This window comes from Sphingobium sp. RSMS (genome assembly GCF_005406185.4).
GTDB classification, from domain to species: domain Bacteria; phylum Pseudomonadota; class Alphaproteobacteria; order Sphingomonadales; family Sphingomonadaceae; genus Sphingobium; species Sphingobium fuliginis.
The window spans coordinates 2,426,731-2,539,899 of record NZ_CM191257.1; the positions used below are offsets into that span (position 1 = coordinate 2,426,731).

The window sequence follows — 113,169 nt, forward strand, 5'->3', positions numbered from 1 at the left end:
CCACTCTGGTTCTGGTCGGCCGTTCCCATGCGTTATGCTGCGGCATGGCTATCCATGCCGCCTCTGCGCCTGCTGGTTGTCGGCGTCATCGCTATTGGAGCCCTGTCCGCCCTGATGGTTGGGCATCTATCAACCTTTAGGTCCCCGGTTGCGCGACTGGCGTTGATGATCCTGTCATTCTGGTTGATCGTGGTCGGGCCGCTTTATGATTTCGGTCAGCGCGAACATATCGCGCTGATCAGCTCTGTTGCCTACGCGGCATTGATTTCACGCCGATCGACAGGAGAAGGCGTACCAAAAACATTGGCACTGCTCGTGGGCATGGCAGCCGCCTACGGATTTGCGCTGAAGCATTATTTCGTGACCGTTCCAATCATGCTGGAATTGTGGCTGATCGCGCGCAACCCAGTACAGTGGCGGATCATCCGCCCGGAAACCACCATGCTGGCGGTGCTTGCCGTGGCTTATGGTGCTGCAGTGATTGTCTTTGCCCCTGCGTTTTTCACCGATAATTTGCCAATGGTCCAGACGGCCTATCATGGCTTCGAATCATCATGGAGGATGGTGCTGCTGCGGCCGTGGACCGTGGTTTGGGCCTTCATAGCCGCCTTCTTCCTGACCTACGGTGGTGCGTTTGGAAAGAAGGCGAACCCATTGGTCTCCACACTGCTGATCGTCGCCATCGGCTTTGGCGCCGCATACGTTCTGCAGCGTAAGGGATGGCTTTATCACAGCGTGCCTGTGACTGGCGCTGCTGCTCTGGCTCTTGGTGTACGATTGGGAATGGCCGATATGCGCCGGCTGATACCGATAAGCGTAGGACTTTTCATGCTAAGCCTACCCATATTGATGTCCGTCAAGATCGGTCCCTATCTCAACTATTTCAGAGACGAGATCGATCCAGTTTTGGCCACGCTTCCCAAGGGAAGTCCCGTCTTCATTGCGTCCGGCGAACCCATGTGGGGATGGCCTACGGTCGGAGATCATGGACTTTCCTGGCCATCACGGCTCTATGCATACTGGATGATACCAGCGATAGCACATGGTGAGGTTAGCGGCCCCAATCCTGCGCCGCTTCGCGCCCTGGCAAAGCGAATACAAGAAGAAGCAGCCTTGGAAATCCGCTGCTCCTCGCCCGCTCTAATTCTTTTCGAACGTCGGCCCAATTACATTTATCAGCCTCCCAGCTTCGACGTTCGAGGTTTTTTCCTCCGCCGCTCGGATATTCGCTCCTATCTGGCGCATAATTATCGCGAAGAAAAACCAATGCCTTGGCTCTACCTCTATCGCCGCGTCACGCCACGTGAGCCGACGCCTTTGAACCCGAAATGCCCGAATTTCTCCTAGGGTGCATGATGCGGGGCGAAGAAATGGCTACGATCCTATATCTAAATGATAGTTTCGCAGACAGACGCCTGAAACTGGCGGTGCCCGATTGCATGACGTCCGGGAGCGTCAACGCCGACCCATCTATCGACCCTGGCGCGCAATCTTAAAGGACTTGAATAATGGGAGGATCCATCTCTGCTGAACATCGCGGGCCATTCACCGGCATTGTTTCTGAAGCCTCGAGAAATTCGCTCTCCATTTGCGTAACACCAGGCTGGATATGGACATCTCTTGCAGCTCTTCTGGGTAGCAGCCAGCTACTGCTTTGGCGGTTTCTCGATACCGCGCCCGCCTGGGCCTACATCCTTGGCGGTTTGGTCATTGTCGGGCTCTGCTTCTTCACCGTCAAGATCACCAAGAATAGCCGCGATATTACCCTCGGCACCCTGCTAACATGTTTCCTGGTCGCGCTCGGCCTGTTAGTGCTCAGCGGCGAAGGGCGGTTCTTCTACGCCAATGTGGATTGGCAGGTTCGCTTTGCCGTGCTGCGGGACATGGGCATCAACCCCTGGCCATTCGTCTACAAGGCGCGCCCCGAGCCCGACCTCCTGCGCGCGCCGATCGGTATGTTCCTGTTACCCGCACTGGTCTTCAAGCTGCTTGGCCCAAGAGCGGCGGATATCGCCCTGCTGGCGCAGAATACGACGCTCGTTGCGCTTCTGCTCGCCCTGGGCAGTCAGCTGTTTGCAGAGCGGCGCTCGCGCCTGATCGGCCTGGCGATATTCATTCTGTTTTCCGGCATGGATGCGATTGGCGACCTGCTCATGCAGGGAATGTTGACCGGTCACATGGAAGACTGGGCCGAGATCCAATATTCCTCGACCATCACCCTGCTTTTCTGGGTACCCCAGCACGCGATCGCCGGTTGGGTGGGCGCGGTTGGCTATATGTTGTGGCGGGAGGGCCGCGCGCCTCTCGCTCCATGGCTGGCGCTGCTGCCGCTGACGGCGCTCTGGTCGCCTCTGGGGCTGATGGGAGCCATGCCCTTTGTTGCGCTAGCAGGGGCAAGAACGCTGATCGCGCGTTCGCTGCGCTTGCGCGATGTCATGGCTCCCGCGGCATCGCTTCTCCTTTGCCTGCCCTCGCTCATTTATCTGGGCGCCGCATCGGATGACGTCGGCTTCCATTTTCAGCCGATCCCCTTCGTCCAATGGCTGCTGTTCCAATCCTTCGAAACGCTACCCTATCTGATTCCTCTCGCAATAGCCGGACGATCGACGCGGTTCGGGCGCGATAGCCTGTGGCTGGCCTTTGCCTGGCTGATGCTCATCCCCTTCGTGCAGATAGGCTGGTCGACCGACTTCATGATGCGCGGCTCGATCACGGCCTTGGCACTGGTCACGGTCATGGTCAGCGATCATGTCGTGCAACGGGGCGAGAGGTGGCGCTGGTTCATGGTGGTGCTTGCCATCGGCAGCCTGACCGGCCTTGCCGAGATACGGCGCGCTTTGCTCTATCCCGCGGTACCCGAGGTGCGCTGCACCTTCTTCAAGGCATGGGACCAGACGTTCGCGGCCTTTCCCAAGGGCTCCTATCTGGCGCCTGTCGATAAGGTTCCAGCGCTTATCCGCCCTGCCCATCCGGCCCGCGCCTCGGCGAGCGAGCCAGCCCGCTGCTGGGACGGCACCTGGAGGCTGCCCTATGATCCGCGCAACGCTCCGTCAGACCGAGAGAATGGCGTAAAGTGACAAGCCCAGGGGGAAGGAAAGGCGGCCAAGAAGATGCCGCTCTGCCGCGAACACCCGCTGAAGCGCGGCATTGACGAGCGGCGACGGACGCGCATCCAGGGGCGTGTCACGGCGTAGCAACTGGTGGGCGAAGCGCTGCGCTACGGCGAGCGGGAAAAGCAGGCTGTTGAAATGACCTGAGGCTTCGACCTTCAACCCTGCTGCGCGGATCACTTCCAGCAGGCCATCATGCGTGTAACGGCGCTTATGATGGTGCAGCACGTCATGCTCCGACCAGAGCCAGGGCGCAGCCGGGACAGTGAGCAACAGCCGCCCATTGGGCGCGAGCCGTCCACCCAGAGCGCGAAGCGATGCTTCATCCTCATCGATATGCTCCAGCACATCGAGCAGCGCGATCAGGTCGTAGCGGGTTTCACCGAAACCGATCGCATCGGGCAAGGCGCCCGCCTCCACCCGGCACAGACCGCGTGCAGAGGCCAGCGCGCGGGCGTCAGCGTCATATTCCATGGCATCGAGCGCGCCATATTGCGCCAGCAGCGCAAGGTTGCCGCCGGTGCCGCAGCCCGCTTCAAGAATATGAGCGTCAGCAGGCAACCGAACATGGGTACGGACCAGGCTGTCGATGATCGCCCGGCGAGCGACAAACCACCAATGATCCTGCTCCTGCGCGCTCATGCTCGCATAGGCTGATCGGTCCATTCTTCCTCTTCCTTGGCTTGGGGCTGGATAGCACGCGGCGCTGTCGGCTCGCTTTCCTCCGCCACGACATAAAGCGGCCGATTGCGCACTTCCTGCGCGACGCGGCCCAGATATTCCCCGATGATGCCAAGGCTCATCAGGTTGAGGCCCCCCAGCATCAGCACGGCGACCATGGTCGAGGCGTAGCCCGGCGTATCCACTCCGGTCAGCAGCGTGTGCAGCACCAGGAAGGCGGCATAGGCAAAGGCCATCAGGGCGATGCTGCCGCCGATATAGGACCAAATCCGCAAAGGCATGGTGGTCGAGGCGGTGATGCCATCCACGGCGAGCGACCAGAGCTTGCTGACGCGCCATTTGCTGCTTCCGGCCTCGCGTGGAGCACGTTCATAATCGACCGTGGCGATGCGAAAACCGACCCAGGAGAAAAGGCCCTTGGTAAAACGTGCCTGTTCGCCCAGCTGCTTGATGACGTCCACCGCCTGCCGGTCGAGCAGCCGGAAATCGCCGACATTCTCCGGGATAGGGTGATCCGAAAGGCGGTTGATGAGGCGATAGAATCCTTGCGCGCTCCAACGCTTGAACCAGTCGTCGCTTGACCGGTCGGTGCGGCGGGCATTCACCACCTTCGCCCCCGCCAGCCAGTGGCGGACCATGGCGATAATGACTTCCGGCGGATCCTGCAGGTCGACGTCAATCGGGATGACGGCGTCTCCCCTCGCCCGGTCTATCCCGGCGGCCAACGCCGCTTCCTTGCCGAAGTTTCGAGATAGGGTGATATGGCGGACGTCAGGATTTCGGTATGCGAGGATGGTCAGTATATCGCCGGTCCGGTCTGTGCTGCCATCATTGATGAACAGAAATTCTGCTCGAGCATCAGGCCCGATAAGGCGAAGTGCCTGGGCGACCGCAGGACGCGCTGCATCCAGGAACAGCGAAATGCTCTCCTGTTCATTGAAGACCGGAACGACGATCGATAGCAGCGCTGGTGTAGCCATTCCTTCGAGCCCCCTGCGGGCTGGTGCCCCCTGCGGCTATCGGCGAAAATGGTTAACAAGCCGTTACCCGCACGCGTGCAAGCTATAGCATCACGGCGGAGATGAACATAATATTTACCATTTTTGGCGATCAGGCTGCGGTCTGCTAAAAGGTGAATGGCGCGGATGATGACCCAAAACAGCCTCCGTAATGTTGGCCTCCTCGCGGTTGTGGCGGGGCTCCTCCTACTGCCGACCTTCCTACTGGGTCCGGGCGATTCCCATTCCGTTACCTACAATTATGTCTGGACGAGTCAGTTCGGGATGGAGATCGCGAAGGGCAATCTCTATCCGCGCTGGCTGCCGGGCAGTTTCGAAGGACTGGGTAGTCCTGCCTTCTATTTCTACCCGCCAATCGCCTTCTGGATAGCCGGCGCCTTCGACGCTGGCGGCCTGTCCACTCTCGCCGCTATCAACATGGCCGCATTCCTGACGTTGCTGCTGTCAGGCATTGCCATGTATCATTGGCTTTCCGCGCGCGGCACCTATCCGCTTGCCGGGGCAATCCTTTACATGGCCGCGCCCTATCACCTGATGGACTTCTATGTCCGGGGCGCTCTGGCGGAATTTACGGCCTTCATATGGTATCCCCTCATCGCTCTGGCCATAACCCGCCTTCCCGAGCGCAGGGGCGTCATCCTGCTGGCGCTCGCCTATGCAGGGCTCGTGCTGACCCATTTGCCCATGGCGATGCTGACCGGCTTCTTCCTGATCGCTCCGCTGGGCGTGCACAGGATTCTGGCGGACCGGCGCGTCTTTTGGCCTCTGGCCGCCAGTGGGGCCGTCGCCCTCGGCCTTGCGGCCTTCTATTTGGTCCCGGCCCTCACGATGCAGGACCATATTTCCTCCCAGCTGCTTTGGGGGTCCTGGTATCAGCCATCTTCCTGGGGGTTGCTGGCGGGTGGCCCACTTCTCCAAATGCTGCCTATTCCGGTGCTGATTGCCGGCCTTGCGCTTCTGTCGCTCTCGGCAAGTTCCATCTGGACTTTCACAAGCCTTTTGGCCGCGCTGGCGGCCCTTGGCCTCATCCCCTTCATCTGGGACATTCCACCCTTCGCCCAGGCGCAATTTCCCTGGCGGCTGCTGGGCCTTATCGAATTTGCCGCCATAACGGCTATGCTGAGCTGCCGTCCAAAACCGATCCTGTTGGGATTGGGCTTGGCGCTTGTGGCCTTCTCCTATGTCCGATGGACAGCCGAAGCGGCCGAATATCTGGCCAAGCCAGTGCCTTACGCCATGATCAAACACGATCTCCCCGATGCCGCCGAATATCTGCCTGCCGGCTTCGACACGAATCGCATAACCGACTTTGAGCGGAAGCCAGACCTCACCGAATGGCGCTACGTCAGGCCGGGGAACGAGGTGGTGGTAAAGAAGCCAGGCAAAGTAACGATGCGCCGCACCGCTTTCCCTATCTGGCGGGTCATGCGGGGCGATGAGGTTGTGCCTTATCAGGGGCCCGTCATCCACTTTCAGGCACAGCCGGGCCACTATCGAATAGAACGTTTCACTATATGGCAGGAATCGGTTGGGCTGCTTGTCAGTATGGCCAGCGCCTGTCTGCTTGCGGTGATAATGCTTCGCGGCCGATTATCGCGCTTGAACGCCATGGCTGAAGATAGAACGTGTGACGCCAAGTGAGGGTACGATTGCGTGTGCGCTGACCCTCCTCCACGATGGCATTCTTGGCACAGCTATATGCTGAGCTCCCCACCCAATGCGGAAATCGGGTCGGTGCTCCTATACACAGCGTTGAACATCGCAGGCTGTATGCGGGGCCGCACCCAGCTGGGAGCCGAACGATCTTCCCGTCCCTGGTTGTTGGTTCCATTGGTGAAGTTGCGGACCAGGCTGCAAGCGGTCACCAGCCTACGTGCGATCCACCTACCGGAAAACTTCAAAGCAATTATGCGTTTTCAACCGAGTTTAAGCCCATTCCGTCTCTTGGAAAACGCGCGATCACTTTCGAGAAAAGCCTCCAGCATTGCCGGTATCAACTCCGTGATGGGTTCCTCCTTCCCGTAAGCCTCGCTATACAACGCCGCATATTCGGCAATTGCCTGATGCAGGTCAGGCAGAATCGAAATTGTGAACTTGACCGGCGTTCGATCAGGAATGCGCGGCAGTTTCAGATCAGCCATGTGCTCCTCCTATTCTTTCCATGGCGGCAGGACGAGATCTCGATGGACCAGCAATCGTACCGGCGTTCCCGGACGAATGATGATCGTCGGCTGCACCTGCAGATTACGCGAAGTGATCTGATCGCCCGCCCAGGACACATTCTGCTGGGCCGCCTCGCGGACAGCCCGCACCAGATCGCTCTCACCGGAAATGGAGAGATTGGCGCCAACACCCAGCAAGGTCGATATCGCCACACCCTGCAGCAATCGCAGGCTATGATAATCGGCCTTGTCCGCCAGCCCTGCATAGCCGGACGTGTCGGTCGCCGGCGCATTGTCCAGCCGGATTGCACTGCCGTCGGGCATGATGATGCGCTGCCAGATGACCAGGGCGCGGTTCTGCCCATAGCTGATGCCGCTATCGTAGCGGCCGATCAGCCGCGCGCCCTGCGGAATGAGCAAGGTTCGACCGCTTGGACTGTCATAAACACGTTCCGAGACCTGAGCGGTCACAAGGCCGGGCAGGTCGGATCGCAGGCCGGTGATCAGGCTGGCGGCAATCACACTACCGGCCGACACTATGTTCGGTGACATGGGCGGCTCCATGCTGTGCGAATTGATGTCGCTCTCCGCCTGAGACGACATCATGAAACGCTGCTTCCTTGCCTGCCGGTTTGGATCGAGATCCTGATCAGGCCCCGACGCCTCTGGCACGTGTGCCGTCGGCGTAACCCGCGACGTTGCCGCAAGTTCGGGGCTGGCCGCTTCTCCAGCCTTTTGCGCGGTGATCGCCAGCAAGGAAGATTGCCGGGCAGCTTCTAGATCGGCAGCGGCTTTTTCGCGGGCGGCAGCCGCAGCTCTTGCATCAGCGTCATCGGGCGGTGCACCAGCCAAATCATCCCCTTCCCGCTGCCGCTTCAGGATCGGGCGTCCCAGATCGCCGGGCAATGGCTGTCCGAGCTGCAGCACCGCATCATAGCTTTTTGGCAATCCTGCCAGCTGATCCGGTGGTAGACGCGAAGCCTCGGCCTCAGTCATCGACATGCCGATAGCCATGGGTCGGCGTGGCGCCAGCGCCCACCACATCGTGGCCGCCATTCCAAGGGAAAAAATGGCGACACCGCCCACCAGAATGTTGCGCCTGAATCTCAGCGCTTTTACGGGTTGAGCCCGCATTTGCAGCGCTGCCGGATTTTCCTTTGGCCGGACTTCTTCCGTCGATGGGTGAGCAGCGCTCTCTCCCAGCCGTTCGTCGCTCGACGGGATCTCTGTCGGCGCCTTCGATCCGCTCATGACGCCCTCCGTCGGCGAGTTGAGCCAGTCCGTACGACCCTCACAACCCGCTGTTTTCTGGTGCCAAAACGCAGTTCAGCCTGGTCGAAGATCCGGTCGACGATGTAGAAGCGGTCCCTGAGCCGATAATTCACGAGCTGCGCCTCCCCCTTGCCATCGACCAGAAAGAGTGGAGGCGCATCGCCAACAACGATCGACGCTGGAAACTCGATATAGGTCTGCCGGCCGTCATCAAAAGCGCGGAGCGGACGCCACGTCGGGGTATCGCCCGAAATTGCATAATTGAAATGCAGCTGCTCGACCTGAATGCCTGCCGCGATGGGTTCGGCGGCACGGGCAGCGTCATTCGCGCGGCGCAGTGCCAGCAGGGCATCTTCGGGATAGCTCCACGAAATGCCCGTGAGCGCAGTCCGTCCGGTGCTGACCAACGCCAGATGATAGGCACGGCGATCAGTCGTGATGAGCAGATTGGTCGACAGTCCCGTCAGGCTGGGCTTGACCAATATATGAGTCCGCTTGGTCGCTCCGTTACCGCTGGACGTATCGCCTATGACCCACCGAACGGTATCCCCGCTGGCGACGGAGACGAGCATTTCCCCCTGCTCCAGCGCGATGTCCGTTATCCGTTCGGGCGCGGTGATCAGCTTATAGATCGTCCCAGCCGAATAAGGATAGACCTGCACTGCATTCAAGAAGGCATCGGTTTTGGGGCCCAAGGTGGCATGGCGATTGGCGAGTTCGACATTTGCCAGGCCGCGATTCTGCGCTTGCGCCGACCTGTTTCCCCCATCAGCGATGGCGGGCGATGCGATCATGGCCAGCATGGCGAACGAAATGGTTGATTTATGGATCATGGCTGCGCCTCCATCCTGTCGGCCGATGGGTTGGAAATGGCTGTTGCCGCCGCTGTCCGGGACGGGGCCGATCGTACCTGGGTGGCATCGCCCTCGATCTCCCGGCTCCAGTCAATCGCATCGACATAGATGCCGAGCGGATTACGGCGGAGATCATCGGCGGTTCGCGGAACCTTGGTGACGATGGTCAATATCGCCGTCCAGCGCGACGAGCCCGCCTGGCTTCCCCGCTCATATTCGCTCTCGGCCCATTTCACCTGAAAGGACCTGTTCGACGCGCGGAGGACGCTCGTCACCTGCACCGAAGCAGTCTGTTCACCGATCCGGGCGAAGGGTCGCCGCGCCCGCGCATATTCCCCGAGAAATATGGCGCCCCGGTCGCTGGCAAAATCATAGGCCTGCAACCAGTTGCGGCGCATGAGGACAGGATCGAGCGACACGCCGCGCACATTCTCTATGAAGCGTGCCAGCTGATAGGCGATTTGCGGATCGGTCGGCTGATAATCGGCTTCGGCCCGCGACACCGCCCTCGCCTCACCCCGTCGGTCCACCTCGACGACATAGGGCACCACCCGGCTTTGCAGCGATTGCCAGATCAGGCCCGATGCCATCGCGCTCGACAACCCCAATGTGCCGAATGCCATCAGCCGCCAGTTCCGCGCCTGCACGCGCGCGCTCCCGATCCGCTCGTCCCAGAGTTGCCCTGCTCGCTGGTAGGGCGTTTCGGGCGCGGGAGTCTGACCATAACGCTGGACTGCTCGTCGAAAGATCATCTCAGTCGTCCTTTTCATGAATGTCGGGGGTGACGGACGCGCCGCCGCGATCGCCTTCCTTCAATGTCTGCGCGGCAAGGTGACGGTGATGGCGCCCGTCCTGCCGGCGTTGCATCGCTTGCGCCCAGTCCGGTACATCGCCCTGCTTTGCTCCGGCTGATTTTGCACTGCCCGTGCCCAGCGCCGACCAGGCCGCCTCCCGTCCACGCTCGGCGGCGTCGGCGATACCCAGGCTGCTTGCAGCCTTGTTGCGGACGGCATGTCCGGCTGCCGTGGCGACACCACTCAGGCCGGCAGCCATGCCCGACGAGCCGGAAGTCTCCTGGCCTAGCTTGTAGGCTGCCTGCGCCGCCGTCCCCATCATGGTGCCGGCCCGGATCGCGGATAGTGCGCCACCGGCAAGCGCTCGGCCGCCACCGATCGCGGCGGCACCGCCCAGAACCGCGACCCCGGCGGCACCAGCCACGCTGCCAACGGCGGCGCCCGCTCCCAATTGCGGCGCTCCGGCGGCAAGGCCCGACGCCATGGCAGGCGCAAAGATGCCAAGGCCGAACAGGGCCAGCGCCGCGAGCACGAGACTCATAGCCGCGCCGATATCGGGTTCCTGCCCCTTGAGGGCATCTACCATCTGCGAAAAGAAGCTGGAGCCGATTCCGACAATCACGCCCAGCACCATGACCTTGATGCCGGAACTCACGACATGACCCAGCACGCGTTCAGCGAGGAAGCTCGTGCGGTTCCAGAGCGCGAAGGGAATGAGAATGAAACCTGCCAGCGACACGAGCTTGAACTCGATCACGGTGACGAACATCTGCACGGCAAGGATGAAGAAGGCGAGAATGACGATCACCCAGGCGAACAGCAAAATGGCGATCGTCAGAAAATTGTCGAAAAAGCTGGTGAACCCCATCAGATCGGACGCCTGATCGAGCAGCGGCCACGCCGCCTCGAAACCGGCTCCGGCCAACCTTCCGGGCTTCAGCAGATCCTCCGCCGAGATGGTGCCCCCACCCGCCGTCAGCCCGGCCGCGGCAAAGGAACGGAAGATGATTTCGGAAAGAGAGGAGAAGCTGTTGATGATGAAGGCAAAGGCGCCAACGAAGAGGATTTTCTTCAGGAACCGCCCGATCACATCATGCTCGCCGCCCATCGCCCAGAAAAGCCCTGCGAGGGTCATGTCGATGCCGATCAGCGTGGCCGTCAAGAACCGCACATCGCCGCCCAGCAGGCCGAAGCCGCTGTCGATATAGGCGATGAAGGCCGCGAGAAATTGGTCGATGACATTGAGATCATTCATGAGACAGGGTCCTCATGGACTTTGGTGTCGCGGAGCCCCGCTGCGAGAGGGGCTATTGATGAGCGAGGCTCCGCGACGAGGCAGCGTCCGGCCGTGGGGGAGCGGCGGGACCGGCGCTGCCTCATCTCAATTCCGGTTATAGGCGGTGCCGGACCCAAGAAATTGCCTGGTCGCCGCCCGCGCATCGGCTTCCGCCTGGATCCGGCGCGCCTCTTCGACCGCCTGCGCGCGGAAATGCGCGGCCATCATATTCTGGATCTGAAGCTGCTGCTTGGTGGCCAATGCCAGCAACTGGTTGGTCGCCTGGGCCGCCTGCAATGCGCCCTCGGCGCCCTGGCTTTTCCCTACAAGCGTTTCGATGGCGTCAGCGTCCTGGGCGACGTTGCCCACCACCTGCGACTGGATGCGCATGGACTGTTGATACGCATCCTTGGCAGCGTCGAAACGTTCCCGCGCGGATGCCAGGCGTTCGTCGCTGCGCATCGCAGCGTCGTAATTGTCGGGAAACAACCGCTTGAACTGGCTGTCGAGCGTGTCGATCCGAAAGTCGATGCCCTGGGCAGCCGCCATCAACTGGTCGACGGCGCGCAATTTATTCGTCAGCTCGGTGAGTTCGGGAAAGCTGATGCGGCTCAAATTCTTCGCCATGTTGGTCAGCATCGACGCTTCATTCTGGAGCGACTGGATCTGCTGGTTGATCTGCTGGAGCGTTCGGGCAGCGGTCAGCAGGTTCTGCGCATAATTGGCGCTGTCGAATACGGGGATGGCATAAGCGGGCCGGCTCTGGAGGAGCAGACCACCGCCCATCGCACCGGCCCCGCCCAATGCGAGGACAGAAGCCACCAGATATTTGCGGAGCGGAATGCGCGCTTTCATCTCATTTCTCCTTGGACTGGGGGGAAGCAGGGGATGGGAAAAGCTCAAGATCGTCCGCTGCTGCCGGGAGGCCGCAGCCGCGCAGGAAATGGCCTGCGAAGTCGTCCAGCCCATGCTCCGTGATGATCGCATCGATCCGGCTCTGGCTGTCGGGGTCAGACGCACCGCATAGAGCGAGGGCCACCCGTCCCAGATCCAGTTCGAACAGACGGTTGCCGCGTTGGGACTGGAGATAATAATGCCGCTTGGGCGTTGCGCGGCTGATGATTTCGATCTGGCGCGCATTGAGGCCGAAACGCTCATAGGCTGCCCGCGATTGCGGTTCGACTGCCCGGTCATTGGGAAGCAGGATGCGCTGCGGACAGCTTTCGATGATGGCGGGCGCGATGCTGCTCTCGCTGATATCGGCCAGGCTCTGTGTCGCGAACAGCACCGCCACATTCTTCTTCCGGAGCGTCTTCAGCCATTCCCGGATGCGCGCGGCGAAGAGCGGATCGTCAAACAGGCTCCAAGCCTCATCCAGGATCATCAGCGTCGGCCGGCCGTCAAAGCGTTGCTCGATCCGATGGAAAAGATAGGAGAGGACCGGAGCGGCCAGACCCTTACGCCCCATCAGCGCCTCGGTTTCGAAACATTGGACATCGCGCTGCGCGAGGCGCTCCTCCGCGGCGTCCAGATATCCGCCATGGCTGCCATCCAGCATATAGGGCGCGAGCGCCAGCCGAAGGGCATTGGACTGGAGAAGAAGCGACAGGCCGGTCAGCGTCCGCTGTTCGACCGGGGCCATTGCCAGGCTGGAGAGCGCCGACCAGAGCGCGTCCTTGATCTCGGGGGTCAGCAGCACGCCTTCCTGGGCGAAAATGCCGCCCAGCCACTCGGCCGCCCAACTGCGCTCGCTTTCCCTGTCGATGTCGCGCAATGGCTGGAAGGAAAGCAGATCGCCTTCCCCATCGCCGGCGCCCAGCGCATGGTGGCTGCCCCCCATGGCGAGCACTGCGGCGCGCGCCGAGCGGCCCATGTCGAACATGATGACACGGGCACCGGCATAACGGCGAAACTGGAAGGCGATGAAGGAAAGGAGGACCGACTTTCCCGCGCCGGTTGGCCCCACGACCATCATATGGCCAACGTCGCCGACATGGTTCGACAGGCGAAACGGTGTCGATCCGCTGGTCTTTGCCTGGAACAAAGGCGCCCCGGCGAGGTGACGATTGCCATGAGGTCCGGCCCAGACGGCGGAAAGCGGCATCAGATGGGCAAGATTGAGGCTGTGCACCAGCGGCTGCCTTACATTGGCGTAGACCTGCCCGGGCAGGCCCGACAACCAGGCCTCGACCGCATTGACGGTTTCGCGGATGCAGGTGAAGCCAAGCCCGTTCACAACCCGCTCGACGGCCCGGACCTTGGCATCGACGGCAGTGGCATCGCGATCCATCACCGTGATCGTCGTGGTCAGATAACCGAAGGCGACATGATCGCCGCCCAGCGCCTGCAGGGCGAGGTCCGCGTCGATCACCTTGTTGTCGGCGTCGCTGTCGAGCAGCTGGGCCGGCTGATTGTACATCACCTCGCGCAGCAGCGCCGCGACCGATTTGCGCTTGTTGAACCATTGCCGCCGGAGCTTTGTCAGCGAGCGGGCGGCATCGCTCTTGTCGAGCGCGATGTAGCGCGTGACCCAGCGATAGCCGAAATTCTGGTGATTGAGGGCGTCGAGCAGGCCGGGTCTGCTCATATTGGGGAAAGCGAGCAGCGTCAGCGTACGGATGTGCTGCCCGCCAAGGCGGGGTTCGAGACCGCCGACAAGCGGCGTGTCCGCCAGCAGGCCGTCGAGATAGAAGGGCGTCTCAGGGACATGCACGCCATGATCCCGATCCGACACGGCCGCATGGAGAAAGGTCAGGGTTGCGGCATCATCCAGCGGCTGGATTTCAGGCATGAAAGTGCTGAACAGATCGATGATCCGCCCTGTCTCGGCAATGAAGCCGCCGAGCGCCTGACGCCAATCACGCTGCCTGACCTTCCCTTCGCGCTCGACAAGACGCCGTCCAGCCGCATCGCTGCTGTCAGCAGGCGGCAGCCACAGGAGGGTTGCATGATATACGCTTTCGAAATGCTGCTCGTGAGACGCGAATTGCGCACGCCGTTCCTGATCCACGAGCCAGGAAGCAGGATCGCCGAACTTGCCATCGGGATAACCCTGCGCTTCCCGTCGGTGGGCCTCGAAGAAAATCGCCCAGCCCGAACCGAGCCTTTTCAAAACATTATTCGCGCGCGCGCAGGTGGCAACCAGTTCCGCTTCCGTCGCGCTCTCAAGGTCTGGCCCACGGAAGCGGAATGTGCGCTGGAAACTGCCATCCTTGTTGAGGACCACGCCGGGCGCGACGAGCGCGGCCCAGGGCAGATGGTCGGTAATGCGGTCGGCGCGGGACCGATATTCAGACAGGTTCAGCATGCCCAATATCCCTTCTGGCGGAGATGGCGAAGCAGGACGGGCGCAAAATCAGGATCGCGGCGGGTCGCTATGACCGCGATGCTGTGCCCGATCGCCCATGCCGCAATCCCGACCAGCCATATCTGAAGGCCAAGGCCGATCGCAGCGGCCAGGGTGCCATTAAGGATCGACAGGCCCCGGGGCGCCCCGCCCAGCAAGATGGGCGAGGCAAGGCTCGCATGGATGGGGACCTCGAAGCCCTCGATCGCGCTCATGCCATGAGCGCCCCGCCGCCGAAGCTGAAGAAGGAAAGGAAGAAGGACGATGCGGCAAAAGCGATGGAAAGGCCGAAGACGATCTGGATCAGGCGGCGAAATCCACCCGAGGTCTCGCCAAAGGCAAGCGTGAGGCCGGTCGTGATGATGATGATCACGGCGACGATCTTCGCCACCGGTCCCTGCACCGATTCCAGCACCTGTTCGAGCGGCTGTTCCCAGGGCATGCCGGAGCCGGCGGCATGCGCGGCGGCCGAAGCCATGGCAAGACCAGCGGCGAGCATGACGGCGACGGACCCGGCGCCGCGAAGGATGGATGGTCGAGAGAATGATATTCTGGTCATAAAGCTAATCCTGTGGGGGTTGGAGGGACGAGGAGTTCGATGAGCCGGTAGCCACCCTGCGTGTCGAGACCATCGACGCGCGCGAGACTGGTGACGCGCCGCGACGCGCCGCGCCCGGACATAAAGACGATGAGGTCGATGGCATCCGCGATAAGGGCGCGCGGAACCGTCGCCACGGCCTCCTGCACCAGGCTCTCGATGCGGCCGAGCGCAGCGGCGGAACCATTGGCGTGGACGGTCGCAATCCCGCCGGGGTGACCTGTATTCCAGGCCTTGAGCATGTCGAGGGCTTCGGGTCCCCTCACCTCGCCGACAATGATCCGGTCGGGCCGCAACCGGAGCGTGGAACGCACCAGGTCGGTCATGGTGACGATGCCCGCCCGCGTGCGCAGCGCCACGGTATCGACCGAGGGGCTTTGCAATTCGCGCGTGTCTTCGATCAGGATCAGCCGTTCCTCGCTGGCCCCGATCTCGCCCAGCAGGGCATTGGCGAGGGTCGTCTTGCCAGAGCTGGTGGCGCCGGCGACTAGGATGTTCCACCGCTCATGCACCGCGCGACGCAGAAGCGCCGCGGCGGTATCGCTGATGATGCCATCGCTGACATAATCGTCCATGCTGTAGGGCCGGGACGCCGGCTTGCGGATCGCGAAGCAGGGGCCGACCGCAATCGGCGGCAGGATCGCTTCAAATCGCTCGCCGGTCCTTCCTTCTGTCTGCGGCGGCAATTCCGCTGATAATATGGGTGCGCCGGCATGAACCTCCGTGCGCACATGCGAGGCGACCAGGCGGATGATCCGTTCGACTTCGCCGGGCCCAAGGACAATATCGGTATCGACACGTCCTTCACCCAGCAGGTCGAGCCGCAGGGCGCCATCGGGATTGACCATGATCTCGATGACGCGGGGATCGTCAAGCGCCGCAGCGATCGCCGGTCCCATCGCGCTGTGCAGCATGGCCTTGCGCCGTCCGGCTGCCGTTTCATCGTGCGTCGTCGCGGTGAATGTTTCGTGCCGGGTCACCCCTCGCCTCCTTCGGCCGATGGGGCCGCGATCGTCCGCTTGCCGGTTGCAAGCTGGCGGCCAACCTGGCTGATGAACGCCTCGAAGCGCTGACGGCCCTGAGCCCGTCCAACCTCGTCATTCTCCCCGAGCGGGGGTGTCACCATGAGCTGGTAGCGGATGAACAAAGCGAGGCTTTCGACCATAATGTCGATGTCGCGGCGGGCGGCTGCCAGTTCCTTCGACAGTTCATTGAGGCGCATGCGCAGCGCCGCTTCCGCCTCACTCGCGCCGCGATGGCGCAGCCATGTCCGCAACGCATCGTTGACCAATCGGCTTTTATTCCCTGCATGGCCGGTAGCCATGGCATCGAGCGCATCGCCGATCTCGCGGTCGATATAGAGATTCTGGCGGATCTTGGGCGCGCGCTTCATAGCCCCAACGCCTTTTCATGGGTTGACGCGACATCGATGGCATGGCCGCGGATGACCGGCGCAATGCGCTGCGCCTGCTCCATCGCGCGCTTGTCGGAAACGACATCCTCATCCTCGATGATGGAGCGATCCATCTCCAATTCGGAATTCTGCCTGCCGGTCCGAATCTCGGTTTCAAACGCCGGATGCCGATGCTGCTCGCGCCCGCCTTCGTCGGCCGCCTGCCCGGTGACAGCGGCGGCAACCATTTTGCCTCCTGGCTCGGCAGCCGCGCTCCAATCATCCTGCCGCGACGGGGGAATGTCGGAATAGGCCTTGTCGCTCAGCAGCGGCGGCGCTCCGATACGAGCGGCGAAATTGGGATCGCTATAATAGCGCAGCTTCTTCGCGCGGATCGGCGCCATGCCGGCGACGAGGACCAGTTCCTCCTCGGTCGAAAGCTGCATGACTTCGCCTGGTGTCAGAAGCTGGCGCGCGGTTTCCTGACGGCTGACCATGACATGGGCCAGCCACGGCGCCAGACGGTGCCCCGCATAGTTGCGCATGGCGCGTTGTTCGGTCGCCGTCCCCAGCGCATCGGATATACGCTTCGCCGTCCGATCGTCATTGGTCGCAAAGGCGATACGGACGTGGCAATTATCGAGAATGGCATTGTGCTCGCCATAGGCCTTTTCGATCTGGTTAAGGCTCTGCGCGATCAGGAAGGCCCGGATCCCGTAACCGGCCATGAAGGCAAGGCTCGTTTCGAAGAAATCCAGCCGGCCAAGCGCGGGGAACTCATCCAGCATCATGAGGAGTTGGTGCCGTTGATCTTTCCCGGCCGACTGATCGAGGCGCTCGGTCAGCCGCCGTCCGATCTGGTTGAGGATCAGCCGGATCAGCGGCTTGGTACGGATGATGTCGGACGGCGGCACCACCAGATAAAGCGAACAGGGCTGCGTGCCCTCCATGAGATCGGCGATCCGCCAGTCGCAGCGCGACGTCACTTGCGCGACAGTGGGATCGCGATAGAGGCCAAGGAAGGACATGGCGGTCGAAAGCACGCCCGATCGTTCATTCTCGCTCTTGTTCAGCAATTCCCGGGCGACGGAGGCGACGACAGGATGGACCTGCGGATGCTCCTTCGTCCCGAGATGGTTGGCGGTCATCATGAGATGGAGCGTTGCCGCAAAGCTTCGGCGGGGATCGGAAAGAAAGGTCGCCACATGGGCGAGCGTCTTTTCCTCCTGGGCATAGAGAATATGGAGAATGGCGCCGACCAGCAGGGAATGGCTGGTCTTTTCCCAGTGGTTCCGGGTTGTCAGCGCGCCCTCGGGATCGACGAGGATATCGGCGATATTCTGGACGTCCCGGACCTCGTCCGCGCCGCGGCGAACCTCAAGCAGGGGATTGTAGCGGGCAGAGCGTGCATCCGTTGGATTGAACAGCAGGCAATGCGAGAAACGGGCGCGCCAGCCTGCCGTCAGGGTCCAGTTCTCCCCCTTGATGTCGTGAATGACCGCGGACCCGGTCCAGGACAACAGGGTCGGCACGACCAGGCCAACGCCCTTGCCCGAACGCGTGGGCGCAAAGGCCATGACATGCTCAGGCCCCTCATGACGCAGATAATGGTCGCCATGGCGGCCGAGCATGACACCGGCCGGCCGATACAGTCCCGCCCGCCGCACATCCCTGTGGCTCGCCCAGCGCGCAGAGCCATAGGTCGTCACCTGCCGGCATTGGCGCGCGCGCCATAGCGAGCCGCAGATCGCGGCGGCGCAACCAACAAACCCGCTGGCGGCAGCCAGCGCGCCTGCCTTGTCGAAGACGATCGGCGCATAAGCGTCGAAATGATACCACCAGGGAAAGAGCGACCAGGGGCGATAGACCGGGATGTCGCCGAGCATGAACCAGGCGGATCCGAGCTGGGGCTGATAGGCGAGCATGGCCGCCGCCCATTGAGTGGCTGCCCATAGGCCTGCAAGAACGATGGCCAGCACAATGAGGATCTGGCCGATCAGCAATTTGGTTGGGGTCACGGTTTTGCTCCGCCCGCCGGACTGGACCGGTTCGAGCGGGTTCAAGAATCCGTGAAAGCGTTTCAGAAGGACATGGTGCAGATCGGCCCAGATCGGCTCAATTCGGACGTCATTTACGGATTTAGGCGATCATCGCCCGATCGATCAGGCCCCGGCGTCCACCCGCAGCTGTTCGATTCTCTCGCATGCCGATATTTCGACAGCATCCCGCAACATGCGGACGGACCGGGCAATCGCCTCCAGATCCTCGACGCTGATGTCGTACGCAGCCGAGTAACGCGCTTCGACATAGGCGCGCTTAAGAAGTTCGAACAAGCGACGATCTGCTCTTGTGCCCCTTGGCCAAGCGGAGATCAGACGTGCTTCAATGTCTTCGGCCAGGGATCGAAGAAATTTGATGTTATGGGAGCGCGGAAAATACAGTGTTCGGACGAGTAGAAAGCAGATGTATGCTCTCTCCGCTGCTTGATGATAAAGAAACGCAGCGTCATTCCATTCACCTTCATCCGTTGCGAAAGCAGCGAGTTTTAATGCACTATTGGTCTTTCCAAGCCAATCCTTCAAGTAAGTGGACGCCATCCCCCAAGCATCAATCGGAGTAAGGGGCTGTGGGAGCGTCAGGGAATACCCCGGCAACTCGTACAACGCGATTCCGTCGCGCGCGATATCGACCCAGAAATATTCGCCGTTCCGCAGACCCTGATTCACTTCATCGAGCGTATGGACGATGATGTTGACCGGCCGGCGCACAGCGTCATCGTGCAGGATCTTGTCCTCGGCGACATACCAATAATCGGCAATGTCCGTAAGGTCGGCATGGCTGACGATGATCAGCAGATCGAAATCGGACTGATAGCCATTTTCGGGTTCATCGACCCAGTCCGTGCGCGCATAGCTCCCGAACAGGATGATCTTGAGGATCCGGCCATTGCGCTTCCAGGACTGGCTTGCCCGCGAGGTCGCCTCGGCAAATTCGCCGAGGAGAATTTTCTGGACCCGCTCCAACTCGCCGCGCTGGATATCCGGCAGGTGATCAAGATCCGTTTTCATGTCCGGATTCTCGCGGGATTTCCTTCCCTTGGCAAGCACCTATGAAGTTGTCCTGGAGAAGCGAAGCGTGCACAATCATGGGGCAGGGACAAGAGCAGCGCTTCCCGGCCACGGCTGTTGCATTTGCTTGCCAAGCCAAGAGCGTTTTGAACAACTTTCATGACGATTGGCAGTGATGAAGATGGCAACAGGAACCGGGGTCTTGACAGCCCATGTGCCGGTGGGACGGCCGATAAGATCGATGCCCCGGTTGCTCGCATTGACCGTTCGCGACGGTGGATCATGAAGCAGGCTCTGGCGGCATGGATCGACCAGGAGGAAGAGCGGCACAAGATGACGCTTGAAGCCTTGGCAGATGTAGACGCGGGCCGGGTGATCGATCATGAGGATATTCAGGCCTGGGCTGACAGCCTTGCGACCGACAGCCCGCTACCCTCGCCCCCCGCGTGAAGATTCAGTGGACCAGCAAGGCGTCGTCGGTTCCTTTGCACCAGCATGAACGCCTGCGGCCTGTCGCACCCGATGCATCCTCGCGTGTCGTATCGCGAGCCGCAGTCTCACTAACTGACGACGGCATTTCCAAGGTCAACTGATCGTCGGCCCGCCTCGACCTCGCCCGAAGGACCAGCTCACCCCATCTTCGCGCATCAAGCCCGACACGCTCTGTCCAACCCGCCGCTCCAGCACCGGCCGCCAGGGCACGAGCGCGAAATCCCGCGACCGTTCGAGCACCGCAAAGCGCCCGGAAATGAGGTCGACGCGGCGCCTGTATATGCCCTCGAGCTTCTCGCCCTCGACAGTCTCGGCAAAGGGCAAGGCCAGTTCGTGCGACAACTGGCCCGCCACGCGCAAAAGCTCACGTCGCCGCAGGATTGCAAGCAAATCCTTGCGATAGCGGATTTCGCCTTCGCCCTGCTCGGCCAGCCCCTCCTCCACCAGCCATTGCCGCCGACGCGCCAGCGCATCCGTCATGTCGCGACCAAAGCCGGCATTGCGCAACTGGGGAGGATCACCGTCGACTAGCGTGCGATCGAGCCAGGTCGCCGCATGGGCGGTCGCCAGTTCCGCGACACCCACGGGCGAGAGCATCTCGATCATGACGGGCTGGGTTCTGAGTTGCCGACGCTCGAACGCCGCCACGCGATCGAGATGGTCGGTGGCGATGACCCAACTCCCGTCGCCCGAACGCCCGGCAATATCCCCAGCACGCGCAAGCGCTTCGAGCCTGCGGACATGCGCCTCGACATAGTCCGAACGCGCGCCCGGGTCAGGGAGGCAATGCGCCTCGCCATCATAGCGCCCGCCATTGCCAGCCGCGACGGCGGCGATCGTCCGATCGACCTCGCGGACGGCTGCTTCCCTCGGCCTGATGGCGACAACGGCGGCGCCTTGCTGAGGACCGTCCCCCTCGACGTGCGATGGTGGAAGCAAATCGCCGGTTTCGCCCTTGCCGATCGGCACATAATAGGTGCGTCCGTCGATGCCGTCGATCAGCAGAAAATGACGGTCCTCCAGTTCGTCGGCCAGCCCGCGCATGAGTATGCGCCCGATGAGCGGCGAGGCGCCTGCCTCGGCCGGATCATAGATAAGCTGGTCGGCGCTTGACCGCTCCAGCCGCAGCCGCGAAAATTCGCGCTGCATCGTGCGGATGATGTCTCCCCGTTCACCCATGGTGCGGAGGACGGATTCGAGATCTGGGTCAAGCCGATAGCGGCCGGTGGGCAGAGGCTCGGCCAGCCCCATACGCGCGAGATGCCCAAGCCTGCTCGCCTGCAAGTCATGTTCGAGGGGATCGCGGGCAACGGGTTTGACGATATGGTCATCGGCGATGCGGAGCAGCGAACGGTCGATCGGCGTGAACCTGTCCTGCGTGATTTCCGCGCGGCGCGAGACGAGAATTTCGCGATCGCTTCTGGGACCAAGATCCAGTTCGACGAGTTCAGCCGCACGCTCGCGCAATCCCCTGCTGATATAGTCGCGCGCAATGACAAGATTGTCGCCATTCTGATCGACGCCCCGGAGCAGGATATGGCTGTGCGGATGGCCCGTATTATAATGATCGACCGCGACCCATTCGAGCCGCGTGCCGAGATCCTCTTCCATCTGCATCATGAGACGGCGGGCAAGGGGTTTGAGATCCTCATATCGATCGCCATCCTCCGGCGCGACGATGAAGCGGAACTGATGCCTGTCTCCGCTGCCCTTCTCCAGAAAGGCCTTGCCGTCGGCATGGTCCTCCCCGGGACCGTAAAGCGCGCTGCGGTCACCCGCCCTATTGGTTCCGTCCCGCTGCAGATAGCGCAGATGGGCAACCGCCTGGTTCCCGCCCTTGCCGCCCAGCCTCACAAGCCGCGCCTTGACGATGACACGCCGGCGCCGGAAGAACGCATTGCTTATCCCAACGCTAAGCAGCCGGCCGATGCCGGCGCCGCGCCCATAGCGATGGCCGGAAAAACCGGCTCGCCCCTTTCGTCCAGGCCCGGCGCCGCGCGCCAGATTGGCGGCTGCAACCACTCTTCCCATGTAGCGCCGCGCCTTCGGCCCACGCGAAGCGCGCTGCCGTCCAATCCGGGGCACCAAATCCTCATCATCGGCCATTGCATGGTTCCTGCTCTGGCCCCTCTCGCCACCAGAGTGCGGCAACGCCCGCGCCATGGGAAGCGGTGCCGTCAGAAAGGCCGGGAATCCGTGACTATTCGAAAGGCATGGCACTGGGAAAACGCCGATCGCGGAACATGGCACCATGAAAAATGATGTGCAGACAAGAGGTTAGACGACCCCTGGTGCCGGCACCTTTATCTTGCCTTCCGCGACTCCCTCCGCACGGGGCCCTCTTCGGCCGCCTGCCCTTCATCCCATCGATCCTGTACATCGCCGCCATCACGCACCGGAAAAGACATCCATCCGGTCCTGCCGCGAACGAAAGGAAAGCCCGGGACAGCGCCCAATGGCACTGTTCCGGGCATGGCTGGCGTCATCAAGGGGCTGCCTCGTACACCTCTGCCAGACGGTCCCGTTCGTCCAGCGCAACCTGCAATTCAGCCGCGATCTGCCGCGCTTCCCGACGGTCGCGACAGCAGCTGATTTCAGCGCGCAGTTCCTCGATTTGCTGTTCAATCGACATTCCAGCCTCCATCATCTTGCGAAAGATGAAGACGTCGCCCGCGGTGGAACGGGCCGGGTCAAGGACCGCGAAGCGGCCGCGCCAGCGGCGATGGGGGTCACGATTTTTCGTGGGGAAAGCGCAGCGTCCCCCACGAAAAATGGTGGGGCCCCGTCGTCCTTGAGGCGGCCCGTTCCGCCCCGGCATCATGGGAAAGCCTGAGCGGATTTTCCTCTTTCCTCGCCTGGCCATGCGTCTGTCCTGGGCGACAAGCCCGCGAATTTTGCCTGGCGCTAGCGCACCTTCAGTCCGAGTTCGCCCAGCAATTCTCCGGCCTGCGCACGCGATATGGTTGCGCCGCGGAAGAGGCTTGCCTCGACGAGCCGCAGGCCGCCAATATCCGCGCCGCGCAGATCCGCGCCGTCGAAGCGCGATCCCGTCATGCTGGCATCGCGCAGGCTGCACTCCTCGAACACCACCTGCCGGAAATCGCACTTTCGAAGATCGGCCTGGGAAAAATCGACCTTCCGCAGCCTGTCATTGCGAAAGGAAAATCCAGGCAATCGCGCATTGATGAGGAGCGTTTCCTCGATCCCGATCTCCATGGCGGAAGCATCGGTAAAGTCCGCTCCAGTCAGTTTGCAACCGCTGAACCGAGCGGCATAAAGCTTGGTTCGGCGAAAGTTGGCATTGTTGAAATCGCTGGCGCGGAAGCTGGATTCTGCAAGGGTGGCGCCGGTAAAATTGGCAAATGCGCCCCGACAGCCATGCCAGACCACGCCATCCAGGTTCGCACCGCTCAGATCGGCATCCCGCAGGTTGCAGCGCTCGAAGTGCCAGCCGCTGAGGTCGAGCCGGGACAGGTCGGCCTCTTCCAGGTCGCAATCGACAAGATGGCGGCAAGTCGAGGGGCTGAGCTGCTGAACATCGTCACGCGACAGCGATCGGCCGCACAGCATATGCTCGGAGGAAAGGTCGTCCATCGCTCCCTCCTAAATCGGAAATGGTCGCTATTCCACAACCGCCTTGTGGTGCTGCCTGCCCCGGAATGCTGAACAACAGCACAAGGCCGATGCTCAATAGGCCCGGCGTACGGCGAAAAGCGGATCGGATTTTGCTATGCCCTCAGTTGGCGTGTCGGCAGGCTCGGCTGCGGATGGCCCGGCACGATAGATGAACAGGAACGGAGGCTTTGTCGCCGGCGGGTTTGGCTGGGGTGGGGGTAGCGGCGACAGCGTCCGAGCGGCCCCGAGCGATGCAGTGATATTGGCCATATAAGCGCGCGTTTCCGGCGGCAACGGCCGGCCTTCGATGAGAAATTGCCGATAGCGCTCGGGACCGGCATGATAGGCACCGATCAGCCCCGGATAGCCGAAGCGCTGGTTCATGGCGGCAAGATAGGCGGTGCCCGCGAGGATATTGTCATGGGGATCGTGTGGATTCTGCCCGAGCCCATGAAGCCTTCGCATGTCCGCCCAGGTCCCGGGCATCAGCTGCATGAGCCCCATGGCCCCGGCGGAGCTGGTGATGGGCTTGCCCTGCCAGACCGTGCGGCCGCCGCTCTCCGCGCGCATGACCGCCTCGACCCATAGCCGGTCGATCCCGAAACGGGCCGACGCCTCGGCTATCTCTCCGGCCCAGTCCGCAACTGGGTCGGCGCGCAGCGGTGTCGCCCAAAGGATCAGCCCCATCGCGATGGGCCGCAGAAATCGCATTAAGGCAGCCATAGCGGGCTCGTCTTGCCGATGATGTCGGCCTCTCCCACCGGCCCGAAATAGCGGCCGTCGAAAGATGCCGGAACCTTGTCCATGAGGAGGAGAAAGCGGCCGGGGAGCAGGCCCTCGCAGCCCTCCCACCAGGGCAAGGTCCGGCTCATGCTGTCATGCAGGAGGCGTCTGGCGACCAGCTTTCCGTCCAGCGTCACCCTATCGCCGCGCGCGCAGACGATGTCGCCCGGAACGCCGATAACGCGCTTTACCAGCGGCACGTTCATGGGCAGATAATGCCGCCGCGCGGCAAGCAGGCGGGCCGGATAGGGCGCGCGCGCCACCACCATGTCGCCGCGCGCGAGCCTTGCCCCGGGGGACACCAGGTAGAAACCGACCGGGGCGCTCGCTGTCGCATTCCAGACCAGGCGCGGGGACGGCGGGAAGGCAATGGTCGCCCCCAGCGCAAGCGCGCCCAACCCGATCCAGATGGCATGGCGCCGCAGGCGGCGGCGCCTTGCGCGCGCCGCACGCAACGCCTCGCCCCAGGCGAAAAGCGGGAGGTCGCGGGGCCGGCTCATGCGCCTTCTCCCGACCTGCGGGCCGCCGACCACGCATCAAGATCATCGACATGATAGCGCCAGCTTCCGCCATGCATGCGGCAAAGCGGCCCCCGCCCCTGATGGCGCAAGCGCTTCAGGGTGTTGGCGGCGATCCCCAGATGAAAGGCCGCCTGCTTGGCGGTCAGATAGGGGCAGGTATTCCGCGCGATCCGGGCGCGCTCGGCCAGGTCCCGCAGTTGGGCGCCGGGCCGTTCCTTCGCATGATCTTCCATGGCTGTTTTCCTTCGCGACCGGCCCCGGAAAGGGCATGTGGGTCAGATCGGCTCATGGTGGGGCGATCCGGCCCAGCGCGGCACGGTCGGAAAATGGGGGGTGCCCTTTTCGACCCCCGTCGCGATCATCCGATCCCGGCCGCATGGGAAGCGGCCGGGACCGGCGACGGACCATCAGTCGGCCGGATTCCAGATGATGGCGAAGGCATCCTCATCATCCTGCCCGGCGGCCCGGCCCAGATTGGCGTAGAGCCGGCGGGGTCCGAATTCTGGCGCGGCAAGGCTGAGCGATACATAGTCCTTGCCTGAGGTTTCACTGATCCGGATCCAGCCCGCCCCGATCTCCACCCCCGACGCCAAGACGCGATAGTCGGGCTGGGTGCTGCCATTCTTGCGGCTGTTGGGGATGATCTCGACATCGGTGCGGATCGAGAGGGTGCGAAGCTGGCCCTTGAAGCCATTTCCGTTGCGGGTGACATAACCGATTGCAGCCATTTTCTGTCTCCTGTCGTGTGCCCGCGAACCATTTCCGGGCGACAGCAGGCCAAGAGGGCCGGGCCGCAAAGGCCTCACGCACCGCAGGCCGAAGCGTCAGCGAAGGACCGGCCGGCCAGCCTTATTTGGTCCGCGAGGAGCCCTGCCAGGGGCGGGGAAATAAGGCGCAGCCGAGCCGGTTGCGGGAGGGTGGGCCCGGCCCAGAAGCCTGCTTTTCAAGGCGCCGGGATGGATCGCGCGGCAGCACAATCGGGAAACGATGGCATGCATGGCCCGTCAGTCCGACAACCAGGAAAGAAGGCCGCGTTGCATAATGCCCCAGTCCGTTTCGAATGGCCCCGGATGCGTGAATGGCATGTGCTCATATCTTTCGTGGAGAGGGCAGCCGGGTGCGACAGAGGCGGCTGGCCAGTCAGGAATTCCGGTCACAATGGCCATCGCGGCCCGCGCTCCGCTATCGAGGACTCTCGCTCGACCCTATGCCAATCTCGGCCGGGCGCCCGTCAACCAGCAGCGCCCGCGCTTCACCCGCGCGACGACTGACCGTCAAAAAGCGACGGGTGCATCATCCCGTCACACAAGGTCTGCGCTGTGGCTATCAGAAAATCCAAGGGTTCCGACTCCAACCGGTCCACAACTTTTGGGAGAGGAAATATGCCGACAAGGCTGACATCAATGCGGCTAGTCCTGTTGGCCGCGAAAGGGCATGCGACATTGTGCGGCCTTCGGCAAATGGGAGTGACAAGTTGCCATCGCCCTCGGCCTTGAAAGCCGCTCCATTTCCCTGATTGACCGCGATTACTCAACCGTCAGATGATGCCATCTGACTGGAAATCGCTCAAAGACCCAGAAGTGCGCTTATCTTGGCGCGCACCTCATCGATCACGGCCGTTGATACGGAGCCCTTTTTCTTCGCTCCCCGCGCCTTCCAATCGAGGCTCTTGATCTGATCGGACAGCACGATGCTGGGCGGTGCCTGGGACACGGTCACTTCGAAAGGATAGCCCTTGATCTGGCTCGTCATCGGGCAGCAAATCATCATGCCCCGCAGCTTGTTGTAGGCCGCAGGTGAGAGGACGAGCGCAGGACGATGCCCCGCTTGCTCATGTCCGGCCTGGGGATCGAATTGCAGCCACACAATATCGCCAGTGTCCGGAATATAGCGACTGGCCATCAAAGCACTTCATTGCCGACCGGGGGGCCAAAATCGACAATCTCGTGGAACGTCTCCGGCTTCATGTCCGCAAGCAACGCGTCGAGCGTGTAGACAGGCTTCAGGACGGGCTCGATGATGAGCCGGCCGCCTTCCTGGCGAACTTCGACCTCCTGACCGACATTCAGCGCGGCCGCCGCCATGATGGCGGAGGGAATGCGAATTGCCGCGCTATTGCCCCACTTTTTTACCTGAATACCCATCGGACACTCCCTTGTATCGACATTGATGATACACTAGCAGAATGACGCAATGTGTCAACAAATGTATCTACATTCCAGGTGGAAGAAGCTGGGTATCCAGGTAGCGCGCGCGGCCTGATGCCGGTCAGTGACGCCGGATCACCATGCCGCTCTGATAACACAGGCTGCAAACGCCCTTGAAGCGCTCAAAACCATGGCTTCCGGCCAGTTCATGGCTTGCATCGCTGGCAAGCGCCACATCGTCCAGCGAGAGTTTCTGCGCGATGCGAGGGTCGCATACAGGTTCGGGCGCAAGGCGTGCGACGAAACGCGCTACCTCGTCCAATATCTTCATGATCTGATCCACGACACGCCGTTCCCATGCGGAACGGCGCAGGGAGAGGCAAGGAGAAATGGGCCGCGCGCTCAGGCCGGAACGGCGTGGGCGCGCGGCCCATTTTTTCATGCTGTATCTCGCTCAGGCCCAATGGACGGGATCGCCACGCGATCCCGTCCACCCCATATGAGCCTCCGTCAGGCCGCGAGCCGGTCCTGCTCGGCGCGATGCCCCAGCGCATCCCTTTCCTCTCCATCGGGGTCGGGCAGGGCCGCGCCGCCCTGCGGCGGCACCGGATCATCCTCGCGGTCCTCCGCCGCACTCGCCGCCGCGCAGGCCGCTTCATGGGCGCTGACCGATCCGACGCCGCCGCGCGCGGTATAGGCGGACGGCGGAAAGGCCATCCAGCGCGGCACCCATCCGGCGCGCGCCTGCCGCCCATTTTCCCCGCGCAGATGGTCGCCCAATATCCGGCGCTGGGTCCGGGCCTTTTCCTTCGCATTGGCCGCCGCGACAGCTTCCCCCGCCACCTCGGCCAGCAAGGCACCCAGCAATTCGCGATCCCGCAGCGATGCAAGAAAAGCGTCGTCGCTCGCCCACCATTGTCCCATGTCGAGCCCCAGAACGAGGCCGACCGCCTCGACGGCGGCGCTGCCGCTGGCGAGGCTTTCGCCCATGACAACCGCCACAATGTCCATGAGCGCGGCATCGGGAAGGTCGAGCATGCGGTGAAACAGCGTGACAAGATCGGGTGCGTCATGGCCGCCGAGAAGATGGGCCTCGTCGGGATCAGCGCACAGGAGCGCCAGCACCCCGCGCCGCCGCTCGTTGAAAAGGGCCTCGCCCCGGCTCGCGGCGAGGCTCTGTGCAACATCCTCATGGCGCGCCGTCTGGGGTTCAGGCCGTATCGACCAGAGCGATGAGCCTGCGACCGCATGGGCCAGCATCAACCGGAGCGCGATGCCGGGCCGGTCGAGCAATGCCGCGCGTACGGCGGCATGGCGATGGAGATCGACATAGATATTGAGGGTGGAGGTGAGTTCGGGACGAACCACCCTTGGCCGGTCTGCATCGCCCTGCCCTGCTGCCTTCAGCCGGGCTTCCTTGCGGCTGAGATAGCCCTCATGGATGACGGCCTCGCCATTGGAGCGCAGATCGACATAGACGCGCCCGCCCTTGCGCTTGGGCGCCTTCTCATATTCCCAGACCGAAAAATGCTCGTTGACGGGTATGATCACCACATCGCTCCAGCCCGCATCGAGCCACGCCTCCCGGCGCACGGCGATGGCGGCATGTTGCGCATCCCAGAAGAGAGCGGCATCGGTAAAATAGGCGTCATCGCCAAAAAGGTCGGCGACGATGGCAAGGCCGCTTGCCTCCGCGTCAAACAGGGCATGGCGGACCGGAATGGACTGTCCGCCAAAAAGCCATGCCTTCAACTGATGCCCGGTGGGCGCAGAGCCATCCTCTTCATCGAGCAGGGCAAGCCATGCGCGCTGCTGGCCTTTCGATGCCATGGTGAGGTGCCGCACCGTCGCGCGGTCAACGGCCTCCCGGTCGTAGAGCTGGCGGATGCGGGGCAGGAGATTGCCCAGAGCAAGGATGCGCCGCACGGCGATGTCGGGAAGACCGAAGGTCGCGGCGATATCGTCCACGCCGCGCCCTTCCTTCACCAGCCGGGTGAAGGCCTCCCATTGCGCTACTTCGGAAGGATCGCGGCGCGCGGCATTCTCGATCAGCGAAGCCTCGATTGCATCGGCATCATCACCCGCCTCGAGAATGGCGCAGGGGAGCGCGGCACATTCGGAATCGGCCTCGCCCGCCGTGCGTTTTTCCTGCCAGACGGCGCGCGCGGCATGAAAGCGGCGGCTTCCGGCAATGATCTCAAACGAGGGCGCGCCAGTGGCTGCCTCTTCGGCTGCACATGGGCAGGGCCGCACGATGACGGGCTGGATGACACCGCGCCTGCGCACCGTCGGCAATATGTCGCTTATGTCGGGGGCCTTCCTGCTCCACCGCATATTGGCTTTGCTGATGCAGAGCCGGTCGAGGGGAATAAAGTCTAGTTTCATGGGATACTCCATTGTCGCAAATGGCAGGCCCTGCCGCGAACGGACCGTCGCGGTCGGCAGATGACAGGATCTGTCCTTGAATGGGCGGCAAGCGGCCGCCCGCGCCTTGCCGCCGCTCAAGGCGGCGGAAGCTCGTCGGTAGGCCGGGCCGTGAGGCTGCGGGCGAGAAAGGACTGGGCTGCAAGGATCGATCCGGCACGGCGCGCCGTGTCGGCCCAGACCGAAAGCGGATGCAGCGAGGTAAAGGCAAGGTCGCGCTCGATCCGCAGCCCAAAAGGCAGGCGGATGGCCTCGATCTCTCGCAGCGACAAATATCCCAGTTCCGGGCATCCAAAGCCCAGATCGGCGAGGCCGAACAATGTGTCGCCGTCCCGCGCCAATTCGGTGACCAGCCAAGTCGCGGTCCCGACGGGATTGAAGAATTTGGCGAGTGGGCAAGGGTCAAAGCCCAAGATTTCGGCGCTCGCCCGCGCCTGCGCGCGCAAGCGGGCGCGCAGTTCATAGGAAAGGAGGATCATGCCGCCCTCCCATCCATGGTCGTGGCGGCGATGGCTGGATCGGGTGCGCCCTCTCCACCCACGCCCTGCCGGGCAGCGCGATGCTTCTCCAGCAGCCAGTCAGCGGCAAGGCTGGCCGCGCGCGCCGCGCGGAAAATGGCCCTGCTGTCCTCGCGAAGCACGGCCAGCCACGCGCCGATATAGTCGGAATGCCGCACGGTCGGGACGATCCCCAGCGAGGCGCAGAGGAAGGCCGATCCCATTTCCGCGATCAGTTCCTCGCGGGCATAGCCCGCTGTCCCAAAGCCATGGGAAAGATCGCGGCCCAAGCGCGAGACATGGCCCGTCGCGTGGGTCAGCTCATGCAGGCAGGTCCGGTAAAAATTGATCTGCTCGAAAAAGGCCGGCTGCGGCGGCACCTGCACGATATCGAGCGAAGGCATATAATAGGCCTTGTCCCCGCCCATGCGAAATTCGACGCCGCTCGCCGCAATGATTTCCTCGGCTAGGGGCCTGATTTCGCGCTCAGGCAGCGGCGCGGGATCGGGCAGGATGCGATGCTCCAGCCCCTCGCACTGCGCGACATTGAAGACCGTGAAGCGCTTGAGAAAGGGAATGGCCCGCGCCTCCTCCCCGCTGTCCTGCGCCCGCGCCTTTTCGGTTTCGGGAATGAAGCGGTCGGCATAGACGACCATGCAGCCATGCTCGCCCTTGCGGACGGCGCCGCCTGCCTGCCTCGCCTGCCGGAAAGTCAGCCAGCTCTGGCTGGGATAGCCCTTGGCGATCACCTCGCCCCAAAGCAGCAGGATATTGATGCCGGAATAATTTCGGCCGGTCAGCGCATTGCGGGGCAGGGCTGGACCGCAGCCAGCGCCCTCGCCCGCCTTGCCCCAGGGCTGCACCCAAGGCAGCCGCCCGGCCTCCAGTTCGGCTATGATCCGGGCCGTCACCTGCTCATGGACAGTGGGCGGCGCGTTGTCGCGCGCGCCTTGCGCCCAATCGCCTGCGTGGCTGCCTTTTGATCGTGCATGGTTCCGACGCCGGTCAAGCGCGCGGGATGAAGAATGGGACGTCATGCCTAGCCTCCAAGCACCACCCCAAAACCAAAATGGTCCCCCGCAGGGCGGGGGTGGGCGGCAAGGAGCACGGCAAGGCCCGCGGCCAAGCGCCGAGCGCACCCGACAGGGCCGAAGCGAAGCGGAGGAATGGCGGCGTGCCGCCATTTGCGGGAGGTGCGCGCGGGCCTAGCAGGGCGAGCGAGCCCATCCCCGCCTCAAGGGATGGACCACCATCGCCAACGCCGCGGCGCTAGGCGCCGCGTCCATCAGGGGGCCGGCATGACGGACCCAGGCGCCAGGTGAACCGTGAGACGTGCCCCGCTTCAACCGAACCGCGGGGCCGAGACCCGAGGCAGGCAGCGCGAGGCAAACTCCTGTCGGTCAGGCACCGGCGATGGTCTCAAACAACCCGCCCAATCTTTCGCCCTGTCGCCATGGTCGACATCGACCATGCGCATGCCCTGCCGATCCTCTGCTCTCCTATTTCGATCGCATCAGCAGCCGATAGCCGCCCTGCGCCATGGCGCTGGCGGATTTCACCATGCGCCGCACGCGCTGGCGCACATGGTCGGTCCGGCCTTCCCAGCCCGCTTCCACTGCCAGTGCCCCGAACAAGGCTTTGCCGATTTCGCGGTGGCTGGCCCCCGACGCGCGCGCATCATGGACGCGCAGCAGCGCCAATCCCCGCCCGATCACGGGATCAGCGGGATAGAGCGGCGCGCGAAACCGGCCAGTCCTGACCAGATCAAGAAAGCGCTCGAGCGTTCTCAGGCGCCGGGCCGCCGTCTGCGAGCCCCATATCTCATAATGCAGCAACACAGCGCCCCGGGCGTGGGTCAGGCTGCCTGCCATGATGTCGATTCTCAGATGCCGGAGTCCATCGCTCAGCACGGCATGTTCCCGGCCCATGGTATCGGTCGCGATCCGCAGCCACGGCAGCAGCTGCCCAAGCTCGATTCCTTCCTCCACCGGCGCAGAATGGTTAGCGATGACGACAGGCAGGGTCGCAGGATCGATATCCGCACGCCAGATGATCCGAGCCTCCGGTGCCGGGAGGTCGGGATGTTCAGCGAAAGTGAAGCCCCCATGGCGACGGGTCCACGGCACCTCTGGTAATGCGGCTCGCCTGCGCATGCCAGGCGACATAGTCCGGATCGCGGCGCAGCCATTCCCACATCAGTCCCGCGCGATCGATTCCGCGCAGCCCGGCATAGCATGCCGGATCCTGCCAATTTTCGGCGGCAGGACCCGCGGCGCTCCGTCTCACCGCTCGCTTTCCGGGCGAACCGGCGGCGCTTTGGCCGCTTTGAATGATCGAAGTCGGCGATCTTTGCTGCACGGCAGCAAATATGTCCCCGGACAGGAAAAACCATGATATGTCAGTTTCATGACAAAACCTGCCGGTCGGCGGCATGAGGCCCCGCCTTTCGGCCACAACAATGAGGAAAGGCCGACTGCAGGACGCGCGGCAGCTTGAGATGCCGCCTGCGGCCGGGACGCGTGCGCATGAGCATGCATCAGGAAGCGATGCATTACCTCCAATGCATCAACCAGGTTCGGACGCGCGACGACATGGGGTCCGTCATGCGCGTGATTGCAGAGCAGCTGGGCTTTCAATATTTTGCCCTGACCCAGCATGTCGATGTGGTCGCTGCGGGCAGCGGCGTGATCCACATCCACAATTATCCCGACCGTTGGGCGGATTTCTATGCCGCGAACGCGCTGGGCATCACCGATCCCGTCCACAGGGCCTGCCATATGACCAGCTGGGGGTTTCGCTGGACACAGATGCCGACGCTCATACCACTGACGAGCGGCGACCACAGGCATCTCGCACGCGGAAGGCAGGCGGGGATCGGCGACGGTTTTACCATTCCCTCCAACATCGGTGGGCAGCCCCCAGGGTCCTGCACCTTCGCCAATGCGGGCGATCGCCCCCTGCGCGAGGACAGGCTCCTCCTGGCGCAACTGCTTGGCAATTATGCGTTCGACGCCGCCCGGCGACTCTGGTCGATGCCCCGGCAGGCCATGACCGCGCCGCTCATCACCGACCGGCAGCGCGACTGCGTGCAGTGGGCGGCGCGAGGCAAGAGCGACTGGGAGACCAGCCAGATATTGGACATCAGCAGGGAAACCGTGACGAGCCATATCAAGGAAGCCTGTGCACGCTACCAGGTCAACAAGCGGATATTGCTCGTCGGCCGGACGCTGGGTGACGGAACCCTGACGATCAGCGACATTGGCGGCTGGAGCCATCCCCATTTCTGGGAATAGCGGCGACTCAGCCTCCGAACCGACCCTTGATCGCCCAAGACCAAGGGAGCTTATCCATGTTGCATATTGTGAAAGAACCGTTCCGGCCGCTGCCGGACACCGTGTTGCGCGCCATGTTCGCGGCCCGCAAATCCGTCTTTGTCGATCTCCTCAAATGGCAGATTCCGGTTCTCGACGGCCGGTTCGAGGTCGACCAGTTTGACGATGAACATGCGCGCTACATCATCCTGTCCGAACCCGACGGCACCCATCTCGCCTCGGCGAGGCTGCTGCCGACCCAGCGCCCCCATATTCTCGACAGCTTCTACGCCAGATTATGTGACGCGCCACCGCCGCGCGGCGGGGACATTTTCGAGATCACCCGCTTCTGCCTCGACCGGAACCTGCGGGCGGCCGAACGGCGGGTGGTCCGCAACCGCCTGGTGACCGCGATCGCGGAGCATGCGCTGGAGAACCGCATCAGCCGCTATGTCGCCATCGCCGAGATGAACTGGTTCCAGCAGATCCTGGCCTTTGGCTGGCAATGCCGGCCCTTGGGCGCGCCGCAATGGCATGAGGGCTCGCTGCTCGTCGCGTTGGAGATAGAGATGCGCGCGGACACGCTCGACCGGCTCGCTGAGGCCGGGATCTATGATCAGGCACCGATGGCAGCGTGAGACGGGAGACGCGATCATGACCGAACCCCTTCCTACCAGTGCGTCGCGCCTGATCGAGCAATTGTTCGACCAGGGCTGGTCCGTCCTACCGCACGCCTTGCCCGAAGGCGTCATCGCCGCGCTGGACACAGACCTATCGTCCTCTTTTGCGGAGACGCCCTTCTGCCAGGGACCATTTTATGGCGAGACGACCAAGCGCTTCGGACGGCTGCTGACGCGGTCGCCCCATGCAGAAGCACTGGTGCGGCATCCGCTCATCACCCGGATCGCCCGGCAGATTCTTAGCCCCTGGTGCGACTGCATCCAGCTCAATGTCGGGCAGGCCATCGCCATCCACCCCGGCGCGCCGGCGCAGGCACCCCATCGCGACCAGGATATGTGGCAAGCGCCCAAGGGAGAGATCGAATATCTGGTCAATATCATCTGGCCATTGACGCCCTTCACCGCCGATAATGGCGCGACGCTGGTCTGGCCGCGCAGCCACGGCGCCCAGGCGCTCATGCCCGGTCCAGTCACAGATCCGATCGCGGTCGGGATGGAGCCCGGCTCTGCCCTCATCCTGCTGGGATCAACCCTGCACGGTGCCGGCGCGAACCGGACCGCTGCGGTGCGGCGCGCGATCGTCACGGGCTATAGTCTGGGATGGCTCAAACCCTATGAAAATCCCTGGCTTGCCTATCCGCCCGCAGTCGCACGCCGATTTTCTCCTGAACTGGCCGCGCTCGCCGGCTATCGCCAGCACCGCCCCAATCTCGGCAATTTCGAGGGACAGTGTCCCTCGGTCCTGCTGACTGGCGCGCCTGATCGCCCGCTGGCCGCCATCGATGCGCTGCGGCCGGACCAGCAGGACATGGTGGCGGCCTTTGCGGCGCGGCAAAGCTGAATCAGGATGAACGCCGGTCCAACCTCCGAGCGGGTTCAGCATAGCCTGAGGCGCCTCATCATGGAACGGGGCTATCGTCCCGGATCCCGTCTCGATCCCGCGGAGCTTTCCGCAATCCTGGCATCGAGCACGACACCGATCCGGGAGGCGCTCAGCCATCTGGCGGGCGAGGGTCTCGTCGAAGCGCGAAGCGGCGGGGGCTTCCTTGTGCCGCTGATCGACGAGCCGGGCCTCAAGGATCTCTACGCCTGGTCGGGCGACATCGTCCAGCTCGCCCTGCGTAGCGCCCGCCTTTCGCTGCTGCGATCGATCGAACTCGACCCGGATTCCGCATCGGGCGCGGACCGGGCCGCGCACCTCCTTCACCGAATCGCGAGCGCCTCCAGCAATCGCGAACATGGCGAAGCGATGGAACGCACCAACGCCCGCCTTCATGTCGCGCGTATCGGCGAAGAAGACATTCTGGGCGACACTGGGGAAGAATTGCAGGCGCTGGCGCACAGCGCGCGCGCCGGTGACATCGGGCTGCTGCGCAGGACCTCATCGACCTATCATCTGCGCCGCCAGCGCGCAGCGGCAAAACTGCTTCGCGGCATCTATCGAGACGAATAACAGGCGGGACATTCCGCCTGCGACTTGTCGAAGAGCAATATCCATTCCTCCCGATCATTCCATATATTCGCGATATCGGATCCGTATAAATTTCGGATAGGGCCGTCCGCTTCCTACCCTCCATGGTGCTGCAAATAGTCGCAGCAAAGCCAAGGAGTGAATATCATGGAACGTGACAATGACGTGATCGAACTCGGCGCGGTCAGCGTGGAAACCAAGGGCCCCGGCGGCATCACCGGCGATGTCGGGCTTGGTGAAAATAATTTCGGCCTTTCCGACGACTGAAGCGATGGCGCGCAGCTTCGCGGCTGCGCGCCTCGTCAGTTCGAGACACAGAATGAGCGGCTATACACTGCGCGATGGTCTGAGCTTCTGCCGGACCGAGGGACAGGTCATTTTCCTCGATCTCCATGCCGATCGCTATTTCGGCCTGCGGCCAGCGCTGGACCAAGCGTTCAGATCCCTCATCGACGCCAACCACATCGATGCCCGGCAGTGCAACGCCTTGCTGGAAGCGGGCATCATCATCCGGTCGCCGGTCGGTATCAGGCCCGCCCCCTGCCCGCGCTCGCATGCATCCGAGGCCAGGCTGCCCATTGCGAAGCCGCGCCTGTCACCAGCCGATCTCGCAAGCGCCCTGACCCGCCGGTTCTGGTGGCGCGCGAGACTGAGACAATTGCCCTTCTCGCGGAACATCCGCTCGATCGAACGGCGAAAGCTTGGCGTGACCCCACGGACGGCCCCGACCGACCGGCTTGCCCATATTGATCAGGCCTATCGCCGGGCCGCCATGATTGTCTCCGCCCGTGACCAGTGCCTCCCCACCGCGCTGTCGCTCGCGTCATGGCTGATCGCGCTCGGCATCCGACCGGATCTCGTCCTGGGCGTCAAGCTCAACCCCTTCCAGGCCCATAGCTGGGTCGAGGTCGACGGCATGGTCGTCGCCGATGATCCCGATCAGGTCCGTCCCTTCTGCCCGATCAGGATCATCTGATGGAGAGATTTGTCGCCATATTCGCGCCGAAACCGGAACGCAGTCCTATCGCGCCGCCGATCCGGAGCGCGATTTCTCGCGCCGAGGCGCTGTCGGTCATGATCGACCGGGACGATATGCTGGTCGCAAGCGGCGGCGGACAAGTCCGGCATCTGGGCGATGATATCGGCATGGTCATCGGCCCCATTTTCGCGACCGGCAAGAGCGATCCGGCGACCCCGCCCTCGGATGTCGCGTCCAGCGGCGATCCGTCAGATCTCCATCGCTTCAGCCAGGACTATTGGGGTAATTTCGTCGCGATCCTGCGCGATCGCGCGGCAGGCATTCATGTTCTGCGTTCAGCCTTCGGGCGCCTGCCCTGCTTCCATGCGGTGCAGGGCGATCAGCTTATTCTCGCTTCCGACATGGCCCTGCTGTCGCTTGGCGGATGGAAATCCCGTGGGGTCGAATGGTCCGCCATATTGCGCCGCCTGGCGCTCAGGGACATTCCCTCGCCCTCCACCTGCCTCATAGACGTGAAGGAACTGCGGGGCGGCTCCTGTCTCCATCTCACCCCAGAAGGGCTGAGCGTCACGCAGACATGGAACCCATGGGACCGGGCTGGCAGGCACCATTGGATCGACGACCGGGACGAGGCCGCGCGCATGATCCGGCGCGCGGTATCGACCGCGACCCGCGCCAGCATCATAGGGACCAAGCAGGCCCTGCTCATGCTGTCGGGCGGGATAGACTCCTCCGTGCTGGCCGCCGCGCTCGGCACTCATGGCTGCCCCTTTACCTGTTTCAATCTCGCCAGCCGCGGCGCGATCGGCGATGAACGCCATTATGCCCGGATGGTCGCATCCCATCTGGGCGCGCCGACCATCGAAGCGCAATGGGATGCTGGCATGGTCGACGTCAGCCGTTCCCATACCCAGGATCAACCCAATCCCCTCGCCCGCAGCTTCATGCAGGGCACCTCCCGCCTGCTCCATGAGGCGGTCGGGGCAAGCGGAGCCGATCTCACCATCGATGGCGGCGGTGGGGACAATGTCTTCTTTTCCTTGCGGTCCATCGCGCCGGCGACCGACGCTTTCCTGCGCGGACGGAGCCTGGGTGAAGGCTGGTCTACCGCCAAGTCGATCGCGGCCATGGCCGATGTGAGCACGATTACGGTGCTTGGCCGGGCAGTGTCACGCGCGTTCCGCCGGTCGCCGGCCTATCGCTGGCGGCCTATGACCCAATTTCTGTCCCCGCAGGTCATAGGCGACGCAGCTCTCGTGCCACGCCATCCCTGGCTGGAGCCGCCCCGCGGCAGCGAAACAGGGACGGCCGCCCATATCGCGCTCATCACCGCCGCCCAGGGCTGGGCGGAAGGCAATGATATCGGGAGTCCGGTGCGCCATGTGACGCCACTCGCCTCGCAACCCGTCGTGGAAGCATGCCTGCGGATACCGAACTGGTGGTGGTTCAGACAAGGGCAGAATAGGATCGTGGCACGGGATGCCTTTCGCGACCGCTTGCCCGCAGCCATCGTCGACCGCAGGACGAAGGGCACGCCCGACAGCTATATCGCGGAAATCTTCACCGCGAACCGCTCCGTCATCCGCGCCATGCTGCTCGACGGACATCTGCGCCGGGCCGGACTGCTTGACCTTCCCCTGCTCGAACATGCCCTGGACGGCGAGGGTTACGTCCAGGGCACGACCTATCACCGCATCATGCATCTTGCGGACGTCGAGGCATGGGTAGCGGGACAGAACCAGGACTAGGGAGGAAAGGGGTGCTTTTGGCGTAGCCTCTCCCAGATCGCATATTGCTCCGCCTTGCGCGGATCGGGATCTTTCTTGTCCTGAAGCCAGTAGAGGAACCAGTCGATATTGCGTTCGTAGATCGCCAGCCGGTGCAGCGGCTGCCATTTATTATGAAATTCATCGGGGAAGACATACATGTCGACCGGCTTGCCCTGTTCGCGCAAGGCAGCGAAGACGTCGATCGCCGTCAGATATTCCCGATCCGCCAGCTGCATGAGCAATGGCGTATCGATCGACGCGGCATTGCGGATCATCGAACCGGGCTCCCAATAGTCCCGATCGTCGGATGTGGCGGGCGGAAAACCCTGCGACCGCATCTTCCGGGCAAAGGCCGGGCCGATGGTGGCGTTCACGGTCCAGGGTTCAAGACAGCAGGTGCTAATCGCGGCGGCGGCAAAGCGGCGGCTGTTGATGAGGGCAAAGCCGACCGTGCTCGATCCATCGCTCAAACCGGTGATGCCGATGCGATCCGAATCGGCGATCCCCATGTCGATGACGCGCTGCACCCCGGTCATGACCGAAGATTGCATGCTGCGCCTCTCCCCCCAATCCCGGTCATTCTCGGCCAGCAGCTTCTGCCAGTCCTTGTTGAGCGGGTTGATCGCCCCGACATGGGGCGGGCGGTCCAGGCTGAGAACCGCAAAGCCTTTTGCCGCGAACAGATGGATCGGATATTCATTGCCGGTCGCGCCCCGCAGAAATCCGTTGCTGCGATAGGTCGTCACGATCATGGGCAGCCTCTCTCGCCCATCATAATCGGGCGGCAGGGCAAGATCGCCGGCGACTTCCAGGCCCAGGTCGTTCCGCCATTCCAGCCGCTCGACCCTGCCGAACCGGATGGATCGATATTCGGGATTGGGATCGTAGAGCAGATCGGTACGTCCGTCTCCCGGATCGATCCGCACGATCCGCGGCGGCACGCTCGCGCTTTGGCGCAAGCAGACAAGGTCCCCACCTGCGAGCTCACAACCGCTGATGACGTCGCTCGTAACAAATATTCTCCGTGGCGGGCCGGAGCCAGGCCGCCAGCGATAGAGCGCCGTCGACCGGTCATTCCAGCCCTCGCGGCGCAGGAAGAGCAAGGGGCCATCATGGGACATCCACCAAAGCCCGGCAAACTTGCCGCGACAGGCCTCACCCGGACAGGGGATTTTCACGCCAGCCGCAGAGGACATGGCCAGCGCCCATGGGCTGGCCGGATTGGCGGTGACATGCTCCGTCTGGACAAAGCGCCCATCATCGGCCCTCGCCGAAAGCGGAAGGATTGCATAGCCGATCGGATCGGGGCCCAGCAGCGCCCGGTCACCTTCTTCGCAGGGCCGGGCCTCTCCCCCGCCCGGACCGACGCGAAACAGGGACAGGGCTGTCGTGGCGAGCGGCATGGGCTTGTCGCCCATCATCGGCACATAGCGATCATCATAACGAAAGCCGGTCACGGCCTCGCGCGCCAATGCGGTCCGCTCCGCCATCTGTCCGGTCCGGCTCGCATAGATGAGCGACCTGCCATCAGGCCCCCAGGCAAATTGCTCCACATCGACGGGAGAATGGGTGACGGCCCGGGCGGGACCGGCATCGGCACGCACTGTCCAGAGTTGGGTGACACCCTTGTCCCGCCGCAGGAAGGCGATCCACCGGCCATCGGGCGACCAGGACGGCGCGAGCAGGATGGGAAATCCCGTCGGCAGGATGACCCCGCGATAATCGCCGGTCCCACCAATAAACTCTCCGCCCTGATCGAGGAGCCGCGGCTTCGCGGATGGCTTCACATCCATCACCGCAAGGCCGATGCAATAGCTATTGGTCGATGCCTCCGCCCGGATCAGGATGAAGGCGAGCTGTCTGCCGTCCGGGGAAAGTCCGAGCGGGCTCTTATTGCCAAGAAGGGCGCCATCGCCCCGCCCGATGTCGCGCACGCCGAGCAGGTCCTGCGCCGTGATGGCGCGTCGCTTCGTCATGGGCGCAGGGACCGACAGCAGGTCGCTGCAATCCGCCGTCGCCGTGGAAGGCAAGGCGAGAAGTCCAACGCCCGCGGCCAGCAGCGCGATCGATGTCCTGTCCATGACGCTCACCATTTCTTGACCAGTTCGAGCGCGATGAAGCGGCCGACCGCTGAATAGTTGGTCGAGTCATAGGGCGTGTCATAATAGAGGCTGGTCGCGACGACCGAAGGCAAGGCATTGAGAATATTCTGGACCGAGAGGCCAAGCTCGACGCCGCGCAGCAGCCCCCCTTCCTCGCCAAAGCGGTAACGGGCACTGATATCGATCGTCGTCATGCCGTCAATATGCAGAGCCGGGGTGGAGCGCACATCCTTGACGCCGCCGATCGTGCTGAGCGTGGCCGCGGTGCGGAAGCCGCCCTTGCTCCAGCCGATCATGCCCCTGCCGCGCCAGTGCGGCGGGTTGAACAATCGTCCCGCCAGTTGCTCGACCGGACCGTCCGCCAGAAGCTGCTGCTCGCTGTCGAGATAGGTGAGATTGGCCGACATCTCGATGTTCCCATCGGAAAGGCCGGTCCTGTAGGCAAGCTGGGCATCGATGCCCCTGATAGTCTGACGCCCGGCATTGATATTGGCGCGATTAATGATCACGGCGACCTTTGCCGGATCATAGGGCACGCCCGCCCCGTTGAGAAACTGGCTCGCATGGGCGATCGCCGCTGCAAGCTGCTCGGGCGTCGGCGCGTAGGTGATCTGCCTGGCGTAGATCGGATTGACGAGCGCCAGCGCTGACGTCGGGATCGGGTTCACGATGCGGTCGACATAGCGGGTTTGGAAATAGCTGAGCTCGAAGGACGCGCCCGGAAGGGCGGGCGGACGCAGCGCCATGGTGGCCGACCAGCTGCGCGCCTTTTCCGGCTTGAGGTCGCTATTGCCCCCGGCGATCAGCAATGCGGTGGTCCCGGCGGGATAGCCCTTCCCCCCGAATGTCGTGATTGGATATAGGATCGCCTGTTCGATCGAATAAAGCTGGATGAAGCTTGGCGCCCGGAAGGATCGGCCCCAGCTCGCCTTGATGTCGAGGAAATCAGCCGGCGCGTAGATCATGCCGAATTTGGGTGTCACGACATCGGCAAGGCCGCGATAGCGCTCATAGCGAAGCGCGGCGCTGAGACTGAGGCTGCGCATCAGCGGCAAGGCCTGCCCGGGCCCAATGAGCGGGAAGCTGGCCTCGCCAAAGGCATAGACGCTGTCCTGCGACGGCCTGGCGTTGTTGATATTGCCCACGCCCCTGAAGATTGCGAAGTCATTCGCCCGGATACCGGCCCCTATGGCCAGCTTGGCGTCACCGCCTGGCAAGGCGAACAAGGGGCCGTCACCCGCGATCTCGCCGGTGATCGTCCGGTTATTATAGCGCCCAAAGGCCCGGCTCAAAAACCGATCGTTTATGAAGGTATCACCCTGAAAATAAGTGCGCCCCTTGCCGAAACTACCCGACAGGCTGAGCTGCCACTGCCCCAACGAGAGCCGCGCCGCTCCCGAAAAGGCCAGCGTATAGCTGTCAAAGCTCTGGGTGATCCGGCTGACCGACAGATTGGCGGCTCCGCTCGTGGGATAGGAAAATTCACCGGTCCGCTGGTTGTAGAGGCCGTCCAGTTCGATGGTCAGATTGTCACTGATGTCCTGATGGATGCTTCCCGCAACCGCATGGCGACGACTGGCCGGCAGCAGGGTCAGGTCCGGCCTGATCCGGCCATATTTGCGCTGCTTCGTCATGAGCGCAGTGTTCCGGCCATATTCATAGGTCAGGAAACCGCCGCCGCCGTTCCAGCGGCTACCCGCCAGCACGCCATATTGCTGCTGGAAATTCCCGCCATCGGGCGATCCGCCGATGCGAGCCCGGGTTTCAACGCCATCATAGTCGCGCCTCAGGATCACGTTGACGACGCCGCCGACCGCGTCCGATCCGTAAATGGCCGAGGCGCCGTCCGCCACCACCTCAATCCGATCGACCGCTGCAAGCGGAATAGCGGAAATGTCGACGCCCTGCCGGGCCGAGTCATAGGGCACACGGCGACCGTTGAGCACGGTCAGCGTCGCGTCGCTTCCCAGGCCGCGCAGATTGACCGAGGACCCGCCGCCGACATTGCCGCCCGTGCTGGACGGCACGTTGAAACCGACGCCCGGATTCTGCCCGCCACCAAAGCTTTGTGGCAGGCTGCGCGCGACATCGCCAAGATCGGCAAGGCCGCTGTCCCTGACGGCCCTGTTGTCGAGAACCATCACGGGCGAGGGGATCGGCGCGCCGCGGATGCGGCTGCCCGTGACCAGGAGGCTTGCGCCCTCGCCGCTTTCCCCGTCCTGCCCGGACCCGCGTCCTTTCCGGATAATGATAGTGCCCTCGATCCGCGTCCAGACAAGACCGGTTCCGGCAAGCAGTCGATCCAGGGCTGCCTCCACCGTGAACGCGCCCTGCAGGGCTGGGCCATTCACCCCCTCGACAACGTCCGCATCGACAAGGATTGTCTGCCCGGAGCGCAGGGCCAGTTCACGAATCGACGCACCAAGCGGCTGAGCGGGCAACACCATTGCGATGCTGGAAGAATGCTGGGCAAGCGCCGCCGGGGCGCTGACCGCGAGCGCAGCGGTGACGATACTGCCGGACAGATATAGAGCGGATAATGAAAATCGAGACATTTGGCCTTCTCCCCCTTGCCGCCAGTGGGCGGGACAGTGGGGAGACGCCGGCTTGCTAAAACACCCGACAGATTTTTTTACATATTCGATCCCGCCCGCTTGGGCGGCGCCACCAGCAGGATCGTGGCGCGGTCGGGCCGCTCCACCTTGAGATGGAAACTGGCCGCGACAGCGCGCGCGAACCCTTCCGGATCGCGAACCCTAAATGCACCCGTCACGCGCAGCGGCATGGCAAAGGGCTCGGCCAGCCGGATCTGTATCCTGTTGTAGCGGTTGATCGCTGCCACCGCCTCGGCAAGGGACGTCGCATCGAGCGCCAGCATGCCCGATACCCATCGCGCCTCCACCGCCGATACGGCCTGCCCGGTCCTATGCCCATCAAGCGCGACGCTCTGTCCCGGTCCAAACGTCCTTGTCTCTGCACTGGCATCGGATCGGTGCAATTCCACTGACCCATCGATAACGGTAACCAAGGGATGCGCACCGATCAGGCTGACGTCGAACATCGTGCCATGGGCGACAATTTCGCCACCCGGGACCCGCACACGGAAGACGCGCCTCTCATCCCCAGCGACCTCGAAACGCGCCCGCCCCCGGTCGAGGTCGAGCCGCCGTTCGCTGCCGGACAATTGCACGCGAAGCCGCGAGGCCGTGTCGAGGATGACGGTTGATCCGTCCGCAAGGCTGATCGTCCGGATCTCGCCCACTGCCGTTTCATAGACGGCCGCCTCAGCCGCCGTGGAAATGCCCAAGGGGCCACCGGGCCGCAGGAGGCTGACCGACGCCACCCCCAGCAGAACGGCGGCGCCAAGTCCGGCAGCCGCGATATGCGTCTTCTGCCGCATCCAGAATGGCGCGCGCGGGAGCGAGCGGTTCCGGCCGACATGCCGTTCCTGGAGCAGCGTGCCGAGCTGCCAATTGCGCTTAATCAGGTCATAGGCGATGCGATGCCGGGGATCCGCATCGATCCAGAGCGCAAAATCGCGCTCCAATGCCGGATCGGATTGTCCGGCACGCCGCGCCAGCCATTTTTCGGCGGCTTCATGGATGGATTGGGGAATCTCTGTCCCGCCGGACTCAGTCATGCGCCCGCAAATGCCGTCCAAGCTGCCTGATCGCCCTGCTCATCTGCTTCTCGACCCCTCGCACGCTCAATCCGGTCCGTTCGGCAATCTCGGCATAGCTATAGCCATCAAGACGGCAAGCCAGAAATATCTCGCGGGTCAACGGCTTCAATCGCAGCACGGCCTCCTCGATCCGGACGAGCCGGTCGCGCGCCTCCAGCGCGGCGACGGGATCGCCACCCGAAAGCGCCAGATCCTCGATCGGAACATGATGATGCGCACAACAGCGCTCTGCTACCCTGGCCTCATCGCGCAGCACATTGCGCGCCGCCTGGCGGAGATAGGCTCCGGGTGCCCGGATCGCTCGACCATCATGGTCCGAACTTCCAGCCATGCGGCTGAAAACCTGCTGGATGACATCTTCCGCCTTGTCATGCCCCGTCCGTCGCGAGAGGAAACGCAGCAGCGAGGGCCGCTCTTCCCGATACAGGCTTGCCAGCGGGTCCGGCGAGAAAGCCGCACGATCATGCTCCGGCGGCAGGGGATCACCCTCATCCAGCGGCAGGCGCGCCATTTCCGAAGCGGGCCGTATCATGGCCTGCTCCTGCTATTTGTTCTCGCTTGCGATCCCATCCGCCGCTCCCTCGCACAAGACGAGGTTGCGCCGGATAAAACCGGGCGTTGAGCCGCGCTTGAGAACGCGTGTCGATGCCTTTGGCCATAAATGGCTTGGACATAACATCGACCACCCGGCCGCTTCCGCGACGAGTCTATCCTTCCCAAGCGAGGGGCTCAAACCTCGGCGCCTTCCAACGAAAACGCCACGATACATTATCGTAATGTCAAGTCGGTGCAACAGGTTAGAGAAAGATCGAAATCAGCTTTGTTCCACCCCGTCCGCATCGCCCTTGGTTGAGATGGGCACCTCTGACACGCCCTAAGTTCATGTGCGAGGACAGACCGGCCGTCCATGTCGAGCATCGGCCGGGGCAGCGGTCCCACTATCGGCGCATATAAGTCCGATCCGGGCCGATCCGGGCCGATCTGGACCATTTCCTTGCAGGCCGCCGAAAAGCGATAGTCATTGATGGCAGCGGATCGCTTCTGCATCCCCGGCGTGGCGCTGGCCCGCAGCCATAGGACATCGTCATGAACAGGCCAACGCCCGATGAAGAACTACAAGACCCGGCATCAACTGTTCCTGCCCGAGGATATGAGCAGGCCGCTTGAGTATCTGGCGACAAGTTCGGGTCGGGGAAGGTCGGAAATCCTGGTCGATGCCTGTTTCAACCTGCGACAGGCGCCAAGCTCTTTGCCCAGTGGCCGAAGAGCTTGCAAATGATGCCCGAACTTCCACCATTCAAGAACACGGAGCTTCCAAACCCCGGCATGCTCGAGCTGATCGCCCTGTGCATATACCGCCGGACGCCGCGCCGCACACTCAAAGGCGCAGCGCGCCAGCAAGCCCTCGGTGGAACGATACGGGCGACGGCAGCTAAAGGGGCTTCTCCATGTCGACAAGACGTCGCCTAACCAAGTCACGCGGCCAAGCCGATGCGATAACGCTGCATGGGGCACCGGCGGCTGGCGAAACGCCGACGGCAACTCTCCTAACCCCGCGTGACATCTTGTCGCGGCTGAACATGCACAGCACCGATCCCGCAAAATGGATGCGCCGGACCTTCGTGAAACATGGCGTGCCCTACATCCATGCGTGCGGAAAGACGCGCGCGACAGAGTCACAATATCAGCTGCTGCTGGAGAAGATCACATGCTCTCCTTCCGTACCCGTGGGAAGAACCGGGTTTACCATATTCGAGGAACCATCGCGCTCGGCAACAAACGGATCATCGTCAAGGAGTTTAGTACAGGAACGAGTGACCGCGATGCTGCGGCGCACCTGATGGCGGAACATGAAACGAAGCTGCGGCACCGGCTGATGTTCGGTCCGGCCGCGATCGTGGCGCAAGGCAGAATAGCCGACGCTTTTGAAAGCTACCTGAGCAAGGCGAAGCCGCCTTGCCCGTCCGATGTCCTGCGCATCGGCAAGCTCAACGGGTTGATCGGCGACTTCAGCCTGCGCGAGCCCAAACAGGCATGGGAACATTTTCGTCGCGCCTATCTGACCGGCCATGACCCGGCGGGCCAGGATCGCTATCGCTCAGTGTTCCAGGCCGCGATCAATGTCTATCATGAGTTGCACGACCTTCCGCCCCTGCGGATCAAGGCGATCCCGTTCAACAATGAACGGGTGCGCTTCCTCAGCAAGGAAGACCGCGACCGGCTGATAGCGGCCTACTCACCGCATATTCAGCCGATCATCACCCTGCTCGCCTTCCATGGCCCACGCATCCAGACCGCGTTACAGTTGCCCTGGGGCGTGAACGGCGTCGATATGAAGGAGGGCTCGATCCGACTCAATCACACCAAGAATGCGATCATCCGATCCGTACCGATGCATCCACGTGTCATGGACGTGCTGCGCCCGATCTGGGAAAAGCAAGGTCAGCCGACGACGGGGCATGTCTTCCTCAATCGGTTCGGCAAACCCTATCAGGACACGCGCAAGGCGAAGATTCCCGGCGGCAATCCGATCAAGAACCAGCACGCCACCGCCTGCAAGCGCGCAGGGGTAGAGGATTTCACCGTCCATGACTGGCGCCACCATTGGGCGTCTCACTGCGTCATGGCCGGGATCGACCTCATCACCATCATGAACATGGGCGGCTGGAAGTCGCTGCGCATGGTCCAGCGCTATTCCAGCGTCAGTGTCGACCACATGCGCGAATCGATCAATAGGTTGAGCTGAACCGCCTCCCACAGATTGTTGCGCACGATCTGGGCCCGCAACTCTGTCGTCGCCTTGATCTCCCATGGCGGGCGCATTTTTCTACATGGAAACGGGTTCAGCGCCGAACGTGAATGTCGGCCACATCCCTGCCAGAAGGACGAAACTTCCGGCTCGAACCGCGCGAAGCCGGACGCATGGTCCCCAGCTTCGCGCTTGCATCAAGGCTGAGGCCCAGGGTCATTCTTGCAGCCATAGACGATCACTCTCGCCCCTCTCTTGAATTGTTCATAATCATTCTGATCGAAGTTCAGGACGTGAACATCGGTAAAACCGAAATGACGCATCAGAAACACCAGACCGTTCAACGAAGGAATAAGCGCTATATCGGTGGAGCCGCCTTCACGGGACGTGGGATAGTCAGGAGAGATCGCAAACACGCCTTCCACGCTGCGCATCCAATTATAGGAGCCGTCTTCAATCGGCCCACGGATGTCGTAGGGCATGATCTGCGTCTCGATCAGAATATGTTTGCGGCTCAGTTGAGAGCTCAAGCGCAGGACGTGCAGCGGATTCTCGACATGATAGAGCAGGCCATATAGCAGAACGAAATCAGCCTTCTCTTCCTCCTCCAGGGTCGCCTTCTGCAGGTCCACCTGGCCGAATTCAACATTCCGGGCGTCCTTCACCCTCGCAATCAGGCGCGCCGCGTCAATGCTCTCCTCGCGGATTTCCATTCCCTTCACCGCCGCGAAATGACGCGCCAGTTCCAGACTGAAAAACCCCTCATGCGAGGCCAGATCGATCGCGAGGGTCCGATCCAGCGGTGGCACTCGCTGCTCGATCACCTCCCGCAACTTGTTGAGACGGGTCTTGTGGATGACCGCCACAGCGGGGGGAATGTCACATTCAGTCCGGCTGCCGTCGGGCAGATCGAATTCATAGAACCATTTTCTGCCCTTAACCTCTTCGAGGTCGGTCATGCTATTCTCCCTATTGTCCTGATGCGATCCATGGGGGGCGAAGGGCGCCGGGGCGTCCCTCCCTTCGGCCCAGGCGATGAAGCCGGAAATGTCGCCGCTGAGGAGCCGATGCAGGCCGGCATCGATCCGGTCCTTCGGCCAGTTCCACCAGGCGATCGACAACAGGGCCTCGACCTCCGCCGGAGGAAAGCGCATCCGGATCAGCTTCGCGGGGTTGCCGCCGACAATGGCATAGGGCGGGACATCGCGGGTGACCATCGCTCCTGCCGCGATGATGGCGCCATCGCCGATCACGACACCCGACAATATGGTGCTGCCGGCGCCGATCCAGACGTCGCTGCCGATCACCACATCGCCGTTGGTCGAGGGATGTCCCGCTATCTCCGCCGCGACAGGCCAGTCATCAAGGACGCTGAAGGGGTAGGTTGTGACCCAGTCGGCGCGATGATTGCCGCCCAGAAACAGCGTCACGTCATCGGCTATCGAGCAGAAGCGGCCGACCTTCAGCTTCGCCGCCTCTCCCCACCATCGCACGGCGGGGACGCCATAGCTGAACTCCCCGACCTGCGATCCTGTCGCGGCGATCAGATCCGCCAATGCGTCCCGCGTAAAGACAACCATTCCGCTCAGCCCCCACGCGACCAGCCACGACGAAAGAAATTTTGCTCGGCCATCGAGAAAAACGCCGCCGAGCCTGCCTCCCTCTATCGGCAAGCACGGGCCGACGCCATATGCTTCATCAGCCTGCCCACATTCATCGGCATCCGTGCGCAGGGTATCGCAAGCTGTTGCAACGCCCCACAAAAACTGGCCCGATCAATGGCCCGGCCACACAGGCGGGATGGCAGGCAATGTCGGGGATGATCGATTACGCAGCGAAGGGAGCCGAAGAGAAATGGTCGAGCGGCCGGTCTATGGTTGCGCGGGCAAGGGACGACGCGCCTCTTCCGACCGTGGCGCAATTGTCCGCATCAACAAACGCTATGCAGCACGCCGCATCCTTTGTACGGGCGCCTCAGGTGCTATCGTCAATGGGGGAAGTGGCAAATGGTGGGCAACGGGCAGGCGTTCGAACGCAGCTTCGAAGTGGGGAACTGGACGGGCGGTGATATCTGCGTCGACCTGCCCCGCTCCGCATGCCTGCTGCTTCAACCGACTCCTTCGGCCAATCAGATCAGCCTGGAGTTTCACAGCCTCGACCGCGACACCTACCGATATTTTCCATTTCTTGTGCAGGTAATGGTGAATGGAACCCTCGCGCATTGTTTCGAGGTTGAACAAGAATGGGAGACGCATCGAATCGACCTGACCGTTCCTACTGTCGGACGCGGTCCATTGCGCGTCGAAATCCTGTCCGAGGTCGGGGCCCGGAATTCCGGTCCCGACAGCCAGGAAGCGGTGCTCCGCCTCGTGAAGATGCGTTGCGGCCTTGGCCCCGTGTCCCGACGGTCGGGATTTTCGTCTAGGTCCGCTGCTCTTCCCACCCGTGGTTTTTTCGACGCACCCGAGGCCCAGCCGATCTTCGTCATCGGTTCCTACCGATCGGGCACCAGCATTGCCACCTGGGCGCTGGGTCAGCATCCCAACATCACGCCGCTCGAAGAGAGCAACTGGCTGACGATGCTCTATCTGAGCGCGGTGTCCGCCTACGAGATGGCGCAGAAAGACCAGGGTTCGGCGCCGGACATCTATAATCTCGACAAGGCCGATTTTCTGCGTTGGCAGGGCTGGTCGATCGACCATCTGCATCGCTCTATGAGCGAGAGGCGGATTCGCGAAGTCGATACCATGCGCATCGGCCGGATGGACGAGGGTTATGATCACCGCTTTGCCCTGCGCCGGTCGCCTTCCGCGCCCAAGAAGCGGTGGGTCGATGGAACGCCGGAAAATACGGGAATGGCTCTGGGCCTCGCGCGCATGTTCGAGCGCGCGCAGTTCATCTTCATGCTGCGCGATCCCCGGCAGGTGATCCGGTCCCTGATGAAGCACTCCAACGCTGGCGGCGTCGATCAATCGGCAGCAGAGGCAGTACGGATATGGGAAACCATGTCCAAAAACGGTTATGAAGCGCTTGAGCGGCTTGGGCCTGCCCGGGTGATGTTGACCCCGTTCGACCTGCTTCAGAAAGATCCCGCCCGACTGGTTCGCCAATGGTTCGATTTCCTGGATGAGCCCGGTTACGCGCAGGCCGCCCGGACGATGGGAAAGACCATCAACAGTTCGGGGGATACGAGCCCATTGGGTGACAACATTCTCGAGCGGGAGGAATGGTCTCGTCTCGACACGCTTTATCGGGGAATGTTGGCAGGAGAGCCGATGGACAGACTCCCCTGGACTGACGCGGTCTGGCCTTTCGAAGAGCGCGAGCGCCATTTCACGACGCAGTTAAAGGCTTGCATTGGCGGCTGAGTAGAGGCACGCGAGCTGGATCGGCGGTTGCTACCCCGCGAAGGGATATTCCGCGCGCGTTGCTCGAAAAATGGCAAATGATCGCATTTTTTGGCATCGTGGGTGAGATTGCAACCAAACGGACCAGTGCTTTACCAGACGGGGATTTATGAATTCGAGCTTGCAGGTCGGCGTAATCGGAACATGCTTGTCCAATCTTCCCGCCGTCTTCCTGATGAGCGACTTTGGTTGCCCTCGACTGAACAACGCTGCAGTGTCGCGAAGCGATCACTTTATCGATACGGTGATCGAGGGCAATCGTCCCTTGGCTGAATTCGAGACGATGCGCCGTTATCTCGATTTGCCCGAAGATGATGGCAACGACAGTCACCGCTTTCTCCTGGAAAACTATCGCGAGACGGCCGGACTGACGGAGATCGACCGGACCAACCCGAGTCTCTATGAGAATCTGATTGCACGGCGGTTCGATCTTATTTTGATGGATAATCTGTCCGACGGTTATAATCGCCTGTTTCTGACGGATGTCCACGGCCAGGAGACTCGTTTTCATTTTCCAATAGATCTGGCGGGACCGAATTGCCAGATTTGGGATCAGATCCGGCGATTCGAGCACCGGGAAGTGCCTTGCATGAGCGCGGAGCAATCTGCCTCCAACTGGCTGCGCATTATCGACTGGGTGAAGGAAATCCATCCGGATACACCTATCATTTTCAGCCTGCCCTTCTCCTGCACCAGTGAAGACGCTCCGGAGCGCAAAGCCTTTTTCGACGAATTCAACGCGATTTTCCCAGCGGCGGTGGCAGATCGCGGCATCGCGTTGCTACCAAGCCTCAATCCGGACCGGTCGCTGTGGAAGCTGCCTGACTGGAAGCATTTCGACATGCGCATCTACAAGGGCATTGCCGGCCTGCATTTCACCCAGATGCAGAGCGGATGGAAGGAACTGGCGCTGGGCGCTGGACAGGCCATAAAGAAGGAAGTCCGCTTGATGCCCTGGCGGCCGCTACCCGGCTTGCGCAGCTTGCTCGCCAATACGCTAGCGGTCAGCGAAGCTGCCATCACGGAAGAAAGCTGCGTCGATCGCACGGAAAATTGGGACAGCCTCAAGCAGGTCGAGGTGATGACGGCCATCGAAGCCGCTTACGGCATCCAGGCAACGTTCGACGAGGCGATGGAAGCCAACAGCGTCTCTGCGATCCGGCAAGTGCTTGCCCAGCGAGGCATTGCGGCAGCGGACGACGAAGCCGCGGTATCGAACATCTTCCATGATGTGGTGAACCGAGCCTATGCGGCGCCTGATGCGCTCTATGGCCGCTTCATCAAGGAGGGCGCCAAGCATGATATCAGCTATGGCGACATGCTGCGGCAAATCGCGGCGGTTCATCATGCATTGGCAGGGGTCCCTTCCGGCGGAATCGTGGCGATCGTCCTGGGGCATTCCCCTCACATCTATTCCGGCTTCATCGGATCGGTTCTGGGTGGATGGGTGCCGACGATGCTTCCCCCGCTGACGCGAAAGCAGGATCCCGAAGTCTTCCGGAAAGAGATCGGCGTGCTATTCGGCCGCGTTCAACCGGCGGCAGTGATAACAAGCGGCGTCTATGCCGGGTTGATCCCTTCCGACACAGGGGCACAGATCATTCTAGTCGAAGCGCTTCAGGACCTCAGCTACACGCAGGCGAAGAATATTCTGGGCTCTACCACGCCCCTTCAGCAGAAGGGGGCGCTCGCCTTTCTTCAGCATAGCTCCGGCACGACCGGTCACAAGAAGGGGGTCATGCTCACGCATGATCAGGTCTATCACCAAGCCCGAACCTATGCCCAGGCAATCAAAATGCAGACCGGCGACGTCGTTGCCAGCTGGCTGCCGCTCTACCATGACATGGGCCTGCTGACGAGTTTCATCATTCCCACCATTATCGGTTGCCCGATCATCAGCATGGATGCGCTGGAATGGGTGGCCAATCCCACCATGCTGCTTGACGAGATCGAGGAAGAGAAGGCTGCTTATTGCTGGATGCCCAATTTCGCGTTTCACCATGTTGCTCGCGCTGGAGACCGGAACCGGACATGGGATCTGTCGAGCATTAAGGCGATCATCAGTTGTTCCGAGCCTTGCCGTGCTGCCGCCTTCACGGAATTTTCCGGTCGGTTCGCATCCATGGGCGTGGACATAACGAAGCTCGGCACCAGCTATGCAATGGCTGAAAACGTCTTTGCCGTGACACAAAGCCGAATCGGCAAGCCGGTTTCAAAAGCGGCTGGTGAAATTGACAGCTATCTGTCGTCGGGACCACCGCTTTCCGATGTTCAAGTGGAAATCCGCATCGATGGACAGCCTCAATCCGAGGGTGTCATGGGCGCGATCTGGCTGCGGTCCCCATCCATGTTCAGCGGATATCTGAACCTGCCCGAATTGACCCGGGAGCGGATCGTCGATGGTTGGTACGACACCAAAGACCTCGGCATGATGCAGGATGGCGAACTGACGGTAGTGGGTCGCACCGACGACCTCATCATCATCAGCGGCAAAAATGTCGTCGCCCATGAATTGGAAGATCAATTAAACGCGGTGCCGGGGATCGCCCCGGGGCGGGTACTGGTCGCGTCCAACTATGACGAAGCGTCCGCCCTCACCGAATTGATCGTGCTCGCCGAACCGGTCGAGGACGGGGTCGATGCAGGGCATGTCGAGGCCGCCATCCGCGATCTGACGTTCACCCTTTCGGGCGTATCCCCGCGCAAGGTACGGCTCCTTCCGCGAGGTTTCCTCATCAAATCCACGTCCGGCAAAATTTCGCGAAGCAAGAGTCTGGAAAAATTCAACGCGCAGTTCGAGATCAGCAAAGCCGTTTGAGGCAGGAGGGGACGCCGTTTTCGCGTTCCTCTCCCCAACAATGGGGCTGTGCAAGTTCGGACAAAGAGCACGCGATTACAACTGACGCGAGACCTTATCCGACCAACGAGATGCGCGTCGAAATTAGCCTGATCCCGTCCTGAATGATTTCGGGCGCGCATCGGTTGGGCAGATCCGGCCAGCGCGCATCCAGCGCGCCGCAAAGTTCATCGCGCATCTGCTTGATGACCGCATCATCGGTACCGCTCCTATCCATCGTCGCAAGGCAGCTTGCATCCCCGGGCGTCAACGGCATTTCGAGCAGGTCCGACGGCAGGAAATCGGCGACGCCCATCCGCAGCCCTATGACGGGAGCAGCGATGGTGCCTGGGATCGGTAAGTCCATGTCCAGCATGGCTTCCCAATTCAGGCCCGCCAGGCTGATCCCGCCGCCCTCCGATTCGGCCGGGCCGGTCAGGCCGATGGTGAAGGAGGATTGCAGGCCGTCCACATATTCCCGCAAAGCGTGACGATAGAGCGGGTTCCGCAGCAGAAAACCGTAAATCTCCTTCGACAGTTCAGGATCGCCATGCTGAAGCCCGGGATTAACGGAGAAGAACGCCTCCGCACAGGGCGATGTCTGCCGGAAGGGGGAAAAGAACAGGATCTGTTCGGTATTGAGCAAGCAGTGGTTACGCACATACCATAGATCATGATGGGCGATCGATCGCAGATCCCTCGCTCTCCCCGCAAACATCATGTCGTTGACGAAGAAGGGCTGGAACAGATTGACCCCGGTCACCAACAGCCTGCTGAACAGAGGAGAGCCCTTGCCGACCGGACGCTGGGCGGTGATGCGCCGGGTCACATCCTCTATGTCGAAGTCGAGCGCGACCTTGTCCGTGCGGCTTTTGAGCACCCAGTTGTCGGGATGAATGCGCGACAAGCCGTAGTGGAGGTTCTTGGCCTGGTGCAAGGTATAGCCGAAGGACTTGATCAGCGGCTCCTCGGACAGCACCACGTCGATGCCCTCGGCCGCCATGGCCTGCAAGAGGTCGCGATGCGCACCAAGATCGCTGGTCCAGCCGGAAAAAACGATCTCGACGACCGCCCCCCGCCGCCGCCATTCCAGGTAGCGTTCCAGATCCCGTTCGAAGCCCGCACGGTCTCGTAACTGGCCGCAAATCAGCAGCGACACCCTGTCCATCGCATCCCCCAATGAAAAATCCGTCAGCCGACCGGCGCCGCGTCCGTCAATTGCTCAGCGAATTTTCTAGGCTGAGGATCGGGAAGATCGACGAGGAAATAAGATTGACGAATTTCTGGATGTCGGCGATCGGCGCGGTCGAGACATAGAGAATGTCCTTGTCGCGCATCGGGAAGTTACGCGCGGCGAAGAAGGTGGCGGGATCGCGCAGATTGACCCGATAGATGACGGGCACGCGGCCATCCGCACCCAGGCTCACGCGCACTGGCCCGCTCGCCGTGTCGCGCACCGGATTGGCGGGATCAAGGCCCAGCAGCCGCAGATCCTCCATGCGGAAGATGAAGGCGCCCGAAGGATTGGCCCTCTGCTCGTCCAGGCCACCCGAGCGGCCCAGCGCTTCGGCCAGGGTCACCCCCGTCGCCTCGAACGGCACCTCCTTGTTCTGCCCGGTTGCGCCCAGCACAGTGAAGCTGAGCGGCTGATAATAAGCGGTGACGACATCGCCAGGCGCCAGCATGACATTTTCCAGCGGATTGCGGATCACCGTTTCCAGCGGCATCGACGCAACCGTGCCGCTGCGGCTCAGTTGAACCGTCATCTTGTTGACGGGCTCGCGCGTGCCGCCGGCCTGGGCCAGGGCGTCAAGGATGCGCTCACCCTTTGCGGTCAGTTCCACCATGCCGCTCTTGGCGACTTCGCCGACCACCGTCGCCGTCCGGGTGGCGTTGCGGGAAAAGGCAACGTCGACCTGCGGCAGATGCGCCTTGCCGCGCAAGCGGCGGACGATTTCCTGCGCCACCTCCTGCGTGGAGCGGCCGGCGGCCTCTATCCGGCCGGCGAAGGGGACGGTGATGAAGCCATCGTCATTGACCACCTGATCGGGCATCGAGCTGGACCGGGCGGTGGTGGAATTGCCCGCCTGGGACAATGCCGACATATTGTCGGAATAGCTGCGCCCGCCGAGGCTCGACGAGCCGAACAGCGCAGCGGGCGGCGCTTCCCAGATCGTGATCGCAAGCGTATCGCCGCGCCCGATCACCGTTCCCACGGGCCGCGCCCCCCCCATGGTGTCGGCGAAAGTGGGCGTGCCGCTGACCGACTGGGCGCGGTTGGCAATATCCATCGTCAGGTCGAGAAGATAGGCGGGCGCGCCGCCCTTTTGCTGGCCAACCCGCTCAATCGCATGCGTGGACGGTCCTGCCCCGCCCATGGCGCTGCAGGCCGAAAGGGTCGCGCAGACACCGGCGAGCACAATCGGTAAGATCGTACGGCGACGCAGAACGGCAGCCGGGCAAAACGTCTGGTTCAAATGAAACTTCCCTTAATTTCGGCGCCGTTACGACCGATCTGGCACGTTCAGCAATATCGCAATCAATGCCGCGTTGTTAGCTGCTCGCGATCCCCAGTGAAAGCCCCGATCACGATAAGCGCGCAAAGAGATTGGCGATCCGAGCCTGATACTGTTCGGGTGAAAATCGCCCTGCCTGCTCCAGGCCCTCGCGTTCTCTGTCCCGACGGCCATCGGGATCACCATCGATCAGACGGATTGCTTGACTGATCGAGTCGATCGACTGCGGGTCCACCAGCAGGCCAGCCTTGCCAACAATTTCAGGCAAGGCGGACACATCCGAGGCGACGACCGCGGTGCCCAGCGCCATAGATTCCAGCACCGGCAGGCCAAAGCCTTCATAGAGACTGGGAAACAGCGTCGCGCGCGCGCGCCGGATCAGTTCCACCAGTGCCTTACGCGGGAGATAATCCTGAAGGATGACCCCCGACAGCGGATCTCGCGCCAGTGCCTCGAGCCTCCGGCGCTCGGCTTCGCACCCCCATCCGCCGGCCGCGACGACGAGCAACGGCGTGTTCACGCCACTGCGCAGATAGGCGTCCAGCAGGCGACCCACGTTCTTCTTCGGTTCGATCGCGCCGAAGAAGAGAAAATAGCCCTTGTCCACCAGTTTCCATCGATCGAGCACAGGATCCGGTGGAAGCGTCGCCGTATCCGCAGGATCGAACGGCTGATAGCTGTTGGTGACCTGCTCTTCGGCCACATCGAACATGGCGATGATGTCGCGGCGGGAACATTCCGATACGGTAACGATGTGCTCACCCCGGCGCGCAATGGCTGCACAGATATTGCGATATTCCTCGACGCCATTCTTCACCATCGCCGGGAAGAGCAGCGGCACGAGATCGTGGATGGTGTAGATATTGCGGGCGCCGCGCACGAACAGAGGCAAGGGATAGGTCCAGTGCGCGATATCGATGCCGGGGATGTGGACGGGTGTGAACCGACCGGTCCGCCGGAAGGCGCCCTTGGCGGCGCGGAACAAGCGGGACCGGTTCCACACCGCATCCACGGGGGGATAGCGGTCGCGTTCCACGGCCAGAACTCCATCTGCGCGCGCGGGGTGAAATCCCAGCGGCGCTCTCACAAAATCGGCGATCTTCCGCAACTCTCGGCCCAGCGGGGTCAGACTTCTGGATGCCTGCGATGTCTCCTCGCCGAACAGCAGATGCGACTCATGACCCAGACCGCGCACGGCTCTTAGGAATGCACGGCCGTAGGTGGCGACTCCCGTGCCATGCGGCAACGCCATATTGTAACCGTCGGTGATGATCTTCATGCCGCCCCTATAAACCTCTTACGCATGGACCGGGGGCATGCGCGCCTGCAGGTCGCAAGACAGGCCGTTCTATAGCGCAGCCTACAACGTCCTGACCAGACAGATGGTAATCGGTAGCCGCGCGAATATAAGGAGTAGCGCGGCGATCTAACGGCGGCTATCCGATTGTTTCTCTCTTTTGTTGGGACAGACAGGCGCCAGTGCAGATTCAACGCTTCAACATCCCGGATGTCGTTCATTTCGAACCCAGGAAATTCGGCGACCATCGCGGCTATTTCTCGGAAATATTTCGGCAGGACTGGTTCATCGAGAATATCGGCCAATATGATCTGGTTCAGGAAAACCAGTCGCTCAGCGCCACGGCCGGCACAGTGCGCGGCTTGCATTTCCAGACCGCTCCGTTCGTACAGGGCAAGCTGGTGCGCTGCCTGTCGGGTGCGCTGATCGACACCATCGTCGACATCCGCCACGGGTCGCCGACGTTCGGACAGTGGATGAGCGTGGAACTGACGGCAGAGCGGGGCAACCAGCTCTGGGTCCCCCCGGGCTTTGCCCATGGTTTCTGCACGCTCCGGTCCGACACCATATTATGTTACAAGGTCACCGCCTATTACAGCGCAGAAAATGACGAGGGCCTCGCCTGGGACGATCCCGCGATCGGCATAGACTGGCCCACGATCGCCGATCCGCACCTGCTTTCGGCCAAGGACAAGGCTCAGCCCAAGCTGGCGGAGCTGCCCGCCTATTTCACCTATGGAGCCTGTTGATCAGATGCGCGTCATTGTTACGGGGGGAGCAGGGTTCATCGGCTCGGCTGTGGTTCGTCACCTGGTGCTTGAACGGGGCTATGAGGTTCTGAATTTCGACAAGCTGACCTATGCCGGCTACCTGCCCTCGCTGCGCGAGGTGGAAGGAAGCGGCCTCTATCGCTTCGTTCAGGCCGATATCTGCGACACGGCAGCCGTAACGAAGGCGATCGGTGATTTCCGCCCCCACCGCATCATGCATCTGGCGGCCGAAAGCCATGTCGACCGCTCCATCACCGGCGCCGCCGATTTCGTCCGGACCAACGTCCTGGGCACCTTCACCATGCTGGAAGGCGCGCGCGCCTATTGGAACAATCTTCCCGAACCGGATCGGTCCGCCTTTCGCTTCCTCCATGTTTCGACCGACGAGGTCTACGGCTCACTGGGCGAACAGGGGCTGTTCGAGGAAAGCACCCCCTACGACCCCAGTTCCCCCTATTCCGCTTCCAAGGCGTCTTCGGATCATCTGGCCAAGGCGTGGGAGCGGACTTACGGCCTGCCGGTCGTGGTCTCCAACTGCTCGAACAATTACGGGCCCTATCATTTTCCCGAAAAGCTCATTCCGCTCACCATCCTGAACGCCCTCGCGCGCAAGCCCCTGCCGGTCTATGGCAAGGGCGAGAATGTCCGCGACTGGCTGTTCGTGGACGACCATGCCCGCGCACTCGATCTTATCGCGGAACAGGGACGTCCAGGCGAGACCTACAATGTCGGCGGCCGCAACGAGCGGCGGAACATCGATGTGGTCAAAACGATCTGCGCTATCCTGGATGAGTTGCAGCCGGTCGACACACCATATGGCGACCTGATCAGCTTCGTGACGGATCGGCCGGGCCACGATGCGCGCTATGCAATTGACGCGACCAAACTGGAAACCGAGCTGGGCTGGAAGGCGCTTGAGAATTTCGACAGCGGCATCCGGAAGACGGTAAGATGGTATCTCGCCAACGACTGGTGGTGGCGCCCTTTGCGCGACCGCTATGACGGCGAGCGCCTTGGCACCATCACCCCAACCGCGACAGAGGTGCAACCATGATCCGAATGGCCGTCACCGGCCTTCAGGGGCAGGTAGTGATGTCGCTGATTGAACGCGCGAGAACGGCCAGTGCGGTCGAAATCGTCGCGTTTGGAAGGCCCGAACTCGATCTGGCCGATGCCCTAAGCATCGACCGAGCGCTGACCAGGGCGGGGGCTGACATCATCGTCTCGGCCGCCGCCTATACCGCCGTCGATCGCGCGGAGAGCGAACCGGATCTGGCGCTGGCCGTGAACGGCGCGGCACCGGGCCTGATCGCCGCCACCGCTGCCAGGCTGGCCGTGCCGGTCATCCATCTCTCGACCGACTATGTGTTCGATGGCGCCAACGCCGAACCCTATCGGGAAGAAGACGTCGTCAATCCGCTTGGTGCCTATGGCCGGTCGAAGCTGGCAGGTGAGCAGGCGGTGCAGCAGGCGACGGCAGATTACGCCATCCTGCGCACCGCATGGGTGTACAGCCCGTTCGGCGCGAATTTCGTGAAGACCATGCTGCGACTCGGCGCGGATCGGGACGCGATCAACGTCGTTTCGGATCAACAGGGGTCGCCAACCAACGCTCTTGATATTGCCGATGCAGTGATCGCGGTCGCTCGTCAGATGCTCGACCATCCGAGCGATCCGAACAAGCGCGGAATTTTTCATCTGAGCGGCACCGGCTATACCGATTGGGCGAGCTTTGCCGAGGCCATTTTCACGACTTCCGGCGCACGGGGGGGACCGAAGGCGCGCGTCAATCGCATCACCACGAGCGAATATCCGACAGCGGCGCCCCGCCCGGCCAATTCGCGGCTCAATACGGAGAAGCTGGGCAGACATTTCGGCATAGTGATGCCCGACTGGCGCACCTCGCTCCCCCCCGTCGTTCAACGTCTGCTCGCCTGACAACGCGCTCACCGATTTTGGAGATGACATGAAGGGAATCATTCTGGCGGGCGGCAGCGGCACGCGTCTTTATCCGATCACCCAAGCGGTTTCCAAGCAACTGATCCCCGTCTACGATAAGCCGATGATCTATTATCCTTTGAGCACACTGATGCTGGCGGGGATAAGAGAGGTGCTTATCATCACGACCCCGCATGATCTGGCACAGTTTCAAAAGCTGATCGGCGACGGATCACAATGGGGAATGACCATCGAATATGCCGCCCAGCCCAGCCCCGACGGGCTTGCGCAGGCGTTCATTATCGGCGCCGATTTCATCGGCGGCGGCTCATCCTGTCTGGTTCTGGGCGACAATATCTTCTTCGGTCACGGTTTGCCGGAACTGATGGCATCCGCCGCGCGCCGAACGCAGGGCGCCTCGGTCTTCGCCTATCATGTTGCCGATCCGGAACGTTACGGGGTCGTCGAATTCGATCCTGCGATGCGCGCCGTCAGCATTGAGGAAAAGCCGGAAAATCCCAAGTCCAGTTGGGCCGTGACCGGCCTCTATTTCTACGACGAGCAGGTGGTGGATATCGCCGCCAATCTCAAACCGTCGCCGCGTGGCGAACTGGAGATTACCGACATCAATCGCCATTATCTCGAGCAGGGCACGCTCAATGTCGAGTTGATGGGTCGCGGCTACGCCTGGCTCGACACCGGGACGCCCGATAGCTTGCTGGAAGCGTCGGAATTTGTCGGGACATTGGAAAAACGGCAGGGCTTCAAGATCTGCTGTCCCGATGAGATCGCCTTCCATCGGGGCTTCATCGACCATGCGGGGCTGGAAAAGATCATCGCCCGGCTGGGCAAAAGCCCCTATGGGCAATATCTGCGGCGGATCGCGCAGGAAAAGGTCGGAGCCACCGCTTTTCTTGGTTGATGATGGAGGCAGGGGCCGCCCGGGCAACCCTGCCTTGCTACGGATTTAGAGCGCGATGCGCGCCAGTTCCCCATAGGCGCAACTGATATGATAGAGCGAACTGCCAGGCGCGAGTTCGTCGATCCAGCCGCCTTCAGGGGTCAGCTTGTCCCGCCAAAGCCCAGGCATCACTACATCTAGGTAGAGATCCAGTCCGGCGGCGGCGGCGGCGGCTTCGGACGCCTCCTCTTCGCTCCCGAGCCGGCGATAGCGGGCCACGGCAGCCTTGGTGCGTTCCGTCTGCGGCCATAGGCGGGCATTGCCGTTATGGGTCGTACCGTCGGTCAGCACTTCATTGATCGTCACGCGGCGCCGGGCGCAAATTCCGGTAGAGCGGGCGAAGTGGGTCAGATGGTCGGAAATGCCCGGACTATCGGCCCACCCGAACAAAGCGAGGGTTTCGAACAGCCATGCCCATTCAAGGCAGTGGCCCGGCTCGACGATCCGCCCGGCCAATCCGTCGGCCGGGGTCCAGTCGTCCTTAAAATATTCCAGCAGCGCGCCCGTTTCGGAATCTATGAAATGCGCCTTGCACAGCATGCCGATGGTGACCGCCGCATCCATGAAGCGCTGCCGCTTGCTTGCCTCGGCCAAGGCGATGAAGGCTTCGAACAGATGCATGTGTGGATTTTGTCGCCGCACGCTGGGGTCGACCAATTCGCCTTCGGTAAAGCCGCCCAAAGGGTGCGCCCATTCGGCCTGCAGCAGGTCGAGCAGGCGCTCGGCTTCGTCGAACAGAGTCGGCCGATCCAACGCCTCGCCCGCCTTGGCCAAAGCAAGCAGGATGAACGCCTGGTCATAGAGGTCAGCGCGACCGTCGAGATGCGCCGCATCCCCGGTCAGGCGATGAACGAAGAAGCCATCCGCCCGGCGGGCCTTCGTGAGCAGGGTATCCACCGTTTCTCCAACCAGCGCCCGCCACGGCCCGGTCCACCCTATTTTTCCCGCCTCGATGAACGAAAAAATGTGGCGGGCCTGCACGAAGGTGCGAAAATAGGTGGCGTCGGGCACCCCCGAGAGCGTCATTCGCTCGGCAAACAGGCCGCTGGCGGTGCGCCCGCGCCCGGCCCACAGAGGCGCCGCCACGTTCAGCAGCCAGTCGCGCGCGCGGGTTGCGGCGCGCTGCATCTCGGCTACCGGGCATGTTACATCCAAAGTCATTCCGTGGTCCCCAGAGAAGCAATATCATCGACCGTGCAGTCACGGCCTGCAAGAAGCCCAGCGATGAAGGCGTGCAGATCACCGCCGGCAAAGCGAGCAGAGCCGAGACCGGCCGCCTTGGCGGCGGCGATATCGCTCTCCTGATCTCCCACCATCAGGCTTTTCGGACGATCCACCGGCCAATGATCCATCAGGTCGAGTAGCATGCCGGGCGCGGGCTTGCGCCAATCATGAACGGTGCGATAGGCATCCAGCGCACTTTCGGGATGATAGGGGCAGTAGCGCCAATCGTCGATCCAGGCTCCCTCCTCGCGCAATTCTCCTGATATCCAGCGGTGGAGCGCCTTCACATCCTCCTCGCTGTAAAAGCCGCGCGCCACCCCCGCCTGGTTGGTGACGACGAACACATAATAGCCCAGATCATTCATCATCCGCACCGCCTGTTTCGCGCCGTCGGTCCAGCGGAACCGCTCGACCGATCCGACATAGGCGTCGTCATGATTAAGGACGCCGTCGCGATCGAGGAATAGCGCCGGCCGATGCCGCTGCGCGGGAATTTCCACCTGCGCGGCTTCGTAGGTTTCCGGGACGCCGATATCGATGAAATAGCCTTCATAGACTTGGGCGCGCAGTTGCCCACGTTTTACCAGCGCGGGAAACAGATCCTGCTCCAGCGAAAATTTGCCGGAAAAGCCGTCAAGATCGGACTTGCCGAAGCAATAGACGCCCGCGTTGATGAGGCAATGATCGCCACCAGCCTCACCCCTAGGCACGATCGCGGCGACATGGCCGTCCGCCTCCAGTCGCAGGCTTTCATAACGGTCGGCTACGGGCACGCGCCGCGCCGCGACCGCCGCGGCCCCATTCCGTTCAGCCAGGAGCGCCAGATCGAGCCAGTTGAAATCGAACCAGGTATCGCCGTTCAGCAGCATGAACTTTTCGTCGAGCAACGGCAGGGCGTGGATGAGCGCGCCGCCGGTGCCCATCGGTTCGGGCTCGATCGAAACCGTAACGCTGTGGTCGCTCGGCAGTCGCGCCTGCAGTTCCTCGGCATAGCGCGTCACCACCTCCGACCGATATCCGGCCAGCAGCAGGAATTTGCGAAAGCCGCGCCTTGTTGCTTCCCTCACCAGCACGTCGAGAAAGGGCCCCCCTGCAGCCGGCAGAAGTGGCTTGGGCGTCTCGCGCGTGAGTTCGCCCAGCCGCGTGCCAAGGCCACCCAGCAGGATCACACATTGATCGATCATGACTGCTTCATTTCAGTCGCCTGCGCCCGGGCCTTCATTCGGGAACGGCCCAGGCTTCGACACCCTCGAAAGTCAGCTTCACCGCGCTGGCTTCGCCGCCCGCTTCATTAAGCGTGCGGATCAAACCGAAGCGCTTCTCCGGATCGGTCAGCAGCATGATGAAGCCGCCGCCACCCGCACCCGATACCTTGCCTGCCCAGGCCCCGGCCTGCATAGCGACTTCGAGCAGACGTTCGACATTGGAATTGCTGACCGAGGAGGCCGTTTCCTTTTTCGAAAGCCAGGACTGGCGTAGAACATCCGCCGTGCTGCGCACCCGTCCGGCGAGCAGGAACGACTTCATCTCGGTCGCATGCGCCTTGATCGCGTGCATTGCGTGGATGGTGGAGTCGTCCAGCTGTTTCAGGCCGCCGACCTGCTGCTTGATGATATCCGCCGATTCCCGCGACTGGCCGCTGAAACAGATGACGAGCGAGGATTCGAACTCGTTGAGATACGAGGTGCGCAGGCGCAGCGGATTGACGATGACGCCGACGCCCCCTTTCAGAAACTCGATGAAGTTGAAGCCCCCGAAGGCTGCCGCATATTGATCCTGCTTTCCACCCATCAGTCCCAGTTGGACGCGTTCGATCTCGAACGCGAGTTGGGCAATGTCGTAGGGTCCCAGCGGCAACTGCATCGCGACGACGAACGCCTCGATCAGGGCGACCGTCAAGGCGGAAGAGGCGCCAAGCCCCGATCCGGCGGGCACGTCGATAGTGGTCGTGATCGTCAGCGGCACCGCCCTGCCACCATTATGATGCAGCATCATGTGCCGATAGACGGCACGATGCAGCAACAGCCCGTCGCAAATGTTGAAGTCGAGATTGCAGGGCAGCATTTCATCCCGGCCAAGATCATCCGCCTTGAACAGGATCATCTCATCGTCGCGGGCGCTCAGATGCGCATAGGCATAGCGGTCGATCGTCGCGTTGAGCACCACGCCGCCATAATCATCGCAATAAGGCGCAAGATCGGTGCCGCCACCGCCCAATCCGAGGCGCAGAGGCGCGCGCGACCGGACATTGGAGTACCGCCAGGCCGAAACGGGGCGGGCTTCAGGCTGTATGGCGCTCATATTGGTCCTTTTCAAATGCCAGAACATCCGCGATCGTCTGGCGAATATCAATGGTGGGCGCCCAGCCGGTATCCCGTTTGATCTTGGCTATATCCCCGAAGATGATGGGTTCGTCGGACGGGCGCAAAAGGGCGGGATCGACTTCGGCCGGGAAGCGCTGCCCCGCCGCTTCGAAATACATTTCCAGCACTTCGGAAATGCGGAACGCCTTCTCCGCGCAGATATTATAGGCATCGCCTGCAGTGCCGCGACGGGCCAAAGCTATCAGCGCACGCACCATGTCTCGCACATCGATGATCGCGCGCTGCGTTTCCAGATTGCCATGCCGGACCGGGGCGCCCTCCTTCATGGCCTTCACGATCGCCCGGCCGAAATCGGACACCACATCGTTTCGCTTGCGGGGACCGGTGCAGTTGAAGATCCGGGCCCTAACGCAGCGCAGCTCGTGATTGTAGAAATATTGAAAGGCCAGCAGGTCCTGACCCACCTTGCTAACGCCATAGGGATGGAGCGGCAGAAGAGGGGCATCTTCGGTCACCGGCACGCGATCGGGCGTCAGACTTGCGCCATATTCGGCGGACGAGCAGGCGACCACCGTCATCGGATCATACCCGGCATCCTCGGCCCGGATTTCCTTGATCGCCTCGAAGATATTGATCGTGCCTTCGATATTGGTGCGCGCGGTTCGCCAGGGATCGGTCCAGGACACGGTCGGCAGGCTCTGCGCGGCGAGATGATAGATTTCGCTCGGACGATGTTGCCGGATGAAATCACGTACCGCCTCCCGGTCGCAGACATCGAGCGGCGTGAAGGAGATGGCCGGATCGACGGTGCCCATATTGATGGTCGGCTGGAAGAAGGTGGGCAGTACCTGCGTCCCCTCCCCGCGCAGCACCTCCGCAAGATGGGACCCCATCATGCCGCCGGCGCCCGTTATCATAGCAGTCAAACTCGTCTCCATGGATCAATTGATTAGCTGCGCGAACATGTCCTTGAGCGCCTTGCTGGAATAATGGTCCTTGATGAACTGAAGCCCGGCGTGCGTGCGGCGCGTGGCTTCGTCGCGGTTCTGTAATCCTTCGGTAATCGCGCGTGCCAGTTCCGCCGGACTGTCCCCAAGGAATAGGGCGCGATCGCCGACATCGATGCCCTGGGCGCCGATCGACGTCGTCGCCATAGGCACGCCGCTCGCCATCGCCTCGATCACCTTGCCCTTCACCCCCGCGCCGTACCGGAGCGGGGCCACCGCCAGCCCGGCTGCAGCATAGAGCTGTTCAAGATGCTCGTCCGAAACATAACCCAAAACATTCACTCCTGCGCCGGCCAGCGCCAGCACTTCGGATGGCGGCTTGGAGCCGGCGATATCCAACGTGACGTCGGGGAACCGCTGCCGGACGATCGGCAAGACCTCCTGGACGAACCAGATGATTCCTTCCCGGTTGGGATAATGGTTGAAGCCGCCGACGAACAATAGCCGCGCATCACGGTTCCGCGTGATCCGGGACAGGTCCACTTCGGCCCGAGCGACCTGCGCCTCCGTATAGACGAAAACCGGATTGTTCAGGAATATGCGATCACCACCGATATCCTGTTCGATTTGCGCGACTTCGGCGGGATCGGGATAGAAGATGACGTCGCATTTGCGGCAGACCGCCCATTCCAGTTCACGGGTGCGGGCGATCTCCTCCTCACTGCCCTCACCGTTAAGCTCCAGATTCGCCTGCATCCGGCGATAGTGGAGATCATGGCCATAATAGAGGATGCGGGCGGAACTGTGGGCGCGGATCGCGTCCAGATAATTGATCGCGACATGCGGGCGGCTGAGAAACACGGCATCGTAGAGATCCGCCCGCTCGCGCAGGAAATCAGCGAACCGCTCGTGGAAACGGCGACCCCAGATGACCTCGACACCCATTTCCTCAAGCATGGGCGTGTAATGGGGATCGCGCCAGAGATTGTCCGGCCAGAAAGTCACGCAATAACCCATGTCCAGAAAAGATTGGATATATTGGTAGATTGTTCGCGATCCCGCATCCTGATCCCACTGTGGGATATAATGATCGATCAGCAGGACATGCTTTTTATAGCGGGACCGGTCCCGCGCCCGGAACACATTCTGGGCGTTGGGATAATGGTCGGCGCGCAGAGTCGGTCCCCAGCGCTCCAGCAGCTTGGCGTTGTTGGCGACCTGATAGGCTTTAATGCCGGATGTAACGTCGCGGCCGTGGCTGCGGCCCTCATGATGCACCACTTCGGAAAAGGGCTGGTAGAGGGTGCGATAGCCCGCCTCGCGAATGCGGAAGGCGATGTCCGAATCCTCGCAATAGGCCGGCGTGTAGCGCGGATCGAAACCGCCCAGTTCCTCCCACAGCGATCGCGGGATGGCGATCGAGGCGCCCGAACAATAATCGACGTCCTTGAGATAGTTGAACTCCGGCGCACGCGCATCCTGGTTGCGACCGAAATTCCAAGCTGAACCGTCTTCCCAGAAGATGCCGCCTGCTTCCTGCAACGTGCCGTCCCAGTTGATCAGCTTCGATCCGGTGAACCCCACCTTTTCGAACCGGTCAAACGGCCGCAGCAGCGCATCGAGCCAGTCCGGCAGAACGAGCGTATCATTGTTGAGCAGCACGATCTTGTCGCCGCGCGCCTGCTTCGCCGCCGCGTTGCAATTGCCCAGGAAGCCTAGATTATGGGGCTGGCGCACATAGCGCACGGCGCCACCGATGGCGCGAATGAGCTCCGCCGTCGCATCGTTCGATCCGTCGTCGGCGATAATAATCTCGAAGCTCTGCTCGCCCGCCGTTTCCAGCACCGTCGTGATGCACAGCAGCGTGTCGAGGATATTGTTGTAGACCGGCACGATGATCGACGCGTCAATCCCGCCTGTCTGGCCGGCGGCGCGCGCGGCCGCCAGCGCCCGCACCCGTGCCAGAATTACGCCGCACGCTGGCGAACCGGGAAATTCCTTCTGCCGCTCCTGATACCTGTGCATGACGGAACAGAGATACCAGTAGAGGTCGATCACCTCCTCACCATGCCCGTCGATGATCACGTCGCGCAACGTTTGCGGGAGCCAGTAATCGTCCAGCCGTTCGGGCGGCCAGGGTGCGGGCGCCCGAACGGCGGGCATCACCGCCAGTGGCGGCTCTGCCCTTGCTGGTTCTTCTCCGACCGAAGCCACTTCCGCGTGCAGGAGATAGTCCATCATCGACCAGCCGCGCGCTTCAGCGGGCAGTGTCGCCGCCAGATGCTCGATCGCCCGGATCGGCACCTCGCGCTGCTCATATCGCCCATGGGCGATATAATGGGTAAGGGGCTCCATGCCCTCGCGATCAACGTCGAGATAGCGGTCGAGATAGGCGCGCGGATCGAAGACGGGATTGGGCCAACGCCCTTCACGCCAGCCAAAGGCCAGATAATGTTCGAGCGGATTGACCCCCGTTTCCAGAACGTCAGGATTTTGCGCCAGATACCAGTCGTTGGCGAAGAAGGGATGCGGATCGCGCCCTTCACGCCAGCCATGTTCCAGATAATGCCATAGCGGATTGATGCCCGCCTGCGCGACGTCGGGATTGCGGTCGAGATAGAAACCCGCGTCGAACAGCGGATGCGGGTCGATCCGGTGCAGAGCCGCGTCATCCAGATAGGTTTTCCAGGTGATGTCCGCACGGTCGGCATGATGCGCAGCGATCCAGCCTGCGTCGAACAGCGCTGTACCCGGCGCCGTCGCACGCCGTTTCGGGAACACCCGGCGGTGCCAGCTTTTGGGTGAGCCGGGCCGCGTGGGCGGTGAGGCGGCCGGCGCCAATTTGCCGACCACCAACCCGTGGGCACCGTCAAGATGATCGAGAACCTTCCGGTGCGCCTGCGCGAAACGACGCCGCCCTTCGGAAACGCGCGGATCGGTTCGGGTGGCCGGCGCCCCGGCCATGTCTCCGGCAGGCACGGAGGATGACGGCACGGCCCTCTCCAGCCGCTCCCGGGCTGCTTTGACCTCCGCGACTTCCGCCTCTAGGGCGCTCACCTTCAATTGGAGCGAGACTTGTTGCGCCCGGTAGCCCGCAAGTTCAGTTTCGGCAGTGGCCAGCGCCTGCGCCTTTTGTTCCCACGTCGCCTGATGCGCGCGCAGTTCCGCCATCGCGGCCTGCGCCGTGGCGAGGGCTGCATCCTGCTCGGCGAGGCGAGATTGCAATAAAGCGACCTGGCCTTCCTCTTCCTCAAACCGCGCGCGCGCCTCTTCCAGACCGGCCATGGCCTCCGCCAGCGCCGCTTCCTTGTGAAGAGCGTCGGCTCGCGCTTCACCGAGCAAGCGATCCACATCGTCGAGCCGGACAGCCTCGGCAGCGAGCCGCACCATCTGCGCCTTTTGCGTTACAATCCTCTCGTTGAGCGAGAACATTGCCTCGATCATCGCCATTGGATCGGACGCGACGTCGCCGCCGGTCAATCGGGACAGGAGCCGCGCCAGCGTGCTGAGGGACTGGGTCGCGTCCTTGCGCAATATGGCATTCTCCGCCGACAGACGCGCCACCTGCTCATCCGCGACGCCCGATACTGGGCCCGTTGCGGCGGCTTCCATCGCGCCCTGATCCGGAACAAGGACCGATGAGGGAAAGGGGGATACGTCAACGACGCCGCTGGAGCATGTCGCGACTAGACTGGTGGGGGCAGGAAGGTGGATCTCGCCGTTGACGACTGCGGGCGCTCCGTCGCTGGCCAAGGCTCCAACAAAGATTTTGGCGGCTGCCTGGTTGAGCTTGCCCGACCGTCCCGCCAGATCGAAGCTGACGGAGACCTGCGCCATGCGGGTCGCCGAAAGCTGGACGTTCGGGAACTGCCCCTCCAGCATCTTCTTGAAGGATGCCGCGATTGCAGGCGTCAGGACCCCACCCGGCCCTTCGTCATTGGTGGAGATGAGCAGGAGACCCTGCTCGTTCAACAACCGACGGGCCTGAACGATCAACGGCTCGGCGTCGCGCATTTCGATGCCGTCGAGCACCACCACGTCGAACGAACCATTCTGGAACGGCAGATCCCTTCCATCCGCCACGCTGTAGCGAAGATTGTCCGCGCCATAACGCGAACGGGCTTCACGGATGGCGGCCGCATCGCTGTCGATCGCGATGACTTCCCGCGCCGTCTCGGCCAATAGCGCCGCGCCCGCCCCATCGCCGGTAAATATTTCCAGAACCCGCTTGTCCGATACATGATCGCAGTACAGCGCGTAACGGTGAAGGCGTCCGGCCTCGTACATTCCCGGCCGCTCGCCCATCGCGAAGCGCTGCAACTCTTCACCCATCTTCACTCATCCATCACTTGTGCAATCCGCAGCCGAGCCCGCAGGCGCTCAGTTCGACGGACAAGTTGCTGATATAGGCCATCTACTGAAAACGGAATCAGAATTTGACGTCAATCCAGAAGGATTGCCGTTTCCCCTCCCAACCATAGCGCCCTCAGCATCCTCTCAGGATGAAGCAAAGGCGCCACAACGACCACCGGTTTCTTCCGATACCCCATCCCTATAAAATTCCAAGCGAAAGATCATTCATCAGGAAACTTATCTCAGGACGGAAAAACTTGCCTTCTATTGATGCAAGCATAACCTCGACATGACATGGATCAAGGAAGTGAGGGGAAACGGCCCGCCCTTGACATTTCCTGCTCGCGGCATCGGCTTGTCCATGTTCGAGAGGGACTCGCGAGGCACTCTAGCCTGCCTCCACCCGGGCGCGCGCCGCCCTCTCACCCAGTTCGAACAGGGCGTCGAGGATCGCAGCTGCATCGGCAGATACATCGCGGTCGATCAGGCGAGTGAGCAAACGGGCAATCGTCGCCGACTGTCGCTCGGCATTCCCCTTCACATGCTCTAGTTCGTCCATCAGTCGGGCAATCGTCGGAGCGCCCGTACTCGGCGCTTCGGCGCGCAGGGCGGCGATGAGATCAATTCGCTCGTCCAGCAGCAGCTTCACAGCCTCCAATTCTTCCCTGAGGCGCGCCGCCTCCTCGTCCGCCGGTTCGTCTTGCGGCTGGACCGGCGTCAGCGCATTGACGGGGGCGGGCACATGTATCGCTACGGGCCGCCCCTCTTCCTCCAGCAGATGTTCCAGATCGATGGACGCCTGATGGCCCATGATCATCCGCCCCTGGTGGCTGTCCCCCAGCAATTCGCGCGGCAGACTTGCGAAAGCCTCCAGCTCTCCTTCAACGAAGCGGTGCAGATTCATCGTCACCGCAGGCGTATCAAACCGGGTTTCAGGCTTGAAGCTGTAGCTTGCTTCGTATCGCACGCCCAGATGCGCGGCGATTTCAGGATACACAGGATAGATAGCCGAAAGGCCGAGATGGTTGGCGAGCAGGTCCGGACCGCCCGACCAGCCGGACAACTCCACGCCATGCCGCTCGGCGAGGTGAGCGGCGATCTTGCGGCAATAAGCCCATATCAGCGCCGCTGTCGGGTGATTAACGGACATGAACAACGGCACGTCCCGCATCATGGCCTCGATCAGCGGCGCCACCGCTACGTCATGACGCGCATCCCGCCGGTGCAACTCAGCTATGGAGCGGTCGTGGGCACTGAAAAAATCGAGCTTCTCATAAATGCCTGCGGAAAACATCCGCACGATCATGTCGGCGGGGTAGCCGCGTAGATAGCCCGTCAGCGCGACTAAGCTGTGATAATCTCCCAACGGCCCGGCCAGTCTGTTGGCCATGCCGCCGATATAGGTGAGATCGGGATGCAGGCCGGTATAGAAGATGTTGGAAATGAGCGTGACGGACTTTCCCGGGAAAGTCTGCCTTATATTGTCCAGCGACAAGGGCCCGTAATCGTCCGAAAGGCCGACCGAAATAATGTGATCATACTGGGTCAGCGCAGTCTCAACAAAACGGCCGATCTCGCCTTCTTGGTCTTGACCGAAGAGATGGACAGACAAATTATCGAACCGCAGATCCTGGCACAACAGGCTGAGCGTATGCTTGAGGGGCTGCGATTGACAGTTGCCGATAACCACGGCGCGCGATTCCGAGATGCCTTCCACCTTCACTCCCCAAAAATGACGGACCCGGCCACCTCCAAGGCTGCCGGGCCGTTCACAAACCCTTATGAAACATGGACCGGGGTGGCGTCCATCCTGGCCTTTTGCAACGCAATGGCTTCGTTAAGCGCGAACAGCGCCTCTATGATGGCGATGGAACTGGCGGCGACATCCTCACCCGTCAACCGGGTCAGCAGGCGTGCGGTAGTCGACAATTGCTGGTCGGAGTCGCGTCGCGCTTCGGCGAGCTGGTCCCGCAGGCTTGCGCTCTCCGCCGATTTTCTGTCGGCAAGCGCCTTGATGGTCGCCATTTCCTCACGCAATTGCTGCAGATCTTCTGTCAGTGTCTGCTCGCTGGCGGAGCGAAGCGCCACTTGCTCGCGCAGCGCCTCGACGTCGCGGTCGAGCGCAGCCACCTGCGCCTCGAAAATATTTTTCTGTTCGTCCACGCCCGCCGCTTGTTGACGCAGCGGCTCGACCTCCGCCTTCATCGCGGCAACCTGAGCCCGAAGAACTTCGTCCTCTTCGTGCAGTTGCGATGCCCATGCCATGATCTTCTCATGCTCTATCCACAGGTCATCGGCCTTCGAGAAAAAGAGCGAGGAGGGATATTTGCTCCTGGCGATTGGCGCGTCCGAGCAAATGGCGAGAATATATTCCGGGTCTTCCAGCGCCACGTCCCTGTTGTCCACCTGAGGACGACCGGACAGGCCCATGTCGCTGCCATAGATTTTGGCGACGCCCTTGCCGGACGCATGTGCCTTGTCATCTAGGCCGAAGGCCATGGACACCAGAGCCATCCGCGTCCCGGTCAGTTGCACATGCGCGAACTGCGCCTGCAACTCGCGCGCGAATTCGGCCAGATCCACTTCCGAAATATGAAAGACATTGGGCGTTCGGAACCGGTTGTAGACAGGTTTGTTGGGGGTGGAGACCAGCAAGGCCCCGTCAGTCGCCAACACCCTTTTGGCTTCGCGGATCAATGCCTCATGATCCGCCACATGCTCGATCATCTCGTTGGCGACGACGATGTCGAATGCGCCATCCGCGAAAGGCAGGGCAAAACAGTCGGCGATCTGGTAGGTCAGGTTGGGCAGGGAAAAACGGGATTGGGCAATCCCGACCGCCTCCGCGCTGATGTCGATACCCACCACCTCGGCCGCGGCCGAAGCGAGGATCGCCGAACCATATCCGGTTCCGCAGGCGATATCGAGGACGCGCTTTCCTCTTACCTGATCCTGGCAGATGGCGTAGCGGTGCAGATGCTCATAGGCGATCCGGCCCCGCTGCTCGCCCGGATCAAAACGTTCCAGTTCCTCAACCATGCTTCACTTTCCCGTGGATCATCTGCGATGATCGCCGTTTCTCTCATTGACGCTCAGCCATGGGGTGCATGACCCGGCGCTCCGCCCCTTCAGATCGCGTGTCCGCCTGATAATGCCTCGTCCTCCGGCGATTGCCACCCCCCAAAGCCGCTATCAGCCATAATTGAAGGGCAAAGCCTCTACGAAATCGCGATATTCGGCCGGCGTACCGCTGAAGCGGATATCCTCCCCCGCGATCTGGCGGTAGCCTATCTTGCGCCCCTTTTCGATCAGCTGATTGTACAAGGGGGCGATATAGCGTTCATTGCCGGGCAGATGATCAAGGGCCACGCCCTTGATCTCCTCAAAGGCGTCCATGAACAGACCCGCTTCCCGAAAATGATAAAGGCCGGTAGAGCAGAGTTGAGAGATGCGCCGCTTCTCCGTCACTTCACAGGCGAAGCCCTGCTCCTGCGCCTCATCGAAAGGACGAACGAAGGACCAATGATCGCCTTCGGCCTGAAAGACGTCGAGATAACCGTCCACCGACGGGTCGAACGCGAAATCGGGTTGCTGAAAGGTCCGATACATGGTGTCGATGTTGAAGATCGTGATCGGCTCCTTGCGGTCGACGTTCGCGATCGCAAGACCTTGCGAGACCGTCGCCGCCTGGCCTTCGGTGGGTGCCGGAAGTCCCGCCAGCCGCACATTGTCCGCAGGTAGGCCGCGCCGCTCGCATCCTTCGAGAATGAAGGACGGATCGACGATTTCGGCAAGGTAGATGAACAGGAAGGGCGTGCTCTCATAATAGGCGCTGAAGCCGCTGATCGAATGTTCGAACAAGGACCGGTCGCCTGCCGGAAGCATATATTTCGGCTGCGTGAAGCCCGCCGCAGTGAACCGGCTGCTCAGACCGGCCATGGGGAACAGGAACATGGCTAAGCCTCCAATTTCAGGAACAGGCGGGCGGCATTGGCTAGGAAGCCTTCCTGCCTGCCCGGATTATCGGCATGGAGCGGCAGCATCGACAGGAACAGCTGGACGAGGATGGCGATGATCACGCGCGGGGAGTGGCGGTCCATCAGCTTTGCATGCTCGAAAGCCGTGACGATGTCGCGCCACCGTTCATCCGACAGCGCCCCCATGTCCAGCGACAGATGGCCCTTGTCGCACCGGCCCCTCACCCGGCCGGCGATGATCATGTCATAGCCGCCGATCACCGAATGGGCGAGCTTGGCAACGTCATAGCGCGGATCGCCATAGATGCTTTTCGCGCCGTCGGGCGCAAGACCACGCGGGTCGATCAGCTTGATGGAGCGGCTGCGGAAATCGTAGAAGATATTCGAGAAACAGAAATCACCATGGATGATGCCGGGGGTGGGCGGCGGCGCCGCTTCGATGATGCCGCCCGCTATCCGGGCCCTGTCGAGCATGGAGGGCAGGTCGTGTCCTTCATAGCATAGGGGTTCGTCGATCGGATGAGGCGCGGCGCCAGCGAACGTGCGCAGCCGCTTTTCCGTCTTGCCCTGATAATAGCCGAAGAGGTCCACGGTCTGGCTGCCCGGCGGCGATAGAGCGTTCGCATCGACCAGAAATCGTCCACAGGCGTCAAAAATCTGCGTCCAGGCATAGACATTGAGATGTCCAAACACGGCGAGGTTGGCCAGCGTTGCCAGATAGGTGTTGGCGGTTCTGTACCCCGTCCCGCGCTCGGTCGATATCCGGCCGAGGAAAGGCGCGGTATAGCCGCGCAGGACATATGGGATGGTTTCCAGCCAGTTCGCCTCGGCGTCCATCTTGTGATGATCGTCGCTCAGCTTTTCCACCCAATTGGCGGAGATGGAGATCTGGTTGAAAGACCGCTGGGTGGTGATGAGACCGCAGGAGGTGTAATAGGTCTGGACATGGCCGAAGTCATACCATTGGCCGTCCTGCGCCGCAGTCAGTGACCTTTCCCGATCATAGGCGACCAGCGCCCGAAGGAACCGGTTATTTTCCAGGGCGATGCTGCGCAAGAGCAGGGGAATGTCGGAAAAGGAGAACAGGCCAGAAACAACCATTCGCCCTTCCCCCGCTTCCATCGGTTCGCCGCCGATCGGCGCCGCCGCCCATGACTGGTGATCATAGGCCGCATGCATCGAATAGGCGTCGGCCGGCAGCGCGCTATCCTCGATCAGGGTATCGCCATAGAGGACAACGAGCCGTCCCTCATAGGCTCCGATGATGTTGGCGCACAGAGACAGCGCCGCGCCGATGCTCAGCGCTGGATCGGTTCGGATGATCTGGACGCCGAGGTCCGCCAGCGCCGCCTCGTCCGCCTCGGGCACGGCATAGCCGTCTGGAAGCGAGATATAGATGCGTTCCCCATAGCGACGCAGCAATTCGATCTGCCGCATGTAGAGGCGCCGGTTGCCGAGCGGCAGGAAGCTGGGCGGGATATTGCCGAACTCCGCCGCCAGCCCATCGTTGACGAACTGCCCGGACGCGATGAGCGCAACCGTCATTGCGGCGCGTCCACGCCGACCAGTTCGTAGATCTGCTCTAGCGTTAGACGCTTGAACTCGTCCGGCCTGATTGCCTTGTCATCGACATAGAAGCCCAAATTCTCGCACCAGGGCTTGCCGACATGAATTTCATCATAGGGAATGTCGTTGCGGTCGAGCCATTCGATGATGCCCGGCACGGTCACCGCGTTGATCTTCCCCAGATTGCCCTCATAGGTACGCATGTTGCGCGCCGTGTAGATGGCGATGGTGAAGCCCTGGGTTCGATAGTGGCGCAACATATCCACCAGTTCATGATCATAGTCGCTGTCACCATAACCCTGCCCTTCGCGCGGCTGGGTGATGGTGCGGTCTAGGTCGATAACGATTTTCACAGCGGCTCCGTGTAGCGAATGTGAGGGCGCGCGTTCGCCCCGGCCCATGTTGAGTTAAGCAGTGCGTCAGATCGGGAGGAAGAACAACCCGCTCCGGATCAGAGGCTGAGATCGAGGTTGGCCTGATGCTCCAATATCTCGATCCCCTGGTGACTGCGAGAGAGTTCCTCCAACGATATGCTACGGAACGCCGCCATCTCGGCGTCGACAAATTCATGCAGGTCCAGCGTCATCACCGGCGTGTCATGGAAGGTGTCCGGCTTGAAGCTGTAGGATGTTGGATAGGTGACGCCGAGATAGGCACCGATTTCCGGATAGACCGGAAAGACCGATGCATTGCCCAGATGGTTCACCATCTGGTCTGGCCCGCCCGCCCAGTGCGAAAGCCGCACGCCGTGGTGATCAGCCAGATGCGTGGCGATCTTCTGACCATAGGCCCAGATCAGGTGCGAGGTCGGATGATTGACCGACATGAAGAGCGGCCGGTCACGCACCATCGCCTCGATCAGCGGCACCGCCGTTACGTCGTGCCGCTCCTCCCGGCTGCCCAGTTCGGCAATCGAGCGGGCATGCGCCTGGAAGAAGCCAAGCCTGTCGTAGATCGACGCAGTATACATCTGCCGGATGGTCTCGACCGCGTAGCCGCGCAGGAAGCCGGTCAGCGCGACGCGAGAGTGATAATCGCCCAACGGGCCGGGCAGGCGCTGAGACATGCCGCCAATATAAACGATGTCCGGATGGAGCCCGGTATAATAAAGGTTAGAAATCAGGGTCACGGCCTTGCCGGCGAAGGTTTTGCGGATGCAGTCAACGGCCAGTGGACCCCATTCGTCCGACAGGCCGACCGAAACGATAATGTCATATTGCGCCCGCGCGCGGGCGACGAATTCGGCGATTTCCCGCTCGCGGTCAGGCCCCATAAGGTGAACCGACAGATTATCGAAAAGCACGCCCTTGCAGAGCAGGCTGAGCGTATGCTTGAGCGGCTGCGCCTGACAGTTGCTGATGACGACAGCGCGCGGCGGCAATCCCTCACTCACCACAATTTCCTTCCTTTTGCGCAGGACCGGGCCGCAGAGGCCCATTCCCAGCGTCTTTCCGACCCATCTTTTCGCCCGTCGCCAAGACATCAGCTATGCCTGCCCCTTCTGTTAAAGGGCTTATCGGCGGTTTTGAAGAAGCCATGCGGCTGTCCGACGACATTTCCTTCCTCATTCGACACGGCTGACGGCCCAGGGATGATCCGAAGCGCTGCGGCGAATATGCGCTTCGACCTCGGCGGCGGCAGGATGGCGATAGCCGTCGAAGGGATAGCCCTGACGGGTATAATGAAGATTATAGCCTGGATCTTGGAAGAGCGCCTGACCCCAACGCCGGTGCAGTGCTTCCAGTTCGCCACAATCCCACGCTACCATGTCCCTTGTCAGATTGGCGCCGCGCGAAATCGATTCATGGTGGATGAGCGTGATGCGCGGATCGTAAAGCACGATCTCCCCCGACTCCCGCACGCGTAGACACATGTCGATATCATTATACGCGATGATGAAATTCGCCTCGTCAAAGCCGCCCAAGCGATCGAAGAGGGTACGCGGCATGGCCATGAAGGCGCCCGTCACGGCCGAGCAGGCACGCACGCGCTTCCAACGCGCCAAAGGACCGCATTCGTCATTGCTCTGCCAGCGGGCCTCATGCTCCGGCCCCCCTTCATTGACCCCCATGACGACCCCGGCATGCTGGATACCGCCATGAGGGTAGAAGAGCAGCGCGCCGACCATGCCCGCGGGGTGCGGCCCAACCAGGTCGCTCCGCACGAGTGCGTCCCACTGATCGGACAGCATTTCCGTGTCGTCGTTGAGAAAGAGCAGCAATTCGGCCCTGCTTTCCTGCACGGCTACATTATTGGCGCGGGACCAGTTGAACGGCTCGTCGAAATCGAGAACTGTAGTGGACGCGTCTCGCTTCAGCTCCGCGAGCAGCGCATGGGTTTCCGCCTTGGCGCTGCGGTTGCTAACGATGATGATATCCAGCAGGTCCGGCCGGGCCGCCTTATCGATCAGGCTACGGACGCACACCGACAGCAAGGGGGCATTGTCGCGCGTGGGAATGATGACCGCGATCCGCGCCTCCCCGCCTGTGCCGCCTGCGTCTTTGACGGGGGTAGCGGTTGGCCGGGGCGGGGAGGCGTCCGCAAGCCGTGACGCCAGGATTTGCGGAATATGCGCGACCGGGCAGGACGACATGCGCGCGAGCATTTGGACGAGATCTGCCTTGCCATCGACGTCCGACCGCCGGACCAGCAGCGCCGCCGGCCGCACCCCTGCGTCCGCGAACCAGTGGCGGTCATAGACCGGCTGGAGCACCGGATCATGATGGATCGGGCCATATTTCCAGTCGAGCGTGACATGATCATGGTCGCAATAGGCGGCAACGCAGGCGGTCTCGTTCGCCGTCCAGGCGAACCAACCGAGTGCGTCGGGCGCGAGGATCGTTCCCGCCTCGACCAGCAGCAGCCAGTCTGTGGGTTCCTCCGGTTCCTCTCGGTCAGCATCCGTAAAACGGACCCGGGGATCGACATGGCAGAGGCTGCCGACCGGATGCTCCCTAAGCGCTTGCGGCGCCTCGATCCGGGCCCGCCATTCACCGTGCGTCTGCCTGAGGAGACTTTGGATAGTCGCTCGCAATTGCACGGGGGTCGCCGCGTCGGCATCGATGAGAACAGTAAAGTCGATGCTGGCCGCTGCCTCCGGCGCCGGCACCCAATTCAGTCGGCGAAAATGCGCATAATCCTGAAGAGGAAAGAGGGAAGCCTGGTTGAAATCCCTCTGCCAGTCGCGCGTCTCACGCAGCGAAACCGCAAGCCCCGCCAGCGCGTCAGCCATGGCCAGTCGGCCATGAGTCGGTTCGGGCTGCTCGCTGCGCCCGCCATAGAGCAAAAGTTCGTTGCGCGCCGTCAGCGCATTGGGATCCAGGCGCAGCGCCTGGGTGAAGGCATCCATTGCGGAAGAGCGGGCACCCTGCGCCTTCCAGGCGATGCCCAGCCCCACCCAGGCGCCGACCAGGTCACGATCGAGAGCAATGGCCTTGTGATAGGCTCCGCAAGCCTCTGCCGACCGGTTCGCCCGCCTCAGCGCATGTCCATATTGGACCCAGACGCGCGCACTGCGCGGCAGACTATCGGCGACACGATGCCAAGCATCGGCCGCGATCTGCCAATCAGTGGGGCTCAGCGTCCGCTTGGCGCGTCGCGAGGCGCGCCGCGCGCGACCGATCGAGAAAATACCGATCATGCGCAAACCGAGCGAGGCACCGCCAATAGATCAGACATAGCCCTCGACCTGATTATAATGGTCATAGGCCAAGTCGATGTCGTCGAACACGGTGAGCTTGCCGGCGGAGATGACGCCGATCTTCGAGCAGTGCGCGCGGATATAATGAGCGTCATGCGACACGATGATGATCGACCGGTCGGCCCGTTTTTCGAATAGTTCGATGTGGCATTTTTCATGAAACCGCTGGTCGCCGACCGCGATGACCTCATCGATCAGGAAGCAGTCGAACTCCACCACCATTGAGATCGCGAAAGCCAGTCGAGCGCGCATGCCCGAGGAATAGCTCTTGATCGGCTCGTTCAGATAGCGGCCCAGTTCGGAGAACGCCTGAACATAATCGATCTTGTCGCGATAATCGACATTGTAGATGCGGCAGATGAACCGCAAATTGTCCAAGCCGGTAAGGGTGCTTTGAAAAGCACCGCCAAAGGCCAGGGGCCAGGACACCGTCATATCGCGCCGGATGAGGCCCGAGCTTGGCTGCTCCACTCCGCCCAACAGTCGGATCATGGTGGACTTGCCCGCGCCATTGCGACCGAGAATGCCGACCTTCTCGCCTCGCTCGACGCGAAGATTCGCCTTGTCGAGGACAGTCGTCTTCCCCTGCGCAGTCGGATAGACCTTGGAAACGTCGACCAATTCTATCACTGTGGGATGACCTTCCTCGCCACGATGCGGACCTGCATCAGGCCCAGGGCCGTCATCACGAGATTGATGACGAACATATAGGAGAGGTCGTGGATTGCATGAACCTTCGAACCGAAAAAGCCCTCACGCATATATTCCGAAGCATGCACCATGGGGAAGGTCAGCACCACATCCTGGAGCGCCTTGGGCATCGCACTGACGAGCGCGGCCGCCCCGGAAAAGGGAAAGATGAGATAGGCTGCAGGATGCCAGAGCTTTTCGATAAGCTCGCTCTGCTCGCTTAGCGTACCCATAAGAATGCCAAACGCCGCGCCAAACCAAGCCAGCATCAGCCAGCCTATGATCACCTTGAACACATCCTCAGGCAGGTCCATCCAGCCCAGGAAACTGAACAGCAAGGTCAGGATCACAAAGGAGATCGTCGCTCCCATCTCCTCCAGCACGATGCGCGCCAAATAGATGTCAATCACCCGCACATTGCGGTGATACATGAGCGAGGCGTTGGGCTCGATGGCCATGACGCAACGGTTGGGGACGTTACGCCAGACCAGAACGCCGGAATAGCCGGTAACAGCGAAGGCGACGATCGGCAGATTGCTGCCATGACCCATGCCGGTGGCCGTCCAGATCGCCGTCACCCCGAGGGTGAAAAGCATCGGCTCCACGAACAGCCAGAGGAAACCGATATTATGGCGCCCGAAGCGGGTAAGCGCCTCGCGCATCAACAGCGCGAAAACCACACGCTTCTGGATCGCGAGAGACCGGGCAAAATCCCCCGCGCTCCGACTCGTGAACGCTCCCATTACTGACGATGCTCCCTGATACCAGCGATCAGCATGGAAAAGACGGCATACAAGACCAGTCCCAAAGCCAGGGTTGCGAAGATACCCTTGATTCGCTTGGGCTCCACCGCTTTGTCAGGCTTGTTGGGCTGCACGATTCGTTCCAGATAGATTTGCTGTCGGCGCGCTTCATTCTTCGCATCCTGCAAGGAAGCCATGGCAGCAGCCATCTGCTTTCCGGCAAATTCGTTCTCAATCGACACACGCTCGTAGCCGACCGCCGTTCCAGCAAGCGAACTCGGGTTGCCGGCGATCTTGCCAGTCTCTTCCTGGATCTGTCGCCGGATGCTGCGCACCCGCTCGCGTGCCACCGCCACCTGCGGATTTTCCGGGGTGAACTGCTGCAACTGCTCAAGCTGCGTTTCATTGGCGATCAGTTCGTCCTGCAGCTTGGAAATCAACTGGATCTGAACAGTCGCCTGACGTTCCGGATCGACCACGCCGCGATTGTTCCGATAGCGAGACAAGGCGGCGGCAGCTTGGGCTGCCTGGGCCTTGGCCTCATCGACTTCGCGTTCAGCATAATGGACGAGATCGTTACGGCTGCGTTCATTGAGCTTGTTGACCAGTTGCTCGCCAAGATCGAGCAGACGGGCGTTGAGACGATACGCATCCTCAGGTGTATAAGCCTTGACCCGCAACACCGTCACCGCTTTGGCCGTGTCATAAGAGGCTGAAATACGCTTCTTGTAATAACGGAACAGTTCCTCGTTCGAACCATCTCCCAAAGCACCTTGGAACCTGTCAAAAGTATCAATGGATGGGCGGGTATAGGCTTTCGTCAGAAAGCCATCGCGGTTCAATCCACCCAGCGCATCACGCGAGTTCATGAACTCTTCCACAACGTAAATTTCGTCACCTGCAGAGGGGTGACCCGCACTTGAAAACAGTGCGGAAAGACCTGTAGAAACCTCTTTCTTGGGAGTCCTGACTACAAAATAAGATTCAGAAACGTACACATCACTGGCTAGAAAACCGAAATAAATAATCGACAGGATCGTCGGAACTATTACGAGGGCAATAAAAGAGGGCTTCAACTTCCGCACTTTTCGAACCACCTCGTGATTGGCCCAGGATTCATTAAATTGCTTCTGGATATGTAACATATGCCTGCTTTTCGCTTGCCCCCTCCATAGCGCGTCCATGCATGACATTCGCGCGCAGACAGAGGCTTTCACAGCCGCCATGATCTAAAACCCATAAAAAGTCCATGGCCACCAACCATGACCATGCGAAATCGGGAAAACCGTCCGAAGAAGAGAGAGACGGTTCATCAGGGGAATAGACCTGGGGTAGATGGAACCTGGTGGTGCCATTAACTAATCTGTTGAAACTGAGGTGAAACGATCCGAGCAGCCTTGTTCCGGCCCGCTACCGTTGGCCGCCCAGCAAGCTGTTCAACCGGCGCTTGAAGCGCCGCCGGAAACTGGGTGGACGATCGTTGCAGCTGGCGACCAACTCTCCCATATGACGGTTCGGCATGACCTGCCCCCCGCTGGCTCCCTCGATCTGATGTAGAGTCTGCCCTGACGATGATCCGACACCATTCTCTGGACCACCTGGGGCTAGAGTTTCCCGGTCTTGGTCACGGTGACGGGCTGGGTGCGTCACCGGGATTCATCAGCGTGATCGGGGGCTTGTTGCCAATGGCACCGTGCGGCCGATCCTCGTTGTAGTATCTGCGCCAATCCTCCAACTTTTCGCGGGCATCTGCAAGTGTCAAGAACCAGTGGGTGTTCAGACACTCCGCCCGGAAGCGCCCATTGAACGCTTCGATGTAGGCATTGTCCGTAGGCTTGCCGGGCCGTGAGAAGTCCAGCGTAACGCCGTTGGTGTAGGCCCACAGATCCAGGTCCCGGCTGATGAACTCGGAGCCCTGGTCGACCCGGATTGTCCTTGGGTAGCCGATGACGGCGCAGGTCGTCTCGAGCGTTTGGACGACATCCTCACCCCGGTAGCTGAACCTCGGATCCAGCATCGGCGAGAACCGCGAGAACGTGTCGACGACGGTCAGCACGCGGATCTTTCGACCCGTCGCCAACTGGTCATGGACGAAGTCCATGGCCCAAACATCATTCACGCGGGAGGCCGCGCAGCGGTCTTCCCTCAGCTTCGCCTTCACCCTGCGCTTGGGCGTCTTGTTGCGGAGCTGGAGGCCCAATTCGTTGTAAATCCTGTGTGTTCGCTTCATGTTGATCTCCCAGCCTTCGCGGCGAAGAAGAACGTGGACGCGGCGATACCCGTAGCGGACGCGGGTCTCGCAGATCTCACGGATGCGGGCTTCGATGCCGGCCTGCTCGCGGCGGCGGGATTTGTAGTGGTACGTCGAGGTGTCCATTTCCAGAACCCGGCAAGCCCGGCGGATCGACACGCCCCAATCACTGCGAACCCCGTTCACCAGCTCGCGTTTACGAGCAGGCCTCACAGCTTTCGGCGGATGACGTCCTGCAGCATCTCCTTGTCCAAGGAGAGGTCCGCCACGAGCTTGCGCAGCTTCGAATTCTCGTCCTCGAGCTGCTTCAAGCGCCGCATGTCCGGCGGCAGCATGCCGTCGTATTTCTTCTTCCAGTTGAAGTAGGTCGCCTGGCTGATCCCCGCCTTGCGGCAGATGTCCGCGACGGGCACGCCGTCCGCGCCCTGCTTCAGAATGAACGCCTTCTGGGCGTCTGAAAATCTCGATGCCTTCATCGTCTTTCCCTCCTCCCAGCCAGCGAGATTACGGCGAAAAACTCTAACTCCAAGCGATCCAGTTTTCCGGGATCAGATCAACGAAGGAGCAGATGGATGAGGAAGAGCCGTTTTTTATGAGGAGCAAATCATCGGGATGATCAAGGAGCAGGAGGCGGGCCAGCCGACTGCCGAGGTGTGCCGCAAGCACGGTGTCAGCCCTGCGACGTTCTACAAGCTGAAGTCCAGGTTTGGCGGGCTGGAGGTGTCTGATGCCCGACGGCTGCGGCAACTCGAGGATGAGAAGGCCGAAAATCTATAGCAGATCAGCTTGAGCCGGCAGCATACCATCACCTTTAACATTCCGAAACGCCTTGAGTGTCAACGCTGCCAATCCTGTCTGGTAGCCAGCGTAACGATCGCTCACCTTTTCGGAGGGTGGCCGAACCCGTTGGCAACCCTGCGGACGGAAGAGAAGATCGCAGCCCGATCCAGGCATTGACCCCGCGCTCCAATAGTGAGACTCTCAATCGAATGAGCCATCCCTATGCCCGTGTAGACAATTATGGGCAAGCATCTCGAATAGAAGTGTCAACCATTTGAAAAGCAACACAAAAATCCCTACCGCCCGTTGCCTTGACATCGCAGGCATCACAAGTTCAATCCTTGCCACGCCCATCACCGCTCAGCCGGCGCGGTAGAAAGCGAATAGGGCCGGGTTCCCGCTCCCCTCCCCCAGTCCCGGTTCGGCTTTGCCTGCATGGTGAAGCGCAACGTCCCGCCCTCGCGGATCTCCCCGTCCGCGATCCAGCTTCGCCGCAGCGGCCGTCCGTTTAGTTCGACCGCACCCACATAAACATTGGCGGCGGACAGATTTTCCGCCTCCACCGTGAAGCGCTTGCCGTGGGGAAGCGTCAATACCGCGCGGCGGACGAAGGGGCGACCGACGACATATTGGTTCGATCCCGGCGTCACGGGATAGAAGCCCAGCGCCGTGAACAGCAGCCAGGCCGACATCTGCCCCAGATCGTCATTGCCCGACAGTCCGTCGGGTGTCGGCTTGTACTGGCTCTCGACGATCTGCTTCAGCCGCGCCTGCGTCCGCCAGGGCGCGCCCGCATAAGCATAGAGATAGGCGACATGATGGCTGGGTTCGTTGCCATGGATATATTGCCCGATCAGCCCGGCAATATCCTCCGCATGGCTGTAGTCGAGCTTCGACACATCATAGTCGAACATGGCGTCGAGCTTCGCGATCGCCCTGGCGTCGCCGCCCAGCAAGCGGAACAGCCCCGCCTGATCCTGCGGCACGAACCAGCTATATTGCCAGGCATTGCCCTCCGTATAATCCGAACCATAGTTGATCGCGGCCGGATCGAACGGCGTGCGGAAGCTGCCATCGGCCTTGCGCGCCCGCAGCCAGCCGCTCCCGACGTCGAAGCCGTTGCGCCAGCTGGACGACCGGGCGAGGAAGCGCTTCGCCACATCGCCGCGCCCCATGGCCTGCGCCATGCGGCCGATCGCCCAGTCGTCATAGGCATATTCGACCGTCTTCGACGCCGCCTCCGGTTCCCGGTCGATGGGCACATAGCCCAGCTTCATATAGTCGCCCAGCCCGCCATAGGGCGCGTAATCCGCGCTAGCGACCATGGCGGCCAGCGCCTTGTCCGGATCAAATCCCCTGAAGCCCTTCAGATAGGCGTCCGCGATCACCGGCACCGCATGATAGCCGATCATCGTCCATGTCTCCCGCCCGGCGAACTGCCAGACCGGCAATATGCCGTGCGGGCTGTGTTCCCGGCTGGCGATCAGCGAGTTGACGACGTCGGAGGTCGTCCTTTCCGGCTGGACCAGCGTCAGCAGGGGATGTTCAGCGCGGAAGGTATCCCAGAGCGAGAAGGTCGAGCGAAAGGTGAAATCCTTCGCCGCATGAACCTGATCGTCCGGCCCCCGATAGCGGCCGTCGACGTCGCTCCAGATGCTGGGCGCCAGCAGCGTATGGTAGAGCGCGGTGTAGAGATTCCTCAGCATCGGCTCCGGCGCATCCATCTCCAGCCGCCCGAGCGCCTGCCGCCATGCATCCTCGGTCCTCCTCCGGACGGTGTCGAAGCCGGCGCCTTCGGCATCGAGATTGGCGATGGCCCCGCCCTCATCCACCCCTGAAAGCGCGACCTGGACCTCCAACGGGCCATCGAGCCTGCCGAAGTCGAGCCTTGCCTCCAGCGCCTTGCCCAGCTTCTCGGCCAGCGCGTCGCTGCCCCGCCCCGGCGCCTGGAAGCCTTTATAGGGAACCGCCTGGTCCCGGTCGATGAAGGCATGATCCTTCAGGGGTGCGGAAAAACGCATGGCAAAGAACAGCTTGCGGCCTGCCGCCCATCCCCGCGTCTCGCGAAAGCCCGTCAGCGTGCCGTCCGGGTGGAGGTGCAGACCGGACCAGAGGATCTTGCCCGGATAATCGTAAAGAGAGGAGCGCAGGTCGATCAGCAGATGCGCCTCCCGCCCCGCCGGAAAGGCATAGCGGTGGATGCCCACCCGCTCGCCCGCTGTCAGCTCCGCCCGGATGCCGCTATCGGCCAGCGTCACCGCATAATAGCCGGGCCTGGCCGTCTCGCTGTCGTGTGAGAAGCGCTGGCGATAGCCGGAGCCCGCCTGTTTCGGATCGCCCGGATCGAGCCGGACGGCGCCCGTCTGCGGCATCACCAATATGTCGCCCAGATCGGAATGGCCCGCGCCGGAGAAATGGGTGTGGCTGAATCCCTGGATCGTCGGATCATGATAGCTGTAGCCCGCCGCATGGGCATAGCAGTCGCGCACCTGGCAGGTCGTATCGGTATCGGGCGAAAGCTGGACCATGCCGAAAGGCGCGGAGGCTCCCGGGAAAGTGTGGCCTTCCGGGCCGGTGCCGATCAGGGGATCGACGAAGGCCAGCGGATCGGCAGGCGCCTGCGCAGCAACGGGCCAGGCCGAAGCCGTCAGCAGCAGCGCGCAGATGAGCAGCGGCGCCCTCATCGGGCGGCAACCAACACGGGGTTGAAGCACGGGTTTTGCCGGATCATGATCCATTGCCTCCAAATCATCGGGTTGCGTTCGTCGCGCCCTGCCCTGTTCTTCCCGCCCTGATAGCGGTCGGCAATGGAAAAGCCGCCATCCCATTGTACAAATGTTGAATTGGGCCACGCATGACGGTGCGCTCCGAACTTGCAGGGCCTGGGGCAATATGATTGGACGGCGATGATGGATGCTGAACCGATGCTGGCCGGAATCGAACTGGGCGGGACCAAGGTCCTGGTGCTCCGCGCGCGCGGCGGGACGGTTGTCGACCGGGAGACGATAGCGACCACGACGCCGCGGGAGACGCTCTCCAGAGCCGTTGCGGTGCTGAAACGCTGGCATGCGGAGGCGCCCATCGCCGCCATCGGAATCGGCAGCTTCGGCCCGCTTCGGCTCGACCGCCGCGCCCCGGACTTCGGCGTCATGCTGCCCACGCCCAAGCCCGGCTGGGCGGGCGCGGACATATTCGGCACGCTGACCGCGCCCTTCGATTGCCCCGCGATGATCGACACCGACGTCAACGGAGCCGCTCTGGCGGAGCTGCGCTGGGGCGCGGGCGCGCTGGGGGACGCGCCCTCCGACAGCCTGTGCTACATCACGATCGGGACCGGCGTGGGCGCAGGGTTCGCGTTCAACGGCCGCACCGTCCATGGCGCCATGCATCCGGAAATCGGCCATATCCGTGTCCCGCGCGCTCCCGGCGACGGCTTTGCGGGCCATTGCCCCTTTCACGGCGATTGCATCGAGGGTCTGGTGTCCGGGCCCGCGCTCGCCCACCGCTTCGGTATGCCCGGCCATGAGATCGATCCCGCCGACCCCCGATGGGACGATGTCGCCAGCGACATCGCCCATCTCGTCTCCACCATCCTGCTGGGCACCGCGGCGCGACAGGTGCTGATCGGCGGCGGCGTAGGCATGGGGCGGACCGGTCTGCTGGCGAAGGTCCGTCGAAACGTCGTCGTCCAGCTTGGGGGCTATTTGCCGCATGTCGACGATTCCAGCATCGGCCGGATCGTCATGACGCCGCTGCTTGGCGATCAGGCCGGTCCTTTGGGCGCCGTGGCCTTGGCCATGGATGCGCTGAGCGCGGAGGGCGTCAGTTGACGCCCTTCTGCCGGAGGAGCAGCGGCAGGACCATCATCGGCGCGACCATGGCGATCACGCTGGCGACCAGCAGATCGTCGACCCACCGATAGACCGTCGTGAAGAACATCAGGAAGGCCATCGTCGCCAGAACGGGAAGGATCAGGGGAACCACCCCACCCTCCATCCGCCGGCCAAGGACGCCGATCGCATCATCCATATGGCCCGTGCGGCGCTGGCCTTCAGGGCGTGCGCCGCCGGCGCCGTTTCTCATCGGCCGGTTCATGTCCTGATCCTCACTGATCTGATCAGTTTCATATAACAACCAATAACCGGACTTCCAGACGGGAAGATCGATACGGACCGTTTCCGATCTCGACAGCAAGGCGGATGCGGGTGGGATGTCCCGCACTTCCGTTGACCGCTGGCCCGATAGTGCGTCCTTTCCGGATGGAGGCCCTTGCCTGACGGGAGCGACCGTTCATAAGGAACCGCATGACCACGATCCGCCTGCTCGCCCATAGCGTCGAAAAGCCCTGGGGCCGCATCGATATTCCTGCCGCCATCGCGCCTTCGGATGGCCGTCGCGTCGGCGAAGTCTGGTTCTCGCCGCCGGAGCAGGAAGAAGGCCGGCCTTTGCCGCTGCTGGTCAAATATATCTTCACCAGCGAAAAGCTGTCGGTTCAGGTCCACCCCAATGATGCGCAGGCGCGGGAACGCGGGCTGGCGGGCGGCAAGTCGGAATGCTGGTACATATTGGATGCGGAACCCGATGCGCAGCTGGGAATCGGCCTGACCCGCGGCCTGACGGCAGAGGCGTTGCGCACAGCGGCCCTCGACGGCAGCATCGAGGCGCTGATGGACTGGAAGCCGGTGCGGGCGGGCAGCTTCTACTATATTCCCGCCGGCACGGTGCACGCCATAGGCGGCGGCGTGACGCTGGTGGAAGTGCAGCAGAATAACGACGTGACCTACCGCCTTTACGATTATGGCCGGCCGCGCGAACTGCATCTGGAAGAGGCGATGGCCGTCAGCGTGGCGACACCCTATGCCCTGCCCGACCAGGTCTTCCCGATGACGGCGCAAGAAAGACTGGTGGCGGGCGGCGATGCGCCCTTCATCCTTGACATGGTGCAGGGTGAAGCCGGAACCGGGCAGCGGATCGAAGGAGAGATGGCCTGGTTCATTCCGCTGGCCGGCGCCGGCACGATCGACGGCGAGCCGTGGCGGCAGGGCGAATGCTGGCTGATCGAGGGGACCGCCGGCCTGACCATCCATGACGGGATGAGCGCGCTGCTCGCCCGCCAGCCTTGAAACATCGGCGAATCGGGGGGACTGCATGCCACGGGGAGAAATGATCGCGGACAAGCGCGTCCTGTTCGTGATGGCGGTGGAGGATGAATATGGTCCTCACCTCAGAGCCCGGTTCGACCCGCTGATGACCGGCGTGGGCCCGGTGGAAGCCGCGCTCAACACCGGCCTTGCCCTCCAGCGGCTGGATCTGGAAGGCGCGCTGCCCGACCTCATCGTCTCGCTGGGATCGGCGGGATCGCGCATCTGCACCCTGGGCGAGGTCTATCAGGTCGCCAGCGTTTCCTGGCGGGACATGGACGCCTCCCGCCTCGGTTTTCCGAAGGGCGTGACCCCCTTTTCCGACCACCCGGCCGAAATAGCGCTGCACATGCCGCTGGAACTTCGCACCGCCCGGCTGTCCACGGGGGCGAACATCGTCGGCGGGGACGATTATGCCGCGATCGACGCGGACATGGTCGACATGGAGAGCTTCGCGGTCGTCCGCGCCTGCCAGCGCTTTGGCGTGCCGGTAATGGGCCTGCGGGGCATTTCCGACGGCCCGGGCGAATTGGCGGACATGCTGGGATGGACCCAGTTGCTGGCGCTGCTGGACGAGCGTCTGGCACAGGCGGTCGATATGCTGGAGGGAGCGCTTGGGCGCTGAGGAGATGCGGTCTTCTTAAGGCGCAATGGGCCGACTGCTGCCATTTCCCTCCCGCTGGCGGAAGGGGGAATGTCCTGGATTGGCCCCCTGGGACCTTTCTCCCCTTTATCTGAGGCGCCTGACCAGAACCGCCTCAATGCCCCTCAAAGGCGATGATCGCCGCCGACGCGACGCCGTCCGCTTCCAGCGCAGCCATGCCGCCCAGATCGGGAAGATCGATCGCGAACAGCGCCATCAGCACGGTTGCGCCCTGCTCCCGGACAAGTTGCGCCGCCGCAAGCGCGGTTCCGCCGGTCGCGATGAGATCATCGACCAGCACCACCCGCGCCCCATCCGGGATCTGCCCTTCATGCAATTCCAGCCGGTCGGTGCCATATTCCAGCACATAATCGATGCCGACGGTCTTGCCGGGCAGCTTGCCCTTCTTGCGCACGGGCACGAAACCCACCCCCAGCGCATGGGCCAGCGCCGCCCCAAGAATGAAACCGCGCGCCTCGATGCCGACGATGAAGGCCGGGTCGAGCGGCCGCGCCGCCGCCGCCATCCGCTCGACCAGTTCAGTGAGACCGGCTGCGTCCGCCAGCAATGTGGTGATGTCCCGGAACTGGATGCCGGGCTTGGGAAAATCGGGAATCGTGCGGACCAGGGCCGCCAGGCTGTCTGCGCTCATCTTCGCCCTCATAAGAAAAGGGGGCCCGGTTTCCCGCGCCCCCTCCGATGTTCTGTTCCAGACCCCGTTCAGGCGGCCTTTTTCTTGTCCGCCCAGATATTCTGGTAGGCCATATAAGCCAGGCCCGTCGCGATCAGCAGGAAGAAGATCGTCGCCAGACCCGCGCGACGGCGGTTTTCCAGCTTGGGTTCGGCCGTCCAGGTCAGGAAGGCCGCGACGTCCTGCGCCATCTGGTCGACGGTCGCCTTGGTGCCGTCTCCATAGGTGACCTGTCCGTCCGCCGTCAGCGGCGGCGCCATGGCGAGGTTCAGGTTCGCGAAATAGGGGTTGTAGTGCAGCCCCTCCGGCGTCTTCGCGTCCGGAAATTCCTTCAGCAGTTCGGCCGGCTGCGCCTGGAAGCCCGTCAGCAGCGAATAGACATAGGCGCTGCCGTGATGGCGGGCCTTGGTCATCAGCGAGAGATCGGGCGGGATCGCATTGTTGTTCGCCGCCGCCGCCGCGACATTGTTCGCGAAGGGCTTGGGGAAATAATCCGCCGGGATGGGATCGCGGGTCGACATCTCGCCCGTCTTGGGGTCGACGTCGGGGGTCTTGATCGCCCACTGCTTGGCGATCGCCTTGATTTCCGCCTCGTTATAGCCAATGCCCTTGAGGTCGCGGAAGGCGACGAACTTCAGGCTGTGGCAGGCCGAGCAGACTTCCTTGAACACCTGGAAACCGCGCTGGAGCTGCGCCTGGTCGTACTTGCCGAAGGGGCCGTCGAACGAGAAGGCGACATGCTTGGGATCGCGGTGGAATTCATGCTCCACCGTGACCGCCGGCGGCTCGGTGACATAGGCCACCGCGCCCACCAGGAAGGAAACCAGCAGCCAGCCCGCGAAAAAGAGGCCGACGAGAAATGCGCCGATGCGTATCATTAGTCTTGTCCCCCTTAACCGGCGTGCGACGGCTGCGGATCGCTGCCCATGCCGGGCAGCGCCTCGCGCTCACCTTCGATCGCATGGCGGCCAAGCACCGCCTCGGTGATCGAGTTCGGCAAAGGCAGCGGCTTTTCGAAGCGCGAGATCAGCGGCAGGATGATCAGGAAGTGGGCGAAATAATAAGCCGCCGCGACCTGGGAGATCATCACATAGGGTTCCGCCGCCGGCGCGCCGCCGCAATAGCCCAGAATCAGCACGTCGACGATCAGGATCCAGAAGAACTTCCTGAAGGTCGGGCGATAATTGCCCGACCGCACCGGGGAGGTATCCAGCCAGGGCAGGAAGAAGAGCAGCAGGATCGACGCGAACATCGCCAGCACGCCCAGCAGCTTCGCCGGAACGAAGAAGAAGTCCACGGTGAAGGCGCGCAGGATCGCGTAGAAGGGCCAGAAATACCATTCAGGCACGATATGCGCGGGCGTCGAAAGCGGATTCGCCTCGATATAATTGTCCGGATGGCCCAGATAGTTGGGCGCATAGAACAGCAGGACCGCGAACAGGATCAGGAACACGCCCGCCCCGAAACCGTCCTTCGCGGTGTAATAGGGGTGGAAGGGCACAGTGTCCTGCGGCCCCTTCACTTCCACGCCGGTCGGGTTGGAGGAACCCGGAATATGCAGCGCCCAGATATGCAGGATCACCACGGCGGCGATCACGAAGGGCAGCAGGAAGTGCAGCGAGAAGAAGCGGTTGAGCGACGCGTTGCCGGGGGCGAAACCGCCCAGCAGCCAGGTCTGGATCGGCTCGCCCACCACGGGGATCGCGCCGAACAGGCCGGTGATCACCTTCGCGCCCCAATAGGACATCTGCCCCCAGGGAAGCACATAGCCCATGAAGGCGGTCGCCATCATGAGGAGGAAGATGACGAGGCCCAGCAGCCACACCATTTCGCGCGGCGCCTTGTAGGAACCGAAGAAAAGACCGCGGAAGATGTGCAGATAGACCACGATGAAGAAGAAGCTGGCGCCGTTGGCATGGGCATAGCGCATCAGCCAGCCGGCGTTCACGTCGCGCATCGTCTGTTCGACGGTGCCGAAGGCGACCAGCGTGTTGGCGCCGTAATGCATCGCCATGATCACGCCGGTGACGATCTGGATCACCAGCGCGAGGCCGGCCAATACGCCGAAGTTCCAGAAATAGTTGAGGTTGCGCGGCACCGGATAACCGGCGCCCACGGCATTGTAGACGAGGCGCGGCAAGGGCAGCTTCTCGTCGATCCACTGCATCGCGGGATGCTTGGGAGTATAATGTTCAGCCCATGGAAAGCTCATGACAGTCCCCCTCAACCCACGAGAATGGCAGTGTCGGAAGTGAAGCTGAACTTCGGCACTTCCAGGTTCTTGGGCGCGGGGCCCTTACGAATGCGGGCGGCGGTGTCGTAGGACGAACCGTGGCAGGGGCAGAAATAGCCGCCATATTCGCCCCTGTTCTCACCCTCGCCCGCGCCCAGCGGCACGCAGCCCAGATGGGTGCAGACGCCCATGGTGACCAGCCACTGCTTCTTGCCGTCGACGGTGCGTTCCTCCAGCGTCTGCGGATCGCGCAGGCTGGACGGATCGACCTTGTCGGCTTCCGCGATTTCCTTGTCGGTCAGGTGCCGGACGAACAGCGGCTGCGACCGGAACGTCGTCTTGATCGCCTGGCCCGGCTGGATGGAGGACAGGTCGACCTCCGTCGAGGCGAGCGCCAGCACGTCGGCGCTGGGGTTCATCTGATCGACCAGCGGTATGACCACCGCGACCGCACCGACCCCGGCGAAGCTCACCGCGGCGATGTTGATGAAATCGCGACGGCGAACACCGTCGCTGCCGCCTCCATCGGAGACGGACGCCCCCTCACTCTCCAAATGTTCAACGATCGCCATGCACCTCAACCCTTGCAAGAACGTCCCTGACCCCGCCGCATTGCCCATTATGGCTATGTTATCGGGAGAGCCGCGGCGCCCAAGCAGAAGGGCGCGCCTTTCCCCCTGGCGCGGTTTGCAGGCCTGATAACCGTAGGATGCGCCATTTGCCAAGCCTTTTAGACAGGCTAGGAGAATTAACCGCGCTGTTCTATGGCGCGGCGCATGCGTATCGCCCTTTATCAACCCGAAATCGCCGGCAATGTCGGCGCGATCCTGCGCCTTGCCGCCTGCTTTTCCGTGCCCGTGGACATCATCATGCCGATGGGTTTCGCCTTTTCCGACGCGAAGCTGAAACGCGCCGCGATGGACTATGGGGCGGCCGCCGACATCACCCAGCATGCAAATTTCCAGGCGTTCGACGCCCGGCGCCGGGCCGAAGGGCGGCGGCTGATGCTGATGAGCAGCCATGCTTCGCAACGCCTGCCGGAGGTGGAATTCCGCGCCGACGACGTTCTGCTGATGGGATCGGAGAGCGCCGGCGTCCCCGACAGCGTGCGCGATCTGGCCGATGTGCGCGTGCGCATTCCGATGGCGCCGGGCTTTCGGTCCTTGAACATCGCCGTTTCCACGGGCATCGCGATAGCAGAGGCCCTTCGCCAGACCGGAAGTTTCCCGCAATGACAGAGTTACCGAAAATGACGTTGGCGCTCGACCCGCAACAGCAAGCCGCCCGCGACTGGTTCGAATCGCTGAGGGACCGCATCTGCGCCGAATTCGAGGCGATCGAGCGGGAGGCGGGGTCCGACGCCCGCTTCGACTATATCGCCTGGAATCGGGAGGCGCCCGGCCTAGCGCCCGGCGAAGGCGGCGGCGGCGTGCGCGGCGTCATGAAGGGCAAGGTGTTCGAGAAGGTCGGCGTCAACGTCTCGACCGTGGGCGGCGCCTTCTCTCCGGAGTTCGCCAGGACCATCCACGGCGCGAGCGAAGACCCGAGCTTCTTCGCCACCGGCATCAGCCTGGTCGCGCACATGGCCAATCCCCATGTGCCCGCCGTGCATATGAACACGCGCTATCTGAGGACGTCCAAAAGCTGGTTCGGCGGCGGCGCGGATCTCAACCCTCCCCTGCCGCGCGAGGAGGACACGGCCCATTTTCATGATGTGCTGAAGGCCGCCTGCGACGCCCATGACCCGGACTATTATCCCCGTTTCAAGGCATGGGCGGACGATTATTTCTTCATTCCGCATCGCGGCGTCCATCGCGGCGTCGGCGGAATATTCTACGACCATCTGGAGGGCGATTTCGACGCGAATTTCGCCTTCACGCGGGACGTGGGCGAGGCGTTCCTCAAGGCCTTCCCGCCCATCGTCCGGCGGCGCATGGGGGAAAGCTGGTCGCGGGAGGATCATGCCCGCATGCTCGAATGGCGCGGCCGCTACGCCGAATTCAACCTGGTGCATGACCGCGGCACGCTGTTCGGGCTGAAGACCGGGGGCAATGTCGACGCGATCCTGATGAGCCTGCCGCCGATGGCGAGCTGGAGCTGAGCATGGGCCTGACGCCGGTTCCCGACGATCGGATCGCGACGATCGTCACCCATCTGGAAATGCGGGAGCGGCCGAAACCCGCCCCCATCCCGCCCGCCCCGTTGCGGCTGGTGCCATGGAAGGCGCCGACGCCAGAGGCCTATCGCGCGCTGTTCCGGCGCGTGGGGGAGCCGTGGCTCTGGTTCTCCCGCCTGGTGATGGACGACGCCGCGCTGAGCGCGATCATTCACGATCCCGCGGTCGAGGTCTATGCCGTCACCGATCCCCGGGGCGTGGAGGTGGGGCTGCTGGAACTCGACTTCCGTTCATTGCCCGACTGCGAGCTGGCCTTTTTCGGACTGATCCCGGAATTGACCGGCAAGGGTCTGGGCCGATGGCTGATGGCGCAGGCCAAGGCGCTGGCCTGGCGCAAGGAGGTCACGCGCTTCTGGGTGCATAGCTGCACGCTCGACAGCCCCGCGGCGCTGGGATTTTACCGCAAGGCGGGCTTCGTGCCCTACAGGCGTGAAGTGGAAATCTTCGCCGATCCCCGACTTGCGGGGCTTTTGTCGCCCGACGCCGCGCCGCATGTGCCGGTGCTGGGTCAGCTGCCCTCCGCCTGACGATAGAGCCGCGCCAGCATCACCAGCATATAGACCTGCACCACCGTCGACACGACAGCGGCAGCCACGCCGCCGATCAGCCGGCCGCCCGTCGGACCGCCGATCAACGTCCCGATCAGGCCGAACACCGCCTGCGCCGCGCCGCCGACAATGGCGGACAACAGCGTCAGCGCCACGATGAAGCCGAACAACCGCCAGAAATGCCCCCTGGTCAGCGCCCAGCCATGGCGCAGCGACGCCATGACGCCCGCCGTCCCGTCGATCACTACGGGATTGAGCAACAGCAGCCGCACGCTCGCGAAGATGGTGACGGCCACCACTCCCGCGCCGAGCAGCAGCGCCAGCGTCGCGCCCACAGGCTTGGCGATGAGCGACAGGATCGTCACCGCCAGGGTGGCGGCGATCACCGCGCCGGCCAGGAAACCGGCGACCACCAGCGCCACGCCCAGCAGCACCGGAAGCCGCGCAAAGCTCAGCCGCAGCGCCTCTCCCACGCTGATGCCCGGGCGCAGGGCGAGCGCCAACAGGGTCAGCGATCCGAACCCGATGATGATCATCGCCAGCATCATCGCCAGCCAGAAGCTGCCCGGCACCTGCGGCATGGTGGTTTCCGACAGGTTCCATTTGGCGAGTTCCGGCGGCGTCATCTCCTGAAGGATGAGGCCCGGCAGGGCGACGAACAGCAGGGCGACGGGAAACAGCAGGCTGCTTTCGCGCGCGACGAAGGCGACCGCCTCCTCCCACGCCTTGCCGATGGACATTGTCGCCATATCTCTACGCCCTGTTCTCTACCCGATGCTCTGAAAATCGCGGAGGAGACTTGATCGCTCGCTCTGCCCAAGTCAAGGAAGCGCCATGTCCTCGCCATCCCCAGTCCAAGCCCCTGCCGCCCCCAGCGTGGAATGGCGCGTGGAAAGCGCGCCCGTCGACTACCCCCGGGCGCTGGCCGAGATGGAGGGCCGGGCCGCCGCGATCTTCGAGGGGCAGGCCGCAGAGCGGGTCTGGCTGCTCGAACATCCGCCGCTTTACACGGCCGGAACCAGCGCCGATCCGGCCGAACTGCTCGACCCGCGCTTTCCGGTGCACGATGCGGGGCGGGGCGGACGCTATACCTATCATGGGCCGGGCCAGCGCATCGGCTATCTCAACATCGACCTGCGGAATCGGGGCAAGGACGTGCGCAATTTCGTCCATCACCTGGAGGGATGGATGATCGACGCGCTGGCCGATTTCGGCATAGCGGCCCGGCGCGCGGAGGGACGGATCGGCATCTGGACCGACGATGCCCAGGGGCGGGAGGCGAAGATCGGCGCCCTCGGCATCCGGGTGCGGCGCTGGATCACGCTTCATGGCTTTTCGATCAATGTCGATCCCGACCTGTCCCATTTCGGAGGCATCGTGCCGTGCGGCCTGGCCGAATATCCTGTGACGAGCATGGCGGCGCTGGGCGTGAAGGCATCGATGACCGAGCTGGACTCGGCGCTTGCCCGGCATTTCCCGGCCTTTCTCGGCCGCCTGCGCCGGTGCCCGGTGGCAGATGGAGCGGGGGTTGAGCAATGCGGGACGGGCCGCTAGGGTCGCGGCTTTCGCCAGGTGGGGGGCTGCCGGGCATGCAACGCTTTAGGAGACCCGGATGCGTCCTGACGTCAAGACGACAATGGCAATATTGGTTTCGGCCGGCTGCATGGCGCTGGCCGGATGCGGCAGCAAGAAGGAAAGCGGCACCGCCGTCCCGATGAACAATCTGGAAGTGGTCGACGGCACCGCCACCGACGCCATGACCGATCTGGACGGGGTGCAGAGCGAGGGCGTGGCCGTCGCGCTTCCCGCCAACCGCAGCGACAATGCGGCCGCTCCGGCGGCGGCGAAGAATGAGAGCGAGGGCAAGCCCGCGGCCGATACCGAAGTGCTGTCGGATCAATAGGCTGGCGTCCGCGTTCAGGCATGATACAGACGGGCGGGAGATAGTTCGCAGCGCTCGTTACAAAGAGGGATTTCAATGACATTGCGTTATGTGGGCCGTTCCATTGGGCACCGATCCCTGGGACGCCGGGTCGTGCTGGGGCTGGCCATGACGGCGGCGGCGCTGATGGCGCAGCCGGCCGCCGCGCAATTCTTCTGGTCGCCGCCCGATTTCTCGACCCCGCCCCTGACCGACGCCGAAGCCACGACCGCGCTGGGCCTGCCGGGCGCGACCGCGGCGGAGGTCAAGGCCGGGCTGGTGTGGAACCTGCGCGCGGCGTTGAACGTCGCGGCCCTGCAATGCCAGTTTGAGCCGACCCTGCTGTCGATCAGCAATTACAACGCCATGATCGCCCATCATGACGCCGAACTGGACGCCGCGCAGACGACGCTGCTCGGCTATTTCCAGCGGACGGTCGGCAAGGGCAAGCCCGGCCAGATGGCATCGGACCAATATGGCACGCGCATCTATTCCGGCTATTCGACGGTGCAGGCGCAACGCGGCTTCTGCCAGGCGGCGGCGCTGGTCGGACGGCAGGCGATCTTTGCCCAGCGGGGCACGCTGAACGATGTGGCGCGCAACGGACTGGGGTCGATCAAGAAGTCGCTGGTCCTGGCGGGCGAGCAATTTTACGGCGATCCGGGACGCAGCTATTCGCTGACCCTGCCGTCCTTCGACCCCAAATGCTGGAAGAAGGGCAAGATGCTGCCCGCATGCCAGCTCGCATGGAACCAGAAGATCGGCGTTCAGCCTTAAGGCAACGGCGCCAATCACGACATTCCTCCTCCCGCAAACGGGAGGGGGCAGGGGGGCGGGCCGGCCCGACGTCAGCGACGGTTTTCAGCGACCAGAGCGGTTTTCATCGCTCCAGGATGGAAGCTTCCCCTGAGGCAGGCCACGGCCCTCAGCGCAATCCCAGATATTTGTGCGACTGAAGGCTGAGCCGCCAGCGGGGCCGCCCCATCACCAAATCCACCGCCGCCCGCGCGTTTTCCGCTGCCTTCGGATCGTCCAGCGGCTGCACCAGCCAATGATCGAAGGCCCAGCGCTCCATATCCTCGACATCCGCCAGGCTGTGCCCCCGCCCCGGCTGCGGCCAGACCAGCTTCAGCTCATTGCCGCTGCGCTGGACCACCTCGCTGCCCGCCTTGGGGCTGATGCAGACCCAGTCCAGCCCCGGATGCGCGGGCAAGGTGCCGTTGCTTTCGATCGCAATGGCAAAGCCGCGCGCATGGAGCGCATCGACCAGCGCATCGTCCACCTGGAGCATCGGTTCCCCGCCGGTCAGCACGATATAGCGCCCCTCCCGCCCCTCGCCCCAAAAGGCGAGCGCGGCTTCGGCCAGACCGTCCGCATCTGCGAACCTGCCCCCGCCATCGCCGTCGGTGCCGACGAAATCGGTGTCGCAAAAGCGGCAGACGGCGCTTGCCCTGTCCTGCTCCCGCCCGGTCCAGAGGTTGCAACCGGCAAAGCGCAGGAAGACAGCCCGGCGACCGGCATGGACGCCCTCTCCCTGAAGGGTCAGGAACATTTCCTTGACGGCGTAGCTCATGGCGTCAGGGCTTCACCGCATAGTCGGTGGGATCGGGCAGACCGGCCTCCACGAAACCCTTGGACCGCAGGCGGCAACTGTCGCAGAGGCCGCAATGCCTGCCGTCCGGCGTCGGATCGTAGCAGGACCAGCTCAGCCCCGTATCCAGCCCCAGCCGATAGGCTTCGCGCACGATGTCCGCCTTGCTCATATGCTGGAGCGGGGCATTGATCCGGACCGGATTCCCCTCCACCCCTGCCTTGGTGGCGAGCGCGGCCATCTTCTGAAAGGCGTCGATGAACTCCGGCCGGCAATCGGGATAGCCCGAATAATCGAGCGCATTGACGCCGATGAACACGTCGTTCGCGCCCGCCACCTCGGCCAGGCCCAGGGTCAGCGACAGGAATATGGTGTTGCGCGCGGGCACATAGGTGACGGGAATGCCGGTCCCGACGCCGCCCTTGGGCACGGCAATGTCCGCGGTGAGCGCAGACCCGCCAAAGGCCGTCAGGTCCAGCGGCAGCACGATATGCGAGATGGCGTTCAGCGCCGACGCGACTCGACCCGCCGCCTGCAATTCCAGCCGGTGGCGCTGATTATAGTCGATCGACAGGGCGAACAGGCGATAACCGGCCTCGCGCGCCAGCCCGCCCGCCACCATGGAGTCGAGCCCGCCCGACAGCAGGACGACGGCGAATTTTCCGTTATGGGCAACCATGAGCGCCGCGCTACGCCTCCCGACGCGTCAGCGCAAGCCGGTCGCGCCTAATGGCAGGCGCCGAGCCAGCGGCCCTCCAGCGCGAAGGCGAAGGGCGCGCCGTCGGCAATGCCCTGCGACTGGATCTGCACCAGCCGGGACGTTTCGACGCGCAGGTCCGTCCGCCCATTGCCCGCCGCGCCGCATTCATAGGTGACGACCAGCCGGTTGGCGACATCGCTGACGGTGAAGCTCTTGCAGGCATGGCCAGCATGGCGGCTTTGCAGAAGCTGGCTGAGGCTGGAGACGCAGAGCTTGCGCGCGGCGCCATCCTCGCCCCGCCCGCGCAATTCCCATTCACCCGTCTCCAGTCCCTTGGGCAGGCGTGACGCGGGCGCCGCCGCCTGCACGGCAGAAACCGCCATCATCATCGCCGCCGCACCAAGGGCGCGCCGCTTTGCCACCATTCCGATCCCCCTGTCGATCGTTGCTGATCCAGATCAGCCTTGCGCGTCAATTGCGGCAATTTGATAGCAATAAGGAGGGCGCCCGCTCATTCCTCCGCGAAGCTGGCGAGCGCGACCGGGAAAAGACGCGAGCAGAAGGCGCAATCCACGCCGATAATGCCCTGATCATCCGCCATGTCCGCCCGCTCCGCCGCCGGAAAGCGGCCGATGACGCTGCGGATATGATCGAGGTCGCAACGGCACCCCTTGCTGAGCGCCGTGGGATCGGTGACGCGCACCTCCTCCTCTTCGTGGAACAGCCGCCAGACGATGTCGGACAGCGGCAGCGCGTTGTCGGTCAGTTCCGCGTCCTTGAGCGTATGGGCCAGCGCCTGGACATGCTCCCATTCCGGACGGTCGTGGCGGACATGCAGCCGTTCCCGCCCGACTTCCCCCTCGGGCAGGTGCTGGAGCAGCAGGCCGGCGGCAAGGCACCCCTCCCCCGTGTCGTGGCGCGTGGCGATCTGGATGATGCTGGGGATCTGTTCGGACTGGAAGAAATAATGTTCCGCCGCATCGGCAAGCGATTCGCCGTCCAATGGGACGATGCCCTGATAACGCTCGCCAGTCACCGCCTGGTCGAAGGTGATGGCGAGATAGCCCTTGCCGAACAGGCCGAACAGCGTCGGATCGGGGCCCAGTTCGGCCAGCCGGTCGGCATCGAACTTGGCATAGCCGCGCACCTCGCCGCCCTTATAGTCCGCCACCAGCAGGCTGACGACGCCATTTTCGGTCTGCGCCTGAAGCGTGAGCTGACCGCCCGCATCCTTGAGCGTCGAGCCGAGCAACGCCGCCAGCACCAATGCGGAGGCGAGCAGCCGCTCGATCTGCGGCGGATAGGCATGGGCGGCAAGGACATCGTCGAGCACCGGCCCCAGCCGCACGATCCGCCCGCGCGCGTGGCGGGACGGGATGGTGAAGCCAAGGGCCTGGTCAAGGGTAGCGGAAGAGGTCAAGTCAGGCTCCGTGCGGCGCGCCGGGGCGCGCCGATCATGCAAAGGCGCTTAGATAGGTTGCGATGCCCGGGCATGCAAATGGACTTGGGTTTGGGCTTGATCGGTGGGATGCGGACGGTCTGATCGCGGCCCGCTCCTTGGGACAGGTCGTGCTCCCGCGCCGGCGGGAACCCGGTTCAGGCGATGCGATAATCTGCGGAGGGCGGGACCGGGCTCCTGGCCGCGCAGGAGCCCCAAACTCAACCAAGCCGGCCCAACGCCCAGAGCAGCACCGACTTCTGCGCATGGATACGGTTTTCCGCCTCATCCCAGATCACCGATTGCGGCCCGTCTATCACCGCTTCCACCACTTCCTCGCCGCGATGGGCGGGCAGGCAATGGAGGAACTTCGCCGCGGGCTTCGCCAGCGCCATCAGTTCCGGCGTCACCTGATAGGGCATCATCGCCTTGAGCTTCTCCTCGGCATGAGCCTGGCCCATGGAGATCCAGGTGTCGGTGACGACGATGTCCGCGCCGGCCACCGCCGCCTGCGGATCGCGGGTGCGCAGGATGGCGGCGCCACGGGCCTGCGCCTCCGCTTCGAAGGATGGGTCGGGATCATAGCCCTCCGGCACGGCGATGCGCACGCCGAACTTCATCAGGCCCGCCGCCTCGACAATGGAATGGAGGACGTTGTTGCCGTCGCCCAGCCATGCCCATTGGCTGCCGGGCAACGCCACGCCATGCTCCACCACGGTCAGCAGGTCGGCGACGATCTGGCAGGGGTGCGACAGGTCGGTGAGGCCATTGATCACCGGAACGCTGGCGTAATGCGCCATTTCCTGGATCTTCGCATGATCGTCGGTGCGAATCATGATGGCGTCGGCCATGCGGCTCAGCACGCGGGCGGTGTCCGCAATCGTCTCGCCCCGGCCAAGCTGGCTGGTCGCGCCGTCCAGGATCAGCGATGTGCCGCCCAACTGACGGATCGCCATGTCGAACGACACGCGGGTGCGGGTCGAATTCTTCTCGAAGATCATCGCCAGCGTGTGACCGGCGAGCGGCGCATCCGCATCCGCTTTGCCCTTGGGCCAAGCTTTGCGCGCGGCCTTCCGGTCGATGGCGTCGGCAATCATGGCGGCGATCGCATCGCCGCCGGCGTCACTCAGATTCAGGAAATGATTGGTCATGAGGAACCCCCTCAACCCGTTCGGGCGAACGGAGAGTAATTCAGGCCGCAGCCTCCGCAAAGCTCCGCGCCCCGGCGGAAAGCCGTTCGACGCATTCCGCGACATGGCTTTCCTCGATCACGAGCGGCGGCAGGATGCGCACGACATTCTGTCCCGCCGACACCGTCAGCAGGCCGTGATTGTCGCGCAGATGCGCCACGAACTCGCGGGCGTCATAGTCGCTCTTCAGCTTCACGCCGAGCATCAGGCCCAGCCCACGCACATCCTCGAACATGTCGTGATTGGGGATAAGCTGCTCCAACGCCGAACGCAGGCGCGCGCCGATGGCCTTCACATGGTCGAGGAAACCCTCGCCCAGCACTTCGTCCAGCACCGTCATGCCGACGGCCATGGCCAGCGGATTGCCGCCATAGGTCGACCCATGGGTGCCGAACACCATGCCCTTGGCCGCTTCCTCGGTCGCGAGGCAGGCGCCCAGCGGGAAGCCAGCGCCAATGCCCTTGGCCACCGCCATGATGTCGGGGGTCAGGCCATATTGCTCATGCGCGAAGAAGGTGCCGGTGCGGGCATAGCCGCACTGCACCTCGTCCAGGATCAGCAGCAGGCCGCGATCGTCGCACAGCTTGCGCAGGCCGCTCAGAAACTCCTGCGTCGCCGGCGTCACGCCGCCTTCGCCCTGCACCGTTTCCACCAGGAAACCGGCGGTGTTCTCATCGACGGCGGCCGTCGCGGCCTCCAGATCGTTGAACGGCACCACGGTGAAGCCGGGCAGCAGCGGTTCGAAACCGTCGCGCATCTTGGGCTGGCTGGTGGCGGAGATCGTCCCCAGCGTCCGCCCATGGAAGGCGTTGTCGAAGCTGATGATCTTGTGCCGGTGCGCCTCGCCATTGGCATAGTGGTAACGGCGCGCGGTCTTGATCGCGCATTCCACCGCTTCCGCGCCCGAATTGGTGAAGAACACTGTGTCGGCAAAGGTCGTGTCGACCAGACGCTGCGCGAATTTCTCGCCCAGCGGCATGCCGTAGAGGTTCGACGTGTGCATCAGCGTCGCGGCCTGATCCGCGATCGCTTTGACCAGCTTCGGATGGCCATGGCCCAGCAGGTTGACCGCGATGCCGCTGGCGAAATCCAGATAGCGTTCGCCGCGCTCCCCGATCAGATAGCAGCCCTCGCCTCGGACCGGGCGTACATCGCACCGGGGGTAAACGGGCATGAGCGGCGTAATCGACATGGTCCTTCCCTTTCTGGGCTGATGCAAACAAAGTCCGAAACGCAAAAAGGCGGCCCCCGCCGGGCCGCCCTTTGCGAGCGCTGCCTATACAAGCGCGCCTTTGAAGGCGCAACCCCGTGCAACATGCCGTCATCCGGCGAAGGCCGGGATGACGGACGCCTTCAGCCGATCTGGTTCCACGCCTCCGCGATCTCGCCGATCATCAGGCGGGCCTGCTCCACCGGCGCGGCATCATGCTCCTTGGCGCTGACGAGCAGCAGGCGCCGCGCTTCGCGGTAGATCTGGGCGAGGCCAGTGGCGATGTCTCCGCCCTTGTCGAAATCGAGGCTCGATTCCAGCGCGAAGAGGATCGACATGGCGCGGGCCTGCTTGTCCGAAACCTTGAGCCGGTCGCCATTGCGTTCCGCCAGCGCGGCGGCATCCAGCGCCAGCAGCAGCTCGTCGAACAGCACCTTGACCAGCGCGTGGGGCGTCGCACCCTCGATCCGGCTGCCCGAATGGACCGCCGCATAGCGCCGCGCCGCCGCCGTGCCGCCGAACCCGCCATGATTGTAGAACATGATATTCCGACCCTTTCGGTATTAATTGTCGTTTTTGGTCCAGAGGGCGACCTGCTGCTGGAGATAGCTTTGCGTCGCCTTCAACGCCGACAGGCGCGTTTCCATGGCCGAATAGACCTTGGTGAGCTGTTCCTGATAGTTGGTCATCTGGGTATCGAGCTTGTCGAGCTGATCCGTCAGATCCTTCGCCAGCTTCTCATATTTGTCCTGCGTGGTGGCGAGCGGTCCGCCATCCTTCTTGATATTGTCGCGCACGCTGTCCATCAGGCCGGCAAGGCCGATATTCGCGGCGGTCTTGACCGACGGGTTCAGCAATTGCGTGATCGCCTTCGGATCGGCCGCAATCGCCTTGTCCAGCGCCTTGGTATCGAGCGACAGCGTACCGTCGCGATTGGTGCTGACGCCCAGGTCGTTCAGCGTCTTGTAGGCGCCGGTGCTGCTGAGCTGGGCCGACACCATCTGCGAAAGCTGCCGCTTCATGTCGCGGATCGAGGATTCTCCGTTCAGCACGCCCGCATTGGACGAGTCCGTGCCGGTGGAGGTGGCGGTGTTCAGCGCCTTCATCAGCGTGTTGTAGGCGTCGACGAATTCGACCATCAGGTCGCGCATCGACGTGGTCGGCTCGGTCGTGGCGAGCGTGACGCTGGTCCCAGGCGCCGCCTTGTTGAGGTCGATGCGCAGATAGGGGATCGCGCCGTCGATGGTGTTGCCGGCATAATGCTGCTCCACGCCGTCGAGCAGGATCACCGCGTCCGCCGGGTCGGCGGCGCTGGCCATGGTGCTGCCGGCCGGGACGCTGGCCTTGGTCCAGGCGAACTGGTCCAGGGACGCGCCGCTGGCATCGGGGGTGGAGGAAGAAACCGTCAGCGAGATGTCGTTGGCCGCACCGGTCGGCCCCTTCATCATCAGGCGGGTGCCCTGCGAATCGGTGATGACGGAGGCGGTGACGCCGGTACCGGACGCGTTGATGGCGGCGGCAAGGCCGGCATAGCTGTTGTTGGCCGAGGTGATGGTGACGGGAACCGCGGCGCCGGAACCGACCTTCAGCATCAGCGTGCCCGTGCCCACGGTCGCCGCCGCGCCGCTTGCCGCATCGGTGTTCGCGTTGACCGCCGACACCAGCGTCCGGCTGGTCGCCAGGTTGCGCACTTCGATCTGCGCCGGAAGGCCGGTGGGCGTGCCGCCGGGCAGCGCGCTGACCGAAGCGATGCTGGGGTCGTTGGAAGCCGGCGCGCCCGAATAGCCGGTGCCCGCGAGCAGGCTGTTCAGCGCATCGGCAAAGGTGTCGAGCGAACTGGAGGCCGACGCCAGGGCGGAAATCCGCGCGGTGTTCAGCGTCTGGCGACTGGTGATGGCCGTCTGGCGCGGTTCCTTGGTGGCGCTGACCAGGCTGGAGACGAGCGACGCGGTGTCGATGCCCGATCCCGCGCCTAGCGCCGTCAAGATGCTGCTGCTCACCGAAGTCATTGGCCGTCCTTTCAAGAGAGAGAACGGCCCTAGCGCGAAGACCTTTAGGAATGATTTTCAGGGGGGAAGGCAGGAGCCCACCTCACCGACGCAACATCCAGGCGCGTGGACGAATTTCGAAATGTCGGGGATTGGCCAATCCAAGACATTCCCCTCCCGTAAACGGGAGGGGTTAGGGGTGGGCGCGAGCGTAGCGAGCTGCTGACTTAGCCGTTGCAAAACAGCGCAGATGCCGCGCCAGCCCACCCCCTAACCCCCTCCCGCCTGCGGGAGGGGGAATGTCCGCAATCCACCCCAACCGCTCAGACCACAGTCCTGAATTTCTCAACGCCGCCTGCAACGGCGCGCTCGCGAGCAGGCGCAGGAGCGCCGCGACGAACCCGGCTCAAACGCCCGGAGACAGAATCTGGTCGACCGCGCCGCGACGGATGTTGGCCTGCGCCGCATGGGCATAGGCGGCCTGCTCCGCGATGCGCTTGGCGACGCGGATCGTGCTTTCCACCGCTTCCTTGGAGGCCGGGGGCAAGGGGACCAGTATCTGCGGCTCGGGCAGCATCGACTGGATTTCGTCGGCTGCCCCGTCGACCGTCACCGTGCCGCCCTGACTGCGCAATTCAGCCAGAATGTCGGCAATGCGGGCATGCACCTTGGCATATTCGGCGCTGGTCGCGATGCTTTCCTCCACGCCCGACTGATCCTCGGGCGTCGGCGCCTGCCGGGACGATCCACCGCCCTGATGCACGGTGGCGGCCGATGAAATGGGCGCAATCGCGGACACGGCGGACGGCGCGCGGGTCGCGCCGCGCTCCACCGACAATTCAGTCCGCGAAATATAGTCGTTCATGACGCACATCCTAATGCGTCCCCGTGAAGATTATACGGATATTAAGTCCTAAACTTAAGTTAAGGACGATCGATTTTCAGGAAACCGCTGATTATCAAGATGATTTTTTGCCGTCCGCGTCGAAGCGCAGATCGTCCGGCACGGTGATGAATGGCCGGTCCATCTCGCTCGCCATGCGATTCTCCACCCGGAAGACGAAGGCAAGGACGGTCGCGACCGCCATGTACAGCCCTTCATTGACGATCTGCCCGGCGCGCGAGGTGAAGTATATGGCGCGGGCCAGTTCGGGATATTGCAGCACCGTGACCCCGTTCTGGTCGGCAAGGTCGCGGATCGCCGCCGCCACCGCGTCGCAGCCGCGCGCCACCACCACCGGCGCGGCGTCCTGCCCTGGCTTGTAGCGCAAGGCGACGGCGAAATGGGTGGGGTTGGTGATGATGACGCTGGCCTCCGCCACCGCCTTGCGGGTCGAACCGCTCAGCACCTCATATTGCTTGCGGCGGATATGGCCTTTCAGCTCGGGGGAACCTTCGCTCTCCTTATGCTCGTCCTTGATCTCCTGCTTGGTCATCGACAGCCGCCTGGACCGCTGCATGAGCTGGGCGGGAACGTCGATGCCCGCGATCAGGAACAGGCCCCCCGCCATGATCAGGCAGGTCATGATGAACATGTTGCCAAGGTCCGCCATGGCGGGCGCCAGCCCCGCCTTGCCCAGCCCGACGATCTCCGTCAGCCGGTCCCAGATCATCCAGACGCCGATCGCGCCCAGCAGCGCGACCTTGGCGACGGACTTGACCAGTTCGATCAGCCCCTGGAGCCCGAACATGCGCTTGAGGCCGGCGGCGGGATTGAGCTTCGACGCCTTGGGCGCGAAGGCGCCGGGACGGAAGCCGAGCGAGCCGAGCAGCGCCGGCCCCGCAATGGCAGCCAGCAAGGTCGCCAGCAATATCCCCGCGACCGGCAGGGCGATGCCGGACAGCAGCGCGATGCCCCGGTCGGCCGGCGCGAAATTCACGATGTCCTCCCGCCGGAAACGCAACGCCTCTATCAGCATGTCGGACAGGGATTCGACCATCGATGGCCCCGTGACCGCGATCCAGCCAATGCCGGCCATCACCACCAATGCAGTGGCGAGATCGCGGGACTGGAGAATGTCGCCATTCTTGGCCGCATCCTTCAGCTTCTTGGCTGTCGGCTTCTCGGTCTTTTCGCCGCCGCCATTGCTCCCGGCCATGGTCAGTGCCCCTCCGCAATGGTCTGGGCCTGGTCCAGCCCGGCCTTCAGGGCGGCGGCGATCCCCTCCCCCATGATCGGCGCGGTGACGGCCAGCAGGATGAGTCCCGCCATCAGCGCCACCGGCATGCCGACCGCGAACAGGTTGAGCGCGGGCGCTGTGCGCGCCAGCATGCCCATGACGATCTGCACCAGCACCAGCGCGAAACCGACCGGCAGCGCGATGGTGACGCCCGCGCCGAGCAGCGCGCCGCCGAATTCGATCAGGTGCCAGACCGCATCGTTGCTCAGCATCGCGCCACCCGGCGGCAGCGCCCGATAGCTTTGCACGACAAAGCTCACCAGCATCAGATGCCCGTCCATCGCCAGCAGCAGGAAGGTCGACAGGATGGAGAGGAACTGGCCCACTGCCTGCGTCGCCTGGCCCGACGAAGGATCGACCATCGCCGCGAAATTGAGGCCCATGGTGTTGCCGATAGCCTCCCCGGCCACCAGCGCGGCGGCATAGCCGATCTGCACGGCAAAACCGATGGCGAGGCCGGCAAGCACCTCACCCGCGACCAGCATCACGCCCTGGAAACTGGCGACGCCGTCGGCGGGAAGCTGGATAGGCACGCTGTTGAGCGCTGCCATGCCCAGCGCCAGCGACAGGATCAGCCGCAATTGCAACGGCACGGCGGGCGCGCCGAAGACGGGCGCGGCGATGAAGGCGGCGCCGGGGCGGATCATGGCGATCAGCCAGATCCAGAGCTGGACTTCCACATTGACAAAGCCTGGGGCGAAGCCCGGCGCGATCATTGCAGCAGGTCCGGAATGCGCTCGAAAATCTCGCGCGTGAAATCGGCGATCAGCACCATGATGGAACCGCCGAACAGCACCAGCATCGCGCCGACGACGATGATCTTGGGGATGAAGGCCAGCGTCTGTTCATTGATGGAGGTCGCGGCCTGCACCATGCCGATGACGACGCCTGCGATCAGCGCGGGAATCAGGATCGGCGCGGCCGCCAGCGCCGTGATCCACAGCGCCTGCTGCGCCAGCCCCATGAAGAAATCGGCGTTTTCCATGGATCAGGCCGTCCCGGAGCCGTTTGGAGGAGAGAAGCGCCAGCCCTTCATGTCGCGAACGATCCGGCCAGCGAACCCATGGTCAACGCCCAGCCGTCCACCAGCACGAACAGCAGCAGCTTGAACGGCATGGAGATGATCGTGGGCGACAGCATCATCATGCCGAGCGCCATCAGCGTCGATGCGACCACAAGGTCGATGATCAGGAACGGCAGGAAGATCATGAAGCCGATCTGGAAAGCGGTCTTCAGTTCCGACGTCACAAAGGCCGGCAGCAGGATGGAGAAGGGAATGTCGGCGGGCGAGCGGAAGGCCGGCGCCTCCGCCAGATTGGAGAACAGCTTGAGGTCCGTCTCGCGGGTCTGCTTGGTCATGAAGCCGTGCAGCACCTTGCCCGAACGGCCCACCGCCTCCTCGATGGAAATCTGCCCCTTGCCATAGGGATCGAAGGCCTGGGCGTTGATCTGGTCGATGGCCGGCCGCATCACGAACAGGGAGAGGAACAGCGACAGGCCGACCAGCACCTGATTGGGCGGCGTCTGTTGCAGGCCAAGCGCCTGACGCAGCAGCGACAGGACGATGATGATGCGGGTGAAGCTGGTCATCATGAGGATCAGCGACGGCAACACCGTCAGCAGGCTCATGAGGATCAGGATCTGCAGCGATAGGGAGAGCGAACGGCCGTCGCCGCTGATCTGCCCCATGGCGCGGCTCAGCGCGCCGCCATTGTCGACGGGCGCCGGGGCGGCGGGCGCGGCCTGCGCAAAGGCGGGCATGGCAAGGACCAGGGTCAGCAGCAGCAGCGCCACCACGCCCCATTTCATCATCCCCGCTAAGGCGGGGACCCATCTCCCGGCAGCAGCCTGCGGACTTGAAGTCCGGAGATGGGTTCCCGCCTGCGCCGGAATGACGGTGGCAAGCAGGTCAGCGCCCGGCACGATAAGGGTCGCCTTCCGCGATCTTCTCGATCCGCCCCCGCGTCACGGAAAGCAGGATCTTCTTCCCCTCGAACTCCACGACGGCGAGCTTGCCGAACGTCCCCATCGGCAGCGCTTCCAGCACCTTGAGCGACCGGTCGTTCTGCCCCGCCATCATCCCCGGCTGATATTTGCGCCACAGCCACAGCGCGCCGAAGGCCATGCCGCCGACCAGAGGCAATAAAATCAGCAGCTTGACGAAATACCAGATCATGAGGGCTTTCCGCGAAGATGGTTAATTCGTCATCCGTTCCGAAAGATTGGCGCGCAAGGCAAGCGGTAAATCTGCCGCCTGCGCTTCAGCCGCGCCGCTCGACGCCCGCCAGCCGGCTTTCGGCAGCCGCGATTTCGACGATGCGGATGCCGTAGCGGCCGTTCACCGTCACCACCTCTCCCTTGGCGATCAGCGCGCCGTTGACCATGATGTCGAGCAGGTCGTCGGCCTGGCGGTCCAGTTCCACGACGCTTCCTTCGCCCAGGTCCATGACCTCCGCCAGCCGGAGCGAGGTCGACCCGACCTCCACCGACATGCGGACGGGAATGTCGGCCAGCAACCGGAACTGGCGGTTGTTCACCATGCGGGAAATGCTGTCCTCGCCCACGCTGTCAAGGCGGGGGGCTTCGCTCATGTCGCTCATTGTCCGGTTTCCTGTGCAAGCTTTTCGATCTGGAATGCGGCGCGGCCATCCTGTTCGCCGATGGAGCCGTGCGCGACGATACGGTCGCCCACGATCAGCGGCAGGCTGCGGTTGATGGTGACGGGAATGATGTCGCCGGCCTTGAGCTGCATCAGCTCGGCCAGGGACAGGTCGGGACGCGCCAGCACCGTGCGGGCGGGCAGGCGGATGTCGCGCATGCGGTGGGCGATGCGCGCCTGCCACACCGGGTCGGCGCGTTCGTCGTCGATCGGGATGCGGCTGCCGGTCAACGATTCGACGGCGCGCAGCGCGGACAGCGGGAACAGCAGGTCGACGGGCCATTCGGCATCGCGGCTGATGCTGATCAGGAAGCGTTGCAGCACCATCTGCTCGCCCGGCTGGGCCGCGGCGGCGAAGCCGATGCCGGTTTCCCGGACGATCAGACCGGCTTCTATGGCCAGCATGTCGCTCCAGCATTCCACCAGCCGGGCCATGAAGGCATCGGAAATCCGCGCGATCAGGCGATCTTCGGTCGGCGTGAACTCGCCGCGCGGCGGCAGCGCACGATTGCCGATGCCGCCATAGAAACAGTCGACCAGCGTCGAGATCATCGCCGCATCGAGCCGCAGAAGCACCTGCCCCTTGAGCGGCGCCAGGCGATAGACGCCGATGCTGGAGGAGCCGGGCACCTCATGCGCCCAGGCGCCGAATTCCAGCGCGCGCGCGTCCTGCGCGGCGACATGCGGGCGAACCCCGGCGATCGGCTCGATCAGGGCGCGCAAACGCCGGCCAAGCTTTTCGCCCAGCCGGTCCAGCCCCGACAGCATCAGCGGCGCCTGCGATTCCCCCCGCCCGAAGGCGTAGGCTTGAACGTCGGTCATTTCAGTCCCCAGCCGTCCCGGGCGGGGGACTTCCCGCCGATCAGGCAGCCCTATTGAATAACGAAATTGGTAAAATAAACGTTATCGACGCCGCCATAGCCCGTCTTCTGCTTCAGAATGTCGTTAATAATGCCCTTGATCTTCCCCTGAAGCGCCCTTTTCCCCTCCGGCGTCGACAGCGCCTCCACCGGCTGTTCGGCCAGCATCATCAGGACCTGGCTGCGAATCGCCATCTCATGGACCTTGATCGCCTCGACAACGCGAATGTCGTAATAGGTCGAAACGGCGATGGAAATCTGCGCAAAGGCGTCCGTATCCGACATGTTGGAGGTGAACGGCGTCTGAAGCTGGAAATAGGTCGCCTGATAGGCCGCGGGATTGGCCGGGCTGGGCAGGTCGATGCCCTTGGCCGGGACATGGACGCCCGAAGGGGCATGACCCCCGCCGCCGCCCTCATGCCCGCCGCCTTCGCCGCCGCCACCGCCGGCATAGCCATGGGCCTTCGCCACTTCCTCGGCATTTTCCCCCGCCAGCACGAGCACGGGCTTGTTCGGATCTTCCTTCGGCCCTTCTTCCTTCGGGCTGAAGAAACCCGCGGCGTAAAGACCGCCGGCCGCGCCCGCCCCGCCAACGACCATGGCGATGACGATGAGCAGGATCATCTTCATCCCACCGCCCTTTTTCTTCTTCGGCTTGGCGTCGTCACTCATCGGTCAAAGTCCCCCGCAATCCATGTCGTCAGGCATAGCGCGCGCGCGCGGCGGGATTGCCGGCATGGCGCAGCTCGTCATGGTTAAGAACGGCCGGATCGCCGGAATTTTTAGGGGCGAATGCGCTATTTTCCTGGGGACGCCAACGGCCCTGCCCCTGCGATTGCGCCATGTTCTGGCCGTTGTTCGCCCATGCGTTCGCGCCCTGGGAACCCTGTTGCTGCGCGCCCTGCTGCTGGGAGGATTGCTGTTGATTGGCGCTGTCCGCCCGCGCCGCTTCCGCGACAGGAGGCGCGCGTTCGATCTTCACCTCGGCAATGCGCACCGCCGAAAGTCCGGCATCAAGGCGCAGACGGTCGCTGTCCTGGCGCAGCGCCATTTCGGCGGCGTCGCTGGCGACGGTCAGGCTGACCGCCGCGCCGTCGCTGCCCTGGCGGATGTCCACCTGCACGGCCCCAAGCTGGTCGGCGTTGATCTGGAACCGCCCCTGCGCACCGTTCGCGGACAGCCCGGCAATCTCGCGGGCGAGGCCGTCGATCCACTGGCCGGAAACGCCCATGTCGACGATCTGCGCGCCAAGGCTGGCCGACAGGTCGGCCGGCGGCGGCGCGACGGCCGACGGCACTGGCGGCGCGGAAACGGGCTGGGCGAGCGGCATCGGGGGCACGGCATCGACCGGGTCATGCTGGACGGCATGGGCCGGCACGGCATCGACCGGCGTGGCGGCCCTGCCCGTTTCGACGCGGGCCGCGAGCGGTTCCCCGGCGCGGACCGGCGTGCCCGGCTGGCGGGCAGCGACCTGATCGCGCACGAGCTGGAGCAGGGCGAGCGCCTCGGACTTCACCGGGGCGCTGCCGGGATGCGCAGCGGGAACCGGGCCTTCCGGCTGGTCGGCCGATGCCGCAGGCGCTTCAATGGCTGGCTGCACAGGGGCGTCCGCCACGGGAGTCGGTTCAACCGTCGACTGGGCGGGAACCGGCTGTCCGGCAGACTGAGGCGGCAAGGGCGCCGCTACCGGCAGATTCTTGCCGCGATCCGGCTTGGCGGGCGCCGTTTGCGCGACCGGGGCTGTGGATGGCGGCAGCGCCTGCGCCGGAACGCTTGGCGGGGCCGGCATCTGGACAGCAGCGACGACCGTTGCCGGAGCCTGTGCCGCCTCGGCCTGCTCCTTCGGCCTGTCGCTGTCGCCCGGCTCGGCTTCCGCCGGCTCGTCGGCATGCTCCACCGCCGCGGCTTCGGGCAAGGCATCCACCTTTTCCGGCCTGGTTTCCTTGCCGGGGCGCGGGGCCTTGACCTGGGGATCGGGCGTCGCGACCGGCAGTTCCGGCCCGCCGACCTCGCCCTCTTCCATCGCGACCGGCGCCGCAGCAGGCATTTCCGCCGCGACCTCCTCGACGGAACCGCTATCCACCGCAGGGCCGGCATCCACCATAGGGCCAGCATCCACCGCAGGCGCCGTCTCCCGAACGGCGGCCTCGGCTGGCGCGTCGATCTTCCTCGCAAGTCCGGGCGGCAGCGGCAGCGAATCCTTGCGGTGGCTCTGCACCGCCCTCAATGCGTTGGCCAGACCGAAAGGCAAGGGGGAAGCCGTCTCGACCTCCGGATCGCCGCCATCGGCTTTGCCGGCCTTGGGCAGTGCGGGCTCCATGCCCTCGGCTTCATCCGCGACCGCCGGGGCGATCCCTTGCGGCGGGCCCGCGATCCCCGCGCTTTCCTGCGCTTCGGGCAAAGCGGCCATCGTGCCGTTCAGCAGCTGGGCGAAATCCGCCGCCCCCTCCGCAGGCACGGCCGACGCAGCCGCGCCATCGGCGGGCATCGGCGTCGCCGCCGAGGAAAAGAGCAGCGCCTTGAGGCTGGTCAGCATGTTCACGTCAGACATCTCCTGTCCTCTGCATCCGGCGATAGCGCGGCAGAGCCGCAAGCTTGTTCTCCCGCCATTCCTCCAGGTCCGCGCGGGCGCGATCCTTGAGCTTCACGGCGATTTCGCGATCCCGATTGGCCGCGAGGGAAAGGCCTTCCTTGACCTCCACCTTGCGGCGCGCATCGTAGAGCGCACCATCCAACTGGCGCCCCGCCTGTTCCAGACGGCCCGCCAGTTCCTGCATCGCTGCAAAATTCGCGCCAGTTGCGACGCCCTGCCCGGTAAAAAGATCGTTCCGCACATTGCGCAGCCGCTCGACATTGCGGGCAAGGCCCTCCGCCTCGTCGCGGGCGCGGGCGGTTTCGGCCGCGGCCATGGCATGCTGGACATGG

The 113,169-nt window shown here is 62.9% G+C and carries 107 protein-coding genes and 1 pseudogene (2 of these 108 cut by a window edge); 28 read left to right on the forward strand and 80 right to left on the reverse strand.

Features of this window, described 5'->3' with window-relative positions; genetic code table 11:
• On the forward strand, nt 1-1,347 hold the 3' portion of the coding sequence (locus EGM87_RS11720) for a GtrA family protein (RefSeq protein ID WP_503345413.1). The gene continues 162 nt to the left of window position 1, outside the view; 1,347 of the gene's 1,509 nt are visible here — the last part of the coding sequence; the start codon falls outside the window, past its left edge; its stop codon occupies nt 1,345-1,347.
• 161 nt (nt 1,348-1,508) lie between these two features.
• Nucleotides 1,509-3,077, forward strand: a complete 1,569-nt coding sequence (locus EGM87_RS11725) for a hypothetical protein (protein ID WP_253719064.1) — start codon at nt 1,509-1,511, stop codon at nt 3,075-3,077.
• Here EGM87_RS11725 and EGM87_RS11730 read toward each other — a convergent pair.
• Both EGM87_RS11730 and EGM87_RS11735 read right to left on the reverse strand, forming a co-directional pair.
• The gene (locus EGM87_RS11730) at nt 3,051-3,776 is read right to left on the reverse strand and encodes a class I SAM-dependent methyltransferase (protein WP_137710311.1); all 726 of its coding nucleotides are present in this window, start codon (nt 3,774-3,776) and stop codon (nt 3,051-3,053) included. The genes EGM87_RS11725 and EGM87_RS11730 overlap by 27 nt on opposite strands.
• Nucleotides 3,749-4,771: a glycosyltransferase family 2 protein gene (locus EGM87_RS11735; RefSeq protein ID WP_137710310.1), complete on the reverse strand. Its 1,023-nt coding sequence runs from the start codon at nt 4,769-4,771 to the stop codon at nt 3,749-3,751. The genes EGM87_RS11730 and EGM87_RS11735 overlap by 28 nt, the downstream gene beginning before the upstream one ends.
• A gap of 165 nt (nt 4,772-4,936) precedes the next feature.
• On the opposite strand from EGM87_RS11735, the gene EGM87_RS11740 reads away from it, so the two are divergent.
• Nucleotides 4,937-6,451 carry a putative glycosyltransferase family protein gene (locus tag EGM87_RS11740; protein ID WP_503345414.1) on the forward strand — a complete coding sequence of 505 codons (1,515 nt, stop codon included), beginning with the start codon at nt 4,937-4,939 and terminating at the stop codon, nt 6,449-6,451.
• A 275-nt stretch (nt 6,452-6,726) separates the two neighbouring features.
• Here EGM87_RS11740 and EGM87_RS11745 read toward each other — a convergent pair whose 3' ends face one another.
• The 13 genes from EGM87_RS11745 to EGM87_RS11805 form a co-directional block, all read right to left on the reverse strand.
• Nucleotides 6,727-6,951, reverse strand: a complete 225-nt coding sequence (locus EGM87_RS11745) for a DUF2274 domain-containing protein (protein ID WP_007687413.1) — start codon at nt 6,949-6,951, stop codon at nt 6,727-6,729.
• A 9-nt stretch (nt 6,952-6,960) separates the two neighbouring features.
• Nucleotides 6,961-8,223 carry a TraB/TrbI/VirB10 family type IV secretion system protein gene (locus EGM87_RS11750; RefSeq protein ID WP_137710308.1) on the reverse strand — a complete coding sequence of 421 codons (1,263 nt, stop codon included), beginning with the start codon at nt 8,221-8,223 and terminating at the stop codon, nt 6,961-6,963.
• Nucleotides 8,220-9,077, reverse strand: a complete 858-nt coding sequence (gene trbG, locus EGM87_RS11755; protein WP_137710307.1) for a P-type conjugative transfer protein TrbG — start codon at nt 9,075-9,077, stop codon at nt 8,220-8,222. The genes EGM87_RS11750 and trbG overlap by 4 nt, the downstream gene beginning before the upstream one ends.
• Nucleotides 9,074-9,850 (reverse strand): conjugal transfer protein TrbF, encoded by a 777-nt coding sequence (trbF, locus tag EGM87_RS11760; protein ID WP_137710306.1) that lies wholly within the window; start codon nt 9,848-9,850, stop codon nt 9,074-9,076. Before trbF ends, trbG begins: the two co-directional genes overlap by 4 nt.
• Nucleotide 9,851: 1 nt before the next feature.
• Nucleotides 9,852-11,147 carry a P-type conjugative transfer protein TrbL gene (trbL, locus tag EGM87_RS11765; RefSeq protein ID WP_137710305.1) on the reverse strand — a complete coding sequence of 432 codons (1,296 nt, stop codon included), beginning with the start codon at nt 11,145-11,147 and terminating at the stop codon, nt 9,852-9,854.
• 126 nt (nt 11,148-11,273) lie between these two features.
• On the reverse strand, nt 11,274-12,023 hold the full coding sequence (gene trbJ, locus EGM87_RS11770) for a P-type conjugative transfer protein TrbJ (RefSeq protein WP_137710304.1): 750 nt from the start codon (nt 12,021-12,023) through the stop codon (nt 11,274-11,276).
• Nucleotide 12,024: 1 nt separating this feature from the next.
• On the reverse strand, nt 12,025-14,475 hold the full coding sequence (gene trbE / locus EGM87_RS11775; RefSeq protein WP_137710303.1) for a conjugal transfer protein TrbE: 2,451 nt from the start codon (nt 14,473-14,475) through the stop codon (nt 12,025-12,027).
• Nucleotides 14,469-14,729 (reverse strand): VirB3 family type IV secretion system protein, encoded by a 261-nt coding sequence (locus tag EGM87_RS11780; RefSeq protein ID WP_137710302.1) that lies wholly within the window; start codon nt 14,727-14,729, stop codon nt 14,469-14,471. Before EGM87_RS11780 ends, trbE begins: the two co-directional genes overlap by 7 nt.
• Entirely contained in the window at nt 14,726-15,013 is a 288-nt protein-coding gene (locus EGM87_RS11785; protein WP_171010089.1) for a TrbC/VirB2 family type IV secretion system protein, read from the reverse strand. Before EGM87_RS11785 ends, EGM87_RS11780 begins: the two co-directional genes overlap by 4 nt.
• Nucleotides 15,014-15,069: 56 nt before the next feature.
• Nucleotides 15,070-16,026 carry a P-type conjugative transfer ATPase TrbB gene (trbB, locus tag EGM87_RS11790; protein WP_171010088.1) on the reverse strand — a complete coding sequence of 319 codons (957 nt, stop codon included), beginning with the start codon at nt 16,024-16,026 and terminating at the stop codon, nt 15,070-15,072.
• Nucleotides 16,027-16,088: 62 nt separating this feature from the next.
• Entirely contained in the window at nt 16,089-16,505 is a 417-nt protein-coding gene (locus EGM87_RS11795) for a hypothetical protein (protein WP_048578000.1), read from the reverse strand.
• The gene (locus tag EGM87_RS11800) at nt 16,502-18,523 is read right to left on the reverse strand and encodes a conjugal transfer protein TraG (RefSeq protein ID WP_137710299.1); all 2,022 of its coding nucleotides are present in this window, start codon (nt 18,521-18,523) and stop codon (nt 16,502-16,504) included. The genes EGM87_RS11795 and EGM87_RS11800 overlap by 4 nt, the downstream gene beginning before the upstream one ends.
• A gap of 144 nt (nt 18,524-18,667) precedes the next feature.
• Nucleotides 18,668-19,612 (reverse strand): HEPN domain-containing protein, encoded by a 945-nt coding sequence (locus EGM87_RS11805; RefSeq protein ID WP_137710298.1) that lies wholly within the window; start codon nt 19,610-19,612, stop codon nt 18,668-18,670.
• Nucleotides 19,613-19,855: 243 nt separating this feature from the next.
• Between EGM87_RS11805 and EGM87_RS11810 the strand changes: the two genes are divergently transcribed.
• Nucleotides 19,856-20,023, forward strand: coding sequence for a CopG family ribbon-helix-helix protein (locus tag EGM87_RS11810; RefSeq protein WP_253719066.1), 168 nt, complete (start codon nt 19,856-19,858; stop codon nt 20,021-20,023).
• A 135-nt stretch (nt 20,024-20,158) separates the two neighbouring features.
• Here the strand turns inward: EGM87_RS11810 and rlxS are convergent, their stop codons facing one another.
• The 15 genes from rlxS to EGM87_RS11885 all read right to left on the reverse strand — a co-directional run bounded on the left by rlxS (nt 20,159) and on the right by EGM87_RS11885 (nt 32,485).
• Entirely contained in the window at nt 20,159-22,171 is a 2,013-nt protein-coding gene (gene rlxS, locus EGM87_RS11815) for a relaxase/mobilization nuclease RlxS (RefSeq protein WP_137710297.1), read from the reverse strand.
• 379 nt (nt 22,172-22,550) lie between these two features.
• On the reverse strand, nt 22,551-22,697 hold the full coding sequence (locus EGM87_RS11820) for a hypothetical protein (protein WP_171010074.1): 147 nt from the start codon (nt 22,695-22,697) through the stop codon (nt 22,551-22,553).
• A 272-nt stretch (nt 22,698-22,969) separates the two neighbouring features.
• Complete coding sequence (locus EGM87_RS11825) at nt 22,970-23,659, reverse strand: pentapeptide repeat-containing protein (RefSeq protein ID WP_137710296.1); 690 nt, start codon at nt 23,657-23,659, stop codon at nt 22,970-22,972.
• Nucleotides 23,660-23,752: 93 nt separating this feature from the next.
• On the reverse strand, nt 23,753-24,391 hold the full coding sequence (locus EGM87_RS11830) for a lytic transglycosylase domain-containing protein (protein WP_137710295.1): 639 nt from the start codon (nt 24,389-24,391) through the stop codon (nt 23,753-23,755).
• A complete protein-coding gene (locus tag EGM87_RS11835; protein WP_137710294.1) occupies nt 24,391-24,963 on the reverse strand; it encodes a S26 family signal peptidase in 573 nt (190 codons plus the stop codon). The genes EGM87_RS11830 and EGM87_RS11835 overlap by 1 nt, the downstream gene beginning before the upstream one ends.
• Complete coding sequence (locus tag EGM87_RS11840; protein ID WP_137710293.1) at nt 24,960-25,217, reverse strand: helix-turn-helix domain-containing protein; 258 nt, start codon at nt 25,215-25,217, stop codon at nt 24,960-24,962. The genes EGM87_RS11835 and EGM87_RS11840 overlap by 4 nt, the downstream gene beginning before the upstream one ends.
• Before the next feature lie 174 nt (nt 25,218-25,391).
• A complete protein-coding gene (locus EGM87_RS11845; RefSeq protein ID WP_066699763.1) occupies nt 25,392-25,712 on the reverse strand; it encodes a DUF736 domain-containing protein in 321 nt (106 codons plus the stop codon).
• An 838-nt stretch (nt 25,713-26,550) separates the two neighbouring features.
• Nucleotides 26,551-26,886 carry an endoribonuclease MazF gene (mazF, locus tag EGM87_RS11850; protein WP_066699765.1) on the reverse strand — a complete coding sequence of 112 codons (336 nt, stop codon included), beginning with the start codon at nt 26,884-26,886 and terminating at the stop codon, nt 26,551-26,553.
• Nucleotides 26,886-27,128, reverse strand: a complete 243-nt coding sequence (locus tag EGM87_RS11855; RefSeq protein WP_013041112.1) for an AbrB/MazE/SpoVT family DNA-binding domain-containing protein — start codon at nt 27,126-27,128, stop codon at nt 26,886-26,888. The genes mazF and EGM87_RS11855 overlap by 1 nt, the downstream gene beginning before the upstream one ends.
• A gap of 124 nt (nt 27,129-27,252) precedes the next feature.
• On the reverse strand, nt 27,253-27,474 hold the full coding sequence (locus EGM87_RS11860) for a hypothetical protein (RefSeq protein WP_137710292.1): 222 nt from the start codon (nt 27,472-27,474) through the stop codon (nt 27,253-27,255).
• Nucleotides 27,475-27,641: 167 nt separating this feature from the next.
• Entirely contained in the window at nt 27,642-29,516 is a 1,875-nt protein-coding gene (locus tag EGM87_RS11865; protein ID WP_137710291.1) for a ParB/RepB/Spo0J family partition protein, read from the reverse strand.
• A gap of 116 nt (nt 29,517-29,632) precedes the next feature.
• Nucleotides 29,633-30,034, reverse strand: a complete 402-nt coding sequence (locus EGM87_RS11870; RefSeq protein ID WP_137710290.1) for a DUF2958 domain-containing protein — start codon at nt 30,032-30,034, stop codon at nt 29,633-29,635.
• Nucleotides 30,031-31,089: an ArdC family protein gene (locus EGM87_RS11875; protein ID WP_137710289.1), complete on the reverse strand. Its 1,059-nt coding sequence runs from the start codon at nt 31,087-31,089 to the stop codon at nt 30,031-30,033. The genes EGM87_RS11870 and EGM87_RS11875 overlap by 4 nt, the downstream gene beginning before the upstream one ends.
• Before the next feature lie 462 nt (nt 31,090-31,551).
• Nucleotides 31,552-32,178, reverse strand: coding sequence for a DUF2285 domain-containing protein (locus tag EGM87_RS11880; RefSeq protein WP_171010073.1), 627 nt, complete (start codon nt 32,176-32,178; stop codon nt 31,552-31,554).
• A complete protein-coding gene (locus EGM87_RS11885; protein WP_044660277.1) occupies nt 32,138-32,485 on the reverse strand; it encodes a transcriptional regulator domain-containing protein in 348 nt (115 codons plus the stop codon). The genes EGM87_RS11880 and EGM87_RS11885 overlap by 41 nt, the downstream gene beginning before the upstream one ends.
• Before the next feature lie 92 nt (nt 32,486-32,577).
• Here EGM87_RS11885 and EGM87_RS11890 point away from each other — a divergent pair, with 92 nt between their 5' ends.
• The 7 genes from EGM87_RS11890 to EGM87_RS11920 all read left to right on the forward strand — a co-directional run bounded on the left by EGM87_RS11890 (nt 32,578) and on the right by EGM87_RS11920 (nt 38,241).
• The gene (locus EGM87_RS11890) at nt 32,578-33,345 is read left to right on the forward strand and encodes a LuxR family transcriptional regulator (protein ID WP_253719067.1); all 768 of its coding nucleotides are present in this window, start codon (nt 32,578-32,580) and stop codon (nt 33,343-33,345) included.
• 56 nt (nt 33,346-33,401) lie between these two features.
• Nucleotides 33,402-34,001, forward strand: a complete 600-nt coding sequence (locus tag EGM87_RS11895; RefSeq protein WP_137710287.1) for an acyl-homoserine-lactone synthase — start codon at nt 33,402-33,404, stop codon at nt 33,999-34,001.
• A 16-nt stretch (nt 34,002-34,017) separates the two neighbouring features.
• On the forward strand, nt 34,018-34,884 hold the full coding sequence (locus tag EGM87_RS11900) for a phytanoyl-CoA dioxygenase family protein (RefSeq protein WP_253719068.1): 867 nt from the start codon (nt 34,018-34,020) through the stop codon (nt 34,882-34,884).
• 6 nt (nt 34,885-34,890) lie between these two features.
• A complete protein-coding gene (locus tag EGM87_RS11905) occupies nt 34,891-35,496 on the forward strand; it encodes a GntR family transcriptional regulator (RefSeq protein ID WP_137710285.1) in 606 nt (201 codons plus the stop codon).
• A gap of 165 nt (nt 35,497-35,661) precedes the next feature.
• Nucleotides 35,662-35,781 carry a benenodin family lasso peptide gene (locus EGM87_RS11910; protein ID WP_126516753.1) on the forward strand — a complete coding sequence of 40 codons (120 nt, stop codon included), beginning with the start codon at nt 35,662-35,664 and terminating at the stop codon, nt 35,779-35,781.
• A gap of 52 nt (nt 35,782-35,833) precedes the next feature.
• Entirely contained in the window at nt 35,834-36,490 is a 657-nt protein-coding gene (locus EGM87_RS11915; protein WP_171010071.1) for a lasso peptide biosynthesis B2 protein, read from the forward strand.
• The gene (locus tag EGM87_RS11920; RefSeq protein WP_137710283.1) at nt 36,490-38,241 is read left to right on the forward strand and encodes an asparagine synthase-related protein; all 1,752 of its coding nucleotides are present in this window, start codon (nt 36,490-36,492) and stop codon (nt 38,239-38,241) included. The genes EGM87_RS11915 and EGM87_RS11920 overlap by 1 nt, the downstream gene beginning before the upstream one ends.
• Here EGM87_RS11920 and EGM87_RS11925 read toward each other — a convergent pair.
• The 4 genes from EGM87_RS11925 to EGM87_RS11940 all read right to left on the reverse strand — a co-directional run bounded on the left by EGM87_RS11925 (nt 38,238) and on the right by EGM87_RS11940 (nt 44,578).
• Complete coding sequence (locus EGM87_RS11925) at nt 38,238-40,343, reverse strand: Atxe2 family lasso peptide isopeptidase (RefSeq protein WP_253719069.1); 2,106 nt, start codon at nt 40,341-40,343, stop codon at nt 38,238-38,240. The two genes, EGM87_RS11920 and EGM87_RS11925, sit on opposite strands and share 4 nt — an antisense overlap.
• A 5-nt stretch (nt 40,344-40,348) precedes the next feature.
• Nucleotides 40,349-42,919, reverse strand: a complete 2,571-nt coding sequence (locus EGM87_RS11930) for a TonB-dependent receptor (RefSeq protein ID WP_137710281.1) — start codon at nt 42,917-42,919, stop codon at nt 40,349-40,351.
• 77 nt (nt 42,920-42,996) lie between these two features.
• Entirely contained in the window at nt 42,997-44,004 is a 1,008-nt protein-coding gene (locus tag EGM87_RS11935) for a FecR family protein (RefSeq protein WP_137710280.1), read from the reverse strand.
• The gene (locus EGM87_RS11940; RefSeq protein ID WP_137710279.1) at nt 43,997-44,578 is read right to left on the reverse strand and encodes an RNA polymerase sigma factor; all 582 of its coding nucleotides are present in this window, start codon (nt 44,576-44,578) and stop codon (nt 43,997-43,999) included. The genes EGM87_RS11935 and EGM87_RS11940 overlap by 8 nt, the downstream gene beginning before the upstream one ends.
• Before the next feature lie 1,071 nt (nt 44,579-45,649).
• On the opposite strand from EGM87_RS11940, the gene EGM87_RS11945 reads away from it, so the two are divergent.
• On the forward strand, nt 45,650-46,792 hold the full coding sequence (locus tag EGM87_RS11945; RefSeq protein WP_253719070.1) for a tyrosine-type recombinase/integrase: 1,143 nt from the start codon (nt 45,650-45,652) through the stop codon (nt 46,790-46,792).
• Between the two features lie 200 nt (nt 46,793-46,992).
• Here the strand turns inward: EGM87_RS11945 and EGM87_RS11950 are convergent, their stop codons facing one another.
• Complete coding sequence (locus tag EGM87_RS11950; protein ID WP_137710278.1) at nt 46,993-48,375, reverse strand: methyltransferase domain-containing protein; 1,383 nt, start codon at nt 48,373-48,375, stop codon at nt 46,993-46,995.
• 426 nt (nt 48,376-48,801) lie between these two features.
• Here EGM87_RS11950 and EGM87_RS11955 point away from each other — a divergent pair, with 426 nt between their 5' ends.
• Both EGM87_RS11955 and EGM87_RS11960 read left to right on the forward strand, forming a co-directional pair.
• Nucleotides 48,802-50,163: a sulfotransferase family protein gene (locus EGM87_RS11955; protein ID WP_137710277.1), complete on the forward strand. Its 1,362-nt coding sequence runs from the start codon at nt 48,802-48,804 to the stop codon at nt 50,161-50,163.
• Nucleotides 50,164-50,350: 187 nt separating this feature from the next.
• Nucleotides 50,351-53,020 (forward strand): AMP-binding protein, encoded by a 2,670-nt coding sequence (locus EGM87_RS11960; protein ID WP_171010070.1) that lies wholly within the window; start codon nt 50,351-50,353, stop codon nt 53,018-53,020.
• A gap of 94 nt (nt 53,021-53,114) precedes the next feature.
• Here EGM87_RS11960 and EGM87_RS11965 read toward each other — a convergent pair whose 3' ends face one another.
• The 3 genes from EGM87_RS11965 to EGM87_RS11975 all read right to left on the reverse strand — a co-directional run bounded on the left by EGM87_RS11965 (nt 53,115) and on the right by EGM87_RS11975 (nt 56,833).
• Nucleotides 53,115-54,206 (reverse strand): hypothetical protein, encoded by a 1,092-nt coding sequence (locus EGM87_RS11965; RefSeq protein WP_137710275.1) that lies wholly within the window; start codon nt 54,204-54,206, stop codon nt 53,115-53,117.
• Nucleotides 54,207-54,252: 46 nt separating this feature from the next.
• Nucleotides 54,253-55,515 carry a polysaccharide biosynthesis/export family protein gene (locus EGM87_RS11970; protein WP_253719071.1) on the reverse strand — a complete coding sequence of 421 codons (1,263 nt, stop codon included), beginning with the start codon at nt 55,513-55,515 and terminating at the stop codon, nt 54,253-54,255.
• A gap of 109 nt (nt 55,516-55,624) precedes the next feature.
• Nucleotides 55,625-56,833 carry a glycosyltransferase family 4 protein gene (locus tag EGM87_RS11975; protein WP_137710273.1) on the reverse strand — a complete coding sequence of 403 codons (1,209 nt, stop codon included), beginning with the start codon at nt 56,831-56,833 and terminating at the stop codon, nt 55,625-55,627.
• 200 nt (nt 56,834-57,033) lie between these two features.
• Here EGM87_RS11975 and rfbC point away from each other — a divergent pair, with 200 nt between their 5' ends.
• The 4 genes from rfbC to rfbA are packed head-to-tail and all read left to right on the forward strand — an operon-like array spanning nt 57,034 to nt 60,481.
• Nucleotides 57,034-57,600 (forward strand): dTDP-4-dehydrorhamnose 3,5-epimerase, encoded by a 567-nt coding sequence (rfbC, locus tag EGM87_RS11980; protein WP_137710272.1) that lies wholly within the window; start codon nt 57,034-57,036, stop codon nt 57,598-57,600.
• A 4-nt stretch (nt 57,601-57,604) separates the two neighbouring features.
• The gene (gene rfbB, locus EGM87_RS11985) at nt 57,605-58,675 is read left to right on the forward strand and encodes a dTDP-glucose 4,6-dehydratase (RefSeq protein WP_137710271.1); all 1,071 of its coding nucleotides are present in this window, start codon (nt 57,605-57,607) and stop codon (nt 58,673-58,675) included.
• A gap of 5 nt (nt 58,676-58,680) precedes the next feature.
• The gene (gene rfbD, locus EGM87_RS11990) at nt 58,681-59,559 is read left to right on the forward strand and encodes a dTDP-4-dehydrorhamnose reductase (protein WP_316252049.1); all 879 of its coding nucleotides are present in this window, start codon (nt 58,681-58,683) and stop codon (nt 59,557-59,559) included.
• A 28-nt stretch (nt 59,560-59,587) separates the two neighbouring features.
• Complete coding sequence (rfbA, locus tag EGM87_RS11995) at nt 59,588-60,481, forward strand: glucose-1-phosphate thymidylyltransferase RfbA (protein ID WP_137710270.1); 894 nt, start codon at nt 59,588-59,590, stop codon at nt 60,479-60,481.
• Nucleotides 60,482-60,526: 45 nt separating this feature from the next.
• Here rfbA and EGM87_RS12000 read toward each other — a convergent pair whose 3' ends face one another.
• The 16 genes from EGM87_RS12000 to EGM87_RS12075 form a co-directional block, all read right to left on the reverse strand.
• Nucleotides 60,527-61,681, reverse strand: coding sequence for an AGE family epimerase/isomerase (locus EGM87_RS12000; RefSeq protein ID WP_253719072.1), 1,155 nt, complete (start codon nt 61,679-61,681; stop codon nt 60,527-60,529).
• Nucleotides 61,678-62,928: an HAD-IIIA family hydrolase gene (locus tag EGM87_RS12005; protein ID WP_137710269.1), complete on the reverse strand. Its 1,251-nt coding sequence runs from the start codon at nt 62,926-62,928 to the stop codon at nt 61,678-61,680. Before EGM87_RS12005 ends, EGM87_RS12000 begins: the two co-directional genes overlap by 4 nt.
• Nucleotides 62,929-62,962: 34 nt before the next feature.
• A complete protein-coding gene (locus EGM87_RS12010) occupies nt 62,963-64,045 on the reverse strand; it encodes a GHMP family kinase ATP-binding protein (protein ID WP_137710268.1) in 1,083 nt (360 codons plus the stop codon).
• Nucleotides 64,026-64,985 (reverse strand): GDP-mannose 4,6-dehydratase, encoded by a 960-nt coding sequence (locus EGM87_RS12015; RefSeq protein WP_137710471.1) that lies wholly within the window; start codon nt 64,983-64,985, stop codon nt 64,026-64,028. Before EGM87_RS12015 ends, EGM87_RS12010 begins: the two co-directional genes overlap by 20 nt.
• Before the next feature lie 24 nt (nt 64,986-65,009).
• On the reverse strand, nt 65,010-69,347 hold the full coding sequence (locus EGM87_RS12020) for a glycosyltransferase (protein ID WP_137710267.1): 4,338 nt from the start codon (nt 69,345-69,347) through the stop codon (nt 65,010-65,012).
• A 409-nt stretch (nt 69,348-69,756) separates the two neighbouring features.
• Nucleotides 69,757-71,085 carry a WcbI family polysaccharide biosynthesis putative acetyltransferase gene (locus EGM87_RS12025; RefSeq protein ID WP_137710266.1) on the reverse strand — a complete coding sequence of 443 codons (1,329 nt, stop codon included), beginning with the start codon at nt 71,083-71,085 and terminating at the stop codon, nt 69,757-69,759.
• Nucleotides 71,086-71,147: 62 nt separating this feature from the next.
• Nucleotides 71,148-72,407 (reverse strand): class I SAM-dependent methyltransferase, encoded by a 1,260-nt coding sequence (locus tag EGM87_RS12030; protein ID WP_137710265.1) that lies wholly within the window; start codon nt 72,405-72,407, stop codon nt 71,148-71,150.
• Nucleotides 72,408-72,560: 153 nt separating this feature from the next.
• Nucleotides 72,561-73,322: a glycosyltransferase family protein gene (locus EGM87_RS12035; protein WP_171010068.1), complete on the reverse strand. Its 762-nt coding sequence runs from the start codon at nt 73,320-73,322 to the stop codon at nt 72,561-72,563.
• A 2-nt stretch (nt 73,323-73,324) separates the two neighbouring features.
• Nucleotides 73,325-74,890, reverse strand: a complete 1,566-nt coding sequence (locus EGM87_RS12040; RefSeq protein WP_137710263.1) for a hypothetical protein — start codon at nt 74,888-74,890, stop codon at nt 73,325-73,327.
• Entirely contained in the window at nt 74,887-75,264 is a 378-nt protein-coding gene (locus tag EGM87_RS12045; protein ID WP_253719074.1) for an HAD family hydrolase, read from the reverse strand. Before EGM87_RS12045 ends, EGM87_RS12040 begins: the two co-directional genes overlap by 4 nt.
• Nucleotides 75,265-75,362: 98 nt before the next feature.
• On the reverse strand, nt 75,363-76,304 hold the full coding sequence (locus EGM87_RS12050) for a WcbI family polysaccharide biosynthesis putative acetyltransferase (RefSeq protein WP_137710261.1): 942 nt from the start codon (nt 76,302-76,304) through the stop codon (nt 75,363-75,365).
• A 171-nt stretch (nt 76,305-76,475) separates the two neighbouring features.
• Nucleotides 76,476-78,551 carry a glycosyltransferase gene (locus EGM87_RS12055; protein ID WP_137710260.1) on the reverse strand — a complete coding sequence of 692 codons (2,076 nt, stop codon included), beginning with the start codon at nt 78,549-78,551 and terminating at the stop codon, nt 76,476-76,478.
• Nucleotides 78,552-78,581: 30 nt separating this feature from the next.
• Nucleotides 78,582-79,241, reverse strand: a complete 660-nt coding sequence (locus tag EGM87_RS12060; protein ID WP_137710259.1) for an ABC transporter ATP-binding protein — start codon at nt 79,239-79,241, stop codon at nt 78,582-78,584.
• Nucleotides 79,238-80,044 (reverse strand): ABC transporter permease, encoded by an 807-nt coding sequence (locus EGM87_RS12065; protein ID WP_137710258.1) that lies wholly within the window; start codon nt 80,042-80,044, stop codon nt 79,238-79,240. The genes EGM87_RS12060 and EGM87_RS12065 overlap by 4 nt, the downstream gene beginning before the upstream one ends.
• Entirely contained in the window at nt 80,044-81,189 is a 1,146-nt protein-coding gene (locus tag EGM87_RS12070) for a KpsE/RkpR family capsule polysaccharide export protein (RefSeq protein WP_137710257.1), read from the reverse strand. The genes EGM87_RS12065 and EGM87_RS12070 overlap by 1 nt, the downstream gene beginning before the upstream one ends.
• A 479-nt stretch (nt 81,190-81,668) precedes the next feature.
• A protein-coding gene (locus tag EGM87_RS12075) for an IS3 family transposase (RefSeq protein ID WP_137710256.1) occupies nt 81,669-82,771 on the reverse strand; the annotation gives its coding sequence in 2 pieces (ribosomal slippage) (nt 81,669-82,510 and nt 82,510-82,771; 1,104 coding nt in all).
• A 96-nt stretch (nt 82,772-82,867) separates the two neighbouring features.
• Between EGM87_RS12075 and EGM87_RS12080 the strand changes: the two are divergent.
• Nucleotides 82,868-83,063, forward strand: a pseudogene (locus EGM87_RS12080) (transposase); the annotation flags it as partial.
• A 365-nt stretch (nt 83,064-83,428) separates the two neighbouring features.
• Here EGM87_RS12080 and EGM87_RS12085 read toward each other — a convergent pair.
• Nucleotides 83,429-85,759, reverse strand: a complete 2,331-nt coding sequence (locus tag EGM87_RS12085) for a GH92 family glycosyl hydrolase (protein WP_065846368.1) — start codon at nt 85,757-85,759, stop codon at nt 83,429-83,431.
• A 240-nt stretch (nt 85,760-85,999) separates the two neighbouring features.
• Here EGM87_RS12085 and EGM87_RS12090 point away from each other — a divergent pair, with 240 nt between their 5' ends.
• Nucleotides 86,000-86,905 carry an ROK family protein gene (locus tag EGM87_RS12090; RefSeq protein WP_044662804.1) on the forward strand — a complete coding sequence of 302 codons (906 nt, stop codon included), beginning with the start codon at nt 86,000-86,002 and terminating at the stop codon, nt 86,903-86,905.
• On the opposite strand, the gene EGM87_RS12095 is transcribed toward EGM87_RS12090, so the two are convergent.
• Entirely contained in the window at nt 86,898-87,170 is a 273-nt protein-coding gene (locus tag EGM87_RS12095; RefSeq protein WP_229742347.1) for a hypothetical protein, read from the reverse strand. The two genes, EGM87_RS12090 and EGM87_RS12095, sit on opposite strands and share 8 nt — an antisense overlap.
• Before the next feature lie 209 nt (nt 87,171-87,379).
• Here EGM87_RS12095 and EGM87_RS12100 point away from each other — a divergent pair, with 209 nt between their 5' ends.
• Together EGM87_RS12100 and EGM87_RS12105 are read left to right on the forward strand one after the other, a co-directional pair.
• Nucleotides 87,380-88,198: a class I mannose-6-phosphate isomerase gene (locus tag EGM87_RS12100; RefSeq protein ID WP_044660301.1), complete on the forward strand. Its 819-nt coding sequence runs from the start codon at nt 87,380-87,382 to the stop codon at nt 88,196-88,198.
• Between the two features lie 40 nt (nt 88,199-88,238).
• Entirely contained in the window at nt 88,239-88,841 is a 603-nt protein-coding gene (locus EGM87_RS12105; protein ID WP_044660302.1) for a 5'-methylthioadenosine/S-adenosylhomocysteine nucleosidase, read from the forward strand.
• A gap of 133 nt (nt 88,842-88,974) precedes the next feature.
• On the opposite strand, the gene EGM87_RS12110 is transcribed toward EGM87_RS12105, so the two are convergent.
• From EGM87_RS12110 to petA, 4 genes are all read right to left on the reverse strand, one after another.
• Nucleotides 88,975-89,511, reverse strand: coding sequence for an adenine phosphoribosyltransferase (locus EGM87_RS12110; protein ID WP_044662806.1), 537 nt, complete (start codon nt 89,509-89,511; stop codon nt 88,975-88,977).
• Between the two features lie 68 nt (nt 89,512-89,579).
• A complete protein-coding gene (locus EGM87_RS12115; RefSeq protein ID WP_044660303.1) occupies nt 89,580-90,428 on the reverse strand; it encodes a cytochrome c1 in 849 nt (282 codons plus the stop codon).
• Nucleotides 90,429-90,442: 14 nt separating this feature from the next.
• On the reverse strand, nt 90,443-91,762 hold the full coding sequence (locus tag EGM87_RS12120) for a cytochrome b (protein WP_044660304.1): 1,320 nt from the start codon (nt 91,760-91,762) through the stop codon (nt 90,443-90,445).
• An 11-nt stretch (nt 91,763-91,773) separates the two neighbouring features.
• Nucleotides 91,774-92,355 carry a ubiquinol-cytochrome c reductase iron-sulfur subunit gene (gene petA, locus EGM87_RS12125; RefSeq protein ID WP_025548526.1) on the reverse strand — a complete coding sequence of 194 codons (582 nt, stop codon included), beginning with the start codon at nt 92,353-92,355 and terminating at the stop codon, nt 91,774-91,776.
• A gap of 192 nt (nt 92,356-92,547) precedes the next feature.
• Here petA and EGM87_RS12130 point away from each other — a divergent pair, with 192 nt between their 5' ends.
• The 3 genes from EGM87_RS12130 to EGM87_RS12140 are packed head-to-tail and all read left to right on the forward strand — an operon-like array spanning nt 92,548 to nt 94,486.
• Nucleotides 92,548-93,018 (forward strand): tRNA (cytidine(34)-2'-O)-methyltransferase, encoded by a 471-nt coding sequence (locus EGM87_RS12130; RefSeq protein ID WP_044660305.1) that lies wholly within the window; start codon nt 92,548-92,550, stop codon nt 93,016-93,018.
• Between the two features lie 14 nt (nt 93,019-93,032).
• A complete protein-coding gene (hemF, locus tag EGM87_RS12135; protein ID WP_103000816.1) occupies nt 93,033-93,884 on the forward strand; it encodes an oxygen-dependent coproporphyrinogen oxidase in 852 nt (283 codons plus the stop codon).
• Between the two features lie 2 nt (nt 93,885-93,886).
• A complete protein-coding gene (locus EGM87_RS12140) occupies nt 93,887-94,486 on the forward strand; it encodes a GNAT family N-acetyltransferase (protein ID WP_044660307.1) in 600 nt (199 codons plus the stop codon).
• Here EGM87_RS12140 and EGM87_RS12145 read toward each other — a convergent pair.
• The gene (locus EGM87_RS12145) at nt 94,468-95,256 is read right to left on the reverse strand and encodes a DUF7847 domain-containing protein (RefSeq protein ID WP_044660308.1); all 789 of its coding nucleotides are present in this window, start codon (nt 95,254-95,256) and stop codon (nt 94,468-94,470) included. The genes EGM87_RS12140 and EGM87_RS12145 overlap by 19 nt on opposite strands.
• A gap of 85 nt (nt 95,257-95,341) precedes the next feature.
• On the opposite strand from EGM87_RS12145, the gene lipB reads away from it, so the two are divergent.
• The 3 genes from lipB to EGM87_RS12160 all read left to right on the forward strand — a co-directional run bounded on the left by lipB (nt 95,342) and on the right by EGM87_RS12160 (nt 97,205).
• Nucleotides 95,342-96,061: a lipoyl(octanoyl) transferase LipB gene (gene lipB / locus EGM87_RS12150; protein WP_044660309.1), complete on the forward strand. Its 720-nt coding sequence runs from the start codon at nt 95,342-95,344 to the stop codon at nt 96,059-96,061.
• Between the two features lie 58 nt (nt 96,062-96,119).
• The gene (locus tag EGM87_RS12155; protein WP_044660310.1) at nt 96,120-96,410 is read left to right on the forward strand and encodes a hypothetical protein; all 291 of its coding nucleotides are present in this window, start codon (nt 96,120-96,122) and stop codon (nt 96,408-96,410) included.
• 75 nt (nt 96,411-96,485) lie between these two features.
• Nucleotides 96,486-97,205 carry a hypothetical protein gene (locus tag EGM87_RS12160; protein ID WP_044660311.1) on the forward strand — a complete coding sequence of 240 codons (720 nt, stop codon included), beginning with the start codon at nt 96,486-96,488 and terminating at the stop codon, nt 97,203-97,205.
• 148 nt (nt 97,206-97,353) lie between these two features.
• Here the strand turns inward: EGM87_RS12160 and queE are convergent, their stop codons facing one another.
• From queE to EGM87_RS12255, 19 genes are all read right to left on the reverse strand, one after another.
• Nucleotides 97,354-98,001 carry a 7-carboxy-7-deazaguanine synthase gene (queE, locus tag EGM87_RS12165; protein WP_025548539.1) on the reverse strand — a complete coding sequence of 216 codons (648 nt, stop codon included), beginning with the start codon at nt 97,999-98,001 and terminating at the stop codon, nt 97,354-97,356.
• Nucleotides 98,002-98,005: 4 nt separating this feature from the next.
• The gene (gene queC / locus EGM87_RS12170; protein WP_025548540.1) at nt 98,006-98,698 is read right to left on the reverse strand and encodes a 7-cyano-7-deazaguanine synthase QueC; all 693 of its coding nucleotides are present in this window, start codon (nt 98,696-98,698) and stop codon (nt 98,006-98,008) included.
• Between the two features lie 47 nt (nt 98,699-98,745).
• A complete protein-coding gene (locus EGM87_RS12175; RefSeq protein ID WP_082166205.1) occupies nt 98,746-99,144 on the reverse strand; it encodes a DUF3617 domain-containing protein in 399 nt (132 codons plus the stop codon).
• 86 nt (nt 99,145-99,230) lie between these two features.
• Nucleotides 99,231-100,139, reverse strand: coding sequence for an Hsp33 family molecular chaperone HslO (hslO, locus tag EGM87_RS12180; RefSeq protein WP_137710255.1), 909 nt, complete (start codon nt 100,137-100,139; stop codon nt 99,231-99,233).
• Nucleotides 100,140-100,378: 239 nt separating this feature from the next.
• Nucleotides 100,379-101,308, reverse strand: a complete 930-nt coding sequence (gene argF / locus EGM87_RS12185; RefSeq protein ID WP_044660312.1) for an ornithine carbamoyltransferase — start codon at nt 101,306-101,308, stop codon at nt 100,379-100,381.
• Nucleotides 101,309-101,348: 40 nt separating this feature from the next.
• Nucleotides 101,349-102,539, reverse strand: coding sequence for an aspartate aminotransferase family protein (locus EGM87_RS12190; protein ID WP_137710254.1), 1,191 nt, complete (start codon nt 102,537-102,539; stop codon nt 101,349-101,351).
• A gap of 161 nt (nt 102,540-102,700) precedes the next feature.
• Nucleotides 102,701-103,099 (reverse strand): flagellar export chaperone FliS, encoded by a 399-nt coding sequence (locus tag EGM87_RS12195; protein WP_025548545.1) that lies wholly within the window; start codon nt 103,097-103,099, stop codon nt 102,701-102,703.
• A gap of 21 nt (nt 103,100-103,120) precedes the next feature.
• On the reverse strand, nt 103,121-104,566 hold the full coding sequence (gene fliD / locus EGM87_RS12200; protein WP_137710253.1) for a flagellar filament capping protein FliD: 1,446 nt from the start codon (nt 104,564-104,566) through the stop codon (nt 103,121-103,123).
• A 385-nt stretch (nt 104,567-104,951) separates the two neighbouring features.
• Nucleotides 104,952-105,410 carry a hypothetical protein gene (locus EGM87_RS12205; protein ID WP_025548548.1) on the reverse strand — a complete coding sequence of 153 codons (459 nt, stop codon included), beginning with the start codon at nt 105,408-105,410 and terminating at the stop codon, nt 104,952-104,954.
• A gap of 94 nt (nt 105,411-105,504) precedes the next feature.
• Nucleotides 105,505-106,644, reverse strand: a complete 1,140-nt coding sequence (gene flhB, locus EGM87_RS12210) for a flagellar type III secretion system protein FlhB (RefSeq protein ID WP_025548550.1) — start codon at nt 106,642-106,644, stop codon at nt 105,505-105,507.
• A gap of 2 nt (nt 106,645-106,646) precedes the next feature.
• Nucleotides 106,647-107,441 carry a flagellar biosynthetic protein FliR gene (fliR, locus tag EGM87_RS12215; RefSeq protein ID WP_137710252.1) on the reverse strand — a complete coding sequence of 265 codons (795 nt, stop codon included), beginning with the start codon at nt 107,439-107,441 and terminating at the stop codon, nt 106,647-106,649.
• Nucleotides 107,438-107,710, reverse strand: coding sequence for a flagellar biosynthesis protein FliQ (gene fliQ / locus EGM87_RS12220; RefSeq protein ID WP_025548552.1), 273 nt, complete (start codon nt 107,708-107,710; stop codon nt 107,438-107,440). Before fliQ ends, fliR begins: the two co-directional genes overlap by 4 nt.
• A 47-nt stretch (nt 107,711-107,757) precedes the next feature.
• Nucleotides 107,758-108,537, reverse strand: coding sequence for a flagellar type III secretion system pore protein FliP (fliP, locus tag EGM87_RS12225; RefSeq protein ID WP_025548553.1), 780 nt, complete (start codon nt 108,535-108,537; stop codon nt 107,758-107,760).
• 97 nt (nt 108,538-108,634) lie between these two features.
• Nucleotides 108,635-108,901 carry a FliO/MopB family protein gene (locus EGM87_RS12230; RefSeq protein ID WP_025548555.1) on the reverse strand — a complete coding sequence of 89 codons (267 nt, stop codon included), beginning with the start codon at nt 108,899-108,901 and terminating at the stop codon, nt 108,635-108,637.
• Between the two features lie 85 nt (nt 108,902-108,986).
• Nucleotides 108,987-109,325, reverse strand: coding sequence for a flagellar motor switch protein FliN (gene fliN, locus EGM87_RS12235; protein WP_137710251.1), 339 nt, complete (start codon nt 109,323-109,325; stop codon nt 108,987-108,989).
• Nucleotides 109,322-110,206, reverse strand: a complete 885-nt coding sequence (locus tag EGM87_RS12240; protein ID WP_025548558.1) for a flagellar motor switch protein FliM — start codon at nt 110,204-110,206, stop codon at nt 109,322-109,324. Before EGM87_RS12240 ends, fliN begins: the two co-directional genes overlap by 4 nt.
• Nucleotides 110,207-110,256: 50 nt before the next feature.
• Nucleotides 110,257-110,916 carry a flagellar basal body-associated FliL family protein gene (locus tag EGM87_RS12245; protein WP_025548560.1) on the reverse strand — a complete coding sequence of 220 codons (660 nt, stop codon included), beginning with the start codon at nt 110,914-110,916 and terminating at the stop codon, nt 110,257-110,259.
• 28 nt (nt 110,917-110,944) lie between these two features.
• Nucleotides 110,945-112,795, reverse strand: a complete 1,851-nt coding sequence (locus EGM87_RS12250) for a flagellar hook-length control protein FliK (protein ID WP_137710250.1) — start codon at nt 112,793-112,795, stop codon at nt 110,945-110,947.
• Nucleotides 112,788-113,169: the 3' portion of a hypothetical protein gene (locus EGM87_RS12255; protein ID WP_025548561.1), read on the reverse strand. 44 nt of this gene lie beyond the right edge of the window; only the last 382 of its 426 coding nucleotides appear in the window; the start codon falls outside the window, past its right edge; the stop codon is at nt 112,788-112,790. The genes EGM87_RS12250 and EGM87_RS12255 overlap by 8 nt, the downstream gene beginning before the upstream one ends.

Excerpts from the sequence above, each read along its gene's own strand:
- EGM87_RS11725 (WP_253719064.1), top strand. The coding sequence starts at position 1,509 with ATGGGAGGATCCATCTCTGCTGAACATCGCGGGCCATTCACCGGCATT.
- EGM87_RS11730 (WP_137710311.1), bottom strand. The coding sequence starts at position 3,776 with ATGGACCGATCAGCCTATGCGAGCATGAGCGCGCAGGAGCAGGATCAT.
- EGM87_RS11735 (WP_137710310.1), bottom strand. The coding sequence starts at position 4,771 with ATGGCTACACCAGCGCTGCTATCGATCGTCGTTCCGGTCTTCAATGAA.
- EGM87_RS11740 (WP_503345414.1), top strand. The coding sequence starts at position 4,937 with ATGATGACCCAAAACAGCCTCCGTAATGTTGGCCTCCTCGCGGTTGTG.
- EGM87_RS11745 (WP_007687413.1), bottom strand. The coding sequence starts at position 6,951 with ATGGCTGATCTGAAACTGCCGCGCATTCCTGATCGAACGCCGGTCAAG.
- EGM87_RS11750 (WP_137710308.1), bottom strand. The coding sequence starts at position 8,223 with ATGAGCGGATCGAAGGCGCCGACAGAGATCCCGTCGAGCGACGAACGG.
- trbG (WP_137710307.1), bottom strand. The coding sequence starts at position 9,077 with ATGATCCATAAATCAACCATTTCGTTCGCCATGCTGGCCATGATCGCA.
- trbF (WP_137710306.1), bottom strand. The coding sequence starts at position 9,850 with ATGATCTTTCGACGAGCAGTCCAGCGTTATGGTCAGACTCCCGCGCCC.
- trbL (WP_137710305.1), bottom strand. The coding sequence starts at position 11,147 with ATGAATGATCTCAATGTCATCGACCAATTTCTCGCGGCCTTCATCGCC.
- trbJ (WP_137710304.1), bottom strand. The coding sequence starts at position 12,023 with ATGAAAGCGCGCATTCCGCTCCGCAAATATCTGGTGGCTTCTGTCCTC.
- trbE (WP_137710303.1), bottom strand. The coding sequence starts at position 14,475 with ATGCTGAACCTGTCTGAATATCGGTCCCGCGCCGACCGCATTACCGAC.
- EGM87_RS11780 (WP_137710302.1), bottom strand. The coding sequence starts at position 14,729 with ATGAGCGCGATCGAGGGCTTCGAGGTCCCCATCCATGCGAGCCTTGCC.
- EGM87_RS11785 (WP_171010089.1), bottom strand. The coding sequence starts at position 15,013 with ATGCTCGCCGCTGGTCTTGCCATGGCTTCGGCCGCCGCGCATGCCGCC.
- trbB (WP_171010088.1), bottom strand. The coding sequence starts at position 16,026 with ATGCTGCACAGCGCGATGGGACCGGCGATCGCTGCGGCGCTTGACGAT.
- EGM87_RS11795 (WP_048578000.1), bottom strand. The coding sequence starts at position 16,505 with ATGAAGCGCGCGCCCAAGATCCGCCAGAATCTCTATATCGACCGCGAG.
- EGM87_RS11810 (WP_253719066.1), top strand. The coding sequence starts at position 19,856 with ATGAAGCAGGCTCTGGCGGCATGGATCGACCAGGAGGAAGAGCGGCAC.
- rlxS (WP_137710297.1), bottom strand. The coding sequence starts at position 22,171 with ATGGCCGATGATGAGGATTTGGTGCCCCGGATTGGACGGCAGCGCGCT.
- EGM87_RS11820 (WP_171010074.1), bottom strand. The coding sequence starts at position 22,697 with ATGTCGATTGAACAGCAAATCGAGGAACTGCGCGCTGAAATCAGCTGC.
- EGM87_RS11825 (WP_137710296.1), bottom strand. The coding sequence starts at position 23,659 with ATGGACGACCTTTCCTCCGAGCATATGCTGTGCGGCCGATCGCTGTCG.
- EGM87_RS11830 (WP_137710295.1), bottom strand. The coding sequence starts at position 24,391 with ATGCGATTTCTGCGGCCCATCGCGATGGGGCTGATCCTTTGGGCGACA.
- EGM87_RS11835 (WP_137710294.1), bottom strand. The coding sequence starts at position 24,963 with ATGAGCCGGCCCCGCGACCTCCCGCTTTTCGCCTGGGGCGAGGCGTTG.
- EGM87_RS11840 (WP_137710293.1), bottom strand. The coding sequence starts at position 25,217 with ATGGAAGATCATGCGAAGGAACGGCCCGGCGCCCAACTGCGGGACCTG.
- EGM87_RS11845 (WP_066699763.1), bottom strand. The coding sequence starts at position 25,712 with ATGGCTGCAATCGGTTATGTCACCCGCAACGGAAATGGCTTCAAGGGC.
- mazF (WP_066699765.1), bottom strand. The coding sequence starts at position 26,886 with ATGGCCAGTCGCTATATTCCGGACACTGGCGATATTGTGTGGCTGCAA.
- EGM87_RS11855 (WP_013041112.1), bottom strand. The coding sequence starts at position 27,128 with ATGGGTATTCAGGTAAAAAAGTGGGGCAATAGCGCGGCAATTCGCATT.
- EGM87_RS11865 (WP_137710291.1), bottom strand. The coding sequence starts at position 29,516 with ATGAAACTAGACTTTATTCCCCTCGACCGGCTCTGCATCAGCAAAGCC.
- EGM87_RS11870 (WP_137710290.1), bottom strand. The coding sequence starts at position 30,034 with ATGATCCTCCTTTCCTATGAACTGCGCGCCCGCTTGCGCGCGCAGGCG.
- EGM87_RS11875 (WP_137710289.1), bottom strand. The coding sequence starts at position 31,089 with ATGACGTCCCATTCTTCATCCCGCGCGCTTGACCGGCGTCGGAACCAT.
- EGM87_RS11885 (WP_044660277.1), bottom strand. The coding sequence starts at position 32,485 with ATGCCGCCGACCGGCAGGTTTTGTCATGAAACTGACATATCATGGTTT.
- EGM87_RS11890 (WP_253719067.1), top strand. The coding sequence starts at position 32,578 with ATGAGCATGCATCAGGAAGCGATGCATTACCTCCAATGCATCAACCAG.
- EGM87_RS11895 (WP_137710287.1), top strand. The coding sequence starts at position 33,402 with ATGTTGCATATTGTGAAAGAACCGTTCCGGCCGCTGCCGGACACCGTG.
- EGM87_RS11900 (WP_253719068.1), top strand. The coding sequence starts at position 34,018 with ATGACCGAACCCCTTCCTACCAGTGCGTCGCGCCTGATCGAGCAATTG.
- EGM87_RS11905 (WP_137710285.1), top strand. The coding sequence starts at position 34,891 with ATGAACGCCGGTCCAACCTCCGAGCGGGTTCAGCATAGCCTGAGGCGC.
- EGM87_RS11910 (WP_126516753.1), top strand. The coding sequence starts at position 35,662 with ATGGAACGTGACAATGACGTGATCGAACTCGGCGCGGTCAGCGTGGAA.
- EGM87_RS11915 (WP_171010071.1), top strand. The coding sequence starts at position 35,834 with ATGAGCGGCTATACACTGCGCGATGGTCTGAGCTTCTGCCGGACCGAG.
- EGM87_RS11920 (WP_137710283.1), top strand. The coding sequence starts at position 36,490 with ATGGAGAGATTTGTCGCCATATTCGCGCCGAAACCGGAACGCAGTCCT.
- EGM87_RS11925 (WP_253719069.1), bottom strand. The coding sequence starts at position 40,343 with ATGGACAGGACATCGATCGCGCTGCTGGCCGCGGGCGTTGGACTTCTC.
- EGM87_RS11930 (WP_137710281.1), bottom strand. The coding sequence starts at position 42,919 with ATGTCTCGATTTTCATTATCCGCTCTATATCTGTCCGGCAGTATCGTC.
- EGM87_RS11935 (WP_137710280.1), bottom strand. The coding sequence starts at position 44,004 with ATGACTGAGTCCGGCGGGACAGAGATTCCCCAATCCATCCATGAAGCC.
- EGM87_RS11940 (WP_137710279.1), bottom strand. The coding sequence starts at position 44,578 with ATGATACGGCCCGCTTCGGAAATGGCGCGCCTGCCGCTGGATGAGGGT.
- EGM87_RS11945 (WP_253719070.1), top strand. The coding sequence starts at position 45,650 with ATGGATGCGCCGGACCTTCGTGAAACATGGCGTGCCCTACATCCATGC.
- EGM87_RS11950 (WP_137710278.1), bottom strand. The coding sequence starts at position 48,375 with ATGGTTGTCTTTACGCGGGACGCATTGGCGGATCTGATCGCCGCGACA.
- EGM87_RS11955 (WP_137710277.1), top strand. The coding sequence starts at position 48,802 with ATGGTGGGCAACGGGCAGGCGTTCGAACGCAGCTTCGAAGTGGGGAAC.
- EGM87_RS11965 (WP_137710275.1), bottom strand. The coding sequence starts at position 54,206 with ATGGACAGGGTGTCGCTGCTGATTTGCGGCCAGTTACGAGACCGTGCG.
- EGM87_RS11975 (WP_137710273.1), bottom strand. The coding sequence starts at position 56,833 with ATGAAGATCATCACCGACGGTTACAATATGGCGTTGCCGCATGGCACG.
- rfbB (WP_137710271.1), top strand. The coding sequence starts at position 57,605 with ATGCGCGTCATTGTTACGGGGGGAGCAGGGTTCATCGGCTCGGCTGTG.
- rfbD (WP_316252049.1), top strand. The coding sequence starts at position 58,681 with ATGGCCGTCACCGGCCTTCAGGGGCAGGTAGTGATGTCGCTGATTGAA.
- rfbA (WP_137710270.1), top strand. The coding sequence starts at position 59,588 with ATGAAGGGAATCATTCTGGCGGGCGGCAGCGGCACGCGTCTTTATCCG.
- EGM87_RS12000 (WP_253719072.1), bottom strand. The coding sequence starts at position 61,681 with ATGACTTTGGATGTAACATGCCCGGTAGCCGAGATGCAGCGCGCCGCA.
- EGM87_RS12005 (WP_137710269.1), bottom strand. The coding sequence starts at position 62,928 with ATGATCGATCAATGTGTGATCCTGCTGGGTGGCCTTGGCACGCGGCTG.
- EGM87_RS12010 (WP_137710268.1), bottom strand. The coding sequence starts at position 64,045 with ATGAGCGCCATACAGCCTGAAGCCCGCCCCGTTTCGGCCTGGCGGTAC.
- EGM87_RS12015 (WP_137710471.1), bottom strand. The coding sequence starts at position 64,985 with ATGATAACGGGCGCCGGCGGCATGATGGGGTCCCATCTTGCGGAGGTG.
- EGM87_RS12020 (WP_137710267.1), bottom strand. The coding sequence starts at position 69,347 with ATGGGTGAAGAGTTGCAGCGCTTCGCGATGGGCGAGCGGCCGGGAATG.
- EGM87_RS12030 (WP_137710265.1), bottom strand. The coding sequence starts at position 72,407 with ATGGTTGAGGAACTGGAACGTTTTGATCCGGGCGAGCAGCGGGGCCGG.
- EGM87_RS12035 (WP_171010068.1), bottom strand. The coding sequence starts at position 73,322 with ATGTTCCTGTTCCCCATGGCCGGTCTGAGCAGCCGGTTCACTGCGGCG.
- EGM87_RS12040 (WP_137710263.1), bottom strand. The coding sequence starts at position 74,890 with ATGACGGTTGCGCTCATCGCGTCCGGGCAGTTCGTCAACGATGGGCTG.
- EGM87_RS12055 (WP_137710260.1), bottom strand. The coding sequence starts at position 78,551 with ATGATCGGTATTTTCTCGATCGGTCGCGCGCGGCGCGCCTCGCGACGC.
- EGM87_RS12065 (WP_137710258.1), bottom strand. The coding sequence starts at position 80,044 with ATGGGAGCGTTCACGAGTCGGAGCGCGGGGGATTTTGCCCGGTCTCTC.
- EGM87_RS12070 (WP_137710257.1), bottom strand. The coding sequence starts at position 81,189 with ATGTTACATATCCAGAAGCAATTTAATGAATCCTGGGCCAATCACGAG.
- EGM87_RS12085 (WP_065846368.1), bottom strand. The coding sequence starts at position 85,759 with ATGAGGGCGCCGCTGCTCATCTGCGCGCTGCTGCTGACGGCTTCGGCC.
- EGM87_RS12090 (WP_044662804.1), top strand. The coding sequence starts at position 86,000 with ATGCTGGCCGGAATCGAACTGGGCGGGACCAAGGTCCTGGTGCTCCGC.
- EGM87_RS12095 (WP_229742347.1), bottom strand. The coding sequence starts at position 87,170 with ATGAACCGGCCGATGAGAAACGGCGCCGGCGGCGCACGCCCTGAAGGC.
- EGM87_RS12100 (WP_044660301.1), top strand. The coding sequence starts at position 87,380 with ATGACCACGATCCGCCTGCTCGCCCATAGCGTCGAAAAGCCCTGGGGC.
- EGM87_RS12105 (WP_044660302.1), top strand. The coding sequence starts at position 88,239 with ATGATCGCGGACAAGCGCGTCCTGTTCGTGATGGCGGTGGAGGATGAA.
- EGM87_RS12110 (WP_044662806.1), bottom strand. The coding sequence starts at position 89,511 with ATGAGCGCAGACAGCCTGGCGGCCCTGGTCCGCACGATTCCCGATTTT.
- EGM87_RS12115 (WP_044660303.1), bottom strand. The coding sequence starts at position 90,428 with ATGATACGCATCGGCGCATTTCTCGTCGGCCTCTTTTTCGCGGGCTGG.
- EGM87_RS12120 (WP_044660304.1), bottom strand. The coding sequence starts at position 91,762 with ATGAGCTTTCCATGGGCTGAACATTATACTCCCAAGCATCCCGCGATG.
- petA (WP_025548526.1), bottom strand. The coding sequence starts at position 92,355 with ATGGCGATCGTTGAACATTTGGAGAGTGAGGGGGCGTCCGTCTCCGAT.
- EGM87_RS12130 (WP_044660305.1), top strand. The coding sequence starts at position 92,548 with ATGGCGCGGCGCATGCGTATCGCCCTTTATCAACCCGAAATCGCCGGC.
- hemF (WP_103000816.1), top strand. The coding sequence starts at position 93,033 with ATGACGTTGGCGCTCGACCCGCAACAGCAAGCCGCCCGCGACTGGTTC.
- EGM87_RS12140 (WP_044660307.1), top strand. The coding sequence starts at position 93,887 with ATGGGCCTGACGCCGGTTCCCGACGATCGGATCGCGACGATCGTCACC.
- EGM87_RS12145 (WP_044660308.1), bottom strand. The coding sequence starts at position 95,256 with ATGGCGACAATGTCCATCGGCAAGGCGTGGGAGGAGGCGGTCGCCTTC.
- lipB (WP_044660309.1), top strand. The coding sequence starts at position 95,342 with ATGTCCTCGCCATCCCCAGTCCAAGCCCCTGCCGCCCCCAGCGTGGAA.
- EGM87_RS12155 (WP_044660310.1), top strand. The coding sequence starts at position 96,120 with ATGCGTCCTGACGTCAAGACGACAATGGCAATATTGGTTTCGGCCGGC.
- EGM87_RS12160 (WP_044660311.1), top strand. The coding sequence starts at position 96,486 with ATGACATTGCGTTATGTGGGCCGTTCCATTGGGCACCGATCCCTGGGA.
- queE (WP_025548539.1), bottom strand. The coding sequence starts at position 98,001 with ATGAGCTACGCCGTCAAGGAAATGTTCCTGACCCTTCAGGGAGAGGGC.
- queC (WP_025548540.1), bottom strand. The coding sequence starts at position 98,698 with ATGGTTGCCCATAACGGAAAATTCGCCGTCGTCCTGCTGTCGGGCGGG.
- EGM87_RS12175 (WP_082166205.1), bottom strand. The coding sequence starts at position 99,144 with ATGGTGGCAAAGCGGCGCGCCCTTGGTGCGGCGGCGATGATGATGGCG.
- argF (WP_044660312.1), bottom strand. The coding sequence starts at position 101,308 with ATGACCAATCATTTCCTGAATCTGAGTGACGCCGGCGGCGATGCGATC.
- EGM87_RS12190 (WP_137710254.1), bottom strand. The coding sequence starts at position 102,539 with ATGTCGATTACGCCGCTCATGCCCGTTTACCCCCGGTGCGATGTACGC.
- EGM87_RS12195 (WP_025548545.1), bottom strand. The coding sequence starts at position 103,099 with ATGTTCTACAATCATGGCGGGTTCGGCGGCACGGCGGCGGCGCGGCGC.
- fliD (WP_137710253.1), bottom strand. The coding sequence starts at position 104,566 with ATGACTTCGGTGAGCAGCAGCATCTTGACGGCGCTAGGCGCGGGATCG.
- EGM87_RS12205 (WP_025548548.1), bottom strand. The coding sequence starts at position 105,410 with ATGAACGACTATATTTCGCGGACTGAATTGTCGGTGGAGCGCGGCGCG.
- flhB (WP_025548550.1), bottom strand. The coding sequence starts at position 106,644 with ATGGCCGGGAGCAATGGCGGCGGCGAAAAGACCGAGAAGCCGACAGCC.
- fliR (WP_137710252.1), bottom strand. The coding sequence starts at position 107,441 with ATGATCGCGCCGGGCTTCGCCCCAGGCTTTGTCAATGTGGAAGTCCAG.
- fliQ (WP_025548552.1), bottom strand. The coding sequence starts at position 107,710 with ATGGAAAACGCCGATTTCTTCATGGGGCTGGCGCAGCAGGCGCTGTGG.
- fliP (WP_025548553.1), bottom strand. The coding sequence starts at position 108,537 with ATGATGAAATGGGGCGTGGTGGCGCTGCTGCTGCTGACCCTGGTCCTT.
- EGM87_RS12230 (WP_025548555.1), bottom strand. The coding sequence starts at position 108,901 with ATGATCTGGTATTTCGTCAAGCTGCTGATTTTATTGCCTCTGGTCGGC.
- fliN (WP_137710251.1), bottom strand. The coding sequence starts at position 109,325 with ATGAGCGACATGAGCGAAGCCCCCCGCCTTGACAGCGTGGGCGAGGAC.
- EGM87_RS12240 (WP_025548558.1), bottom strand. The coding sequence starts at position 110,206 with ATGACCGACGTTCAAGCCTACGCCTTCGGGCGGGGGGAATCGCAGGCG.
- EGM87_RS12245 (WP_025548560.1), bottom strand. The coding sequence starts at position 110,916 with ATGAGTGACGACGCCAAGCCGAAGAAGAAAAAGGGCGGTGGGATGAAG.
- EGM87_RS12250 (WP_137710250.1), bottom strand. The coding sequence starts at position 112,795 with ATGTCTGACGTGAACATGCTGACCAGCCTCAAGGCGCTGCTCTTTTCC.